General features: G+C 59.6%; 73 protein-coding genes, 1 other RNA gene and 1 riboswitch. Of the genes, 40 read left to right on the top strand and 34 right to left on the bottom strand.

Annotated features, from left to right (window positions below; translation table 11 throughout):
• Nucleotides 1-81: 81 nt before the first annotated feature.
• Nucleotides 82-903 (bottom strand): sulfite exporter TauE/SafE family protein, encoded by an 822-nt coding sequence (locus tag E2F43_RS02815; RefSeq protein WP_133209346.1) that lies wholly within the window; start codon nt 901-903, stop codon nt 82-84.
• 131 nt (nt 904-1034) lie between these two features.
• Here E2F43_RS02815 and ssrA point away from each other — a divergent pair.
• Nucleotides 1035-1424, top strand: a transfer-messenger RNA (tmRNA) gene (gene ssrA, locus E2F43_RS02820).
• 166 nt (nt 1425-1590) lie between these two features.
• Entirely contained in the window at nt 1591-2025 is a 435-nt protein-coding gene (locus E2F43_RS02825) for an LAGLIDADG family homing endonuclease (protein ID WP_133209347.1), read from the top strand.
• A 371-nt stretch (nt 2026-2396) separates the two neighbouring features.
• On the opposite strand, the gene E2F43_RS02830 is transcribed toward E2F43_RS02825, so the two are convergent.
• The 6 genes from E2F43_RS02830 to E2F43_RS02855 form a co-directional block, all read right to left on the bottom strand.
• Entirely contained in the window at nt 2397-3050 is a 654-nt protein-coding gene (locus E2F43_RS02830; protein WP_133209348.1) for an energy-coupling factor ABC transporter permease, read from the bottom strand.
• Nucleotides 3051-3329: 279 nt separating this feature from the next.
• Nucleotides 3330-3599: a hypothetical protein gene (locus tag E2F43_RS02835; protein WP_133209349.1), complete on the bottom strand. Its 270-nt coding sequence runs from the start codon at nt 3597-3599 to the stop codon at nt 3330-3332.
• 202 nt (nt 3600-3801) lie between these two features.
• Complete coding sequence (locus tag E2F43_RS02840) at nt 3802-5679, bottom strand: Na+/H+ antiporter NhaC family protein (protein ID WP_238946715.1); 1878 nt, start codon at nt 5677-5679, stop codon at nt 3802-3804.
• 77 nt (nt 5680-5756) lie between these two features.
• Complete coding sequence (locus tag E2F43_RS02845; protein WP_133209350.1) at nt 5757-7286, bottom strand: glutamate synthase-related protein; 1530 nt, start codon at nt 7284-7286, stop codon at nt 5757-5759.
• A gap of 13 nt (nt 7287-7299) precedes the next feature.
• Nucleotides 7300-8124 carry a pirin family protein gene (locus E2F43_RS02850; protein ID WP_133209351.1) on the bottom strand — a complete coding sequence of 275 codons (825 nt, stop codon included), beginning with the start codon at nt 8122-8124 and terminating at the stop codon, nt 7300-7302.
• Between the two features lie 32 nt (nt 8125-8156).
• A complete protein-coding gene (locus E2F43_RS02855; RefSeq protein ID WP_133209352.1) occupies nt 8157-9125 on the bottom strand; it encodes a glutathione S-transferase family protein in 969 nt (322 codons plus the stop codon).
• A 119-nt stretch (nt 9126-9244) separates the two neighbouring features.
• On the opposite strand from E2F43_RS02855, the gene E2F43_RS02860 reads away from it, so the two are divergent.
• The 3 genes from E2F43_RS02860 to E2F43_RS02870 all read left to right on the top strand — a co-directional run bounded on the left by E2F43_RS02860 (nt 9245) and on the right by E2F43_RS02870 (nt 12102).
• The gene (locus E2F43_RS02860; protein WP_133209353.1) at nt 9245-10165 is read left to right on the top strand and encodes a LysR substrate-binding domain-containing protein; all 921 of its coding nucleotides are present in this window, start codon (nt 9245-9247) and stop codon (nt 10163-10165) included.
• Nucleotides 10166-10230: 65 nt separating this feature from the next.
• The gene (locus E2F43_RS02865) at nt 10231-11088 is read left to right on the top strand and encodes a glycoside hydrolase family 16 protein (RefSeq protein ID WP_238946716.1); all 858 of its coding nucleotides are present in this window, start codon (nt 10231-10233) and stop codon (nt 11086-11088) included.
• 105 nt (nt 11089-11193) lie between these two features.
• Nucleotides 11194-12102, top strand: coding sequence for a sulfite exporter TauE/SafE family protein (locus tag E2F43_RS02870; RefSeq protein WP_238946717.1), 909 nt, complete (start codon nt 11194-11196; stop codon nt 12100-12102).
• Nucleotides 12103-12106: 4 nt separating this feature from the next.
• Here E2F43_RS02870 and E2F43_RS02875 read toward each other — a convergent pair whose 3' ends face one another.
• The 3 genes from E2F43_RS02875 to E2F43_RS02885 form a co-directional block, all read right to left on the bottom strand.
• Nucleotides 12107-13366: a family 16 glycosylhydrolase gene (locus E2F43_RS02875; protein WP_238946718.1), complete on the bottom strand. Its 1260-nt coding sequence runs from the start codon at nt 13364-13366 to the stop codon at nt 12107-12109.
• A gap of 103 nt (nt 13367-13469) precedes the next feature.
• Nucleotides 13470-14288 carry a LytR/AlgR family response regulator transcription factor gene (locus tag E2F43_RS02880; protein ID WP_133209355.1) on the bottom strand — a complete coding sequence of 273 codons (819 nt, stop codon included), beginning with the start codon at nt 14286-14288 and terminating at the stop codon, nt 13470-13472.
• A complete protein-coding gene (locus E2F43_RS02885; RefSeq protein ID WP_133209356.1) occupies nt 14275-15435 on the bottom strand; it encodes a sensor histidine kinase in 1161 nt (386 codons plus the stop codon). The genes E2F43_RS02880 and E2F43_RS02885 overlap by 14 nt, the downstream gene beginning before the upstream one ends.
• 242 nt (nt 15436-15677) lie before the next feature.
• On the opposite strand from E2F43_RS02885, the gene E2F43_RS02890 reads away from it, so the two are divergent.
• Nucleotides 15678-16442, top strand: coding sequence for a sugar-binding protein (locus E2F43_RS02890; protein ID WP_165954166.1), 765 nt, complete (start codon nt 15678-15680; stop codon nt 16440-16442).
• Nucleotides 16443-16475: 33 nt separating this feature from the next.
• On the opposite strand, the gene E2F43_RS02895 is transcribed toward E2F43_RS02890, so the two are convergent.
• From E2F43_RS02895 to E2F43_RS02905, 3 genes are all read right to left on the bottom strand, one after another.
• Entirely contained in the window at nt 16476-17972 is a 1497-nt protein-coding gene (locus tag E2F43_RS02895) for a tryptophan halogenase family protein (RefSeq protein WP_133209358.1), read from the bottom strand.
• Nucleotides 17959-19491 (bottom strand): tryptophan halogenase family protein, encoded by a 1533-nt coding sequence (locus E2F43_RS02900; protein ID WP_133209359.1) that lies wholly within the window; start codon nt 19489-19491, stop codon nt 17959-17961. Before E2F43_RS02900 ends, E2F43_RS02895 begins: the two co-directional genes overlap by 14 nt.
• A 109-nt stretch (nt 19492-19600) precedes the next feature.
• Nucleotides 19601-22630, bottom strand: a complete 3030-nt coding sequence (locus E2F43_RS02905) for a TonB-dependent receptor (RefSeq protein WP_133209360.1) — start codon at nt 22628-22630, stop codon at nt 19601-19603.
• A 766-nt stretch (nt 22631-23396) separates the two neighbouring features.
• Between E2F43_RS02905 and bglX the strand changes: the two genes are divergently transcribed.
• The 4 genes from bglX to E2F43_RS02925 all read left to right on the top strand — a co-directional run bounded on the left by bglX (nt 23397) and on the right by E2F43_RS02925 (nt 30682).
• Complete coding sequence (gene bglX, locus E2F43_RS02910) at nt 23397-25568, top strand: beta-glucosidase BglX (protein ID WP_238946719.1); 2172 nt, start codon at nt 23397-23399, stop codon at nt 25566-25568.
• A gap of 2 nt (nt 25569-25570) precedes the next feature.
• On the top strand, nt 25571-27130 hold the full coding sequence (locus E2F43_RS02915; protein WP_133209364.1) for a sugar porter family MFS transporter: 1560 nt from the start codon (nt 25571-25573) through the stop codon (nt 27128-27130).
• Nucleotides 27131-27241: 111 nt separating this feature from the next.
• Entirely contained in the window at nt 27242-29059 is a 1818-nt protein-coding gene (locus E2F43_RS02920) for a glycoside hydrolase family 3 protein (protein ID WP_133209366.1), read from the top strand.
• A 162-nt stretch (nt 29060-29221) separates the two neighbouring features.
• Nucleotides 29222-30682, top strand: a complete 1461-nt coding sequence (locus E2F43_RS02925; RefSeq protein ID WP_133209368.1) for an MFS transporter — start codon at nt 29222-29224, stop codon at nt 30680-30682.
• A 574-nt stretch (nt 30683-31256) separates the two neighbouring features.
• Here E2F43_RS02925 and E2F43_RS02930 read toward each other — a convergent pair.
• The 4 genes from E2F43_RS02930 to E2F43_RS02945 all read right to left on the bottom strand — a co-directional run bounded on the left by E2F43_RS02930 (nt 31257) and on the right by E2F43_RS02945 (nt 35458).
• A complete protein-coding gene (locus E2F43_RS02930) occupies nt 31257-31763 on the bottom strand; it encodes a ferritin (protein WP_133209370.1) in 507 nt (168 codons plus the stop codon).
• A gap of 79 nt (nt 31764-31842) precedes the next feature.
• Entirely contained in the window at nt 31843-32721 is an 879-nt protein-coding gene (locus E2F43_RS02935) for an SDR family NAD(P)-dependent oxidoreductase (RefSeq protein ID WP_133209372.1), read from the bottom strand.
• Nucleotides 32722-32861: 140 nt separating this feature from the next.
• The gene (locus E2F43_RS02940) at nt 32862-34532 is read right to left on the bottom strand and encodes an alkaline phosphatase D family protein (protein WP_133209374.1); all 1671 of its coding nucleotides are present in this window, start codon (nt 34530-34532) and stop codon (nt 32862-32864) included.
• 134 nt (nt 34533-34666) lie between these two features.
• A complete protein-coding gene (locus tag E2F43_RS02945; RefSeq protein ID WP_133209376.1) occupies nt 34667-35458 on the bottom strand; it encodes a class II aldolase/adducin family protein in 792 nt (263 codons plus the stop codon).
• Nucleotides 35459-35503: 45 nt separating this feature from the next.
• Between E2F43_RS02945 and E2F43_RS02950 the strand changes: the two genes are divergently transcribed.
• From E2F43_RS02950 to E2F43_RS02965, 4 genes are all read left to right on the top strand, one after another.
• Nucleotides 35504-36094, top strand: coding sequence for a Crp/Fnr family transcriptional regulator (locus E2F43_RS02950; protein WP_133209378.1), 591 nt, complete (start codon nt 35504-35506; stop codon nt 36092-36094).
• 59 nt (nt 36095-36153) lie between these two features.
• Nucleotides 36154-36393: a DUF1653 domain-containing protein gene (locus E2F43_RS02955; protein WP_133209380.1), complete on the top strand. Its 240-nt coding sequence runs from the start codon at nt 36154-36156 to the stop codon at nt 36391-36393.
• A gap of 108 nt (nt 36394-36501) precedes the next feature.
• A complete protein-coding gene (locus tag E2F43_RS02960; protein WP_133209382.1) occupies nt 36502-37800 on the top strand; it encodes an NCS2 family permease in 1299 nt (432 codons plus the stop codon).
• A 20-nt stretch (nt 37801-37820) separates the two neighbouring features.
• On the top strand, nt 37821-38558 hold the full coding sequence (locus E2F43_RS02965; RefSeq protein WP_133209384.1) for a phosphoribosyltransferase: 738 nt from the start codon (nt 37821-37823) through the stop codon (nt 38556-38558).
• 66 nt (nt 38559-38624) lie between these two features.
• Here E2F43_RS02965 and E2F43_RS02970 read toward each other — a convergent pair whose 3' ends face one another.
• From E2F43_RS02970 to E2F43_RS02985, 4 genes are read right to left on the bottom strand one after another with little or no spacing between them, the layout of a single operon-like run.
• Nucleotides 38625-39245, bottom strand: a complete 621-nt coding sequence (locus E2F43_RS02970) for an exosortase H-associated membrane protein (protein ID WP_133209386.1) — start codon at nt 39243-39245, stop codon at nt 38625-38627.
• A complete protein-coding gene (gene xrtH / locus E2F43_RS02975) occupies nt 39232-39738 on the bottom strand; it encodes an exosortase H (RefSeq protein WP_133209388.1) in 507 nt (168 codons plus the stop codon). Before xrtH ends, E2F43_RS02970 begins: the two co-directional genes overlap by 14 nt.
• Nucleotides 39739-39789: 51 nt before the next feature.
• Nucleotides 39790-40974 carry a patatin-like phospholipase family protein gene (locus E2F43_RS02980; protein WP_133209390.1) on the bottom strand — a complete coding sequence of 395 codons (1185 nt, stop codon included), beginning with the start codon at nt 40972-40974 and terminating at the stop codon, nt 39790-39792.
• 10 nt (nt 40975-40984) lie between these two features.
• A complete protein-coding gene (locus E2F43_RS02985; RefSeq protein WP_133209392.1) occupies nt 40985-43651 on the bottom strand; it encodes a TonB-dependent receptor in 2667 nt (888 codons plus the stop codon).
• A gap of 113 nt (nt 43652-43764) precedes the next feature.
• Here E2F43_RS02985 and E2F43_RS02990 point away from each other — a divergent pair, with 113 nt between their 5' ends.
• Nucleotides 43765-44169 (top strand): YbaN family protein, encoded by a 405-nt coding sequence (locus E2F43_RS02990; protein ID WP_133209394.1) that lies wholly within the window; start codon nt 43765-43767, stop codon nt 44167-44169.
• On the opposite strand, the gene E2F43_RS02995 is transcribed toward E2F43_RS02990, so the two are convergent.
• From E2F43_RS02995 to E2F43_RS03030, 8 genes are all read right to left on the bottom strand, one after another.
• A complete protein-coding gene (locus E2F43_RS02995) occupies nt 44153-46840 on the bottom strand; it encodes a bifunctional acetate--CoA ligase family protein/GNAT family N-acetyltransferase (RefSeq protein WP_133209396.1) in 2688 nt (895 codons plus the stop codon). The two genes, E2F43_RS02990 and E2F43_RS02995, sit on opposite strands and share 17 nt — an antisense overlap.
• A gap of 253 nt (nt 46841-47093) precedes the next feature.
• Nucleotides 47094-47915 (bottom strand): efflux RND transporter periplasmic adaptor subunit, encoded by an 822-nt coding sequence (locus E2F43_RS03000; RefSeq protein ID WP_133209398.1) that lies wholly within the window; start codon nt 47913-47915, stop codon nt 47094-47096.
• A gap of 10 nt (nt 47916-47925) precedes the next feature.
• Nucleotides 47926-49680 (bottom strand): hypothetical protein, encoded by a 1755-nt coding sequence (locus E2F43_RS03005; RefSeq protein ID WP_238946720.1) that lies wholly within the window; start codon nt 49678-49680, stop codon nt 47926-47928.
• 193 nt (nt 49681-49873) lie between these two features.
• Complete coding sequence (locus E2F43_RS03010; RefSeq protein WP_133209402.1) at nt 49874-52042, bottom strand: site-2 protease family protein; 2169 nt, start codon at nt 52040-52042, stop codon at nt 49874-49876.
• Entirely contained in the window at nt 52024-53859 is a 1836-nt protein-coding gene (locus E2F43_RS03015; RefSeq protein ID WP_165954169.1) for a GAF domain-containing protein, read from the bottom strand. The genes E2F43_RS03010 and E2F43_RS03015 overlap by 19 nt, the downstream gene beginning before the upstream one ends.
• 79 nt (nt 53860-53938) lie before the next feature.
• The gene (locus E2F43_RS03020; protein ID WP_133209406.1) at nt 53939-54304 is read right to left on the bottom strand and encodes a DUF3467 domain-containing protein; all 366 of its coding nucleotides are present in this window, start codon (nt 54302-54304) and stop codon (nt 53939-53941) included.
• 114 nt (nt 54305-54418) lie between these two features.
• On the bottom strand, nt 54419-68158 hold the full coding sequence (locus E2F43_RS03025; RefSeq protein ID WP_133209408.1) for an LEPR-XLL domain-containing protein: 13740 nt from the start codon (nt 68156-68158) through the stop codon (nt 54419-54421).
• Nucleotides 68159-68300: 142 nt separating this feature from the next.
• Nucleotides 68301-69257 (bottom strand): DUF4344 domain-containing metallopeptidase, encoded by a 957-nt coding sequence (locus E2F43_RS03030; protein WP_165954170.1) that lies wholly within the window; start codon nt 69255-69257, stop codon nt 68301-68303.
• A 515-nt stretch (nt 69258-69772) separates the two neighbouring features.
• On the opposite strand from E2F43_RS03030, the gene E2F43_RS03035 reads away from it, so the two are divergent.
• Nucleotides 69773-70699: a histone deacetylase family protein gene (locus E2F43_RS03035; protein ID WP_133209412.1), complete on the top strand. Its 927-nt coding sequence runs from the start codon at nt 69773-69775 to the stop codon at nt 70697-70699.
• On the opposite strand, the gene E2F43_RS03040 is transcribed toward E2F43_RS03035, so the two are convergent.
• A complete protein-coding gene (locus E2F43_RS03040; protein ID WP_133209414.1) occupies nt 70696-71982 on the bottom strand; it encodes a cation:proton antiporter in 1287 nt (428 codons plus the stop codon). The genes E2F43_RS03035 and E2F43_RS03040 overlap by 4 nt on opposite strands.
• Nucleotides 71983-72112: 130 nt before the next feature.
• Here E2F43_RS03040 and E2F43_RS03045 point away from each other — a divergent pair, with 130 nt between their 5' ends.
• The 17 genes from E2F43_RS03045 (at nt 72113) to E2F43_RS03125 (ending at nt 97517) form a co-directional block, all read left to right on the top strand.
• On the top strand, nt 72113-73357 hold the full coding sequence (locus tag E2F43_RS03045) for a cytochrome P450 (protein WP_133209416.1): 1245 nt from the start codon (nt 72113-72115) through the stop codon (nt 73355-73357).
• Between the two features lie 195 nt (nt 73358-73552).
• Nucleotides 73553-75295, top strand: coding sequence for a Vgb family protein (locus E2F43_RS03050; RefSeq protein ID WP_238946721.1), 1743 nt, complete (start codon nt 73553-73555; stop codon nt 75293-75295).
• A gap of 5 nt (nt 75296-75300) precedes the next feature.
• Nucleotides 75301-77211 carry a pyrroloquinoline quinone-dependent dehydrogenase gene (locus tag E2F43_RS03055; RefSeq protein ID WP_133209418.1) on the top strand — a complete coding sequence of 637 codons (1911 nt, stop codon included), beginning with the start codon at nt 75301-75303 and terminating at the stop codon, nt 77209-77211.
• Nucleotides 77208-79154, top strand: coding sequence for an outer membrane protein assembly factor BamB family protein (locus E2F43_RS03060; RefSeq protein WP_133209420.1), 1947 nt, complete (start codon nt 77208-77210; stop codon nt 79152-79154). Before E2F43_RS03055 ends, E2F43_RS03060 begins: the two co-directional genes overlap by 4 nt.
• Nucleotides 79155-79381: 227 nt before the next feature.
• The gene (locus E2F43_RS03065; protein WP_133209422.1) at nt 79382-80053 is read left to right on the top strand and encodes a DNA-3-methyladenine glycosylase I; all 672 of its coding nucleotides are present in this window, start codon (nt 79382-79384) and stop codon (nt 80051-80053) included.
• Between the two features lie 380 nt (nt 80054-80433).
• Nucleotides 80434-83334 (top strand): PKD domain-containing protein, encoded by a 2901-nt coding sequence (locus tag E2F43_RS03070; protein ID WP_133209424.1) that lies wholly within the window; start codon nt 80434-80436, stop codon nt 83332-83334.
• A 131-nt stretch (nt 83335-83465) separates the two neighbouring features.
• Nucleotides 83466-85196 carry a type II secretion system ATPase GspE gene (gene gspE, locus E2F43_RS03075; RefSeq protein ID WP_133209426.1) on the top strand — a complete coding sequence of 577 codons (1731 nt, stop codon included), beginning with the start codon at nt 83466-83468 and terminating at the stop codon, nt 85194-85196.
• 1 nt (nt 85197) lies between these two features.
• Entirely contained in the window at nt 85198-86418 is a 1221-nt protein-coding gene (locus tag E2F43_RS03080; protein WP_133209428.1) for a type II secretion system F family protein, read from the top strand.
• 10 nt (nt 86419-86428) lie between these two features.
• Complete coding sequence (locus E2F43_RS03085) at nt 86429-86926, top strand: GspH/FimT family pseudopilin (RefSeq protein WP_133209430.1); 498 nt, start codon at nt 86429-86431, stop codon at nt 86924-86926.
• Nucleotides 86910-87329: a PulJ/GspJ family protein gene (locus E2F43_RS03090; protein ID WP_133209432.1), complete on the top strand. Its 420-nt coding sequence runs from the start codon at nt 86910-86912 to the stop codon at nt 87327-87329. Before E2F43_RS03085 ends, E2F43_RS03090 begins: the two co-directional genes overlap by 17 nt.
• The gene (locus tag E2F43_RS03095; RefSeq protein WP_133209434.1) at nt 87326-88033 is read left to right on the top strand and encodes a hypothetical protein; all 708 of its coding nucleotides are present in this window, start codon (nt 87326-87328) and stop codon (nt 88031-88033) included. The genes E2F43_RS03090 and E2F43_RS03095 overlap by 4 nt, the downstream gene beginning before the upstream one ends.
• Before the next feature lies 1 nt (nt 88034).
• Nucleotides 88035-88979, top strand: a complete 945-nt coding sequence (locus E2F43_RS03100) for a type II secretion system minor pseudopilin (protein WP_133209436.1) — start codon at nt 88035-88037, stop codon at nt 88977-88979.
• Nucleotides 88980-89016: 37 nt separating this feature from the next.
• Nucleotides 89017-90090: a PilN domain-containing protein gene (locus E2F43_RS03105; RefSeq protein ID WP_165954172.1), complete on the top strand. Its 1074-nt coding sequence runs from the start codon at nt 89017-89019 to the stop codon at nt 90088-90090.
• Nucleotides 90087-90704: a type II secretion system protein GspM gene (gene gspM / locus E2F43_RS03110; protein ID WP_133209440.1), complete on the top strand. Its 618-nt coding sequence runs from the start codon at nt 90087-90089 to the stop codon at nt 90702-90704. Before E2F43_RS03105 ends, gspM begins: the two co-directional genes overlap by 4 nt.
• A complete protein-coding gene (locus E2F43_RS03115; RefSeq protein ID WP_133209442.1) occupies nt 90688-91320 on the top strand; it encodes a hypothetical protein in 633 nt (210 codons plus the stop codon). The genes gspM and E2F43_RS03115 overlap by 17 nt, the downstream gene beginning before the upstream one ends.
• Nucleotides 91321-91493: 173 nt before the next feature.
• Complete coding sequence (gspD, locus tag E2F43_RS03120; protein ID WP_165954173.1) at nt 91494-93506, top strand: type II secretion system secretin GspD; 2013 nt, start codon at nt 91494-91496, stop codon at nt 93504-93506.
• Nucleotides 93507-94184: 678 nt separating this feature from the next.
• Complete coding sequence (locus tag E2F43_RS03125; protein ID WP_133209446.1) at nt 94185-97517, top strand: hypothetical protein; 3333 nt, start codon at nt 94185-94187, stop codon at nt 97515-97517.
• 88 nt (nt 97518-97605) lie between these two features.
• Here the strand turns inward: E2F43_RS03125 and E2F43_RS03130 are convergent, their stop codons facing one another.
• A complete protein-coding gene (locus E2F43_RS03130; protein ID WP_133209448.1) occupies nt 97606-98982 on the bottom strand; it encodes a right-handed parallel beta-helix repeat-containing protein in 1377 nt (458 codons plus the stop codon).
• Nucleotides 98983-99202: 220 nt separating this feature from the next.
• A riboswitch (cyclic di-GMP riboswitch) is annotated at nt 99203-99287 on the top strand.
• An 89-nt stretch (nt 99288-99376) separates the two neighbouring features.
• Here E2F43_RS03130 and E2F43_RS03135 point away from each other — a divergent pair.
• The 3 genes from E2F43_RS03135 (at nt 99377) to E2F43_RS03145 (ending at nt 103604) form a co-directional block, all read left to right on the top strand.
• A complete protein-coding gene (locus E2F43_RS03135; protein ID WP_238946722.1) occupies nt 99377-101230 on the top strand; it encodes a S8 family serine peptidase in 1854 nt (617 codons plus the stop codon).
• A 362-nt stretch (nt 101231-101592) separates the two neighbouring features.
• On the top strand, nt 101593-101877 hold the full coding sequence (locus tag E2F43_RS03140) for a hypothetical protein (RefSeq protein WP_133209450.1): 285 nt from the start codon (nt 101593-101595) through the stop codon (nt 101875-101877).
• A gap of 188 nt (nt 101878-102065) precedes the next feature.
• Nucleotides 102066-103604 carry a S1C family serine protease gene (locus tag E2F43_RS03145; protein WP_133209452.1) on the top strand — a complete coding sequence of 513 codons (1539 nt, stop codon included), beginning with the start codon at nt 102066-102068 and terminating at the stop codon, nt 103602-103604.
• Nucleotides 103605-103874: 270 nt separating this feature from the next.
• Here the strand turns inward: E2F43_RS03145 and E2F43_RS03155 are convergent, their stop codons facing one another.
• Complete coding sequence (locus E2F43_RS03155) at nt 103875-105770, bottom strand: TolC family outer membrane protein (RefSeq protein WP_133209456.1); 1896 nt, start codon at nt 105768-105770, stop codon at nt 103875-103877.
• Between the two features lie 273 nt (nt 105771-106043).
• Here E2F43_RS03155 and E2F43_RS03160 point away from each other — a divergent pair, with 273 nt between their 5' ends.
• From E2F43_RS03160 to E2F43_RS03175, 4 genes are all read left to right on the top strand, one after another.
• Entirely contained in the window at nt 106044-106742 is a 699-nt protein-coding gene (locus E2F43_RS03160) for a transglutaminase-like cysteine peptidase (RefSeq protein ID WP_133209458.1), read from the top strand.
• A 24-nt stretch (nt 106743-106766) separates the two neighbouring features.
• Nucleotides 106767-108686, top strand: a complete 1920-nt coding sequence (locus E2F43_RS03165; RefSeq protein WP_133209460.1) for a bifunctional diguanylate cyclase/phosphodiesterase — start codon at nt 106767-106769, stop codon at nt 108684-108686.
• A 345-nt stretch (nt 108687-109031) separates the two neighbouring features.
• Nucleotides 109032-109331, top strand: coding sequence for a type II toxin-antitoxin system RelE/ParE family toxin (locus E2F43_RS03170; RefSeq protein WP_133209462.1), 300 nt, complete (start codon nt 109032-109034; stop codon nt 109329-109331).
• 3 nt (nt 109332-109334) lie between these two features.
• On the top strand, nt 109335-109652 hold the full coding sequence (locus E2F43_RS03175; RefSeq protein WP_133209464.1) for a HigA family addiction module antitoxin: 318 nt from the start codon (nt 109335-109337) through the stop codon (nt 109650-109652).
• A 53-nt stretch (nt 109653-109705) separates the two neighbouring features.
• Here the strand turns inward: E2F43_RS03175 and E2F43_RS03180 are convergent, their stop codons facing one another.
• Nucleotides 109706-110020, bottom strand: a complete 315-nt coding sequence (locus tag E2F43_RS03180; protein WP_133209466.1) for a tryptophan synthase subunit beta like protein — start codon at nt 110018-110020, stop codon at nt 109706-109708.
• A 69-nt stretch (nt 110021-110089) separates the two neighbouring features.
• Nucleotides 110090-111578: type I secretion C-terminal target domain-containing protein (locus E2F43_RS03185; RefSeq protein ID WP_165954175.1), on the bottom strand; the 1489-nt coding region annotated here is incomplete at its 5' end.

Consider the following 111578-nt stretch of genomic DNA (forward strand, 5'->3'; position numbering starts at 1 on the left):
CGACGCAATTCCCTCGCCAATGGCTTAGCCCACAAGCCGCAGTCGACTGCACCCCCGCAATCGGTTGCGGCTTTTCTATGGTCAGTCGATCAGGCCCGTAAATCGCAGCAACATCCGCACCGAAACAATCAGCAGGAACACGCCGAAGGCCAGGCTCAGTTGGCGCCTGGACAGACGATGGGCAAGGCGCGCGCCAAAGGGCGCCATCAGCACAGTCATCGGCGAGATCAGCACCACCCCGATCAGGTTGACATAACCAAGATTGCCGGCGGGCAAGCGCGGGTCACCCAGACCGTTGATAATAAAGCCAATAGTGCCGGGAATAGCGATCAACAGGCCAAAAAACGCGGCGGTACCCACCGCCCGGTGAATCGGCTGGCTCATCATGGTCAGTGCCGCCACGCTGAAGGTGCCGCCACCAATACCCATCATGGCGGACAGACCACCGATCAGTGAGGGCGTAATAATACCGCCGGCGCCGCGGGGCACCTGTTTCCACGGGCGGTAGTTATCCAGCGGCAACATCATCTGGATGGCGATCAGCAGGGCAACCACCCCGAAGATTCCCGCCAGCACCACGCTCTGCACCTGGGCGGCGGCTACCGAGCCCATCAGCGAGCCGACAAAAATAAACGGCCCCCAGCGCTTGACCAGCTCCACATCGACCGCGCCTTTGGCGTGGTGCGCCCGCGAAGACGACAGGGAGGTAAAAATGATCGTGGCCAGGGAGGTCCCGACCGCCACATGCATGCGAATGGCCGGGTCGACCCCGCGCACCGCCAGCGCCGTATCCAGCACCGGCACAATCACAATGCCGCCGCCCACGCCCAGCAACCCGGCAATCAGCCCGGCCACCACACCGGCAGCCGCCAAGGTGAGTACCAGCGGAATCAACCCTTCCATTGCCCTGCTCCATCGTGAGGATGCGGGCAGAATACACGCCCCCTCCCCCGGCGACCAGCCGACCGGTTCAACAAAGGCCTTGAAAATTCCCGCTTGTGCCCCCATGAAATGAGGTATACTGGAAAGTTCCTGGGGGCGATTTGGATTCGACGACGGATACAAACCCTGAGGTGCATGCCGTGAGGACAGCCAATCACGTTAATCCAAAGCTGTAAACTTATAGTTGCCAACGACGACAACTACGGTGCTCAGCTGGCTGCGTAAGCAGTCAAAAGACACCATCTAGCAGCTTCGGCTCTAGCGGTCAGTGACAAGGTGCCAGCCCCGCGTTATTGACTGTCATACAGAACTGGCTCGCGGCAAAGTATGTTCTGGACGGCGCCGCTAAACTTATACAGAACTCGCCAACCACGTCCTGCCCGTTGGGCTGTGAGCGGCTAAATCAATAAACGGAATCTAAGCATGTAGAGCCGAAGGCAGAGGTCTGGCGGACGCCGGTTCGAGACCGGCCGCCTCCACCAACTCAGAGAAAGGGTCACCAATAGGTGGCCCTTTTTTTTACTGGCATCCGGGTCTTGCCATCCCATGAGCCACACCCAGCTGTCACGATCAATCAAATACGACCAGCGCCACGCCATCATCCAGATTCAAATATAGAATCAAACCTTACCCTGACCGGGATCACTCATGGCGGCTTACAAGGTAACCAGACAACTTTCCACAGCTGAGGCTGCCTACATTGCTGGCCTGGTCGACGGAGAAGGCAGCGTCACACTAACCCGTAAGCATCGAAACGAGAATCGACATCTTGGACTGACAATCAGCAGCACTGAAATGCAGTTATTGCAGTTTGTTGTTGATGCCGCTGGCGTTGGAAAAATCTCGAACAAAAAAGCCAGCAAACCAAATCACTCGCACAGTTATGCCTACGGGGTTTACAACCGCCAGGCACTGCAATTGATCGAGCAGATATATCCCCACCTACTCTCTTACAAGGCGGAGCGCTGCGCCCTGGTTCTGTGTGATTACCTAAGATTGACACCACGGAATGGCAAGTACACCAGCGAAATGATAGAGGAGAGAAAGCGCTTTGAGTGTCAATTTTTGAGCATCAAGCCTTAGCAGCATCCGCTCTTCAGCAGCCGGTTTCACGCGCGTGGTTCAACTCCCGCCGCCTCCACCAACTCAGAGAAAGGGTCACCAATAGGTGGCCCTTTTTTTGTATGTATCCGGACGGAATGGAACCGGCAGCCCGCAGGGCGCGGGTGGCCCACAGGATGTAAGCAATCGCGAAACGCATGGATGCGCGAGATCGATCCGGGAACGCAGCGAGGCCTGTCGGAGACGTCCCGCTGGGACGACGTAGACTCGAGACCTGTCGCCTCAACCAAACCAGGAACATCGGGGGTCAGGGCAGAACCGCGAAGCCCTGCCGGGAAGTGAGATATTCGGTACTTCTGGTTTCTGCCCGCACCCCAACTTTCGCATCACCCTCACCCCACCTCCTCATAAGTCCGAACCAGGTCAGGATAAAAAACCGCCAAAGTCGTCATCACCATGCCATTGATAAACCCCTCGGGAAACAGCATCAGGGCTATTAACGGCCAGTTCTCCAGGGCACTGGTTACCATTTCTTGCTGTCCCGACAGGGCCAGTACCCCAAGGCCTGCCAGCGCCAGAGCAAGCCCGCACAGTATGCCGCCACCAAACCCCACGCCAAGTACATAGACAAAAAGATTGCGCGACCACCTGCGCTGGACTTCCCGGACCAGCAGCGTGGTTACGGTCGCGGGGATGGCCACGGTTAGCAGCCAGGCAACAGGGATGGCGGCGAAGGTCTCGCCAATCAGCCAAATGTAGGTGAGGATTGCGGCCGTTCCGGCCAACACAGCAAAACGCCAGCCCAGGATCAGGGTCATTGAGGTCATGCCCAGCAAGTGAAGCCAGAGTCCCGCTATCGCGGTAACCGACATCAGCCACAACACCACGCAAGCCAAGGCCCCGCCATAGAGCAGGTGATACCGCTCCGGGGCGGCGTGAAGTGCCCGCCAATCAGCGCGCACAGCCGCTGACATTACGCACAGTGCCATAACTATCCATGCTGCAGTTACCAGCCAGGCGGGGAGTAAATCAGCGGCAATCGTCATCGTTAGCGGGGGAAGCCGTCTCGCGTTACTAATGGTTCGTGTCCAAGCGGCACTGTTTTCATGTCTCTTCAACTTTCACATTTGGGGTCAGAGTAAAAACTCAGCCAGGAGTCGAGGCTTGGCGGCATATCACCAAACGAGTTTTTACTCTGACCCCAAATATGATTGAAGCCGTTGGCACGCGACGTTAGGCAACACCGACTGATTGAGTTGAGTGAAATACCGACTCTACACAATGGGGTGAACAGCAGGAGGCGGACACCGGCAGCCCCCCGCTTCTCAGTTAGCGGTAGAAGGCCCTGACTTGGAGACAGTGCGCATGGCATCCTGGGTATCTTCGCGCAAACTGTCGCGTTCTCCCCGGCTCATGCAAATGCGCTTTTTAAAATGGGAGCCCACTACCTGCTGGTATTCACAAACGATTTCTTCCTTGCTCCCCGGCTCGGCCGGCGCTTCGTTCGATGCAACACCGTCGCTCCCTGGGGTTCCAGCACAGGCGACAAGAACACCAGCAGCGCTGATGGCGAGCAGAGTTCGAGCAATACTCATTTCACGATTCCCAAAAATTGACTGAAGCCCTCATGCTACGCGGATTTACGCTGACCATATAGCCATATTTCCCATGCGCTGTCTCAATATTTTGGGTCACCATATTTGGGGTCAGAGTAAAAACTCAGCCAGAGTTAGAGGCTTAGCGGCATATCACCGTACGAGTTTTTACTCTGACCCCAAATATGTGCCAAATATGGCCTCAGCCCAAATGTGGGACCGCTTCGACCGGCCTGGAAAGGAATACGTAGATTCCCACCAGCAGTGCGGCGGCGACGCCCAGCATCAACCACCAGGGCAAACCGTAACCCACCGGCAGGGTGCATACGACCAGGGCCAGGGCGCCCGACAGCATCGCATAGGGCAGCTGGGTGGTGACGTGGTCCATGTGGTCACAACCGGTCGCCAGCGACGAGAGCACGGTGGTGTCGGAAATCGGCGAGCAGTGATCGGACCAGACCGCGCCGGTTAGCACACAGGCCAGGCAGGAGTAGAGAATGTGCATGTGGGCTGCATCGGCAATACCGTTGGCCTGCATCACCGCCCAGCACAGGGGAATCACCAGCGGCATCAGTATGCCCATCACCGCCCAGCTTGAGCCGGTGGCAAAACCGGTCACCGCCGCCAGCATGAACACCGCGGTGGGTAGAAAGTACGGCGACAGGCCGTCACCCAGAACTGAAATCAGGTAATTGGCGGTTTGCAGGTTGCTGCTGACATCGGCAATCGCCCAGGCCATCAGCAGCACGATCAGTCCGGTGACCATGAACTTGGCACCCATAATCCAGGCGTCCACGGTCTCCTCCAGGCTTAACAACCGCTGGGAAAACGTCAGCGCCGCTGCCACCAGCGAAGACAGCAGCGATGCCCAGATCAGCACCGTGTAGGAGTTGGCACTGCCGACAATGTCCTGCAGCGAATCCCCCTCGCCATCGATATAGAGCCCGACGATCACAGTAGCGACCAGGGTGACAATGGGCACCACACCGTTAATGGCCCGGCAGGGCACTCCCGCTTTCTCGCTCATTGCTTCTATCTCACTGCTCCCCTGCCCCGGCGCCTGATGGCGTGACACCTGGCCGGTACTGCGGGTGCGCACCTCCGCCCGGTACATGGCACCGAAGTCACGCCTGCTGATGACCACGGTAAATACCAGCACCAACGCAAGGAACGGATAAAAGCTGTAGGGAATGGAATGCAGGAACATGGCGTAAGCGCCCTGATCCAACCCTTCTATATCGGCGATGGATTCGGCAATCAGCCCCACCTGGAACCCCACCCAGGTGGTGATTACCGCCACCGATGCCACCGGCGCGGCAGTAGAGTCTACCAGGTAGGCCAGCTTTTCCCGGGAGATTTTCAGGTGGTCGCTCATCGGCCGGGTCGCATTACCCACGATGAGCGTATTGGAATAGTCATCAAAAAAGATGGTCAGGCCGAGAAAGGCAATCACCGCCTGCCCCCTGCGCGGTGAGGTGGCCACCTGCAGGGAGCGATTGACAATGCCCTGCATGCCGCCATTGCGGGACACAATGCCCACCATACCCCCGATGGTCATGGTAAAGATCAGAATGGCCGCGTGGTCCGGGTCGGCGAGCGAATCCAGCAGATAAACGGCCATGGCGTCAAATACGGCCCTGAAGCCACCATACACCGTCAACCCGTTCACCGCCCAGGCGCCAACGACGATACCCGCAAACAGCGCCGGGATGACCGCGCGCAACATAAATGCCAGGGTTATCGCCAGCAATGGCGGTAGCAGCGACGCCCAGGCAGGAATAACAGGGACCTGCCACTGCCTGATTAACGCACCCTGCTGGCGTAACTCGATGTCGGCCTGGCCATAGCGGGAGGGTTGAACCTCGGCCAGCACCTGGCCTTCGACGGCAACTCCCGCAAACACCGGTTCCCCATTGACCAGCAGCGTGAGCGGCGCTTCGCCCGGCCCGGTGACGGGGATAGCGACCGCCAGGTCAGTCAGGAAAACCGGAGGCAGTTCCAGGCTGGGCGAAGCCGCACGGACCGCGCCGACGGCGAGGCAGATTACGGCCATAAGCGCGCTGAACAGGGCTTTGTTCACGGACAAGTCCATCTGTTGTTATTGGACTCATCTTACTCCAGGACTCGTACGCCGGGTATGGTCAATCAACCGTGGCGCTAATCCCGCACCCCCGCGTAAGTGATTCCTGTGAGCTCGGCCATTGATCGCTCCCAGGTGGTGAGGTCATCCACACTGAATTTTGCAAGTGCATCATGACCGCAGGCACGCGCCATCACCTGCATCAGTTCGGTGGAGGCGCTGAAGAAATTGTGCAGCCGTCGGGCGCCCTTCTCCACGTCCATGCGCTTGCGCAGCTCAGGGTCCTGGGTCGCAATACCGGTAGGGCAGTTATTGGTGTTACAGATACGTGCGGCAACACAACCTATCGCCTGCATGGCCGAATTTGACAGCGCCACCCCATCCGCCCCCAGAGACAGCGCCTTGATAAAGTCGGCCGGTGTGCGCAGACCACCGGTAATGATCAGAGTAATGTCATGGCGCTGCAATCGATCCAGATGCCGTCGTGCCCTGGCCAGCGCCGGAATCGTGGGCACCGAAATGTTATCCCTGAAGATAAGCGGCGCGGCGCCAGTGCCACCCCCGCGGCCATCGAGGATGATGTAATCGGCACTGGCCTCCAGGGCAAAATCGATGTCTGCCTCGATATGGTTGGCCGACAGCTTGAAACCAATGGGAATACCGCCGCTGATCTCCCGCACCCGATCAGCAATTTCCCGGTAGTCCGCCGGGGTCTCCAGCCCTTCGAAAGTGGGTGGCGAGATCGCATCGGTATGCTCGGCGAGGCCGCGGACGCTGGCGATCTTCCCGGTCACCTTGCTGGCAGGCAGGTGCCCGCCGGTGCCGGTCTTGGCTCCCTGCCCGCCCTTGAAATGAAACGCCTGGACTTTCTCCATGAGTTCGTCCCTGTAGCCAAAACGAGCGGAAGCCAGCTCATAAAAGTAGCGGCTGTTGGCCTGCTGCTCCTCCGGCAACATCCCGCCCTCCCCCGAACATATGCCCGTGCCGGCGCGTTCGGCACCGGTGGCGAGGGCAATCTTGGCTTCCTCGGACAACGCGCCGAAGCTCATATCGGAAACAAACAGGGGAATGTCCAGCTTCAAGGGGCGCTTCGCGTTGGGACCAATGACCAGTTCGGTGGTGACGGCGTCAGTTTCCAACAGCGGCTTGCGAGAGAACTGGGCGACCAGTAACTGGATATCGTCCCACTGGGGCAAGGCGTCGCGGGGCACCCCCATGGCGCCCATCGGCCCGTGGTGACCCACCTTTTCCAGACCGTGTTCCGCCAGCTGATGGATATACATGACCGTGGGCTCTTCCGCAGTGGCCCGAGGGGCAATACTTTCGTCGTCTGCAGGTACAGCCTTTTCCTCGCCCACATCATCCTCTGACAGCTGTTGGTGTGAGCCGTCACAATAGGGCGGATTGCGTGTCTGCTTGCATTGGCACAGCCAGGCCTCGCCGCTTTCCCTGGCCTTGAAGCCCAGCGGCTCTATCCCGCTATCGCGATGGGAGCCGTCACAGAAAGGCTGGCTGGCCGATCGGCCGCAACGACACCAGTAGCGTTCCTCACCCTGCTCCAGTTCCACCCCGGCGGGCTTGATATCGAAAACAATCGGGTCAGACATCATTCTCTCCTTATCAGGCGACCAGACGCCCTGCATTGTAGTCACGGATGGCCTGCTCGATTTCCTCAGGCGTATTCATCACAAACGGACCATAGTGACTGATGGGTTCGTCTATCGGGGCGCCCGCCAACAGCAGGATGCGCGCACCCGGGTCCGCCGCTGTCAGCGCAACCCGGTCTCCATCCCGGTAGACACCCAATTGGCCGGCACCGAGGTCCGTCGTTGCGCCGTCGAATACGAGGACCATGACATTATGCTGCCTGGCCACCGGTATCTCCACCGACGCCTTGCCCTGCAGGGTGATGTCCAGGTAACTGGCTTCGGTGCTGCCGGATACCACCGGCCCTGTTTCGCCGCCAAATTCCCCCGCTATCAGCTTGACGCTTCCGCCGCCGTCCAGTTCGATCACCGGTATCTGCTCCCGGGTGATTTCCTGGTAGGCTGCCGGCTGCATTTTCTGCGCTGCCGGCAGGTTCAACCAGAGCTGGAAGCCGTGCAACAGACCATCTTCCTGCTCGGGCATTTCCGAGTGAATCACGCCCCTGCCGGCGGTCATCCACTGCACGTCGCCACTGGCGATCACGCCCTCGTTCCCCATGTGGTCGCGGTGACGCATGGCGCCGTCCAGCATGTAGGTAATGGTTTCGAATCCGCGATGCGGATGGGAAGGAAAGCCGCCAATATAGTCCGCTCCTTCCTCGGAGCGAATTTCGTCCATTAACAGGAAGGGGTTCATGATGCGCATGGCATCACGCCCGGCTATCCGTTTGATTTTTACCCCATCGCCATCAGACGAGGGCCTGGCGTTCACTACCTGCGCCAATTTTCTGTTGCTCATTGCTGTCTCCTCCTGTTGCTGTCCAGGCTTGATCAGAAGCGATCCCGGTCATGGGGGCGACTAAAGTCAATCTCCTGTCCCAGCGGCACCACGCCGGTGGGATTGATCGTCTTGTGACTGCCGTAATAATGTTTCTTGATATACGGCAGGTCTACCGTCTGTGCCACACCGGGCTGCTGGAACAGGTCGCGCACATAGCCGGCCATATTGGGGAAGTCCTCTATCCGCTGGCGATTGGTCTTGAAGTGGCCAAAATACACCGCATCAAAGCGCAGCAGGGTGGTAAACAGACGCCAGTCGGCCTCGGTTATCGCGGCGCCAGTGAGATAGCGCTGGCTCGCCAGGCGCTCCTCAACTTTGTCCAATGCATCGAACAGTTCATGGTAGGCCTCTTCATAGGCTTCCTGGCTGGTCGCGAAACCCGCCCGGTAGACGCCATTGTTGATGGCGGGGTAAATCCACGCGTTGAGTGCGTCGATGTCCGCGCGCAGCGCCGCCGGATAGTAGTCCGCCGTATTGCCGGTCAACTCGTCAAAGGCGCTGTTCAACATGCGGATAATTTCCGCCGACTCATTGCTGACGATGGTTTCCCGCTGTTTGTCCCACAGCACCGGCACCGTTACCCGGGTGGTGATATCGGGGTCGACCCGGGTATACAGCTGGTGCAGGTAATCAAGGCCATAGAGGTCGTCGGGAAAGCGCTCGGAAAATTCCCAGCCATGTTCCAGCATCAGTGGCTCCACCACGGACACGCTGATCATATCTTCCAGCCCCTTCAGGGTACGAAAAATCAGGGTGCGGTGGGCCCAGGGGCAGGCCAGTGACACGTACAAATGGTAGCGGCCCGCTTCAGCCGCAAAGCCACCCTCGCCACTGGGGCCGGCAGCGCCGTCCGCGGTTATCCAGTTGCGAAACAGGCTTTCCTGGCGCTTGAATTCACCCTTGGTGCTTTCCGTCTCATACCACTGGTCAATCCATTTCCCCTCTTTCAACAAACCCATTCCAGCCTCCTTTTTCGTGTTTCATTCGAATATTTCACGTCAATAAACCCAGTATATATTTGCGCTTTTAGATTAATAGCGATACTTTTCAATCAATATCATCAGATTTATTGAACAATATGAGACTCCCGATTACCCTCGAGGCCCTGGAAGTCATCGACGCCATTGAGCGCAAGGGCAGCTACGCCGCTGCCGCCGCGGTATTGCACAAAGTTCCCTCTGCCATTTCTTATACGGTGCAGAAACTGGAACAGGACCTCGGCGTCACCCTTTTTCACAAGGAGGGGCGCAGGGCGGTGTTGTCCCCCGCCGGCAGGCACCTGGCGGAACAGGGCAGGGAACTGCTGTACGCGGCTGATGAACTGGCGGCCCAAACTCGCCAGGTGGCAACCGGCTGGGAACCCAGGCTCAGACTTGCAGTAGACACCGTAGTGCCGCTATCGCTGGTTCTGCCGCTGGTCTCCGAGTTGCAGGAAGCCCATCCCGGCATTGAGATTTCGCTGTTTACCGAGGTCCTGGCCGGCACCTGGGAAGCGCTGCTGGAGAACCGGGTGGACCTGGTGATCGGCGGCATTGGGGATGTCCCCGGGCACAAGGGCCTGCATTGCGAACCCTGGCAAACCATCAAACACCTGTTTGTCGCTGCCCCCGACCATCCCCTGTGCCGGGCCACAGAGCCCATCGACGTCGCCGCTGTCCGCCAGTATCGGGCAGTGATCATCCGCGACACCTCGCGCAACTCCAGGCCCCTGTCTCGGGGTATTCTGAATCAGCAGACGGCGATGTATGTGCCCACCATGGAAGCCAAGCTTGAGGCCCACAGGCTGGGCATGGGCGTGGGTTACGTGCCGGAGAATCTTGTCGCCGGGGATCTTGCCGAGGGCAGGCTGGTCGCCCTGACCCTGGATGAACCACCCCAGGAATCCACTGCAGTACTTGCCTGGAAGCACGGGAATCGGGGGCAGGCGCTGCATTTCCTGTTGGCACGCCTGCGTCGACAGGCGATCACTTCTGAACCTCAGCAAGTAAGCGCCCCGTGAACAGAGCGAGTGGCAGAGTTTATACTGTCTGCAAACACAACCGATCTCCAGGCGTAAGGTGCCTCATGGCGAAAAATATCCAGTTGTTAGCCGTCCCTCTACTGATTGCCGCCGCTGCCAGCGCTGACACGCCACCAGACATGACCAGCCCAACGGCGGAGACCGTCCGCTGGAAAACCGATTTCTTCGACGATTTCGATCGCTTTGACCCGGACAACTGGCAGGACCAGATTCTCTGGGTTAACCAGGAGGACCAGTGCTACCTGCGCGATGGCCGGCATAATACCCGCGAAGTCAGTGATGGCAGTCTCAAGCTGCGGGTAGTCGATCTCGGCTCAAAACAACCCTGCGATAACCTGTCAAAAGACGGCGAAAGGCACCCGGATACCCGCTACGTCGGCGGGCGCATTACCACCAAGAACCTGCGGGAATTCAGCAGGGGCAAGTGGACGGCGCGGCTGCGGGTAAAGAACAGCGGCCAACCCGGGATGTTTCCCGCCTGGTGGCTGCTGGGAGCGAGAAATAACGAACCCCCCGTGCAGGAAGAGGATGAGACCGTGTGCTGGCCGCTGCCCGGATCGGGGGAAATCGATATTTTCGAGCACCACAGCGATGGCGGACCTGACCACTATGCAGCCCGGGCCATAGACAGCCAGGGGTTCTGTGGCGGCGGGGACTGGCAGGGCCATATGCTGGTCCAGGCAGCCGACCTGGACCGCTTTCATGAATATTCCGTGGAATGGCTGGGCGAGGACATTGTGTTTCGCCTCGATGAGCAGGAGGTTTATCGCCTGGTGGGCTGGGGAGACAGGATCGACGAACCCATGTTCGCGGTACTGAACTTCGCCAAGATCAACGACTCTCCCATGACTGGCGACTGGACCATGGAAGTGGACTGGGTCCGGCACCAGTACCTGGATTGAACGGACTGAAGTCCCCCTGCCGCGGCTACCCTCCGCTTTGTCGCCGTGCGGGTCCGTTTTAGCGAATATTCCTGCAGTGCCAATGGCTATTGAGTAGATTACCGTATGGCCTCAGCACTACCCGACATCAAGAAGCTGATCACTCTGCCGGCGCTGGCCTGCTGCGCGCTGGCGATCGCGATTGCCGCCGCCCTTTCCCTGCCGGGAATGGCCGGACAGGCGGCGGGGGAACTGGCCGGATATAGCGCTTTCACGGGGCTCGGGGTACTGGGGGCAATTTTCGCCAACGCCACCGGGGCTGGCGGCGGTGTCATATTTATACCGGCCTTTGCCCAACTCGGGTTTACCGAGGCACAGGCGGTGGCTACCAGCTTTGGCATCCAGTGTTTCGGCATGACCGCAGGTGCCCTGGCCTGGAGCAGTTTCTACCGCAGCGAGCAGCGGCCTGGCGGTCAGTGGGCCGCTTTCCTGCCCACCGTAGCCCTGTGTGCGGCGGCCTCGATCGCCGGCCTGTGGAGCGTGTTCGCCGCGGATATTGCCGCGCCCGCGGCCCTGGGCCCCCTGTTCGCCGCCTTCTCCCTGTTCCTTGGTATCGCAATACTGGTCACCGTGCTCCTGCGGCAAAGCGGCCCGCTGCGCACCACATTGTCTCCTCTGGATTGGGTGGCGCTTCCGCTCATTGCCTACAGTGGCGGCATCGTCACGGCCTGGCTATCGGTCGGCGTGGGGGAATTCGTGGCGTTCTACCTGATCGTGCGCCGCTATGAGGTCACTCTGGCAGTGGCGGCGGCGGTGGTGATTTCAGCCATCTCCGTGTGGTCCGCAGCCCCGGAGCAACTGCTTGTCAGCCAGCAGGCAAATTGGCAGGTCGTGCTCTTCGCCGGTCCCGGTGCTGTCGTTGGAGGGCTGCTCGCCCGGCACCTGGTACTGAAACTGGGCGCCCGCCGGCTTAAGTTGTTTTTTGCCTTCTGGCTGCTGATCATCGGCCTGGTAGAGTGGATGCCCCTCGCCTAGCCGGCTACTCGATGGCCCGCGGTACAAATACCCTGACATAATCAACTTCCATCGTCGCGGGGAACACACTCTGGTCTATCGGCCCGCCCGCCCTGCCCCAGTGCCCGCCCACTGCCAGGTTCATGATCAGGTGGAAGGGATGGTCGAAGGGCCAGTCACGCCAGTCTTCCGTCAGCCTCAGGTAGCGATAGAACTCGACGCCATCGACAAAGACCCGGATTTGCTGCGGTGTCCATTCCATGGAATACACATGAAATGCGCCCGCCACATCCTCAACTTCAATGCTGGCATTGCGCAGCTCCGGGCCAGTGCTGAAAAAGCGATGATTGTGCACCGTGCTATGGACTCGCCGCATGTCGTAACCGACGTGCTCCATAATGTCGATCTCACCGGAATTGGGCCAGGCATCGCAGTCAGGATTACCCTGCCATTCGCTACCCTCCTCGCAGTTGGTCGCATACTGGTAGGGATTGTCCGGCAGCATCCACAGCGCCGACCAGAGCCCCTGGCCCGCGGGCAACCTGGCACTGATATCAATGCGACCGTAAAGAAAGTGACCCAGGCCTTTGCTGTGGACGCGGCCGGAAGTATAAGCCGCACCCTGGTACTGCTCCGCGTGTGCCTGGAGCATCAATTTACCCGAGGCCACACGCACATTCCGGCTACGACTGGTGTAGGCCTGGTCTTCGTCGTTGACCTTGCCCGCCTGCCACTGGTCTATTTGCCACTTACTGGCATCGGGCGGACCTGTATAGTCGAACTCATCGAACCATACCAGTCGCCACTCACGTGCTTCTGGCTGGCGGGCCCGCACCGACAAGCCACTCAGAATGGGCACTGAGCGCACTGCCCTGAGTTGGACGACGAGACGACCGTTGGTGACTTCCACCCCGATCACGGTGCGCTTTAACGCCGAGGGTACGGAACTGGAGCGAGACAGGCTGACATCCAGATGCTGAATTACAATCCGGTCCTGGGCGAGCACGTCGAAAACCCGCTCCCCGGGCTCTGCCCCGTGCGGCTCGGCGAAGTAAAAGGTAAGGTCATAAATGCCGTCGGGCAGGGATTTCTCCAGACGCATCTCGCCAACCCTGTGGCTACGGTACACGGTGATATCCTGTGCCCCCAACACCGCCGGTACCGAGCCTGTTGCACCGGCGCCATCAGCATCGGCCTGGAACTGGATTCCATCGATAGAACGGTGTGCCTGCCCGCCCAGGTTGATGGCCCACACCACCGCATCAGCGTCCTGCAAATCAATCACTTCCAATTCCGCCGGTTGGGCAACACCCTCCACCGCCCAAAGCAGCAAAAGGCAGAGCATGTATCCGGTTTTTATCGGCGCAGGGAACATCGGGGTCAATTGCTCAGTTGTCGTCCAGATAGATTTTTATTTCCTGGCGATAGTTGCGACTCACCTTCAATTTTTCACCGCAATCCAGGTCAAGGGTAAACTCGCCTTTCTGCAGGGGGGTCGCTTTGACAATCCTTTCCAGATTGACCACCGTCGAGCGATGTATGCGCTTGAATTTCTCGGGATCCAGGCGCGACATAAGATGCTTCAAGGTGCTACGCATAATATGCGTCTCACCGCCAACATGAATACACATGTAGTCGCCGGCGGCATCTACCCAGTCGATGTCATCGACAGACACCAGCACCGTGCCGTCATGATCCTTGATGGCAAGCTTGCGGCTCTCGGTAACAACCCCCTCTGGCGCCGGACTCTTTCCGGCATTGGGGCCGCGGCTGGCAACCTTGTGAGCGATCTCATCGATCGCGCCAATCAACGGCGTCTTGTTCTGCGCCTCGGTCTCGGTCTCAAAGCGCTGTCTCGCGCGCGCCACCGCCCTCTGCAAACGGCCCTCGTCAACCGGCTTGAGCAGATAATCAACCGCATGCAGGTCGAACGCATCCAGGGCGTAGCGCTGGTAGGCGGTACAGAAAATCACCATGGGCATGATGTCGGCCTGCAATTCCCGGACCACGTCAAAGCCTGACAAACCCGGCATTTTTATATCCAACAGCATCAGATCCGGCGCGAAGCCCTGGACCGCGGCCACTGCCTCCCGGCCATTGCGACACTCCGCCACCAGCTCAATGTCATCAATATCACTCAGCATGGAGCGCATCAGTCGCCGGGCGAGCGGCTCGTCGTCGACGACAATGGTCCTAAGCTTGCGCAACACTCAGTTCCTCGTGCCCCTGCCTTGACCCCGTCTCACTGCTATCAAACTGTAAGGGCAGGGCAATAACGACTTTAAGGCCAGTGGGAGAATTCTGCGACAGGGTAAAGCTCTGGTCGTCTCCATAGAGCGTTTTCAGGCGATCCATCACATTGCGCAGGCCTATACCCCGGCCATCATCATCCATATCCGGCTCAAAACCCGGACCGGTGTCGGCCACCTCCAGTAGCAACTGGTCGCCGTCCACGCTGGAGGAAATGCTCAGCGTACCGCCATCTTCCGACTCGGAGATGGCATATTTCATCGCGTTCTCTATCAACGGCTGCAGCAGTAGCGCCGGCACCCTGGCTGAGAGCGAGGCAGGCTCCAGATCAAACTCCAGGCTCAGGCGATCTTCAAACCTGACCTTTTCGATATCCAGGTAGAGCTTTAACGAATCGATCTCCTCATCCAGGGTGACACTTTCCACCGCGTCTTTTTTCAGCGCGTGACGCAGGAAATCACCCAGCAACTGGATCATCTCCTGCGCCCGCTCAATATCGCCAAGACGCACCATCGCGTTGATCGCATTGAGGGTATTGAAGAGAAAGTGGGGCGCGAGTTGATAATGCAGCATGCGGATCTGCGCGTCCTGGGCCGCGGCTTCCGCCTGCAGACGAAGCATCTGCTCGTTTCTCTTGCCCGCGGTCTCCTCCAGCAACTTCTGGTGCTCGGTGGTTAACAGATCGTAGTACTTGATGCCGTAATAAAGCACCGTCCAGCTCAGGAAAACAAACAGGGATCCAAAGTACCAGTAGTTCACCTCTTTCCAGAGCGGTGGCTCGTCAACCAGCCAGGCGAATACCAGGATTCTCAGGACCGTCCAGAGTGCGCTGGAAATAATCACCGACGCCGCGGCGACGGACAATCTGACCCCCAGCCTGGCATAAAATGTGGAATGGTAAATCAGGCGCAAAGGCCAGGAGACGAGAATTCCCAGCACCGCGGACATGAGGATATGACCAACATGAATCCAGCTGAGGTCACCATCAACCAGGGTAATGGTCAAAAAGGTCGCAATGGAATAGCCTGACCAACCCACCAGCTGGCAAAACCAGAATCGGGCATCGCGATTTTTATGCAGGACCTGAACAAGCGGTCTAATCATGAGCGCGATCGCCAGCTACGGCGTGTGGGGCACAGGACACATGGCATTTCATATGCAAGACCCGTGGAGTAATTACTGTTAGACATCACATTCTACAGCACTTATTGGCCAATGTTAGCGCCACAATCCCTCTTGTCGCACGGCCAGTCCGACTGGGCGCAACGACTTGCGAGCCGGGCACACCGGGCACATACTTTTGGTCGCCGGCATACTTTGCAAAACTCACTGCAGCAGGAAAAGTCATGGACTGCATCCGAACCCTTCAACTACTGCTGTTACTGACCGCCAGTGGAGCAGCCGCAGCCGGGCAACCGCTGGACACCCGGGGACATGATCCGGACCGCACGCACTACCTGGCACCGCGAGCCGACATCGCACCGGAAATTGACGGTATTGCCGATGACGAGGCCTGGATGACGGCGGACTGGCGGCCCATTGATAACATCTGGCTCGGCGGTCCACTCGATGCAGGTGATTTCCAGGGGCGCTACAAACTGGTCTGGACGCCACAGCGGCTCTACCTGCTGGTAGAAATTCTGGATGATGTGCTGGTCGACTTTCATCGTGACCCCCTGCAACAGTACTGGGACGACGACTGCCTGGAAATTTTTATCGACGAGGATCACTCCGGCGGGAATCATCAGTACAACCACAATGCTTTTGCCTACCACCTCTCACTGGACAACCAGGCCATCGATATCGGCACCAACCGGAAGGCACAGCACTATAACCACCATGTCACGAGCAAATGGCGGCAAACGGGAGATCACGTCATCTGGGAGGTGGCTGTTGATGTCTACGATGACCAGTACTCCGATAGCGGTGCGAACAACCAGCCGGTCGCCCTCCACGCGGGAAAGATCATGGGCTTTATGCTGGCCTACTGTGACAACGACCGCAGCGAACTGCGCGAGCATTTCATCGGCTCAGAGCACGCCGCGGGCGATCACAAGGATCGGGGCTGGATCGACGCCGGTCTATTCGGCACCCTAGAGCTTGCAGAGTAGGTCGCGGCGGGTTCCGAGGCCATCACCAGGCCACTACAGGGCCAGGTATTTTTGCCTGATAAACTGGTCATGACTCGGCAGGGTCTCGACCATAGCGGCTATGGACTTTCTGGCTTCAGCCAGGGTGTCTTCAATCAGCTTATAGTCAAGGTTATCAATTCGCGGAGAATAATTGGCCGGGCGAATACCCATACCTTCGAACACACTCTGCCAACTGGGGCTGCGAAATAGCTCGTCCACCCCTTCCCGAAGCGTGCCGTGGGCCTTGAACAGCTCAATTCTTTCGCGCAAAGTGTCGGGGATGGCCATGGTCTTACAGTGCTGCCAGAACGGGGTATCTTCCCGCTCGGTTACACAGTAGTGAAGCACCACAAAGTCGCGTATTTCCTCGTAGTCCATGCGCATGCGGCGGTTATACTCGTTAATCAGGGCTGGCTCACAGCTCTTGTCCGGGAAATAGCGGAGGAAAAAGTCCATTCCGCGAACCACGAGATGAATCGCAGTCGCTTCCAGTGGCTCAATGAATCCACCGGCGAGGCCAACCGAAACGCAATTCTTTTTCCAGAAAGATTCGCGGATACCGGTGCGGAATGGAATCAACATGGGCTCCGTAAGCAATTTCCCATCTACACATTCCAACAGACGCGCACGGGCCTCGTCGTCACTGCAATGCTCACTCGAATAGACATAGCCGTTACCCGTTCGGTGTTGCAACGGAATTCGCCAGGTCCAGCCCGCCTCGCGAGCGGTTGAGATGGTATAGGGAAGCGCTTCTCCGGTGTTTTCCGTCTGCACCGCTACGGCCTTGTCGCAGGGTAGAAAACGGGACCAGTCTTCGAAACCAACGCCCAGGGTTTTCTCAATCAAGAGAGAGAAAAATCCCGTGCAGTCGATGAAAAAGTCACCGTGTACCTCTTTGCCGCTCTTGAGCCGCAGGCTGGCGATACTGCCGTCTTCCTTCTGGGTAACCTCCGTTACCATACCTTCAGTACGGGTCACGCCACGATTTTCGGCATAACCGCGCAGATAATCTGCCGCCAGCCTGGCATCGATATGCATGGCGTAACTGGCACCCCCGATCGGAGTCTTCTGGGCTTCCTGGGGCAAGAAAAACTTATGCTTGTCCGCCATGACACTGCAGGGCGCGAACTCCTGCAAACCGGAGTCGTGTCCCATGGATTTTGCCTTCAACCAGGCCTGGTAAAACTCATAAATACCAAAGCGTACGCCAATTGAGCCAAACGGATGGAAGTAACTTTCGCCCAGATTGCTCCACTCCGGAAAACGGATGCCGAGCTTGAATGTCGCATGGACTTTCTGGATAAAATGTTGCTCATCGATACCCAGGTTCCGTATGAGTCCAACAAACGGCGGAATGGTTGATTCGCCGACACCAATCGTTCCGATATCCTCGGACTCAACCAGTTCTACCTCCAGCACATCCGGCCGGAACTGATTGGACAGCACCGATGCAGCAATCCACCCCGAGGTGCCGCCACCGACTATTACAATTTTCTTAATGGGTTCCATAGCGTTCCGTTTCCGCCTCATTGTTATCGTATAGCTCATCCAGGAAATTCTGGTGACTGGGTGCCGCAGCTACAGCCCCGTTGAGAGACTTTTGCATTGCGGCCAGGCTATTTGCTATGTAGCCTTCCTCAAACGCATCCACACCGGGGTCGTATGTCTCGGGGAGGATATCGAACCCCTCGTAAATCGCCAACCAGCTTGCGGGATGGAACATTTCCCAGCGGTACTTGAGGAAATACCCTCTATCCTTGAACAGCGCAATTTTTTTCTCCAGGGTAGTGGGTATCTCGGCGGCGGCACAATCGCGCCAGAATTCGGTATCCCGTCGGGCAGTGGCCTTATAGTGGAGAATAATGAAATCCCGGACTCTCTCGTACTCTTCGGCTGTCACCTGATTGAATTCGTCGATACAAGCCTGGCTGAATCCCTGGGTCGGAAACAACTGCTTGATCCGCTCAATGCCTGTTTCTATCAGAGCGATGCTGGTGCTCTCCAATGGTTCGAGGAAACCTGCGGACAGCCCCAGTGAGATACAGTTTTTGTTCCAGGCCTGCTTCCTGCGCCCGGGTACGAACGACAATTTTCTTGGCTCGGTTATTGGCTCGCCTTCCAGCCTGGACAACAACAGGTCAAGCGCCCGTTGATCATCCGTGTACCGACCGCTGAAAACGTGACCGTTGCCGGTTCTGTGTCGCAAAGGAATTTTCCACTGCCATCCGGACTCCAGCGCAGTGACCTGCGTATAGGGACGGGGCTCCCGCTGGTTCTCGGTCTGTACCGCATACGCGCTGTCACAGCGGAGCCAGTGACTCCAGTCTTCATAGCCAGTACCCAGGGTCTCCTCAATGAGGAGTCCGCGAAAACCCGAGCAGTCGATAAACAGGTCCCCTTCCAGGTCGCTGCCGCCCTCAAGCCGGACCGCGGTAATAAATCCGTCCTCGGGCCGCCGTCTGACATCGGTAATAACATCATCGACGTGTTTGCAACCGCGCTCCAGTGCATATTTCTTCAGATAAGCAGCAAACCGTGAAGCGTCCAGGTGTAATGCCCAGTCAAATACGGAAAGCGATGACGGCGGGTTTGCAGAGGGGGGCACAAACTTTTCATTCAGGGCCAGAGATGCGCCCAGAGAGTAATCCGCCAACCTTGACTGCAACCCGTTCTGGCGCATTTTCAACCAGAAATGGTGAAAGCCGATACCGCGTAATTCCTGCCCGTAAAGTCCAAAAGGGTGAATAAAGGAAGACCCACGGGAATGCCAGTCATTGAACTGGATACCCAGTTTCGCGGTCGCCTGGGTCGCCTGCATTACCTCCCGGTCGCTAAGACCAAGATTGCGATAAAAGCGCCTGATGGTAGGTATGGTCGCCTCACCCACCCCAATCGTACCAATCTGGCTGGAGTCGACCACAGTGAATGTGATATCCGTGTTGGCATAGTGGCTCTGCAGGCTCGCCGCTGCCATCCAGCCAGCAGTACCGCCACCGACAATCACCACCGATTTTATCGCATTGTTCATCTAGCAATTCCGCCAGCAAACCCTGTTGAGCTTAGACTCAACTGCACAGAGTGCAAAAAAACGCCGGGAGTTATCCCGGCGATTCGGTAGCCTGACGCGTGGTCTATTGTCAGAATTTCGCCCTGAATCCCAGCGTGTAGCGGGCTTCAAACTCATTCTGGTACCAGTACTGGTCAGGCCCTCTGCCGAAGTCTACATAGTACTCCTCGACCTCGCCAGTCAGGTTCGACCCGTTCAGGTAAACGAACACATCCTCCATGATCATGTAGCTCACCTGGGCGTCTACGAAGAAAATATCATCCTGGAAGATATTCAACCCGGTAGCGCCAATGTTGGGCGTGTCGAGTCGCTCGCTGCGGTAGTTGTAGGCCACACGAACCTGCAGCTTCTCGCCCTGATACCAACCAATCAGGTTTACCTGGTCCTCGGAGTTATCCTCAAACGGTACGTCATCTCCGGTTAGATCCTTGCCATTCGAGGTACTGGGCGCGTAGGTATAGTTTGCGTCGATACCGAAATTGGTAAACAGACCATCGGTAAAGTCACTGAATGCGACCCTGGCCGCCAACTCCAGGCCCTCGATTTCACCACCCTCACCATTTACTTTGGTAACTACCGGCACCGTGCGCCGGATTACACCATCGGAGTCAGGGAACTGACCCGTGGTATTGCCGGTCGTGCTGAAACTCTCAATATCGACATAGAACAGCCCCAGGCTAAACATCGAGGCATCGCCCACGTAATATTCCGCGGAGAGGTCATAATTATCAGAACGCCAGGGATCCAGGTCCGGGTTGCCGCCGGCATCGGCGCCACTGACACAGCGGCCGCCGGCAATTGTCGGATCCTCGCAGGAGACGGTATCGACTCTCAGGCCTCCACCGTAGTTACCCAAATCCAACGGCATCATGTTCTTGGCAGCCGAGAAACGAATCGCCCAGTTATCCCTGGGCTCCCACACCAGGTTCAATGAAGGCAGGAAGTCGGTGTAATCGTTAGTGGAATAGAAATCGCCAATATCGATATTGGTGTCGCCGTAAGCGAGTACGTCGCCCACCTGGTTCTGACGGACGTCAATTTCAGTATCAACGTAGCGGAAACCGACATCGCCCCGGAAGTCGCCGATCTCAAACCCGGCCTTTAAAAATACGCTGATCTCCTCCAGGTCCACATCGTAGCTTTCACCCGGCACGGAAACGCGATCGGCGGAGCCAAACACTTTTCTGTGGAAGGCGGCTACATTGTCATAATCCTCTGGATCCGCTGCCCATACACCAGGCAAACCCTTGGTGATATCCCCGTAGTCATCGACAAACACGACATTGTTGAACTCGTCGATTCGCGTCGGGCGATTCACCGTGTAGCCCTGGAATTCACCGCCAATAGTTTCACCGGCGGGACACTGTTCGTTATTCATCACCACGTCAATCGCCTTCCACTGAGCAGAGCAGCCGTCGGGGTTCGCGGCGCCATTGCCAGCATAGAAGGGTGAAAACAGGTGGAATTTGCGGATCTCATTTTCCCGCTTGCTGTATCTGGCACCGAAATCGACCGAGGTAAAGAAGCCCAGCCCGGGATCATCAAAGTCGTAACCGGCATCCAGGCTGAATATCTCGTTGTCCGCGGTGTTTTCCGTGTTGCCTTCGGATGAAAACGCACCAATCGCATAGCTGTTGATATTGGCCATGTAATCCCGAAGCGTTGCACCTTCTCCCAGCCCGCCTTTGATCGGGGTGTCAAAGCCGCTCCAGCGGGGGTCACTCCCACTTATGTCATAGTGGAGCTGGGGATTCTCACCATAACCTTCCGGGTTGGGGTCAATGAATCGACCGCCATTGTCTCCCACTATGTCACTAAGCCGATCCTCAGGATAAAGGGCTGCAATATCGGCAGGGTAAAATGGATTCAGCTGGAAGCGATTGTCATCTCTCCAGTTGCTCAAATCCCCCTGGGACTGGCCATTCATACTGGTTCGATCTGCGGAGTCCTTTATATAACGCGCTTTACCGCGCCAATTACCGTCATTGTCATAATTCAATTCGATATTGAAGTGCTTGGATTCAGACTTTGCCGTGCGATTGACCGTAAAGGAGTTAACCCACAGGGCGTCGACATCGTATTCCTGGGTGGAGACCCAGGGTGAACCGTGCCACGCATTGCCACCCTCGGTTGTTACCACGCCCGTTTCCTTGAAGGCAGTCGGTGTCAGGTAGTCGAGCGTCTGCCAGCGATTCGAAATATTCAGACCAACAGCCCGGTCGAACTCGTCCATCTCTGTATAGAAACCCTCGGCCAACAAGTCAAAACCGTTACCCAGATCGGCGGTGAATGCGGCGTTAAATGCCGTTCTTTCCCTCTCCACCTCACGGTTGAAACTCTCAAAACCGTGTGGTGTCACGTGTTGATTAGTGGGATTTTCAGGATCAAAAGCAAATTCGCCCCAATCGTTACTGCCAAAAAGCGAATCATTGGCTGCAGCACCGGAGTAGTTGTCGCCCAGGACCACGTCGCTGGTTGCGCCAGAAACCATGATACCGACACTCTGGTTGCGCCAATTGATGAGGCCGTTTACGCCATAATCATCGCTTTCGGTCTCCTTACCCGTGGAGTAATCGGCGGACACGTTGGCGGTCAGGCCCTCATCAAAATCTGTAGGCCGCCAGGTACGCAGGTCTATGGTACCGGTAATACCTGAGCGCTTGTTGTTGATATCGGCGGACTTGTATACGGCCAGTCCCTTCATCAATTGCGATGGTATGTCGGCGATACTGGGTTGCGCCTCACCAATGTTCTGGGCGGTAAGAAACTGCTCTCCGTTCAACAGTGTCAGAACCTGAGGCAGGCCCCGGATGTTTACCGTTGAGCCCTCGCCTGCGTCTCTCTGTACCTGCACACCCGGAATTCGTTGCAGTGAGTCGGCCACGGTAACATCGGGTAATTTGCCGATGTCCTCAGCGGAGATACCGTCTACCACCGAAGTGGAATCACGCTTCAGGCTAATCGAGTTTTGCTGCGACAGCCTGATACCAACAACAACCACTTCCTCCAACACGCCCTGATTTTGAGCCATGGCGTAGCCGTGGGCACCAAGAGTCATGGCACTGAGACTGCTGGCAATGATCTTTTTCTTAAAATTCATGTGGAGCGTTCCTCATTAATATTATGGTCTGAAATTTGCGCTTTCGTGTCAGCCGACTACGTGGTCCACCTGGCACACCCAAAACGGTTGATCGATACACTGTCAAACATCGAATGAACATGCCATCCACAATAGATAAGACGGACTAGCGATAAGCTGAAGTGGACAAATCAAACTCTGGCTGGGCGATTGCCGCTCAGGGAAGCCCTGGCTGAAGACCGGGTTCTGCCGCAATTGACGCCTGCTCCCTCGGTAATATTTCTCCAAAAAACAGATAGTTAGCGAACCCGCCCCGGCAAATTGACGTTTTCTGGCGGTCGTTCACCTTCCGCTGGCAACAACGCACAAGGCTGTCTTTAACGCTCCCGGGTTGCCAATACGGGATTGCACTTGCTCTCCGGGTAATCTCTTGAATGGCATGCACCTCCATGGCCTGCCGGGAGGCCTGGAGTCTCATCTTGTGACCGTCACCATGACAGACGAGAAACAGCATGATCTGACCTAAAAAAGTGGGATTATGCCCACATCCCCTGTCACCGATGAGTGTCCAGTCCAGTTCATCCTGAAGTTGGTCCACTTGAACGAGTTTTGGTGGCTCAAAGTAGCGCATTAGCTGACCATTATGCTGACGAAGAAGCACCTTATGCCCGGCGCCAGTGGGTCGCTGGTGTCCATGCCGCATAAAAAACAGGCCCCGACCGTCCCGGATCACCGGAGTCAATCAAGAATGACGCGGGGATTTTGCCTGACAAAGGAAGCGAACCATATGAGCAGCGTCGATGAACAGGTACGTTCCCTTTTGCAGGAAATGACCCTGGAAGAAAAAATCGGCCAGATGAGCCAGGTTAACGGCGGAGGACCGGATCTGCACCAGGCCATTCGCGACGGCCAGATTGGCTCCGTCCTCAACGAGGTCAACGTCGACGAAGTCAACGAGCTACAGCGCCTGGCCGTGCAGGAAAGCCGGCTGGGTATACCGCTGCTGATTGGCCGTGACGTCATTCACGGCTTCAAGACGATTTTTCCGATTCCATTGGGCCAGGCAGCCAGCTGGGATCCGCAGGTTATCGAGCGAGGCGCTGCTATTGCCGCCGCTGAGGCCGCCTCCACCGGCGTGAACTGGACTTTTGCTCCGATGATTGACATCACCCGGGATCCACGCTGGGGCAGGATTGCCGAAAGCCTCGGTGAAGACCCTTACCTGTGCGGCATTCTGGGGGCGGCAATGGTGCGCGGATTCCAGGGAGCAAAACTGTCTGACAAGTACTCCATTGCAGCCTGCGCCAAACACTTTGTCGGCTACGGCGCGGTGGAGAGCGGACTGGACTATAACAATGCCAACATCCCCGAAAATGAACTGCGCAACGTGTACCTGCCACCCTTCAAGCAGGCCCTGGACGCGGGGGTCGCCACCGTCATGTCGTCTTTCAGCGATCTCAATGGCGTCCCCGCCGCCGGCAATGAGTTCCTGATGCGCCAGATCCTGCGCGACGAGTGGGGCTTCAAGGGTTTTGTGGTCAGCGACTGGGACGCGATCCGCGAGCTGACCATTCACGGTTTCTCGGCGACTGACCGCGAGGCCGTGCTGGAGGCCACCAACGCCGGCATCAATATGGAAATGGCGAGCTCCCTGTACCGGGAACATATTCCGGCACTGGTTGCCGAGGGCAAGATCGATGTAGCAGAGCTGGACGCGCTGGTTTACAACATTCTCGCGCTGAAATTCGAACTGGGCCTGTTTGCTAACCCCTACACCAATCCGAAGGATTTTCCCGACCTGGTCAATGATATATTTCGTCAGGCGGCAAAAGAGGCCGCCGAGCGCAGTTGCGTGCTGCTGAAGAATGACCAGGGCATTCTGCCGTTGTCAGCCGACCGGCTCGCAACCGTTGCCGTGATTGGCCCCCTGGCGGACGACGGCTACGAACAACTGGGCACCTGGGTTTTCGACGGCGAGGCCCACCTCAGCCATACCTGCCTGCAGGCACTGCATGACCTGGTCGGTGACCGCGTCGATATTCGCTGGGCCCGGGGTATGCAGTCATCCCGCTGCCGGGAGAACGATGGCCACCAGGAGGCGATCCAGGCTGCCCGCGAGTCCGACGTCGCCCTGATGTTCATGGGCGAAGAGTCCATCCTCTCGGGTGAGGCCCACTGCCGGGCTGACATCAACCTGCCCGGCAGCCAGGAGGCGCTGATCGAGCAGGTGGCGGCCACCGGCACCCCCGTGGTTCTGGTGGTGATGGCGGGCAGACCACTGACCATAGGGTCAGTCCTGGACAAGGTCTCCGCCGTTCTCTACGCCTGGCACCCGGGCACCATGGGCGGGCCCGCCATTGCCGATTTACTGTTTGGCAGGGCAACGCCCTCTGGCAAACTACCGGTGTCCTTTCCGCGCATGGTCGGCCAGGTGCCGATTTATTACGCCCGCAAGAACACCGGTCGACCGCCCAGCCCTGACAACATTACCCATATCGATGCCATCGACGGCCGGGCAGAGCAAACGTCACTGGGCATGTCGGCGTTCCATCTCGACGCCGGGTTCACCCCGCTCTTCCCCTTCGGCTTCGGGCTTACCTATACCCGGTTCGAATACCGCGATATTGAAAGATCCCACGCAGCAATCGGACTGGGCGATACCATTACCCTGGCGGCCACCGTACACAATACCGGTGATCGCCGGGGTGAGGAGATCGTCCAGCTCTATATCCGCGACCTGGCGGGCAACGTTACCCGCCCGGTCAGGGAGCTCAAGGGCTTCAAGCGGGTCACACTGGGCCCGGGCGAAAGCGAGCGGGTGAGTTTCGACATTCACACCGATGAACTGGCGTTTCACAACCGGAAAATGGAGCTGGTTACCGAGCCCGGGGGCTTCCACGCCTGGATCGGGGGCGATTCCACCGCCCAGCTGTGGACCGAATTTGAGATCCTTGACTGAGCATGGCTGATCCAGAAGGCACAGTCCGTACCGCCCTGATTGCCGCCCTGGGCGGCTTCCTCATGGGTTTCGACGCCTCGGTCATCTCGGGTGTCGTGGGCTTCATCGAGGTGGAGTTTTCGCTGGGTAAAATAGCACTGGGCTGGTCAGTCGCCTCGCTGGCTCTGGCGGCGACCCTGGCGATGCTGGCAGCGGGTCCCCTGAGCGACCGCTTCGGCCGCAAACCCATATTGCGTTGCGCAGCGATCCTGTTTGCAATATCGGCGCTGGCCTCCGCCCTGGCGCCCAGTTTTGCGGCCCTGGTGGTCGCCCGAATTATCGGCGGACTGGGCGTCGGGGCAGCATTGATCATCGCCCCCATGTACATCGCAGAAATCGCTCCCGCCGCCAGCCGCGGACGCATGGTCTCCATCAACCAGCTGAATATCGTCGTCGGCATCTCGGTGGCTTTTTTCAGCAACTACCTGATTCTTAAATTCGGCCAATCGGGCAGCGACCTGGCCCGGCAACTGTTACTGGATTCCGCCAGCTGGCGCTGGATGCTGGGAGTGGAATTGCTCCCCGCGGTGTTGTATTTCTTTTGCCTGCGCTTTGTACCCGAGAGTCCCCGCTGGCTCGCCATGCACGGAAATGAGGACGACGCCAGGCGCGTACTGAACAGGTTCAATTCCCGCCAGCAGGCGGAACGGGAACTGCTGTCGATTCGCCAGAGCCTGGCAGCCGGCGCCGGTCACGGCCGCCAGGGATTCCGCCAGTTACTCGAACCGACACTGCGCAAGGTCATGGTCATTGGCCTGGTCGTGGCGATCCTGCAGCAGATCACCGGGATCAACGCCGTCTTTTTCTATGCGCCCATGATTTTCGAACAGTCGGGCATAGGCACCGATGCCGCATTCATGCAGGCGGTGCTTGTCGGGCTGGCCAACCTGGTCTTTACCATCGTGGCGATGTCGTTAATCGACAAGCTGGGCCGCAAGCCCCTGCTGGTGTTCGGCGTGGCCGGTATCGCTGTATGCATGCTGGCGCTGAGCTGGGGTTTCGACCAGGCCAGCTACACCATCGACCAGGCAATGCTGGCGACGCTGCCGGATCCGGTCCTGGCCGCGTCCCTGGAATCGCTCGCCGGCACCACCTACGACACCGACCTGGCCTTCCGGTTCGCACTCATCGAACAGCTGGGAGAAGACCGATTCCTGCAAGCCGAATCCGAGCTCCTCAAGGCGGCGATCAACATTCCCGCCGGCCTGATCCTTGTGGGCATTCTCGGGTTTGTCGCCTGCTTCGCGGTATCCATCGGGCCGGTCATGTGGGTGCTGTTTTCCGAACTGTTCCCCAACCGGGTTCGTGGAGTCGCCATATCCGTCGTCGGCCTGGTCAACTCGGCGGTCAGTTTTCTGGTGCAATTACTGTTTCCCTGGCAGCTGGCCAACCTCGGAAACGCATCGACCTTTATGTTCTATGGGATCTCGGCACTGGTCGGCCTGGTGCTGGTTATCTGGCTGTTACCCGAAACCCGCGGAAGCACTCTGGAAGAACTGGAGACCCGACTGGTAGGCGCATGAAAACCTCCATGAACCCCGGCACAACCCTTGCCAAACACATGACTGACAGGAAAAGTTCACGGTACTTTACACATGAATCAATCAATCCAAATAACCGGGCCTGGTCTGCTGATGAGCACTGAGCTGGAGCAAAAAGTTGAAAACCTGCTGGGCAGAATGTCGCTGGCCCAGAAGGTCGGCCAGATGGTGCAAACCGAGCGAATGGCGATAGAACCACAGCAGGTCAAGGAGTATCACATCGGCTCTGTCCTGAGTGGCGGTGGCTCCTGCCCGGGCGAAAACCAGGTCGGCGACTGGGTTGACATGAACGACGCCTACTGGATGGCCTCTATGGAGGAAGACGAAGAGCACCTTGCCATTCCCATCATCTATGGCATCGATGCCATCCATGGCAACAACAATGTCAGCGGAGCCACGATTTTCCCCCATAATATCGGTCTGGGCGCCGCTCGCGACCCGGAACTGCTCAAGCGGATTGCCCGGGTCACTGCGAAGGAAATTCTCGCCACTGGCCTGGACTGGACCTTTGCGCCAACCCTGGCGGTAGCCCGAAACAGCCAATGGGGTCGCACTTACGAAAGCTATTCCGAAGACCCGGAGGTGGTATCTTCGTACGCCGGTGCATTTGTTGAGGGTCTGCAGGCTGACCTTGGAGACGATGCGGTGGTTGCCTGCGTGAAACACTGGGTAGGCGATGGTGGTACCACCGAGGGTATCGACCAGGGCGATACCCGGATCAGCGAAGCAGAGCTGGAACGGCTGCACATCGCCCCCTATTACCCCGCCATCGATCAAGGCGTACTCACCGTCATGGCGTCGTTCAACAGCTGGAATGGCGACAAGTGCCATGGACACAGGTATCTGCTCAGTTACGTGCTGAAAGAGCGGATGCAGTTCAATGGCTTTATCATTTCCGACTGGGACGGCATCGACTATCTCTCGGAAAGTTATTACGAAGCCGTGGCCCAGGGCGTCAATGCCGGTATCGATATGTTCATGGTGTCAGAGCACTGGCAGCCATTCATCGACCACCTCACGCATCACGTGGTCCTGGGCACCGTCCCGATGGAGAGAATAGACGATGCCGTTCGCCGGATACTGCGCGTCAAATTCGCCTTTGGCCTGTTCGACAAGCCGCGCCCCAAAGCGCGCTGCTGGTCCAACGATCAAAGTTTCGGCAGTCAGTCACACCGCGAGGTGGCCCGGGAAGCGGTGCGAAAATCGCTGGTGTTGCTGAAGAACGACGCGCAGATGCTACCGCTGGAAAAAACGCAGCGCATCCTGGTTGCAGGAAAAAGTGCGAACAACAAAGGCCACCAGTGCGGCGGCTTTACGGTCGCCTGGCAGGGCACCTCAGGGAACGAATTTGTGGTTGGGGGCAGCTCTATCTGGCAGGGGATTAAAGCCATTGCACCTGATGCCGAGCTCAGCTCAGGGAGCACAGGCGAAGACGCAGACCCGGCAAAACACGATGTGGCTATCGTGGTGATCGGTGAAAAACCCTATGCCGAGGGTATGGGCGATATACGCACAGGCGATGATGTGATTGTCCAGGCCGGCTCGCAGATCAAGGGATTACTGAAAGTGCTGGAGCCTTATGGCGACAGTCTGGTATTGGCAGACCTGCATCCCGAAGACCTTGAGACCATTACCAACATCACCTCTCGCGGCGTACCCGTGGTCACAGTCATGCTGTCCGGGCGCCCGCTGGTCACCAACCGGGAACTGGACGCATCATCCGCCTTTGTCGCCGCCTGGCTGCCGGGGTCCGAGGGTCAGGGCATTGCGGACGTGCTGTTTGGCGACCATGACTTCAGCGGCAAGCTCTCCTTCAGCTGGCCAAGAAACGATAAGAAGACACCCAATATCGGTGACAACGACTATGACCCGCTGTTCCCCTATGGCTTTGGCCTCGACTACGGCAGCTAAGCACGGACCAGGCCAGGGCATTTGACCGCAGCATGAGTCCACTTGAGCGACTCGTGCTTGCAGAAGTGCCGGGCGCTACCGACAATGGCCGGCCAGATAATAATAAGGCCTGGCGGGAGGGTAGGCATTTCCCGGTAGGGCTGATAGCGCGATAGGACGATTATGGCTCCAGATCTGCACTACGAGACGCCTGAAAAAGACCGTGTGCCCCTGACCGAGAAAGTCATTTACGGTCTGGGCGCTTTTGTTAACAACATCCTGGCGGCTGCCATTGGCGGCATGAGCATCGTGCTCAATCTCGGCCTGGGCATGAATCCTGCCCTGGTGGGGCTGTTGGGCGCGCTGCCCAGGTTAATCGACGCCTTCACCGACCCACTGATGGGGTACATCTCTGACCAGACCCGGTCGCGCTGGGGCCGGCGCAGGCCCTATATCTTCGCCGGCGCGATATTAGTCAGCATCTCCTTCGCCCTGCTCTGGCAACTGCCCGAGGGAAAGTCGCAAGACTACTACTTCTGGTTTTTCCTGATCGGTTCACTGGTTTTCTACCTGTTCTACACCATGTTCGCCACCCCATGGGTAGCACTGGGCTATGAACTCACCCCCGACTACCATGAGCGAACCCGGGTGATGGCAGTACAGAATTTCATGGGGCAACTGGCTTACCTGATCTCGCCCTGGTTTCTGTGGATCATGCAACACGAGGGCATGTTCGATAACCTTGCCAGCGGCGCAGCGGGGCTGGCGGTAGCCATCGCGATCGCGGTAACGATTCTGGGCGTACTGCCGGCCATATTCCTGAGAGAGCGTTACCAGGACCTGGCGACAAAGGAGATTGAAGAGGCCACTGCCGGGGTGTCGGGACTGGCCAGCCAGTTCAGGGAGCGAACGCTGGATTTCTTCAGGGGCTTCGCCATGACCCTGCGGTTTTCCCCCTTCATGAAGCTATGCGCCGCGACATTCCTGGTTTTCAACGGATTCATGATGGTGGCTTCTTTCCAGTCCTACATCATCATCTACTACGTTTTCGCCGGCGATCAGGAACTGGGTGCCGAGTATGCCGGGTGGTCGGGAACTGTTTCGGCATTTGGCACTTTCTTCGTGATTTTTTTCATCAGCTGGCTATCAACGCTCATTGGCAAGCGCCGTGCCTTCTTCGTTGCCATCGGTGTATCCATGCTCGGTTATGCCCTCAAATGGATCTGCTACGATCCACGATACCCGCTCCTGTTGCTACTCCCGGCACCGCTGATTGCCTTCGGCCTGGGTGGCCTGTTTACCCTGATGGGCTCAATGATCGCGGATGTCTGCGATATGGATGAACTCCAGAGTCATGAGCGCCGCGAAGGTATGTTCGGCTCAATTTACTGGTGGGTGGTCAAGCTGGGAATGGCGGCGGCACTGGCCATAGGCGGCGTGTTGCTCAATGCCACCGGATTCGATGTCGCGCTGGGAGGTCACCAGACGGAACAGGCACTACTGTTGATGCGCCTGTTCGATATTGTCGTGCCGCTGGTATTTTCCGGGATCGCGATCTGGCTGATTGCATCCTATCCGATTACAGAGCAAGTCGCCGCCGAGGTTCGCCAGTCACTTGAGGCGCGAAGAGGCAGCGTCTCCTGAAGGGTGGTCATGATCCGGTGAGTGATCTTCCCGCAGCAGGATTACAGCTCTGCACCGTCAGGTCACCCATGGTGCAGGAAGTGACGGGGACGCTGGCCAGGGAACTCCGTGACCCGCTGCTATCTATCTGCGCAGTCAGGCGTCAACTGGCTACACCAGGCGCTACCGACACTCAGACTGCAGCCCTAAAAAAGGGTTCTTCGCGCATTACCGTGGAGAGGTCGCTCCTGACTGATCGGACACCACAATCGCGGTATACCCCCCGAAGTGAGTTAAAGGGGGTTCGAACGCAGGGGGTATACCGCGATTGCAGTGGCCGCTTAAGCCAGAGAGTCTAGCTAACTACCCTTCCCCGCTAATGTGCGATGAACCTAAAAAAGGCGAGCTGGAAAACCCAGCTCGCCTGAAAAACCCCAAAGGGTGACACACATTTACTTACCGGGACACCGCATCCCAGTTATCCCAGCATCGCAGTTAAGCTGTCCGGGCGAAAGCGTTTTGCGATACAGGGGACTTTTTCCCGGTTGAAAAGGATCATCGCCGCCGGAGCAGCAGGCAGGTAGAGCGAACTGACTCAGGCGAGTGTCGCCGGCGCCGGCCTTGCGCCCAATTCATTATCGATCATCAGCAGTCCGTAGCCGTCATCTTTGACCAGCTTCAGCTTGGAGATAATCTCCCCCACCGTGGCTTCTTCTTCCACCTGCTCATTCACGAACCACTGCAACAGGTTGTAGGTGGCGTGATCCTTTTCCTTCAGCGCCTGATCGCTCAGGTTGTTGAGCTTGGCGGTCATGGTCTGCTCGTGCTGCAGCGATGATTTGAACACATCGAGAATCTTGCCAAACTCGCTGGGCGGCTGGGGAATTTCCCGCAGTACCACATGGGAGCCCTGCTCTATCAGGTAGTTGTAGATTTTGGTGGCATGCATCTGCTCTTCTGAATACTGCTGCTTGAGCCAGTTGGCAGCACCATTGAAATCGATATGCGCGCAATAGGCAGACATGGCCAGGTAGAGGTAGGCGGAATAAAATTCGTCGTTGAGTTGCTTGTGCAGCGCCTTCTGCATTTCTTCGGAGATCATGGACATGCCTTCAACAGGATTTCGTCCATTCTAAGGCAGGGCGGTGGCGGATACCACCACCCTGCCGGTGAGAGGTCTCCTACATCTGGGGAATTTCCTCGAACACTATCGGTAGCTCGGCACGGCGATATCGTTCTGATCGCGCCTGCAGCGTATCCGCCGCCTCGTCCAGGTTTTTCATAATGACAAAGCGCTGTTCGCGAATCCCGTCCAGGGTAAAGCGGGCCAGTTCGTCCAGGTCCTGGAACTGCATCTCGGCACCGGCGGCCTTCATTGCTTCCTTGAAGGCCTCGATATCCGGCGGCGGTGCGCCTGGCTTCTCGCGCTTGAGCTCCGCCGGCCGATTGCGCTCCGGATTCCACAGTCCCGTCACCAGCACACCGCCGGAGGGGTAGAATAGCGAAGCCTTGAGCCGGGTACCCTCACTTTCCAGCTGTGAGGCCAGGCACTCGGTCAGGGCACAGACCGCCGCTTTACTGGAAGCGTACACCGATTGGTACGGCAGGCTGGAAATACCGCCGTCACCGGACGTGGTGTTGATAATGTAGCCCTCTTCCCCGCCGGCGATCATCCGCGGCACAAATGCCTGGATACCGTGGGCAACGCCCATGACGTTCACACTGTAAACCCAGGCCCAGTCGTTGGGCGTGGTTTCCCAGACATTGGATGATGGCGCTGCAACCCCGGCATTGTTGAACAGCAGGTGACAGGCACCGTGCTCCCCGTAGACATAATCCGCCAGCGCCTCCAGCGACTCGGCCTTACGCACGTCAACCTTGAAGCCGCTGACCTGGCGATCCTCCCCGCTGCATTCCGCCACGGCGGCTTCCAGGGCACCGTCTTCCACGTCGGCGATGACAACCCTGGCCCCCTCGTCCAGCAGCGCCTTGACCAGCGCCTTGCCTATGCCGCCGGCACCACCGGTGACCACAGCTACCTTGTTGTCAAAATCCTGCATGTACACGCTCTCCCTATTACGCCGAGTGAATTGTTGTATGGACGACCATGCTCCCATGAAACAACCGGCAGCACAGTGACCCCTCCGGCCCGCAAAGTGACTATTTGAATCACCCGCACAGCCGCTTTCGCGGGCTTACTTCAGGCGTAACGGAGCTGGGCGCCCTCGCGCAGTATACGGGTCTGGCGCACGTTCACCGGCTTGTAATCGCGCTCCTTCACTGTGCTGACTCCCACATAGTCGACGGTAGCCTCTGTGGGTGCCAGGGTGAGGCGCACGTAACCACGCGTGAGCCCCTCAGTCCACAGTACTTCCGGGCTGCCGGCGGCGATCAGGCCATCCATCATTGCCGCACCCGCGTCACCCAGGCTCGCGAAAGCGCCGGGGGAGGTGATGCCCGTGGTGCCCAGTTCCAGGCCCATGGGTTTGTCCGCCTCGTCGAATAACTGGTTCTGCCAGAAGGCGTGACTGTCGCCGGTGACGACCAACAGGTCCCGGGCTCCCGCGTTGCGGCAGAGCTGGTAAAAGCGCTCCCGGGCCCAGGGATAGCCGTCCCAGGCGTCCAGGAACAGGGGCAGCCGGGCGGGACCCAGAGCGCTGAAGGTTCGGGCCTCGTCATACAGTGGGTGGGATTCATCCAGGGCAAGTTGCGCGAACTGTTCGTCAGTCAGTGCAGGAATGTAGCTGCGTGCCATGGGCACCTGGTTGCCGATAATGCGCCAGGGCTGCCCTGCCGTAACAGATTCCCGCAGGGCCGTTTCCAGGAAAGCTTCCATTTCCGGGGCCAGCAAGTGCCTGCCGGGCGCATTCAGGTGTTGCTGCAGGAACTCAGCGATGCCCTCGCCGGTCTGTAATAACTCACGGAACTGCTCGTAGTCGAACTGCTCGTCCCGCGCAGTATGGCGGGTCTCCAGGGTGACCAGGCTGGCGAGATCGCCAAACTGATAGTGACGCCAGTACTGCGCACGGTCCATGCCCGCTGCCGGTTCGCGTAGCGGCATCCACTCGAAGTAGGCCTGCAGTGATCGCTCCCTCCGGCTGACCCAGTCGCCTTCGGTTTCCTGCTGATGATTGTTGGCCCCCTCGCGCCAGGGATTGTCGGTGGACTCGTGATCATCCCAAATGGCTATGAGCGGATGCGCCGCGTGCATCATCTGCGACTGCGGATCCGCCTTGTACTGGGCGTGACGCTGGCGATAGTCCTTGAGCGTTACCGTTTCCCGACGCGGCCGGTGCTCGCGACCCAGAGCCACCCCCGACTGCCCGCCGTAACCGTCCGGGCCGTATTCGTAAATGTAATCACCGAGGTGGACAACGAAATCGACCCCGGGGTCCAGGGCGATGGTCTCGTAGGCGTTGAAGTAGCCGAAGGGATAATTGGAGCAGGACGCCAGGGCGATACCGAGCTTGCCAGGGGAGCCTGTCGGCAGTGTCCTGGTGCGGCCGACGGGTGAATTCTGCCCCTTGTACTTGAAGGAGTAATAGTAGGTCTTGCCGGGCTCGAGGCCATCGACCACCAGTTTGACGGTCATGTCACGGGAACGGTCGGTGGAAAATGCCCCGCGTTTGACCACCCGGCGGTGCTCCGCATCCTCGGTCACGATCCACTTGCCGGTGGCGGTACGGCGCTCGGTGGAAATACGTGTCCACAGTACCACGCTCCGCTCATCAGGATCGCCACTGGCCACACCATGGGCAAAGGCGGAGGAATTCCCCGACTGCCGGGCAAAGCCGGCGCAGCCCACCAGGGGCAGTGCCGCAGTGGCAGACAGACCGGCAAGGGCTTTACGCCGGCTGATTCGGTAGGGCATGTATGACTCCCGCTGACAGACGTACCGCTATTTCCCCGCCAGTCCTTGCAGGGCTGGCGGGGCAGTAAACAGTGGAGCAACTATCAGCGCAAGCGTCAACCGTGGAAGGGGGAATTCCGCGGTTCGCGTGAGTATCAGTCCAGCAACTCGGCCTGTTCGGCCACAATCACGTCGTACAGGGGCTTGAAACTGAACCAACCGGCCAGCGGGGAACCCACTGTTTCGCGTGTGTGCAGGGCAACCTCATGCTCGATCAGACGGGGGGTACCCGCTGCCTCCGCCAGCAACTGTGCCTGGCAACTGCGCTCCATGGTGATGTACCACCAGGCGGCGGCGTCGATGGTCTCGCCCACCGTCAACAGGCCGTGGTTCTGGAGGATGGCCGCCTTGCGATCACCCAGAGCAGCGGCGATGCGCTCGCCTTCGGTATTGTCGAGCACCACTCCGGAAAAATCATCGAACAGGACATGGTCATCGTAAAACGCGCAGGCGTCCTGGGTGAGCGGGTCCAGGGTCTTGCCGAGGGCAGAAAACGCCTTGCCATAGACCGAATGTGAGTGGGCCGCGGCGTTAATGGCCGGATTGCTCATGTGTATCTGTGAGTGGATGGTAAACGCGGCACCGTTGAGCAGACCTTCGCCCTCCACCACCTCACCGGTGTGACTGACCAGCAGCAGGTCAGACACGCGCATTTGCTTGAAGGAGCGGCCCATGGGATTCACCCAGAAGTGATCCAGCCGCTCCGGGTCGCGCACCGTGATATGGCCGGCCACACCCTCATCAAAGCCAAACTTGCCGAACAGGCGCAGGGCTGCCGCCAGCTTGTTCTTGCGGTCCAGGCGAACCTCTGCCACCGGTTGCTCCGCGCCCATGACATCGTCCATGGATCCCGCGTTCATTACAATTTCATTGGCTGGTTTATTCATTTCAATTCACCTCATACTGTTATCGATTCGCTTATACTCGTACTCATGACCCGTGAAGATACCCGCAGGCTGGCTCTCGAGTGGCTGCAACAACGCCAGCTCACCGACATCGACCCTGCCAGCCCCTGGTTGCAGGCCATGCTTACCAGAACCTACGCCGTGGATGACTACCTGCTTCACGCCGGCGACAGGGACCATACACTTTTCATCCTCCTGTCCGGGCTGGTTCGGTTGTTCTACACCACCCCCGACGGCCGCGAACGCAACAAGGCATTCTACCGCGGCGGCCAGCTTACCGGGGCGGTGAGCGCCGCCATGACAGGCGCTCCGGCTCCCTTTTCGATCCAGGCCCTGGAGCCGGTAAAGGCCCTGGCATTCTCCTACCAGGCCATGACCGACGCCGCCCGGGAGGATACCGCCGTGGCCCACGCCAGCCAGCAATTGCTGGCCGAGGCGTTTATCCGCAACGAACAGCGCGAAGCCATGTTACTGACCTGCAACGCCGAGCAGCGCTACCAGTGGCTGCTGGACCAGGAACCGGACCTGACCCGGCGCGTTGCCCAGTTCCATATCGCCTCGTACCTGGGCATCGACGCGGTGTCACTCTCCAGACTCAAACGCAAGATTAAGGGTTGAGTCGCGCCATTTCATTAACAATTGTTAAGCGCCGCCGGCGCCAATCAACGGAGTCCACCATGCAATTGCCGACGCCCGGCATCTACCGTCACTACAAGGGACCTGAATATCACCTGCTCGAGATAGCGACCCACTCGGAAACAGAGGAATTGATGGCGGTTTACCGTCCACTCTACGGCGACCAGGCACTCTGGGTACGACCGCTGGCCATGTGGCAGGAAACGGTGGAAATCGACGGCAAAACCCTGCCGCGCTTTCAGTACCTGCGGGAAGCGGTGGGCACCCTGGCCCGGGACTGAAGCTTGACCACAGACAGGGGCGACCGCCAGCCGCGCGGCCACCCGCTTCCTCCCACTCAATGTCTGTGCGACCATAAGCACCTGGTTCACACACCCCCTGGTTACCCGATGCAAGCACTGCTGGATCGCCTGTTCCGGCTGGAGGCACACAATACCCGTGCCTCGACCGAAATCATGGCCGGCCTTACAACCTTTATTACCATGGCCTATATCATCTTCGTCAACCCGCAGATGATGGCCTCCGCCGGCATGGACCAGGGCGCGAGCTTCGCCGCCACCTGCCTGGCGGCAGCCCTGGCCTGCGTATTCATGGGGTTGTATGCCAATTGGCCGGTGGGTCTGGCGCCGGGCATGGGGCTGAACGCGTTTTTCACCTACACGGTGGTGGGCGAGATGGGTTACAGCTGGCAGGTGGCACTGGGGGCCGTATTCATTGCCGGCATCCTGTTCGTCATCATGAGTGTCACCCGGCTGCGGGCGTGGATGCTCAACAGTATTCCGCAGGACCTGCGGGTCGCCATGGGCGCCGGTGTGGGGCTGTTCATCGGGTTTATCGGCCTCAAGAGTGGCGGACTGATTAACGACAATCCGGCCACCCTGCTCTCCCTGGGTGACCTGACCCAACCCGAGCCCATGCTGGCAGCGCTCGGCTTTATCATCATCGCCGGATTATCGGTCCGCCAGGTGCCAGGGGCGATCATGGTGGGAGTGCTCGTTATCACCGTGTTGGGGCTGCTGGCGGGTATGGTTGAATACCAGGGCCTGGTGTCGACACCACCGAGCATCGCCCCCACGTTGATGCAGCTGGATATCGCCGGCGCCTTCGAGGTCGGCATGATCAGCGTGATTATCGCCATCCTGTTCGTCAACCTGTTCGATACTGCCGGCACCCTGCTGGGCGTGGCCAGCCGCGCCGGACTGGTCAACGCAAGGGGTGACATCGAAAACATGGACAAAGCCTTGCAGGCCGACAGCTCTTCCAGCGTGGCGGGCGCCCTGTTCGGCTGCGCCCCTGTCACCAGCTACGTTGAAAGTGCCGCCGGCGTCGCCGCTGGCGGACGTACCGGCCTGACCGCGGTCACCGTGGGTATTTTGTTTCTGCTGGCCATGTTTTTTGCGCCGCTGGCGGGCATGGTCCCGGCCTATGCGACAGCCGGTGCGCTGGTTTACGTGGCCCTGCTGATGATGTCCGGCATGCAGGCTCTGAACTACGAGGACGCCACCGAGCTGGTTCCGGCCCTGCTGACCATCGTCATGATCCCCTTGTCTTTTTCCATCGCCAATGGCATTGCCGTGGGCTTCATCAGCTACGTGGCGATCAAGATCATTGCCGGGCGTGTCGCTGATATCAGCTTTGGTGCCTGGTTCCTGGCGCTGATCTTTCTCGCCAAGTTTGCATTTTTCTAGGCCGGTCGGCAGCGTCGGACATGAGCACCTACCAGCACCAGCTGAGCTGCACGGGAGAACAGATCGACATGGATTTCTGGCGCACGCCGGAGGGCGTGCGAGTGCCCGACGACGAACTCAACTTCCTGCTGATACCCGACGAGGTGGAAGCGAGAGCGCTATTCGAGGTCGCCCGGCAGGTCCATGTCTACCAGCGCAATCACCTGGACAATGGCGACGCCATCACCCGGGCATTGATTGTCACCATGGGCGGTATGCTGCCCGGCGTGTTGCTCTACGACCATCTGGTGGACGGTCGCGATCCCGGCGTTCCCAAGATCCAGTTTGGCACCATTGGCGTTTCACTCTACAAAGGGCCAGGCTTACGCTACGAAAACCCGCTGGTCCAGCATGGCATTTCCATTCCCATCAGCGAGCAAACCGTGCTCTTGATCGACGACCTGGGTGACCGCGGCGGCACCCTGGATTTCCTGGTCAATTACCTGGCAGACAGTGGCGCCAGCAAGGTGCTGACCCTGGTCCTGTATGTCAAACCCGCCGCCATGGACCTGTGCCCGGCAGACTTCTGGTTCGGGCAAACGCCACAGGACACCTGGATTATCACCCCCCGGGAACGGGTGGAAACCATTGTCAAGCGGGTGCCGGTATGGAAGGAACGGGGCGCGGACCAGGCCGAGTGCCATCGGCGCCTGGTGGACATCATTGGCTATCCCGGCGAGCTGGTGGACTACTACCTTCCGCGAGCATTCAACGCCTGAGCGAGCGAGGGAAAACGGTTGTCCGGTCGCCCTCGATGTAAGAGCAGCGCACGCCGGGCCGGCCTTTTATGCCACTTCCTCGCCATCGGACCTGGGTGGCAGGTTCAGCAAGCCGCGCAGCAACGCGGTATCGCGGCTCTGCCAGGCCCAGAGAAGAATCGGCGCCACGGTCGGTACAATCAACACGTTCAACTGGTAAAACAGGGCGATAAAGGTACCGTTGGGCACCCGCGCAGTTTCCATGAACAAGCCGCCGAGATTGACCATCAGCTCCTTGAGACAGAGGCTCAGCAGGCCGAGCAGAACCAACGGGAAGAGGATGATCGCACCGGTGATGAAGTCGGCGAGATAGCTGTCCTTCTGGGTGGCAAAATGCAGGGTTGCGTAGAACGGCAGGGAGTAGGTCAGCACGCCCGGATTGATGACAAAGCCCAGCTGGTATTCTGACAGCTCCGGCGCGACCGGGCGGCCGTTCAACTCGCCAAAGTTGGTGAGCAGCACCGCGTCCATGCCACGGGATACCAGCCCATCCACGATCTCGGGAAACCAGGCCCGCAGAATCATATCGGCAAGCCCCACCGCCGGCATTGACAGGGGACCTGCGGCGAGCGTCCACAGGGCGAAGCAGGGAACGATCAGGGCGAAGGCAAACAGCAGAAACTGGCGGAAATTGTTATCCCGTTGCATTGGCCATCTCCCCATCGTTCCGGGACAGGTACCGCAGATAGAGGACAAAGACCACCAGCACATCGAGCATGATCAGCGATGGCCAGAGATACAGGTGCACCCAGGTAAAAATATCCAGGTCCCAGTCGCCGAGATAGAACAGGGTGATGATGCGCAGGATATTCAACACCTGGACTGCGAAAAAACCCAGGATGATGGCGGTGCAGCGAGCCTTCCAGCTGCCGGGATAGGCAACCACCGCGGCGATCAGCACAATCGTCGCTTCAACCCCGTTACAACCGGCCTCGATAGATACTGCGAACCCGGTATCGGAAAACTGCAGGACCTTGCCGTAGGCCAGCACCGTATCGTCAAAGGGGGAAACCAGCGCCGCGCTGATCTTGGCCAGCAGGCCGGTAAATGGCACCACCAGGTGCTCCTGCACCGGATTGAGCATTTCCAGGGAAAACAGGACCACCAGGATCAGGAGAAAGGTAATGACAAAACGTTTCAAACCGGGATGACTCGATTGACTGTGTACCCTGATCCTAGCACAGCAGGGCCGCTAGAACTGCACCGCCGAAGGCGGATGGAAAAAATGCTCGAGCATGTCTCGCTGGTCCATCGCATCGCGGTAGCCGCACTGAATGAGGTCGCGACAGAAATTCCCCTCGAATAACAGGTAACTGGCCAGGCTGGTACCACCGCCACTGGGTGTGGCGCCGGTGACATTCAAGACCATGCGCATTGCCGGAGGCAGGCGATGAATGTGTTCGGTGACCAATTGGTCGATCTCGACAGACGGGTTGATGGCCAGGAAGTCCACGAGCTTCATGCCCCCGGTGGAGGCACGGGGATTCTCGTTCTGCAAGATGCCGACAAGTTCGTTGATCCGCTCAAGGTGCTCCATATCGTTTTCCAGGGCGTCGATAAATGCACTGTTAAACACATGGCCGACCATTTTCGCCAGCGACGGCGACTGTCGCTCGGCATGCGCGACCGGCGGCAGATTGCGATTACCGCTGACCCCGACCACCATCAGCCGTCGGGCTCCCAGGTGCAGCGCCGGGCTGATGGGTGATACCTGGCGCAGAGCCCCATCACCATAGTAGTGGCCATTAATCGCGGCTGCCGGCAGGATGGTGGGTATCGCGGAGGACGCCAGCAAATGCTCCACCCCCAGCCGGGTGGGTTCGCCACGCCGCCGGGCCCGCTGCCAGCGGGGCAGCACGCTGCCGTCCAGGTCGCTCTGGTAAAAGGTGACCGACTCGCCGGTGTCGTAGCTCGACGCGGTGACACCGATGGCATCCAGCAGGCCGCTCTCCAGGCGTTTCTGCAATCGCTCGAAGTTAATCACATGCTGCAACAGCTCGGCCAGCGGTGCCGTATCGAGCAGTGACAGCGGTTTACCCAGGCCGGTGCCACGGTGAAACAGGGATCCAATCAGGCGCAGCACACTGCCGGCAAGATTGACATAGCCTGCCCTGTAAACCTGCTCCACCCGCAGGTTGCTCCAGATGTACTCCACTTTCTTTACCGCCAGGCGGAAGTTGTTGGCCGACGCACCGAGGGCCACGGCGTTAATCGCGCCGGCGGAGGTGCCGGTGATAATGGAAAACGGGTTGTGGGCGTGCTTGGGCAGTACCTCCGCCGCCGCTTTCAGGACCCCGACCTGGTAGGCAGCCCGGGCGCCACCGCCGGTCAGGACCAGGGCGGTGCGATCAGCGGCGGGAAAATGGCGTTCGGTCATAGCTACTGTTTTACTGCAAGTTATAACCGATTGCCAGACCGTATGTTCTGGGCTCCATGGTGAACACGTTGGTAAATAGTCCGGAGGAGGCGCTGCTGAGGTACATGCCGACAAAGTTGTCCTCATCGGCGATGTTCTTCACATACGCCCGCAGGTACCAGCTGTTATCGGGGGACACCAGATTGGCCTGGGCGTTCCAGATGTCCCAGGCATCGATACGGTCGACCGGGCGGTTGTAGAGTCGCGTGTACATGTCATCCTGCCAGTAATAGTCAACCCGCAGCAACAGCTCATAGCCCCGGGGCAGGCTGGCGCTGTACTGCCCTCCCAGGCTGAACGACCACTCGGGGGAGTTGAGTAACTGATGACCGTCCAGGTCCGCGAGTACCCCGTCGGTGACCGGCAGGCCGAGATCGCGCAAGCCTGTGCAGCTGTTGAACTGGCCACCCACCCCCGCAGCGGCGAATGCTTCCGGGGTCATCTCCACCACGCAGTTAACCGCCGTCGTCGTATCCTTGATCAGCGTCACCTCATCACGGCCATCGGTGGGATCCCGAGGGTCTATGCTGCGGTGCCTGACCACCTCGGAGTGCAGGTAGGAGGCGCTGCCATTGAACAACCAGGAGGCGCCGGGTGCGAATGCGAATTCGGCCTCGAGACCGTAGATCCTGGCGTCGGTATTCTCGTTGAACGACGTCCGGTTGACGATCTTGGAGGTCTGCATGCCCTCGTAGTCGTAGAAGAACGCGGAAAAATTGGCCTGCAGGGTGTTTTCCAGCAGGGCGCTCTTGAGCCCGATCTCCCAGGCATCGACAAACTCGGGGTCAAAAGTCGCCGTCTGGCTGGGGAAGTCAAGCGGGTCAAAGGGCGGATTGAACCCGCCACCCTTGTAGCCGCGCGAGTAGGAGGCGTAGATCATCGAGTTCAGGTTCAACGCCCAGTCCAGCACCACCCGGCCCGTCCACTCCTTCCACTCCTGACTGTCGTCGCGATAGTCCACGGGAATGGGTTCATCGGCACCGTAGGGCTGCAGCAGCCGGTCGCCGGTATCCGGGTCGTTGTTGAGCAATATCTGGCGATCGAGGATGTCCTTGGTATCGATGTTGTAACGGGCGCCAACCGTCAGTTTGAGGCTGTCGGTGAATGCGTAGTAGAGCTCACCGAATAATGCCCGCGACTCAATGGCGAATGCCTTGGTATCCGTATTGAATTGGGGGCCAACCCAGCCCAGGCCATCCGCTGCGCCGACCGACCCGGCGACCGCCGCCACGTAATCGAAGCCATTGGCAATGACCCAGAACTGATCGTCCAGTTCAACGTCCATCCAGAACGCGCCGGCCAGAAAGTTGAGCCTGCCGTCGTAATCGGACTGGATGCGCGCCTCCAGGGAGTACTGTTCGCTGTAGCGATTTGACTGGTCGAAAGACTCAAGCCCCTGGGGCGTGTAGGCAACGTGGCCGCCCACCGATCCGGTGGCATTGCGGGAAGGCTGCGACAGGGGCAGGCCCTCGGTAAACATGAAGTCATAGGTTTTCGGGGCAAGCACGGCCAGTAGCGGCGGCACCTCCAGTGGCGATCCCACATTCCAGGTGTAATCCATGCGCGAGAACATCGTCGTGTCCTGGTAACCGGCAACCAGCGCCAGGGTATGGTTTTCCAGCTCATGATCCAGATCCAGGGTAACCAGGGTCTCATCCGCCTGGTAAATCGGGTCAAAGTCGGCATTGACCTTGCGCATGTGCCGCGGCTCTGCACTGGGACTGTTGCTGCCAAAGGGGAAGATACCCAGCGGCCCCAACAGGGCATCTGATGCCAGCAGATTGGAGAGCTGGGAGGTTGGATTGGGTTTGTCGAAATCCAGTGCGTCCGGCAGGCAGCCCAGCAGTCCGCTGGGATCATTTTTGCACAATTGCTTCTGGCTGCGACTGCGCGTGCTCTCTTCATCGAAGTAGGAGAACATCAGGTTGGCGGTGGTATTCTCCCCCGACCAGCTGAAGGACAGGCGAACGGAATACTGGTCCCGGCCGTCAATGTCATTGCCGGTATACAGGTTCTCGGTAAAGCCGTCCCGCTCCAGCCACAGGCCCGCCGCCCGCATTGCCAGCTGTTCGGTGATCGGTACGTTTATGGCCCCCACGACCTTCTTGTGGTCGTAGTTTCCGTACTGGCCCTCGAGGTTGCCTTCAAGGGCGTCGCTATGGGCTGTGCGGGTTTCCATGTTGAGGGCGCCGCCCGTGGAGTTGCGCCCGTACAGAGTGCCCTGGGGACCTCGCAACACCGATACCTGAGCCACATCGTAGTACTCCGTTTCAAACAGCCGCGGCGAAAATATCGGCACCTCGTTGACATGCACACCCACGCCCGCATCGGCGGAGGCGGCCACCAGATTCGTGCCGACGCCACGAATCTGGAAATTGCTGGAGGTAAAATTGGAGTTGGTGTAATTCACGTTGGGCGCGGTGTAACGCAGGTCTGCTGCCCCCAGGATCTGCCGCGCCTTCAACGCGGTCGAATCAAAGGCGGTGACGGCGATAGGCACATCCTGCACGGACTCGGCGCGCTTCTGCGCGGTGACAATCACTTCTTCCAGCTGCGCATGGGCGCCGGGATTAGCCAGGGTAACGATGGCAACAGCCATCAACAGTGGACGACACCATGCCGAGTAGGAGACACTCATATCGACTACCTGTTTGTTATTTTATGTGAGCAGTAAAAATACTGTGGCATAGCGATGCCAGAATTTCACCCTGTACTCCCGAATTTATCGACAAATGTCCGGATCAGTCTAAATTGCGCCACTGCTTCTACAAGCCACTGGGGGCTTTGGCCCTCGCTCTCGGGGCCGCCGGACTGGTCTTGCCGGTGCTGCCGACTACCCCCTTTGTACTGCTCGCGGCCTGGTTTTTTGCCCGCTCCTCCGAGCAATGGCACCAGCGATTACTGGCCAGCCAGATGTTCGGGCCAATGATCCGCAACTGGGAGGAGCGCCGCTGTATCAGCCTGCGGGCCAAGCGGGTAGGGATTGTTTCGATGCTGCTCGCGGGCGGCGCCTCTATCGCCTTTGCGCTCAGTAATCCATGGGCACGGCTGGCAACGGCGTTGCTGATGGCGGTGGGCGCGGCGACCCTGGCGTCTATACCCACCTGCCCCGATGAGCCCGGTGGGTGCGTCAGTAAACCTACAGCGGACGGCTGACCACCACCACCTCCGGATCGTCTGGGTTGCGTTTCGAGCTGAAACCCAGGCGCCTGCACATGCGCAGCATCCGCGAATTTTGTGCCAGGACCTCCCCCACCATGGTCTCCAGGCCGCGTTCGCCGGCAATTTGCATCAGCCGCTCCATCAGCCTGGGGCCTATGCCGCGAGCCTGCCAGGCATCGGCAATGGTCAGCGCGAACTCACAGGAATCGCCATCCGGGTTGGTGACATAGCGCGCCACGCCCAGGAATGAATCCGTGCCGTCCTCGCCCGGAACAACGGCGACCATGGCCATTTCCCGGTCGTAGTCAATCTGGGTGAAACGCGCCAGCATGGCCGGCGTCAGCCGGTCCAGCCCGTGCATAAAGCGAAAGTACTTGGACTCTGCCGAGAGATTGGCGACAAAATCGGCCTCGCTGCGCCCGTCCTCCGGACGTATCGGCCTGATCAGCAGCTCTGCTCCGTCCGCGAGTACCAGGCGGCTTTCCAGGTTGGCCGGGTAGGGATGAATTGCCATGTGGCTATAGCGTTCGCCGCTGGCCTGGGGCGGGGCAACGGTAATACGCACGCCGACGGCAATAGCGCCCTCCTCATCCACCAGCAGTGGATCGATCTCCAGCGTGTCGACACCGGGAAGTTCACAGGCGATCTCCGAAACCCGCTGCAGCAGTTCCGACACCTTTCCCGGATCAACCGCGGGAAAATTACGGTATGCCTGCAGGTGCCGGGCGAGGTTACTGCGCGCAATCAATTCCCTCCCCAGGTAGTCATTGAGGGGCGGCAGGGCAACAGCCGTTTCACCGGCCAGGGCTTCCATGACCGCACCCGCAGCGCCGAGCCGGATTACCGGGCCGAACACAGGATCCCGCTCAATGGCGACGCGGATCTCCCGGGCATGACTGCGACTGGCCATGGGCTCTATGCACACCCCTTCCAGCCGCGCATGGGGGAGATTGCGGCCGACCTCCTGATACAGCTCCTCGAACGCCAGTGGCACCGAGCCCGACTCGCCGATATTCAACCGCACGCCGCCGACATCATCCCGGTACCTGATGTCGGGAGAATTGATTTTCATGGCCACCGGCAGACCCAGTTTTTCCGCCGCCGCCTGCGCTTCTGCCGGGGTCCGGGCGTCGATACTGGGCAGGACCGGAATCCGGAAAGCGCGCAATACAGCCTTGGCTTCGGCGCTGCTCAGGGATTTGCGTCGCTCGTCGAGCACCTGATCCACGATCAGGCTGGCGCCATAAATATCCGGGTCCTCGTATTCCGACAATGGCTGTGGCACCTGCAACAGCGCTTGCTGGTTGGCCCTGTAACTGGCCAGGTAACGGAACGCGTCCACACCCTCCTCCGGGGCAATAAAGTGCGGAATCCCGGCGGCGGTAAAGATCTCCCGCGCCTCCGTCACCAGACGCGCTCCCATCCAGGACGCGAGCAGGGGTTTGCGAGCGCCCTCGGCACCGGCGACCACAGCCCGGGCACAGGCGGTGGGGTCGGTAAACCCCTGCGGTGTGCACAATACCAGCAGGCCGTCCACGTTCTGGTCCGCCATGACGATCCTGGTGGCCTCTCGATAACGCGTTTCGTCGGCATCACCGAGAATGTCCACCGGGTCACAGTGCGACCAGTGCCCGGGCAGGACCTGTGACAGCGCCGCGACAGTGTCCGCTGCAAGATTCGCCAGCTGGATGCCGATGCTGCCCGCCCAGTCGGCGGCCATGACGCCCGGACCGCCGCCGTTAGTGATCACCGCAAGGTTGGGACCCCGGGTCCGGACGCCGGAAGAGAGAATGGTCGCCGCCGCGAACAACTGGCTCACCACCGTCACTCGCACGGCCCCTGCCCGCCGGATGGCGGCATCAAAGACGTCATCGCTGCCCAACGGCGTGTGTATGTGCGACAGGGCCGCCCTTTGGCCGCTTTCATTGCGCCCCGACTTGATTACCACCACCGGCTTGAGCCGGGCTGCGGCGCGCAGGCCACTGAGAAAAAGCCGCGCATCGATAATGCGCTCAACGTAGAGCAGGATACTGGTGGTGTGGGGATCCTGGGCCAGGTAGTCCAGCACGTCGCCGAGGCTCACATCGGTCGTCGCGCCGAGCGAGGCTACCGCCGAAAACCCGTACCCGCTCGAGTCCGCCCAATCCAGCAGGGCCGAACAGAAAGCACCCGACTGGGTGACCAGGGCGACCTTGCCAGCTGCCACCGGACTGCGGGCAGAGGAGACGTTGAGTTTATTGACGGGCCTGATGATTCCCAGGCAGCGCGGCCCGACGAGATCGATGTTGTAGGCGCAGGCTATCTCCAGCAGTTCATCCTGCAGTGCCATACCCTCTGCCTGAGTCTCGCTGAAGCCGCCGGACAGGATGATCACCGCGCTCACCCTGAGCTCGCCACACTGGCGCAGGAGCGAAGCCTGCCCATCAGCCCTCGCGGCGATCACCGCGAGCTCCACTGCATCGTCGATATCGCTCGCCCGCTCCAGCGGGATATGCCCCGCCGCATCCGACTCGCTGCAGCACGGCATCACTGCATGCACGCGACCCGGATAACCGCTGCGCCGCAGGTTCTCCAGCACCTGACGGCCGATATTACAGTAGGCCTGGTCGCAGACTACCGCTACCGATGACGGGTTGAAGACACTTTCAAGGTAATGTTTTCTCATAACACTCCGCAGCTGAGACCAGCCGGCTACCGACGATTAACTGCACCGGAAACCTAGTATAGATACCGACTTCCTTTGCAACCACCATTTACGTCTATCTCTATGTGCCAGCTATAGTGCTTCAGCTAGACTAATTACGAGAGACTGAGACGGGCGTTGCACAACCCTATGCCCGTTGCGGACAGAGCCAGCACTGAAAATATTTGAGCGCCCAGCGGCGGGTGTCGAGATCGTCCTTTACATTAGTGCGCTGTCAAGGATCAGCTTTGGAAAAACGAACATCGCAATTGAGGCCGGCAGGGATGCGGCCCTGTGGATTAGGCAACTCTACACGCACCCCGAAAGTGCTGCTTGCCGCATCGATGATTTGGTCGACGATGACGACCGTCCCTGGGTATTCGCCACCCACGGGACCGGCGGGAAAAACCGTTGCGCGGTCTCCAGCCGAGATACGCCCGAAGTCGGGCGCTGGGATGATCGCCTCGACGTAGAGTGGATCAATCTGTGCCAGCGAGATAATCGGCCGGTCCTCGGTCACCAATTCACCCGGCGAAATCATAGTGTCGACGACAATACCGCTAATCGAGCTTTTGATGGTTCGCAATGCAAGCACCTCTCTGGCCTGCTGCAGCTCTAGAGCTGCCAACAGGCGATTCTCCTCCGCCTGCTGCAGTCCGCTTTCGGCTATGATCGCCTCGCTGCGTGCCTCGTCAAACAACTGCCGCGACACATTACCATCGCGCTGCAGTTCTTCGATACGTTTCAATGCAGACCTGGCCAGTGCCAGGCTCTCTCGGCGCGCCTCGACCTCCGCAGTGCTCTTGCTGCGGGCTTCGGCGAGTGCAACGGACGCCGCCTGCACGCCGGATTCAAGCTGCACCAGTATCTGTCCCTGCTCCACCTCGTCGCCACGAGATACCAGCACACTCTCGGCGACGCCGCGAATAGAGCTACCGATCTCGACGGTGACACTGGGCTCAATCAGGCAATCGTAAGCACCATCCTGGGACCATCCATGAACGCTGAAACCAAGCAGTACTGCGAGCGTTACCAAGGGTCTATGAAGAAATCTCATAATGCTATTCCTATCTCGCGAAACCGGCGAAGGCCAGCAGCCGGTGTATGTGATCGTCGGCCATGACCGCGTCTCTTAGCGCCCGGGGCATCAACGCCTCGCGCCTGCGAAGAGCACACCATAGTAAACGCAGCAGCAAAGGGTTGTCACTGGGCGACGGTAGTTCCGAAGGTGCGACCATTGCCCTGACCAGTCGGCCGGCAGCCCCCTCTCGGAGCACCGGGTCATCCGCTGATAGCAGCAGTTCCAGCGAGTGTTTTCCGTACCTGCCCAGCGCCTCGATAAAATGCCCGAGTGCGCGCAGGCTATCAGGTTCCTCCGGCACCAGTATGCGATCGAAACGCGGTACGCTCTCGTTGACAGAAGCGTTGAGCATGGCGTAGCAGTCCGGCTGCGGTATAAGTAATAACGAGCCATCACCACTACGAAATCGTCGCAAGCGTGGATTCACCCCATCATCTTCCAGTGCCTGGAATTTCTCCTGCAGGGCGCAAGCGAGGTTCCTGTAAAGCGTTCTGCCATGAATCGGCACCAGTACCGAATCGCCGCCAGCGGTGAGCTGCGCCAAACGATGCATCACCCCCGCCTCGCGCAGGTCCTGGCTGGGAACGAGTGAGAGCCTAAGATCGTCGGGTCCCAGGCCTCTGGTCGCCGAAACGGGAAGCACCGGACAACCGTACTCCCGCCACAACAGCGAACGCACCGAACCGAGGTAGCCGGCAACGCCGCCCACAAGCCCGTAGCGGATAATGAAACGCTGTACATAGGTGCGCGCGAGCATCTCAGGATCCAAGCTGTCATCCACCAGGTGCCACAGCTTGAGAAACTGAAGTCGCTCGCGTGTGAGTCCCGGGCGTCCAACCTCGAATTGCCCACGCAGCAGCACCAGCCTGTCTCCCTCAATCTCGAAATCCACACCCTCGATTAGCAGGTCACGAGCCAGCAGGGCTTCAGTAACAAGTTCCTCGCGCAAGCGCTCCCCCTGCCAAAGGCGAGGCAGTGTCGCCACGGCGTCGCGCAACCGCTCACGACCCTCCTCGGTCAACTCAAGGGAGCCACTGTCCCGGTAAATCAGGTAATCTTTTTCCGCGACCATCCCCTGACTGAGGGAGAACGCCTGCATCAGCACGGAACTCGTCCAATGGTGACCATCGCCGCCAGAGATTGAAATGGGCATGGGTGCCTGATCAATAAGCTGTTGGTCAGCGTCTTCCAGCAGCAACAACCCGGGCACCTGATGTACCAGTCGCGAGCTAGCGGAAGCCGGCCGAAGCAGCGGCTCTAACCGCCGCGCCAGCAAGTCACGACCGGAGCCGTCTAACAGCCGATCCAACAGGTAGTCATTGGCCGCCTGGCGCAGCGTGGTGCAGACGATTTCTGCGCGGTATTGCCTGCTGCGCTCTACCTTCTGCAGATCCGAGGTCACCAGGCCAGGCTTCAAGTTTAATCCGGCGAAGAAAAACGCAAAGGCTGCGTGGAATTCGCGGCATTGCCGCTCGTCGCCGAGGAGGACCGTTACGGGTATACCAAGACCCGCTGCAGTGGCAGCGCTGAGCGCCAGCGCAATGCGCCGATCCGACGCGGCTGGCAGACTGGCGATGCCGCCGCGCAGGCAGAGCATCGCGCCACGCTGATGCTCCGGTGACACAGTATCAACCACGTACTCTTGCGCTGCCTTGCAAACGAGGGCGAGAGCCTCTCCGGTGGTCGAGAGGTTGCCAGCACCGGTATTGGCGATGCCGCGCAGTCGATTCAGGGCGGGCACCACAGATCGCCACGCCAGCGAAGCGTCGTCTCCGTCTGCTACGCTTGGCGTCCCGCCAGCAAGCGGAGAGAGGCGAAAGGAAAGCAAGCGGAACCAGTGCTGAAGACGATGATAGGCCCGATCCACCAAGCCGGCGTCAGTTTCCGGAGGCAGTGAGAGCGGCCGGAACAGGCGCCCTATGACAACACTATAATCATACATTGAATTTGCTGAGGAAAAGCTGCCGCGCCGAGCGATATATCTGCAGCGCCAGCGGCTCCAGACCATGCTCGAAGCGAACGTGAACCCGCTGCCCATACCAACGTTCGTCCACCTCCTGCTGCGGCGAGAGGTCAAACACGAAGTAAGGCATGTAACTACGGGCGCGGTCTCGGGCTTCGGGATCAATGGCAACTCTTCCGCCTCCGGCAACGCTGAGCGCAAGGCTGGGCAACTCGGTCGTGGCTTCTGGCACTTCGCGAATGATCGTGGCGCGGACTTCGCTAGATGGATCGTTGGCCATCAACAGCTTCACCTCGCGGGTGGACTCACGCACCAGGCCGATTCGATCCTGCGACACTACAGCTCGCACCTTGGGTCTGGCCTGCGGAATCACGTAACCGATCATATCACCGCGGCGGAGGTAGCGACCCGGCAGATCCTGCGGCGTCGGCATGAAAAAACGGCCGTCGACTTCGCTGCGTATGCTGAGCCAGGCCCGGCGCTCCAGGGCAGACTCAAACTCCTCCCGCAGTGCTGTCAGTTGCTTGTCCACCAGGTCCGCTTTGACGAGATCCGTAACCCGGTTTTGCTGCCTGAGCATCTCCAGTTCCTCGATGCGCGACTCTAGCAGAGTGATCTCCAAGTTAAGTTTTTCGTTGCTGCTCTCGATCAGCACGTCGCCGGCACGCACGCTCTGCCCACTCTCGATTACGACGTCGCTGACGTAACCCGGTGAACGCACGCGCACGAAGGCCTCGTCCGGCAACCAGACGATGCCCTCACTGCGCGTCCATGAGGGCGCCGGGAGTGACAGCAGCCCGGCGACGACCGCCAGCGCGAGCAAGGAAGCAAATATCGCGCGGCCCCGATTGCCTCTGATCCGCGAACTGGTAAGCAGGTACCATAGCGACTTGACCAGTGGCAGCAGGAAAACTGATGTCAGTACCCAGACCGCGAGTAGCACACCGACAAAAAAGTATTTGCCGGCGACAAACAAGGCGATGGCCATAATAATGAACATGCGGTAGAAGAAAGAGGCGACCGCATAGAAAGGCAACCAGAATTTCTCGCCACGAGCGGTCACCGGCGAGCGCGCAGAATCGATACGGAGAAGGTAACGCTGAAGCAGATAAAAGACCTGTTTATTGGCACGCGATCCGAGGTTCGGAATCTCCAGAAGATCGGACAGTATGTAGTAGCCATCAAAACGAAGCAGCGGGTTGCCGTTGATAAGGACTGTTGAAACACCCCCGATGAGGATTACATTATAGGCGATGGCCGACAGCATGCCGCTCTCCATGGCAAGCCAGAAAAACAGGGCCACGGACGCAAGAAAAAGCTCGATAAAGATACCGGCGCTGCTGACGGAAATGCGCTGCCAGCGCCCTGGAAAAGCAGCGGATGCAGAGGCATCCACGTAGGGCACGGGGAAAAATACCAGCAGCATCACGCCCATCTCGTGCACTTCAGCACCCCATTTACGCGCCATGATACCGTGGCCGAACTCGTGGAAGGCCTTGACTATCGGGTACACCACGCCAAGCAGGACCAGATTTGAGGGCATGAGAACCCGGTCCGTGACATTCCCGGTCAACTCCTCCCAGTGCATCACGGCGAGCGTCAGGCCAGCGAGCACAGTCAACAGCCAGAACGCGAAACCCGCGCGTCCGAGTAGCGGGTTTACCACGGGCATCAGGCGATCAATGACTGGATCGGGATCAAACAGGGGAATACGGATGGCCAGAGGGCTGCGCCAGCGCTGTAGCATCTGTCGTTGCCTTTGCTGTCGCTGACGCTGAACTAACTCATCCGTATCCGGGATCGCATCCGTCTGCAGCGCATCGGCGTTATACAGCTGGTAGAGCAGTTGAATGACCTCGTCCTGCGACGGCGCGTCCGCACCGAGGTTCACCAGGGCCTCCTCCCACAGCTGGTGTACCGTGCGGCGGCCATTCATCATGGCGATGATTGTGTAGGCCTGAGGCGTGAAGCGGTGCGTCTTGCCCGTCGCCCTGTCCTGGATCACGTACCAGTCATCTCCGCGATAGCGATGCCTACGGATGCGGATGTGCGAGGGGATGCGAGGCTGTAGCTGGCTTATCTGCTGCCAGGAGCCGCTGAAGAGTCCTGCACCGCTGCTACTCACGGCAACCAACGCCATAGAGCTACGCGCAGCCAGCCGGTGAAGCGATGGGTCCAGATCCAGAGCAGGCGGCGCTCGCCGATCTCGATCTTGCCGGTACCGGTCATCCCAGGCCGCAAATCCGGTGCCGGCTGCAGTAGTTTCGCCTCGACACGGAAGACATTTACCCCATCTTCCGCGGCCGCCACGGGCGTGATCCGATCAACCTCAATGTCGAGGTCGAGCTCGGGCCTCGGGGCCAAAACGAGTTGCCCGCGCTGTCCCTCCTGTAGGAAGGTAACGTCCCGTTCGTCGACGCTCAGTGCCACCCGGTAATCCCCGAGCGGCGCGACCTTGAACAGAATCTCACCGCGCTCCACCGGTTCTCCGATGGAGCGACTGAGGTCACCGAAGATTGCAGTGCCATCGAAAGGCGCCCGGATCACCGATCGAGACACCCGCTCGTTAAGCATTTCGATTTGCGCATCCGTCTGAGCGATCTGCGCCTTGAAAATCTGAGTGCCCGCCCGCTCACGCTCCGCGATAGCCTCGAGATACTGTCGCTCCAACTGTTCACGCTGGCTCAGGAGCCTGGCCAGGTCCAGCCGCAAATCGCGGTCCTCCAGCCGGGCCATCTCGTCGCCTTCGGCGAGGACATCGCCGGCCCGGGTGAGAGCACGACTGACGTAGCCATCATAGGGCGCGGTAACGACGCGCTCCACAGCGCCCTCGAGTACCGCCGGCGCACCGACGCGGTGCGTACCGTCGATCAGCGCCAGAGCCGCGACCAGCAGCACGAAAACCAGCGTTACCGCCTTGAGGACGGCATGCCTCGGACCGAGGAGCGCGCGAAGAAACGCCAGACCTCGATCGCGAGAAACTGCGAGCAAAGATCGGTCGTTGAGACGTTTGAGATGTAGTATCGGTCCGCAGGCCGCGCCAACCTGCTCCAGCAGCAAGACTTCCTCGTCGGTGAAGGACTTCTCGCGCTCCAGCAAAATCGCGCCGGTTACCTGCGCCTCGTTGTAGATGGGTACGGTGCAGATTGACCGGTAACTTTCGGCCTGGGCAAGTTCGTCATGAGCGCGATGGATCAGCATGTCTTCACCTTCGTCACCTTCGTCAAGGGGGAGACGCAGCGGCCGGTTCTGGTCGACCGCTTCCTGCATCGCGGCAGCCACGGCTTGCACGAGATTCGCCTTGAGGTTGACCTGTGCGGCACCGGATATAGCTACGACGCGCAGCGCACTTTCCGTCGTTTCTCCCAGCATGCCTCGCGCGGCGCCGAATTGCGCCACCAGGCGGTTCACCAGCACCGTGCGTGCCGTAGCAGAGTCGCCGGCCTCCAGACAGGCAACCAGATTGGCCAGCACGACGCGCAGTTGCCGCGCGTCCCGCGACCGGTTTCCGGGCTGCTCACGTAACGCCGCTGCATGCAGGTGGCTGACACTCCACTGCAGATCGCGAAGCCGATGCAGAAGTTCGCTGTCGCTGGACGCCGCGCATTCCAGAGCGACCACCCCATACACCAGTCCATCCAACTCGAGGGGGACAGCGATGTACCCCGCAGCATCACCCTCTCCGGCCGGGGACTGTCGGGCCACATTCTTACGCTCGGCCATCGCCAGTTCCGAGGCCTGCATCAGTGCAGTAGTCAGGCGAGCGCCGGCTGGCCATGTGCTCACCGGCGCAAATGGACCCTCGCCGGGCGGGCCGAGCACGACGACCCCGCTATGAATGCCTGCAGCGCGAGAGCAATGCATCCCCAGCCACACGACGGCGGTGTCATTGAGGCTTTCAGCGGATAGCAGCTGTTTCCAACAGACGGAATCGTGATAGGCGGCTACACTGCGCACGGCAGCGTCCGTTCGCTGTGTTGAGGCCGACTGGTTATTGGTGGCCATGTCTCAGAAAACGCAGGGCCTGCTAAGGCACCTACTCTCCGGGCTTGACGCTTCCCTTTATATCCAGGGTCCCGTACTTTCTCTCGTAGTCCTTGAGTACACCACCCAGAAGCAGTAGCAGGCGCTTGGCGGCCAGCGGGTTAAGGATGATGCGCTCAGAGAGTTTGATGGTCATTTCGTTCTCGGTGCGAACGTTCCAGGTCTGGTTGGTGCCGAAGAATATGGTGACTTCTTCCTGCGTCGCCGCGGCATTCACGACGTTGGCGTAGGAGGTGGCTAGATCGCTATCGTCCCAGTGGACCTTCAGCCCGCCTTTTTTATTGCCGACACTGCTCCCCGAGGCGGCGTTCGCTTCAGTACTACCGTTGCTGTTCGCGTTGTCTTTTTTATCGCTCATCCCTGGCCCCATCTGGCTTGCTTGAAGTTGGCGGTGGTTACGGCTGCCCATCGCCACCGCTTCGTCTGTAGTAAGTGATCCTCTTACGCTGCGTGCATTCTTGCCTGTTCGCTATCATGGCCTCTGCTCAATGCTCCAGTCAACCATCCTGCCGGCGAGAATTTCCTTTGTCACCTTGCCAGCGCTGGACGCGAGGTCAGAAGCCACAAAATCCCCGTGTTCATCGAGGGACAGGAAAGCGGAGCGCGCGGTTGCCTCTGGGGTGGCGAGCAGATGCTGCTCCCCGACGCTGAGGGTGCCGTCCATTACCGGCAGGTCACCGTGGGCGAAGCCAAGGGCGTGACCGATTTCATGGCTGACCACCGTGAGCAGGTCCATACCCTCTTGCTTTTCGTCACTGGCCCAGCCGTTGCCAGCGGCATCGCTGTCGATGTAGATGGTGCCGTCGTGCTCCAGGCCGAGCAGCTCGCCCTCCAGATCGGCAAGTGTGATGTCCACGGACTCGAGCCTGGCCAGATCGGCTTCCTCAAGCAGACCGCTGTTGGCCCATTGAATCCGCGCCTTTTCCGCCACGGAAGCCAGCATTTCCTCTTCGAGCGTCTCACCGCCTTCGCCCATGCTGTCGGCCATCAGCGGATCGCCGTAGCTGGGATCATCCGTTAACACTGCGACGGAGCCGAATTCGGCGGTGCCGGAAAGCACAAGCGCACCCATGTCGCCATCGTTCAGCAACGCGTTGTAGACATACCCGATCACGTCCTGGCCATCGACACGAACGCTGACTGTAGTGCCACTCAACCCGACCTCCAGGCGCTGTTCGCCGACGCCCGCAAGACTGAAGTCCGCGCTCGCATCGATCACGAAACCGGTCTTCGTGGTGTAGTGACCGATGAGCACCTGCTGGCTGGCGATATCCAGGGCGGCGAATTTGAAACGGCCGTCGTCGTAGTGATCAAAGGCCACTCCCGCCACGTCGCTGGCCGCAATCGCCGCAGCAATCTCAAGATAAGCCGCGGTCGCCACATCCAGACTGACGATGCTAAGCGCATATTCGTCGCCGGCGGGATCACCCTGGTAACTATCGCTGTCCTCGGTCCAACTGCCTTTTACGGGGACAAACCCATCAGCCACGCCGTCTGCGAAGTCCTCCAACTGCGTATAGGTGATGTCCGGCGGCAGTTTCTGCACCGCGAGATTGTCGAAGCTGGCACTGGAATTGTTCGTCCCGACACCAACCATGCCGTAGTTCAGACCAAGGGAAATGCCGTCGATCACCCGCGCGCCAAAGCTGTGACTCAGAGATTCCTGACCGTCGACCATCAGCGTCACCGTTGTGCCGTTCACGGCGACCAGCAGATTGTGGTTGTTGTTCGCCTTCAGGCGCATGTTGTCCTGGGCCTCAACGATCCATCCTTCAGCCGTGCGCTGACCGATCTGCAGCTTGTCTGTTCCGACTTCGATACCGGCGAACTTGAAGTCTTCCGGTCCCTGATAATCAAAGATTACATAGCCGTTCGACTTCACACCGGCGCGATCTTTGTCCGCATTGACCGTGGCCGTGACTTCAAAATAAGAAGGCAGCTGATCACCGACGAACATGAAGTTGATGGCCTCGCCGCTGGCAATGGGGCTGCCCTGCAACGCTCCCCCGGCAATGTTCCAGTCGCCGGATTCGGCGGCCATGGTGGTCGCCTGGCCATCGTTGAAGTCCTCGGCCTCCATGACGTCGCGCTTGCCACCGGGAATGTTACCCGCCTGCGGGTCGTTGGGCGCACCGGTCTGGTCCTGCCAGTCGAAATCCTTCTGCAGCACCATGCCCAGCTCGCCCTCGGGCTCGCCGTTACGATCAGGGTCGGAACCGGCATCCGCGGCACGGGTAGGATCGGCACCGTCGCTCTCGGATAGATCCAGCAGGTACTCCTGCAGCTGCGGCTGCAGGCTGCGACTGACACTGAACTGGCCGAAGGGCGCATAGGGCGTAACGTAGCTATTGAACTCACCCACCCAGTCGATCATGCGGTCGGCGCCGCTGTTGTTGATCATCACGTCGCGACCGGCCCCGCCGTAGGCCATATCGGCACCGCGGGAATCGCTGAGCATGTAGCCGGTGCCGGCAAAGGCCGGGTCATCGGGCTCATCGTTCAAACCGCCGTGGGTATCGTGGTTGTCGTCGATGTTCAGCAGGTCGGAGCCGTAACCACCGTAGAGACGATCGAGGTCCGTACCGCCGACCAGCCAGTCATTGCCGAGGTCGCCAAAGATCACGTCGTTGCCGTCGTGAACCATGGTGCCGACCGGGTCATTATCGTCAGTAAAGGCCTCGAAATTGAGCAGGAATTCCTTGTCGCCGTCACCGGTGGCAACCATGATCTTGGTCAGCGGGTGGAACTCGTCATAAAGTGCGAACTCCTCACTGGCGGGATCGAAGCCGAGCACACCGCCTGGGTTGTCCGGCGTCGAATAACCGCTCAGGTAATCCGTGGCACCCACCTGGGCTGCCACGTCCTCCATGGCCTCGGCCCCGGAGATGGCATCGTCACCGGCACCGCCGTGCAGCGAATCGTCTCCCAGGCCGCCATAAATAATGTCGTCCTCTCCGACCTCGAAGGGGGTGAGGTCCACGGTGCGCTTGAGTGCATCGCTGAGATTGATGACAGACTGCTGAATGTCCCCGGGGGTGTCGATGTACTGATCCAGATCGCGATTCCCGAGTGCGGCAATACCGTAGAGCGACTCGCCGTAATCCACGCTGTTGCGGCTGGTGGCAATGAGGCCTGTATCACCGAGAATGGCGTCCTCGCCGGTGCCGCCGGAGAGCCAGTCAGTCCCCTGCTCGCCGAAGATGTCGTCGTTTTCCGCATCGCCGTAAGCCACATCGGCACCGAACATTGCGTGGATGAAGTCATCGCCGCTTTCGCCCCAGATGGTGTCCGCATCACCGCGGTTATTCGCGGCCACATCGGGATCGTAATCCAGGCGCGTCATGCCGCGCACCACGATGCGCAGGTCGCCGCGCTCGCTGTCCTCGGCGTCGTAGTTGAACTCCTCGTAATCGCCGCCGTCGGTATCGTCGGTGCCGACAATGCGATAAATCGAACCGTTGTCGCCGACGATCATGTCGGCGTCGCGGGCGTGCCGGTCTACTTCGGCAATCAACGGATCTGCAGGACCGGTAGTGGCATTGCGTTCGAGGCGGTCGGGATTGGCGGCGCCGCCGTAAATGAGGTCGGAGCCGTCGGGACGTTGCACGGTCGTGGTCAGGCCAAAGAGATCCGAGCTGCCACCGATAATGTCATCCTGGCCAAGGCCGCCGTAAAGCAGATCCGCACCGCCGTTGCCCTCAATGTAGTCGTCACCATCGGTTGCGGCCTCGAAGACATTGAAGTACAGAGTGCCATCGGTGGCGCCGCCGGAGTCCGCGGTGCTCAGCGCCGTGCTGACACTGTCCGGATCGCCGTCATCGGCGCCGATGTAACCGTCGCCCTGCACGATATCATCACCGAGCTGGCCGAAGAGTTCATCGTTGTCGGCATTACCGGCCAGGTAATCGTTGCCATACAGCCCGGATAAGGTGCTGTCACTGTGATCGAGCAGCGTGATGGTGCGCCCCGGGCCTTCATCGGGGTTGCCCTGGGCGGTAACAGTCACATCGGCATCGCCATAGTCCGGATCACCGAGCGCGGTTTCATAGAGAAGCGTTCCATCGAGGGTCCGGTAACGCTCGCCAATATCGTCATTGTTGCGCCAGATGATTGCGTTGTCGCCGGCGAGGGCGTCGTCGCCGCTGCCGCCGTCGATGACGTCACTGACATCGCTGCCCGCGGTCACGATTGCCGGTGCGCTGAGTTCGTCGATGCCACCGGCCACGTTGTGACCGCCGGTGAGGTCGTCGTTGCCAGTGCCTCCGAACAGCCGGTCGTCGCCCTGCTGGCCGAGGATGATGTCGTCGCCACCCTCGCCCCAGACCTGGTCGCCCTCGCCGCCATCGCCGTCACCCGTGTCGATGGCGAAGAAGTTGCGGGAATTGAGCGTGCTGTGCTGGCTTAACTGGGGATAAACGACCCCGTGGTCGCCGAAGATCAGGTCATCGTTAGTGCCTGCCGTACCGGCCGCGTCCGCCTCATCACCCCAGAGGGCATCGGCATCGGTGCCGCCGAGCAGGATATCGCTGCCGTCATCGCCCTGGATGGTGTCGCGGCCGCCGGGACGCGCCGCCGGCAACTCCGTGGTGATGATATCTAGCGTCGCCAGACCGCCAGAATCCGATTCACCGTCGAAAAATGCATCGCCGCTGAAGTTGTAGCCCCACTCAAGGCGGCCGTTGTCACCCAGCGCGATGTCATCACCATCATTACCGTTGATGGTATCGCCGTCGGTGCCGCCCATCAGGATGTCGTCGGCCGCATTACCCTCGATAGTATCGACACCACCAGTACTCGCTGTGGTGTCCGTGGTGCGCAGCGTAAGGAACGGCGCGCCCCTGAGCAGGCGCTCCCCGGCACCCTCACCGAGGAACAGTTCGCCGTTGTCCCCGAGAACCACGTCCTCCCCGTCAGCACTGCCCGGAATCGCGCCATCGCCGTACAGCGTATCACCATCGAGACCGCCCATGATGACATCACCGCCATCGTGGCCGGAGATGGTGTCTGCGCCGCCAGGCTGAGTCAGGCTGGTGCGCACCTCATCGAGACTGGAGAGGTCGGCATCTCCCTCGCCAAACAGCACTTCGCCACCATCGCCCAGGAGCAGATCGTCACCGGCGTTGCCGCCGATAATGTCACCGGCCACACCACCGAGAGCGATATCGTTGCCGGCGTCACCGCCAATAGAATCGACATCTCCCGTGGTGTCACTGCTGTCCGTGGTCGCCACGCTATCGACGGCGGTGCCAAGGACAAAAGCATTACCGGGCACGGCGCCGCCTTTGAGAATCACTTCGCCATTATCGCCGAGCAGGATATCGTCGCTGTCACCTCCGCGGATGACATCGCTGCCAAAACCGCCGATGGCCAGGTCTGCACCGGTGTTGCCGTACAGGGTGTCATTGCCACCCTGGTCCTTGTCAGTACTGGTGACCTTAAGCACGGTCACGTTGGCCCCCGTGGGTACGAAGCTGAGGCCGCCGAACGTAATTGCCACGTTGTCGCCGGCGAGCAGGTCGGCGCCGTCATTGCCGTAGGCAAAGTCGCCACCACTGCCGCCGATCAGGATATCCAGGCCGCTGCGGCCATAGAGCCTGTCGTTGCCGAAGGCGCCGGCAACACTCGAATGCACTGCCACCAGTTCATCTTTGGTGAGGTAGCCCTGGTCGCCCACACCAATGTCGTTGCCGTTGCCACCCTGGGCGTCACCGAATATCTCGTCGGCGAGCCCGCCGCCGAACAGGATGTCGTCGCCATCCTCGCCGCGCAGCGTATCCATGCCCTCGCCGCCATCGGAGAAGGTGGTAACGCGATCAAGGTCCACGTCCTGAGTACGGGTGCTGACATCGCCGCCGGCGTAGAACGCGCCGTTATCGCCGATGACGATGTCATCGCCGTTGCCGGCAAAAATGGTGTCGCCACCGTCGCTGCCGGCAAAGTCTTCGTCCGCCGCGTCGTCGACGCCGGCATTCTGTGCAGGGCCCGCATAGCTCAGCGGTACGGCTTCGAAGTTGTCATTGTAGTTGTCGGCATAAGGCGAGGAGCCGCCAATCACCAGGTCGGCGCCGGCACCAGAGCGGATCAGGTCCGCACCGCCGCCGCCTTCAACATAGTCGTTGTCATCGCCGGAGAATATCTCGTCGGCGCCCGCGCCGCCAAAGGCGCGGTCGTTGCCACTGCCGGTGACCAGCAGGTCATCGCCATCACCGCCGTAGAAGCTGTCGTTGCCCCCCTCGGCATTGTCCTCCGGGTCTGCCTCCTCGCTGTCGTAGGCATCACGAATGGTGTCGTTGCCCGGGCCGCCGAATATCAGATCATCGCCGGTATCGTCAGGCCCGACGCCGGCGCCCTCGCCGAAGAGCACGTCTTTGCCGGTGGCATCATCATTGAAGCGATTGTCGCCCCAGATCTTGTCACTGCCCTGGCCTCCCTCGATCAGGTCGGTCTCATCGTTCCCGGTGAGTTCGTCGTTGCCCCAGCCACCGGTGATGTTGTCGTTGCCATCGCCACCGTAGACGATGTCAACACCGAAGTCACCACGCAGGTCATCGGCGCCGTCGTTGCCCTCGATCTCGTCGTCGTAGGTCGGTTCGACGAAGGCCGCGAAGCCCGCATTACCCAGGGCAAGGTTCAGCTTCTCGATGAGGTCAAACTCTATCTCACCCTCGGCGTAGCTGCGCTCCTGGTTGATACCGTCTTCGCCGAAGACAGTATCATCGCCGCCATCGCCGTACAGTTTGTCGCTGCCGGCGTTGCCGCGGATATCATCGGGATCGGCGCCGCCATGAATTTCGTCATCGCCCAGGCCGCCGCGGAGGATGTCCTCGCCCGCATCACCGTGGAGGTTATCGTTACCAGAGCCACCGAAAATCTCGTCGTTGCCGGCGCCCCCGCTAATATCGGCGCCAAAGACCACCGATTCATCGATGGTGATCTTGTCGTCTTCCGCGCCGCCGTTGCCAATGATACGGGTGCCGGTGAGGTTGAGGCTCGCAATGGTGATATCGCGGATCGCAGCTGCCGTGTTGTCCGCGTAGCTGGGCGCCTCGTCGGTGAACAGCTGGAACTGGCCGAAGCCGAGAATGCCGACGACATTACTCGACAGCACACCATCGCCATCGAGATCCTCAACCCCCTCAAGCTCGGTGCGCTCGATAACCCCGTTGCCGTTGATGTCCTTGAGCACGGTCAGCTCGCCATCGCCATCCCGATCCATCTCGCTGAGGACGAAAATCTCTTCCTCGCCATCGGTGGCGCCAGGCTGCCGGTCGCCGGCACGATCGCCGATATTGAGCAGGATGTCATCACCACTGAGTGTACCCGGCAGGGGGGGCGGCAAGGGCGGGCAGCTCACCGAGAAATCAAGCAGTGTGACGTCAAGCAGGTTGAGTGTTTCGGAGAAGATAGTGACGAAACCGAAGGGGGTATCGAAGCCGATCTTCACGAAGGCATCGAAGAAGGCGCTGAGCGCGCCCTCCAGATCGAATACGCACTCGACACCACGGGCGAAATTGCGCGCCAGCTCGTCGAGATAGACCTTGCCGTCGCTGTCGGGGTCGTTCCAGTTGGCACCGATTTCCGCGCGCACACCGCCCTCAACACCCGCGGAGGCAACCACCACGTTCAGTTCCGCACCCGCAGACGCCTCGACGCCCAGGCCGAGCTCCAGGATATCCTCCCCGGCATCATTCAGGTCGTTGAAATAGAAGCCGTTGAAGAAGGAGCCTGTGGCCAGGCCCCGGGTATCGAAGCCGACAGCGAAGTCGGCGAACAGCTCGGCACCGAGATTGACGGTGGCAAAGAGCGGGATCGGCGGGATGATCGGACCGAAGCTCATGCCGAAATCGAACTCTGCTGATAGCCTCGGGATATCCCAGGTCACCAGATCGACCGTTCCACCAATCAGCAGGTTAAACAGGGAAGCGGGGTTCTCTATGATGTCGAAGGAGATCCCCAGTCCGCCGCTGGTATCAAAACCGGCACTAGCCTCGGCCTTGGTCACCAGTTCCGCTGTTCCAGGCTGGGACGTGAACGCGTTGCGCAGGCTTTCGGATGTCGCTGTCACCGAACCCAATGCGGCGTCAAGCGCGCTAGAGGCACTTGCCTCGGTCAGGTCAATGCCACCGAAGTCCATGTCGCCAAAGTTGATCTTGCCCGTGTCAGCAAGACCGTCGACGATGCCGATAACCTGATCCACGGTCTGCGCCACATTAAGGAAGACTTCGACAGATTCGAAACCGCTGCCGAGCAGTTTGATCGCACTGAGGAAGGTGATCGGGTCCTGACCCAGCAGTTTGGACAGGTCGGAGACTACCGGGACTTCCGTGTACAGGATGTCGAAAATCGGGTCCAGGGCGGAGGTGAAGGGCTCAAGCTGCTCGAGCACCGGACCGAAGGTATTCTGGAAGAACTCGCCGACATCAAGCGACAGATCGTTGAACTCCAGCATCGGAAGGTCGGGAACTTCCCCACTGGTCAGATCATAGTCCCAGTCCGTGTTCATCTTTACTTCGAGGCTGGGCAAGGTGCCATCGGTGCCCGCTTCAATTCCGGCACTGATCAGCAGGTCGATATCCACTTCAAGATCGGAACTGAGGTCGAACATCAGTTCGCTCAGATCATCGATCTCACCCGTACCAAGGTCGACGCCGATATCGCCGCTGAGGTTCACACCTTCGTAGGTGACACCGTCATGCTCGCCGGACAATTCGGTAGCCACCAGCTGCAGGAAGAACAGGCGTGCGGTAAGACTGGTCCCATCAGTGAGCCCGGCGTTGAGGGACGCAGAAATTTCGTCAGTATCCGCATCGTCGCTGAACTTCAGGTACGGCCCAGTGAGCAGACCAAGGCCCAGGGTAAACTCGAGGCCGGCGTCGAACTCAACTGCGATGCCGCCCTCGGTCTCGACCTCGAAGATGAGCGCGTCGAGGCCGAGATCGAAACTGGTTTCAAAATCCTTGTTATAGTCGAACTCAAAATCTATTTCGACACCCAGGTTCGGATCAGACAACAAGTCCTGGGCGTCAAAATCAGCCGTATTGATATCAACACCGCTGAGTGTAAAACGCACTGTCGGAATCAGGTCCAGTAGTAGATCAACTCCAGAAGCTGCCGCGCCTTCCGCGGTACTTATAGCACTGGTGACAGCCGTCTCAATCTGTTCATTGACCCACTCACCGAGATCATCGACCGCGTCGGGCACTTCTTCCAGCGCCGCCTTCATCGTGTCGAACGCATCCTGAAGGAAGCTCACCCCGTCGCCGATGACGTCTGCGGCATCATCGAGTACCGGCAACCCATCGATAAAGTCAGAGCCCAGTGCATCCTCCAGAATCTGCAGGATCGTATCGATGGCGGCGAACAGGTTGGCGAGATTCAGCTCTGTGAAGGAGCCGATGATGGCACTCACCTCCTCTTCGCTGAGGCCGTCGAGGGCGAAATCGAAACCCTCGCTGTTGAACGCGGTCAGTGACGTGGTGAAACCGATGTTGACCAATTCTGTCTGGTTTTCAAGGTCACCGTTGAACCCAAGTGTTGAGAGCCCCGATCCGGACAACACCATTGTCGACGGCGACTCATCGAGGCCGCCCTTGACAGCGATCTTGAGCAGGCCCCCGTCGACCTGCGCATCAAAAATATCGCCAAGGTCGCCGTCACCAAAGATACCGAGATCGGTAAAGGTTGCCGCCGCCATGGCCGTATCGATGGCATCGGCCAGCGCGCTCACTGATGGGTAGGGATCCCCGGGGTCACCGCCACCGTAGGCCGGTACATCGACCGCTATCGGGTCGAAGCCATTGACGGCAATGGAGAAAGACAGCGGATCATCGAAGTCAAGATCCGGCGCGTCGGTGGCCACAACCTCGACCGGGCCGCTGGGCGCGAGAACCCCGGTGCCGTTGGTGTAAACCGGCAGGCTGGCCTCCAGGAAGCCATTGACGCCGGGATCAAAAGTGCCGGCGTTGATATCACCGAGTAGTATCAGTCCGTCATCATCGCCATCGTTGTCGATGAGTGACAGGCCGATACTGGCGTTACCCTCGCCCGCGACGATTTCGGTGCCACCCATCCCGTCGTCCTGCTCCACAGCGTCTGCGACGATAATTGACGCGGCCTCCGGATCCGGGAAATCCGGGTTGCCGAAGCTGGCGCTGAGGCCAAAGATAGAGAGCTCGGCAAAACCTTCAAGCTCGAGGCCTAACTCCAGAGTCGCGGCGCTGTCAGTTTGCAGGAAAATCTGCGGCGCTCCGCCGCTGACATTGAGGCCAAAGCCCAGATCCAGGGAGCCCGCGAGATTCAGCTCACCCTCCAGGGCAGATTCGAAATTGAGCGGAATATCGATATTGCCGGGTCCAGTCAGATCGAAGTCGAGCTCGAAGCTGTCACTCAGCGTCTCGTCGGCGGCGATGTGCAGGTTAATCAGCAGGTTGTTATTCTCGTCGAAGTGGAAGCTGAGCAGCTCACCGCCCAGGGCATCCTGCACCGCGGCGACGACATCATCCCTGACCGGCGTCAACACGTCGTCTACCAGGGCATCGTACTGCGCCTGCAGTTGGTCTTTCAGGGCACCGGCGGCGAGGTCAGGGTCCTCCAGCGCGGTGTTGACAATGTCGACTGCTGACTGAATCTGCTGTAGCAGGTCATCGGAGAGACCGAACAGGCGCACAAAGTCCATCAGCTGCAGGGAGGACACGTCCTCAAGCAGCCCCTCCAGGCGGCCGATAATCTGCTCGGCTTCGCTGATGGCATCGATGGCGTCCTGCACGGAGGGCACGTCAGCGGGCAGGTTAGCCTCGAAATCCTCAAGTTCTGCCTTGATACTGTCGGCGCCGGCGGCCAGGGCGTCCTGGACAGTGTCGACCAGCAGGGTCTGGATGGACTCCTCATCGAGCTCGCTGAGTACGTCGGCGAGCTCAGGCAGTTCAAAGCCCAGCGCCTCGAAGATCAGCTGCACCACCGTATCGGTTGACGGTACCAGCTCGCGCGCCTGGTCGGTGAAGCCGGAGAGCACGTCCTGGAAACTGTCCTCCAGGGTGGTACCAACGCCTGGCAGGTCTTCCTCCGCAACGCGTTTGGTCACCATCAGGAAGGCGTTGAAGGCCGCAACCAGCTCGGTGGGATTGGGCGCCGTGATCAGGTCGAAGTTCTCCGGCAGCTCCGCGATTGCACTCAGCAGGTTGTTAGTGGCATGGAAGAACTCGTCCTGCAGCCCGACATCGTCGAGGGCGGCAAGTACCTGGTTTGCCTCCGAGGGAGAGAGGCCTGGCAGGGTGAGCTGGAACTGCCCCTCGACAAACTGCCCAAGGTTGGTTTCCAGCAGCGTCGTAAGTTCGCCCCTCAGGTTCTTGATCTTCTGCGCCAGCTCGCCGTCCAGAATCTCGTCCAGCCCGTTCTGAGCCAGCTGCAGTATGTCGTTGATCGAGGTATCGACCAGCGGCAGCTCGTAGTTGAACAGGTCGAAGTCTTCGGCAATGGATTCGCCTATCGCGAGCACCAGCTCGATGATCTGGCCGATGGACAGGTTCTCGAAGCTGGCCAGCAGCTCCTCGATCGCCGTGGTGTCAAAAGCAAAATCCAGGGCGAGGGTCAGCTCATCCAGACCACCCGCAGCAGCCGCGACCGTGTCCTCGAAGTTGACGACAATTTCTGGCACTGCCTCGAGAAGATCAAGGTCCAGCCCCAGGGTGTCGGCATCGGGGAATGTCAGTGGCAGGAAAAGATCTCCAGTAGTGACAGCGAAATTAACGCTGTCTACGGCGATCGGGAAGGCGTCACCCCCGTCGATATCCTTGCGGGCCAGCTCATTAAGGAAGATACGCCCGTCAGAGAACGGGTCCTGCAAAGAAAGGCTGGCTTCGATGCTGGTTTCGGTCAGAGACCCGTCTTCGACCCCGATTTCCAGGAAGCCCAGCGCACCGGTGAGGTCGATATCGTCGGCGCTGATGCTCGCTGAGGCACTGATGCTGCTACTGTCTTCCTGGATGAAGAAGCGCGGCATGATGATGCCGGCGACGATTTCTCCATCGTCGTTACCACCCGCGGAGAGCAGTATGCCGAGATCGATCAGCGCTGCCGAGTCCTCTGCCGCCGAGATTACAAAGTTCCCGCCACCGCCGCTTGTGTCGCGGAACAAAAGATTACCCTGGGAACCGTCCGGTACAATCTCCAGCTTCCCGGCCAGGGCACTTGAGTTGGCAACCAATATCGTATCGATCAGGTCCTGTACCGTCGCCGGGTCATCATCGCCCTTGATAACGCCATCATTGTTGGTATCAAGCCCACTGAGATCGACATCCGCCATGCTGCCGTCGGACAGCAGGATGTTGAAGTCAGGGGCGCCATCGACCACGCGAATGCCGGCGCCACCGTTGAGCTTGCCAAGCGGTGTCGCGCCGCTGAACGTGGAGATATCAACACCTACGCCCACATCCAGCGCAGCCGCCACCTCGAAGCTCGCGTCCGCGCCACCGGACAACACCAGCTCACCGATCCCCAAATCCAGCGACTCGCTGAAATTCATCAGCACGTCACGCTGGAAACTCTTTTCGATATCGATGTTGAAAGTAATACTGTTGCTGGCAGCATCAAAGGCCGCCTCGAAAGGCGTATTCTGCAGCGTGGAGTTGTTGAGCAGGTCAATAAACTCCTGAATCGTCGCGAACTGGAACAGCGGCAGGCCGAACATGGAGTTTTCCAGCCCCAGGACTGTGGCGAGGGCCGGATCCACACTGGTCAGTTCGAATTTGTCGATGGCGGCATCGGTGGCCTGCAGCAGAAGCTGGTTGTCCTCCAGAACAGCTTCTACGCCGAGCCCATTCAACTCGCCATTCAGGGCGGTCAACAGCGCAGCAGGATCATTTATTGGATCGAAGTCGATAGTGATAGTGACCGGAACCGCCTCATCGACGCTGATGTCGAAGCTAAGATCGCCACCCAGGTCGCCCAGATCGCCCAGCAGCGACACCGCTTTCACGCCCACGTCAAAAAGCTCCTGCGACAGCTCATCGAAGACCTCGGCGAAGCTGGCAATGTCGCTGATACCGTCGCTGAGGAAGGGGATGCCACCGGCAACGTCAAGCACGCTGGAAATGGCATCGAGCTGTGAGCCCAGGCTCTTCAAGGCCCCTGCGATATCTCCCGGCCGAATGTTGGTGAAGTCGGCCAGCACCGGGCTGTCGACACTAATACTGAAATCCGGGTTTTCGAACAGATTGGCCCCGGAAAGACCGGCTATCGAAAGCGCTGATTCTAACGTGTCGTCGGCATCCAGGCCGGCAAGCGTTGCCGTTACTGGAAGCGTGGCACTGAAGCTGTTGCCTGCAGCGACTGTAAGAACGCTATCGTCAATGGCAGCATCGGTCAGTTCGGCCAGGGTCAGCAGCGTGTCGGCGCCGGCATCGGGTAGATTGACGTCGAGGAAGGCGGACATGTCCACCGTGCCATTGTCGAGTTGGGCGTCGATAAAGCCCAGATCAAAGGCGGTGTTGATCGTCGCATCGATCGTGCCGCCGACGCTGATGGCGGCGCCATCGGTGTCGATGAAGAAGGCATCGGCAGGGTCCAGCCCCTCGGTGGTGAGGAAACCGAACTCGAAGGCCACGTTGATGCTGCCGGCCAGGTCCACCGTGTTCTCAAAGCCGATACCCAGGGCATCGAAGGCCTCACCAACGCCAAAGGCAAAGGCCTCGCTGATGCCGTAGCTGAAATCGACCGTGAAGCGATATTCGTCACTCACCTGATCGGTGATATCGGTAACGTAATCGCCGGCGCCAAGCAAGGCATCCAGCGCGTTATCAAGCGCGTCCGCGACTTCCTGAGTGGTAGTCGCAGCGGCTGAGGCCAGCGGGTCTACGAGGTTGTCCTGGATAAAGCCGCCTAGATCCAGCAGGTCTCCAAGCGGTGTGTCGATCAGCGGCAGGGGCTGGGCAAGCTCGTCGAAATCATCGAGTTCGTCGGCCCAGTTGGCGAGACCGTCGAGGCCATCAACCAGCGCCTGCGCGGCTCCGGGTGCTAGATCTGCGCTCAGTAACAGCCTGGGTTCCAGCGTCTCGACCTGATATTGGCGTCTGGTCGGCGGCGGTGGTCGACGCGGAGTCGCGGTTAAGGCAGGAGCGCTGCCGCGACGCAGTGCCTGGGTCAGTCGAGAGAGGGTGAAAGGCCCACGTCGGTGGCCGGATCCGGACAAGCAGCCGGTAAATTCGGGAAGTGACATGTGCGACTCTCCCTGCGCAAAATCCAAGGGTGATTTTGCTGCGCTATTCCATGCGAATTTGAGACTAACCTTTAGGCAAGGGACTGTGGATTGTCAAATTTTTGTCCAACCCGGCATGTAAACGTCTGTAAACATTGAAATATTATTTGGCGCCCGTTCGCCGGCGCAATTCGTCTTCCACCAGCGCCGGCCGCACCCAGGGGGCTGTTCGGACACTCAGCTGGCGCAGGAAACCTGGCTGCATACGAGGCACCAGGAATGCCTGCCAGGCTTTGGCGTGTTCATCGCCTGCCTCGCTCCAACGCTGAATGTTACGTGCCCGCTGCGCCGCGAGGGGATGCCGGCCGACCCCTAAATTGAGCGCATTTTGCTGTTGCGCCGCCGCTGCAGCCGCAAAGAATCGCGCCTGCGCCATGGATGCATCCTCGCGCTCAATCATCGTGCACAGCGCCGTCGCCATCTGGTCCGCGAGTTCCTCGTTGTCATAGAACGGCATTTCCCACTGCCGCAATAGTACGTGGGCAAACTCGTGCAGCATGGCGTAGAGCAACAGCGCTTTCGCCGCCTCCCTCTCGCCGGCCATCTCATCGATGGCGCTCACGTATTCCAGGCAAACGTAGATGCGGTTACCGACCGTTAGCAGATTGGCTACCCCGCAGGCCGCAGGCCGCACTTCGATGGCATCAAAGATAAAAATTTTCTCAAGGGAGGCGACGATGCGGTTCAGGGCCCGCTGAAGTTCCGGGCGCTCGAGGACATTTAACTCCGCGCGGCTGATGCGCACCTCGACCTCCACGTCGACCTCGTCCATGCGATCGCGATTGTCAAAAACCACGTAGTAGTCGTCGCTGCGCGGCGGCACGAGTATGACATCGTGCCTGTCCGCTACGCGTTGCGAATGCAAGGCCTGCACGACATCGGGAAAGCGTGCGAGGTTCGCCAGGTCCAGCACCCATACTCGCAAAGGTTTTTCTACTTCGAACTTGAGCGCGAGCTGGGTTCCCACCTGTACGTTCTCCAGCCTCAAGGCTGTGTGCTTACCCGGAGTCACGGTTGTCTGAAACTCGCGCTCTAGCGCCGGCTCAGCGACTAGTGCCATGTGATGAGCCCCAAGGATCGCGACTATAACTCTGCCTACCGCAGATATGCGCATACTGCTTCTCCTGCGTTTTTGGCGGGGAGTGTGTGCAACACCGGGATGCAATGTTTTTGTGCGAGCCGTACGCTGCCGTCCCGCATCAGCGCGGTGCGTTCGCCCGCCCCCAGGGCAGTAATGAACGCCGTCAAGTTCTGTGAGTCCACTGGCTCACAACAATCCCGATTTCCTATGGCCTATGCCATCCAGACGAGCGAACTGGCACTCCCACCTCTCGATGGATTTACCCTTTGCTGGACCACAGACCCGATGTTCAGACTAGCAGAAGCTCGCAGGCTCTCAAATGAGCGCTCACCGGAGCGGCCCGGCAGTTGAACCTGAGTCGGCCCGCCGCCACCAACTCATTGCAGCACTCGGCTAAACTCTGCGGACGGCATGATCGAAGACAGTTCCATACTGCTTGGGTTGCTTGTCATCCACTCAGCGGGCAAGATCAGTCAAAAAACCGGAGTCAATTCATGAGCATCGGTTACATCACCCATCACCAGTGCCAGTTGCATGACATGGGCAGCTATCACCCGGAGCAACCGGCGCGGCTGGCGGCCATCAACGACCGCCTGATTGCCACCGGGCTGGATATGGTGTTACGCCAGTACGACGCCATCCCCGCAGAGAAATCCCAGTTACTGACTGCCCACGACAGCGCTTATGTCGATACCGTCTACCGAAAGTCCCCCGAACACGGGACCGTCGCCCTGGATGGCGATACCAGTATGAATCCCTTTTCACTGCAGGCGGCCCGGCTCGCCGCAGGCGCCGTTATCCAGGGCGTCGACCTGGTGATGTCCGGCCAAGTCGACCAGGTCTTCTGCGGGGTTCGCCCCCCGGGACACCACGCCGAACGGGACAAGGCCATGGGGTTCTGCCTGTTCAACAGTATCGCGATCGGGGCCTACCACGCACTGGATAACCATGGCCTGGAGCGGGTGGCGATCGTTGACTTCGACGTCCATCACGGCAACGGTACCGAGCACATCGTCAAGGGCGACGAGCGGATCCTGTTCTGCTCCAGCTTCCAGCACCCGTTTTATCCCCACAGTGGCCACGACTGCAAGGCCGCCAATGTGGTCAACCTGCCGTTACCGGCAGGCTGCGGCGGGGAGGAGTACCGGGCAGCGGTGAGCGAACAGTGGCTGCCGAGGCTGGCGGACTTTGCCCCGCAGCTGATATTCATTTCCGCAGGGTTCGATGGCCACCAGGCTGACCCGCTGGGGGACTTCAACCTGGTCGACGATGACTTTGCCTGGATTACCCGCAGGCTGTGCGAACAGGCCGATCAAAGCGCCCAGGGCAGGATAGTTTCGTCTCTGGAGGGTGGTTACGATCTGCATGCGCTGGCGCGCTGCGTCGAGGCACATCTCAAGGCCATGCTCGGCGAGGCCTAAAAGCGGGACAGGCGGGGCTTGAGCAGGGCCGGACCGATCACCGTGGTCAGCAGCACAACCATCACCAGCGCACTGTAGACCGCAGGCGTGAAAATGCCATGGGCAAAAGCGAAGGAGGCGAACACCAGCCCCACTTCTCCCCGTGGCACCATGCCCAGACCAATACCCAGTCGATCGAAGCCGGGGCCCTTCACCAGGTAACCGGCAATGCTCTTGGAGGCGACGGCCACGGCGGTAAATGCCGCAATAGCGATCAGGATAGAGGGGTCCGCCAGCACCTGCAGCTGTACCTGGGCGCCAATAAACACAAAGAATATGCTAATGAAAATGTCCGTGATCGGGCGAATCAGTTCTTCCAGGGTGTGCTTCTGCAGCGTGGCACCCACCCGGAAGTAAACGTCGTCCAGCAGCAGGCCGGCAACAAAGGCGCCAATCAACGGCGCCAGGCCCGCGAATGCGGCCAACTGGGCAAATGCCAGCGCCAGACAGAAGGCAAAACCCGTCCAGATGCTGGCGTGCTTGGTAATGGCCACCATGTGAATCATTTCCGGCATCAGGCGCTGGCCGATAATGACCGCAATAGCGAAAAACGCCAGTGCCTTGGCTACAATGATCAGCAACGAGCCCCAGGCGAACTCACCGCTGGCGGCAACACTGGCCAGCACTGCCAGCAACAGTATCCCGAGGACATCGTCAATCACTGCGGCCCCCAGGATCACCTCACCCGAGGCGGACTTGAGCTTGCCCTGGGCGATAAGCAGCTTCGCGGTGATGCCCACTGAGGTGGCCGCCAGGGTGGCCCCCAGGAACCAGCCCTGCAGGCCGCCGTTAACGTCGAGCACAATCGCAGTTCCCAACCCCATCGCCACCGGCAGTAACACCCCGGCACAGGCCACGGCGGTGGCGTTGCGCCCCACCTTGAGCAGGTCCCGCATATCCGACTCGAGACCCACCAGGAACAACAGCAGCACCAGCGCCAGTTCAGCGGCATAGATCATGAATTCGCTGCTGCGCAGCAGCGCCGGAAAGTTGAAGTCGATGCCCAGCAGGGCGAGGTTGCCCAGCAGGATGCCGGCACAGATTTCCCCCACCAGTTCCGGCAGGCCCAGGCGCTCGAACAGGAAGCCACAGGCGTCGGCCAGGGTGATCATCAGGATCAGCGCCAGGGAGGTGCGACTGAAGCTGTCACTGACACCGTTGGCCCAGGCCACCGCCGGCAGCAGCGCGGCCACCGCCAACAACACCAGCATGCGACCGCCGCGGTTCAGCAGGATCCTGCCCATGAATGCCCCGATGTTCCCAACCCCAGAAGCTCACATGCTACCACGGTGTCGAACGGTTAAACGATTTGTAACTTGCAGCAAATGTATACATATGTATACTTTTGGGCGATCAGACAGACTGGAGAACCCCATGGCCGAGGCTGCGGAAAATCTGCCCCCCGTTGCAGACATTTTTAACCCCCATTCACCGGAGTACGTGGACAACCCGGTTCCCCAGTGCCTGGCGCTCGCCGAACGCGGCCCGCTGGTGTGGTACGAACCCTGGCAAGCCTGGATCATGACCCACATGGACGACATCATGAAGTGCTGGAAAGAGGAGCCTCTGTCGTCCGACTTTTACGACTGGGAGTTTGCCCCCCAGCGCCCGCCCGAAGACCAGTGGAGTAACTTCGAACGGGCCATGATCGGCCACAGCCTGCTGGCGGATCAGGCCCACCACCGACTCGTAAGGCGGGTAACCGCACCGGCCTTCTCCCGCAACGTGGTGGACAACATCCAGGCCAAAATCGAGCCCGAGGTCAGGAAACTGTTCGATGACCTGGGAGAGCCCGAGACCTTCGACTACATCGAGGAGATCGCCAACCACATTCCGTTCATCTCCATCACCCGCATGGTGGGCATTCCGGAAAAGTACTGGCCGCAGATCAAGAAAGTCATCCTCACCTTTACCGAAACCTGGAACCCGACCATTTCAGATGAACAGCGGGAAGCGGCGCGCCAGGACAGCAACCGCGCTATCGACATCATCAGGGAAGTCATTGCCGAGCGCCGGCTGGACCCGGGTCAGGACGATTTCCTTTCGACGCTGCTGCGTATCGAAGCTGAAAACAAGGGGTTTGAAGAGGGCGACATTATCACCCTGATCCTCGCCCTGATCGGTGCCGGCGCCGATACCACCCTGGTCGCCCAGCAGTGGACGGTTTATTCCCTGCTTAGGCACAAGGAGCAGATTGACACGGCACTGGCCTCACCAGAGGCTTTTTCCAATGCCTTTTGCGAAATCAATCGCTGGGGAGTGTCCTCCAAGATGGGCTTCGCCCGCTATGCCCCCCGGGACATGGAATTCATGGGCCAGACACTGCGCAAGGGGGTGATGGTGTTGATGATGCCCCACCTCAAGGACTACAACCCGGACTACTACGACAATCCCGAGACCTTCGACGTAACCCGCACCTTCGACCCGGATGTGATGTTCGGCTATGGTCCCCGCTACTGCATCGGCGCCGCTCTCGCCAAACGCCAGCTCTTCCTGACCGTATCGGAGCTCTACCGGCGCTTCCCCAATATCGAACTGGCCGAAGAACCGGAACGGGACCCCGGCGACCACAACGCCATCGTATTCAAGCGCCTCCTGCTGCGAACCAACTGCGCCTGACAGCCATATCTGGGGTCAGAGCATATTTGGGGTCAGAGTAAAAACTCCTGTTTGATATTAGCCTGACATAGACTGTGTTCAGAGTTTTTACTCTGACCCCAAATGTTCAAAGTTTTTACTCTGACCCCAAATATGCAAATATGGACTTCAGTGGCAGAGCTGGGATAATTCCGCGGCTCCAAAGGAGACCCCATCATGCGCCACCTGACACTCTTCCTGTTTGCCTTTGCGATCGCCGCCGCAGCCGATCCGCTGCTGGTTACCGACCCTGATGGCAAGCCCATTACCCAGGCCATGGTCACCCGCACGCCCCTGGACGTGCCCGAGGCAGACCTCAGCGACGACGGCTATGCGCCCCACGGCGTGACCAACATTTCCGCGGTGACGGTCACCCGCTTCACCGATGTGCAAGGCAAGGTGAATATTGCCGCCGACGGCAACTATTTTTACCGGGTGCGCGCCCAGGGCTACCAGGACCTGTATTCAGATACGGCCGAAGGCATCCTGCAGCTGGCGCCGATGAACCGGGAACAGTACATCGCCAGCTACCCGTCCAACGTCTGGTTGTCCCGGCTCGACTTTGGCGGCGACCGGGAACTCAAGGAAACCTTTCAGCTGAACTGCGCTTTCTGCCACCAGCAGGCCTCCCCCTTCATGCGCAACGAGCGCACGGTGGCGCAGTGGGTCAGTATCATCGAGCGGATGAACACCTACGGCGCGCGCATGCCAACGGACGATATCCGCCCGGTGGCGGAGCTATTGCAGAAGGAGTACCGTGAACTGCGGGAGAACCCCGGCACTGTCCCCGAGCCCCGTCGCTGGGAAACCCACCTGTCCTCCATAGAGATGACCGAGTGGCCTATCGGTGACGGCTTCTCACAAATGCACGACTTCCTGCTGCACCCCAATGGTTACGTCTACGTGGGCGACAACCTGTTCGACCGGATTTACGAAATCGATACCGACACCGGCGAGTACACGGTCTACAAGGTGCCCCACGCGGAGGACGCCCGGCTTGGGGGCATTCTCGGCAACCGCTTTACCGTGTTCCCCAAGATGTACAACTACATGGGGGTGCACTCCTTCGCCTACTCGAAAAAGGACGGCAACATCTTTATCACCCCGTCCATGCAGCAGGCCCTGCTGGAGTTCGACATAGAGACCAAGGAGTTCATCACCCACGACATGCCCGGGGGGCTCTATCCCCACACCATTCGCACCGACGACGCGGACCGGGTCTGGTTCACCATGGCCCTGTCGTCCCAGGTGGCCATGTTTGATCGCAGCAGCGGCGAGTTCACCCTCTACGACCTGCCCGCGCGGAGCATCAAGGAGTGGCTGTTCTTCAAGGCCCTGCCGCTGCTGTTCAGCCTGGACCCGGAAGACCGCCCCCTGCCCTCACCGGACCGCGAGTCCACCGGCCTGCCAATGCCCTACGGCATCGATGTGGCGCCCGACGGGGGCGTGTGGGTGGCCCGGCTCTACGCCAACGATCTCGCCCATATCGATCCGGACAGCGGCGAGGTCACCATGATCGACTTCCCGTACAGCGGCCCGCGCCGCCTGCGGGCCGATGCCGACGGCAATATCTGGGTGGTGGCCTTCCAGGTAGGCCTGCTGGTGAAGTACGACCCACGCAACAAGACCTTCAGCGAATACCCACTGCCGGTGGTCAACGAACTGCCCTATGCCCTCAACGTGGACCGGGACCGGGGCGTGGTCTGGGTCAACGGTAACCAGTCGGACACTATCCTCAGTTTTGATATCGCCAGCGAATCCTGGCAGTTGTACCCCATGCCCCGGCAGCGCTTCTTTACCCGCGATATCGAGATATCCGAGGAAGACGGCGCGGTATACACCTCCAACTCCCACTTCCCCACCTGGCAGTCGGAAAGCGCCACACCCACCCTGCTGCGCATTACCCCGTTAGAGGAGTAGGCACGGTGCGCCGCCTTGCCACAATTGCCGCGCTACTCTGCGCAACCACCGGCTGGAGTCAGGAATGGCGTCACTATGGCGGCGACGCTGGCGGCAGTCATTACTCCGCCGCCGCGGCAATCAACCGAGATAACGTGGGGCAACTCGATGTTGCCTGGGTCCATCGCAGCGGCGACGCCGACCGTCCCGCCGAACTGCTGAGAAACAGCTCGGGCCAGGCGACGCCTATCCTGCTGCCACCGGCCGCCGGCGAATCGCTGGTGTACTGCACGCCCTTCAGCGAGGTTATCGCCCTGGACCCGGGCAGCGGTGAGCGGCGCTGGTCTCACGACCCCCAAGTCAATACCGCAAGCCTGCGCCCCTTCCGCTGCCGGGGCGTTGCCTATTACGAGGAAACGCGGGTCGCTCAAGGCGCAGATTGCCGTCACCGGATATTCGCCAATACCTACGATCGCCGACTGCTGGCACTGGATGCCCTCAGTGGCGAACGGTGCGCTGACTTTGGCGACAGCGGCGAGGTGAGCCAGTATGGCCGGGAAAAGGCCGCGGACCAGATCAGCAATTCATCGCCACCGGTGGTCGCTGGCGGACTGGTGATCAATGGCTCGGCAGTGATTGATTTTCGCCTGGCGGAGGCACCCAGGGGCACGGTGCAGGCATTCGACAGCCTCACCGGCGAGCTGCGCTGGAGCTTCGACCCGCTGCAGGGCAAAGAGGGCAGCGGCGCAGCCAACGTCTGGGCGCCGATCTCCGTGGACGAGTCCCTCGGACTGGTCTACCTGCCCACCGGCACGCCCTCCCCGGACTACTATGGCGTCAACCGCCCGGAGGCCATCCCCTACGCCAACAGCGTGGTGGCGCTGGCGCTGGACAGCGGCGAGGTCCGCTGGCACTTCCAGCATGTCAGGCACGATTTGTGGGACTATGACACCCCCGCCCAGCCGATCCTGTTCGAATGGCAGAAGGACGGCGCTAGCGTGCCCGCCCTCGCCCAGCCCACCAAGCAGGGCTTTATTTTTGTTCTCGACCGGCGCAGCGGTGAATCGCTGTGGGAAATCACCGAACAGCCCGTGCCTCCGTCACAAATCCCCGGCGAGAAAACCGCCGCCACCCAACCCAAGCCGATCGCGCCACCGCCGCTGCTGGACCCCTTCCTGATGCCGGAACAGGCCTGGGGCCTGACGCCCTGGGACCGGGGTGACTGCGCCAGGCAGCTGGCCGAACTGGATAACCTGGGCCTGTTTACACCGCTCAGTGAAAAACTCACGCTGATGTTCCCGGGCAGCCTGGGCGGCGCCAACTGGGGCGGCGGGGCGATTGCGCCCGGCGGCGGTGTGCTGGTGCTGAACGTCAATACCGCACCTTTTGCCGGCCGGCTGGTGCCCAATGCACAAGCCGACGCCGCTGCGGACGGCAAGGATCACCCCACCGCCGGTCAGCGCTTCCTGGTACCCATGAAGGGCACGCCCTATACCGTGGAACTGGGCGCGCTGGTATCCCCGCTGGGGATTCCCTGTAACGCGCCGCCCTGGGGCAAATTGATGGCGGTCGACCTGGTGGCCGGCCAGATACTGTGGGAGACAGCGCTGGGCTCGATCCACGAGCTGGGCCCCTTCCCCCTGCCCTTCCACATCGACTGGGGAACGCCGAACCTGGGCGGCGGCATTGCCACCGCCGGCGGCCTGTTTTTTATCGCCGCCACCATGGACCGCCAGCTGCGCGCCTTCGACCTGGCGAGTGGTGAAACCCTGTGGCGCTATACCCTGCCGGTGGACGCCACCGCCACACCCATGACCTACACCTACCGGGGCCGCCAATACCTGGTGATTAACGCCGGCGGCCACTTCATGTTTAACCGCGAGGCGGGCGACTACCTGTACGCCTTCGCCCTGCCGGACCAGCGACGCTCGCAATGAAAAAGTTTCTGCTCATACTGGCCGCCCTGGTCGCCGGACTCGCCCTTTACACCGCCTCCCTGGACTCCCCGCTGAAAACCCTGGAGTCACTGGCCATACGCCACGCCGACAGGCTACCGCTGGCCTACTTCGGGGAGAAGATCTTCGACCAGCATTGCGCCAGCTGCCACGACAATCCGCAGATGCACGCCCCCGGCCGGGAAGCCCTGGCGGGGTATTCCCTGGATACCGTGATGGTGGCGATGAAGTTCGGCAAAATGCAGCCCATGGCCGCCCACCTCAACGACATCCAGCGCGGGCTGGTGGCCATCTACCTGTCCGGTTCCGATAGCGACGCGTTCGACTGGATCGCGGCCAACCGCTGCGAACTTTTGCCGGAGCGCGACCAGACCCCCTATGTCAGCAACTGGGGGCAGGCACCGGGCAACCGGCGTTACGTCGACGCCGGGCGCAGCAACATCACCCGCGACAACGTGGACACTCTGGAGCTGGCCTGGGCGCTGGCCTTTCCCAAGGTCACTGACATGCGCTCCCAGCCGGCCATCATCGGCAACTCCCTGTACTTTGGTGATAAAACCGGCCGTCTCTACGCCCTGGATCGCACCCGGGGCTGCCTGCTGGCGCACACCAAAGTTGCCAGCGGCATTCGCTCGGCGATCACCGCGATCGACGACGACACCCTGGTGTTCGCCGATTCCATGGCGGTCGTTTACGCGGTTGACCGCCATAGCCTCGACATAAAGTGGCGCGCTGACATGCGCCTGTTCAGTACGTCCACCATTACCGGCTCGGTCAGCCATCACGACGGGCGCCTGTTTGTACCGATCTCCTCCTACGAGGTGGCTGCTGCGGGCAACCCCCAGCACATCTGCTGCGAATCCCACGGCGGGGTAATTGCGCTGGACGCCACCAACGGTGAACGCCTGTGGACCTGGCACGCCACGGAAGACGCGGTTCCCCAGGGAGTCACCAGCGACAACAGACCCTTGCTGGGACCCTCCGGGGTGTCGGTGTGGAGTACGCCCACGATCGACGCGGCCCGCAACCGGCTCTATGTCGGCACCGGCGAAAACCTCTCTCACCCGGCCACCGGGACCTCCGACGCGGTGGTCGCCCTGGACCTGGACAGCGGCGAGCCCTTGTGGGTTTTCCAGGCCACCGCCGGCGATATCTGGAATGCCGCCTGCCTCAACGGCGGCAGCAATTGCCCCGAGAACGCCGGGGGCGACTTCGATATTGGCGCCTCGGTGATTCACGCGCAGCTCGAAGACGGCACCGAGTTGCTACTGGTGGGCCAGAAATCCGGCGACGCCATGGCCCTGGATATGGACGGCGAGCTGTTGTGGAAGACCCGGGTCAGCAACGCGGCCATCGGCCCCGACCTCCACCAGACCACCACCAACGGCGGGATTCACTGGGGCATGGCCCTGTCCGGCGAACGTCTGCTGGTGCCGGCCGCTGACCCGGAGCGACCGCGCCCGGAATACATTCCCCGCCCCGGCATACACGCCTTGAACGTGCGCGACGGCGAGCCGCTGTGGTTCCAGCCCGTGGAACGGGGCTGCCACCTGGAGGAAGAGGACAAACCGCTGGTGGGCCTGCAGAACATGCGCGTGGGCAAGAACCGGCCACTGCAAGAGCAATACGCCTGCTCCTTTTATTTCGGACTCTCGGCGGCGGTGACCGCCACCGAGCAGCTGGTCTTCAGCGGCGGGCTTGACGGTGTGCTCCGGGCCTACGACATCGCCTCAGGGGAGGTGCTCTGGCAGACCCGCACCGCCGTCCCGGTGGAAACCGTCAACGGCGTCAGCGGCCACGGCGGTGCCATCGATGTGGATGGGCAGGTGCTGGCCGGCGACTGGCTTTACGTCCAGTCCGGCTACGCCATGTTCGGCCAGTTGCCGGGCAACGTGCTGCTGGCCTATCGACTGGCGGAAAACTAGCCGGTCGGGTTCTGTGCCCGGGAATGACGATTCCTGAAAACGGCAACGGGCTAAGCCGGCTTGATGACCGTTTGCGGGGCAGCGACATCGGCAATGGGAGGCGCGTCCACCGCAGGCATATTGGATTCGGACATGAAGCGTTCTTCTTAACCAGTTGGAGGAAATCCTGTTATAGCACAGCGCCGCCACAGTTGGCCGACCCCGCGCCATCCATTACACTGCCTGCCATGGATAAATTTGCCGCAATCTATGACCGGGCCTGCGAGCGCCAGGGCGGCGAGGCGGCCCTCGCCGGACTGATGCCGACAGTGCGCAGCCCCCGCGCCCTGGCCGCCAGCAAAAACGATCGCTGGCTGGCCCAGATGACCCGCTGCATCTTCCAGGCCGGCTTCGTCTGGCGGGTGGTGGACAACAAGTGGGACGACTTCGAGGATGTGTTTTTCGGCTTCCCGCCGGAGAAAATCCTGATGCTGAGCCCGGACCAGATCGATCGCTTCGCCCAGAACCCCCGCATTATCCGCAACCGGCAGAAGGTGCTCAGCATCCAGGCCAACGCCCGGTACATCCTCGAGGTGAGCAAGGAACACGGCAGCTTCGGCAAGTTCGTCAGCCGCTGGCCGGAGGACGATCTGATCGGGCTGTTCCAGCATATGAAAAAGGGCGGCAGCCGACTGGGTGGCATGAGCGGGCAGCGGGTACTGCGGAATATGGGCAAGGACACCTTTGTGGTGACCGGCGACGTGGTCCGCTGTTTACGCCAGGCGGGTGTCGACATTTCGGACACCCCCAACACCCAGCGGGAGATGAAACTGGTACAGGCCGCATTCAACCAGTGGCACGCCGAGTCCGAACTCCCCTACAGTCACATCAGCAGGATAGGCGCCTGTTCGCTGGAGTAGAAAGCAAAGCGCGGATATCGGGCCCGCGATAACAACAAAAGCCGCCAATATTCGTCAGGGCCCCAGCCCCCTGCCGGATTTGCTCGCCTAAAAACACTACCTGTATATGAAAAAGCGATATAAAAAATAACCTTACAGTTTCTACAGGTTTGCAAAATCTGTACTAAGTTTAGACACAAGAGCACCAAGGGCCGGGGAAGGCGTTAAAACAAACTGGAAAATCCGGTGCACTGCTTCCCCCGCCTGTGGCCAGCCCCATGTCGAGGCCACGGCTTTTCCGCATCCGCGGCGGTATTAGTTCGCCCCGACACCAGGCTGGAACGCTTCCTTGCCGCACCGGCAGTACTGCGGCCCGAATCCGGCACAAGAAGGGGTCTACCATGAAACCTGTCCTTCCCGTCCGCAACATACAGCTTCCCGCAAAACTGATCCTGATGACATTCCTGCTGGGAACGTCGCTCGCGCTGCGCTCCGACGTGGTGCTGGTGCCGGGCACGATCGCGGGCAATGTGAGAATCGGCGACGAGGTCATCACTTTCCTGCGCATGCAGGCTTTCAACGCCGATGACAGCGCCCTGCAAACACTGTCGCCCAATGTGGTCACCGCTGCCTACAGCCTGACGGTCAACGTACCCCAGGGCACGACCCCCACATACGACACACGGGTGCAGTTCGCCTACACCACTGACCCGGAACACCCACAGAACACGGATTATTTCATCTTTCCCTTCGTGGAGGTTACCGCGGTGGAAAGTGAAACGCAGACCGTGGACTTCATCCTTGACCAGCCGGGCTACATCAATGGCAACGTGGTACTCAATGGTGACGGTGAAATAGATTATTACTACATTTACGCCAATCCGACGGTCATCAACGGCTACAGCCACTATACCCTCCAGCGCGCCGACGACAGCGACAGAAACACGGTTCCCTTTGCCTTTCCGGTGTCCCCGGGTGAACTCAGGTGCTCAGGCTTCCTGTACCTGACTTCCGGTGCCCGCATCAACCTCCCCAACCAGGTCGTGACCGTCGCTGCCGGTGAAAGCCAGAGCTGCAACTACGAGGTCGACACGCCGGAAATTGGCAGCGTCGGAGGGGAGATCGAGTTCAGCGGCGAGGTGGCACCGAACAGGTTCTACGTTTACACCAACAGCCCCACGCGCCGCACCTGGATCGTTGATGACCCGAACAACCCCGAAAGCTATTCCCTCCCGGAGCTTTCCCTCGGCACCTACTACATGTACGCCTGGGCCTACCTCAATGATAACGACGACCAGTTCTCGTTCCCGGACCCGGCGTTCAGCCCCTCCCGCAGGCCGGTCATCGAGGCGGGAGACCTCGACACTGTGGACATCAGCGCCTGCCAGACCTACCTTAACGGCGACTTCATTGTCAGAGGCTCCGCATCGCCCGACGACCTGAGCACCAGCACGCTCAGGTTCTTTGGCGCCGCCCCGGAGACCCAGTCCGGCCAGGGCATCGAGCGCCTGCTGACCGGCGACACCAGTTACGATGCGATTCTCAGCACCGGCGCCTGGCGTTCGAACTACTTCGATCTGCGCCTGATCCGGCCCGACAGTCACGAGGATGGGTATCTGAATACACGGCTCTACCTCTACGACGCCTCGGTGATGCCACAGGAGAACCCGGTTACGTTTGCGCAGTGTGGCGCGACTGAAAACCGCAACTTCGACTACCGCTTCGGCAGCGTCACGGTGAACTTCACCATTGCCGGTGGTGGAACCATGAGCCAACCCCGTCTCCTGGGTGGCACCTGCACCGAGGCCGAAGAAGACGGCACGCCGCTGTACTCCTATTTCCTGCAGCAGGCCTTCTCCAACCAGGTCGACGTCGAGGTTGGCAGCGTCGCCATGCTCGCGCCCCAGGGTCTGTGCGAGGGGGTTGAGGCCTTCGCCCTGGTGGACGGTTCGCTGACCAGCTTCGGCACCTTCAACCTGGAGGTTGTGGGCGGTTCCGACGTGATCATCGATATCGGCGGCCCGCAGGTCGCAGTCACCAGCCCCGAGTCGGAGGCCTGCCTGGCCGGCGACGAAGTCACCGTCACCGGCACCGCCACCGACGATGTCGGCGTGGTGAGTGTGACCGTGAACGGGGAAATCGCCACCCTGGACCCGGCGGGCGGCGAGGGCACCCTGTCCACCGACTTCAGTGCCACCATTCCCCTGGACCCCGGCCCCAACGAGATCGAAACCATCGCCACCGACACCTCCGACAAGACCGGCAGTGACACCCGCACGGTTTACAACGACGGCGGCCCACCGGTCCTCGACTGGACCCCGGCGGATGGCGCAAGCACCTCCGAGAGCAGCATCGAGGTCGCCGGTACCGTCAGCGACGACGTGGACGTGGCCAGCGTCACCGTCAATGGCGACCCGGTGGTGCTGGTGCCCACCGGTAACCCCGGAGAGTACAGCTTCAGCACCGTGGTGGAACTCGAGGACGGGGAAAACATGATTACCGTGGTGGCCACCGACACCAGCAATTGCGGCGATCCAACAACGCAGGTGCGCACGGTGACACTCTCGGATAACACCGGGCCGATGGTAGACGAGGTGCGGCTGCCGGCAGAACCGGCCGCGGTAGGTGCTGCCGCGGAGGCCGAGTGCCTGTTCAGCGACCCGGATAGCGGCGACAGCCACCATGCCGAATGGGACTGGGGTGACGGCACAACCAGCGCCGGTATAGTCGATGGCTACACCGCGACCGGCTCACACCAGTACGCTGCGGCCGGGGCCTACACTGTCAGCTGCACCATCACCGATGCCGCCGGGGAAAGCGATACCGGCAGCGCGGCGCAGCCATTGCTTGTCTACGACCCGAGCGGGCACCTCACCGGCGGCGGCTGGTTCCGCTCCCCCGAGGACGCCTACCCGCAGGACATGCGCCTGGAAGGCAGAAAAATCAACTTCGGCATGGTGTCGAAGTACCAGCGGGGCAATGGCCAGCTCACCGGTAACATCCAGTTCAACGGCCGGGTTTTCAACTTCCATTCCACCGCCCTGCACTGGATGATCATCGATGGCAATTGGGCCCAGGTGGCTGGCACCGGCACCGTCGATCGCCAGGGCGAGTACGCCTTCCTGTTCACCGTCATCGACAGCGGCAAGAGCCGCGAACCGGATGCGGTTCGCATGAAGATCTGGGATCCGGCGGATCCGGGCAACCCCCTGTACGACAACCAGCCGGGTGAGCCCGACGACAGCAACCAGCTCACCGATCTGGGCGGCGGCAACCTGGTGATCCACACCCGGCGTCGCTGAGCAAACCCGGGGGACCACCCCCGGGGGATGTCAACGCGCACCGGCCCGAAACCGGGCTGCGGTGCGCCGCTTGACGCTTCTTGTTTATGGTCAATACTTCCCATAGACCAATTGAGCATAAGCAGGCGTTGATGCAATCTGACACGATTAAAGAAGATTCACCCCCGTTCGACGAAGATGCCTTCGAGAAAGCGCTGAAAAAACAGCTTATGGCAGCCAATGCGGTCAAGGAAATGGACTTCGCCCGCGCCCGGCGGGTGCACGCGGAGCAGATCGAGCCCGAATCACTGCCCTCCCTGCTGTGCCGGCTGGGCATGGTGTCGGAGAAGGCCATGGCCGAGGCCCTGGCCGCCACCCTGGACCTGGAGCTGGTCAAGGCCACCGATTTCCCCGAGGACAACGCCGCCGGCGAGGCGATCTCCCCGCGCTTCCTCATCGACCAGGTCATCCTGCCCCTGGAGCGCGACAACGGTAACCTGAAACTGGCGATGGCGGACCCAACCCAGGCCTTTGCGATTCGCGCGGTGGCGATGGCCAGCGGCGCCCGGGTCACGCCCTGCGTGGCAGTGCGCGCAGACCTGCAGCAGGCGCTGCAGCACCTGTACGGGCAGCAGGGTTCAGCGGACGAGGCCACGGGCACCGACCTGGATAACATTTCCGACCAGGATGTGGAAAAGCTGCGGGACCTGGCCAGCGAGGCGCCGGTGATACGGCTGGTGAACCAGATGATCCAGCGCGCCGTGGACTACCGCGCTTCCGACATCCACATCGAGCCCTTCGAAACCCAACTGAAGATTCGCAGCCGGGTGGACGGCGTACTGCGCGACGACTCCTCGCCGGCGCTGAACATGGCACCGGCCATCATCTCCCGGGTAAAGATCATGGCGGGCCTGGACATCGCCGAGCGACGCCTGCCCCAGGACGGGCGCATCAATGTACGCGTACACGGCGACGAACTGGATATTCGCGTTTCCACCATGCCGACCATGTTCGGTGAAAGCGTGGTGATGCGCCTGTTGCACCGCGAGGCGGTGTCCCTGGACTTCGACAGCCTGGGCTTCAGTGAGCACCAGAAGAAACAGATGCAGGATGCCCTGGCCATGCCCCACGGCATGGTGGTGGTCACCGGACCCACCGGCAGCGGCAAGACCACCACCCTGTACACCGCCCTGCACGCCCTCAATACCGAGGAACGCAAGGTGATCACCGTGGAAGACCCGGTGGAGTACAACCTCGAGGGCATCAACCAGACCCAGGTCAATCCCGCCATCGGCCTCACCTTCGCCGGCACCCTGCGCTCCATTGTGCGCCAGGACCCGGACGTGATCATGGTGGGCGAGATGCGCGACCTGGAAACCGCCAAGATCTGCGTGCAATCGGCGCTGACCGGCCACCTGGTGCTCTCCACCCTGCACACCAACGACGCCGCCAGCAGTATTACCCGCCTGCTGGAAATGGGCGTGGAGGACTACCTGCTCAACTCCACGGTGAATATGGCCATGGCCCAGCGCCTGGTGCGCCTGCTGTGCCACGAGTGCCGGCAGGCCTACACGCCCAGTGACGGCCAGATGCGCGAGTTTGAGCTCAATCGCTATGCTCCGCGGGACCTGGTGCAGCTGTACCACCCTAAAGGCTGCGAGTCCTGCTCGGGCACCGGCTACCGCGGCCGAATCGCCATTGTCGAAATGCTGCAGATCAGCGAGACCATTCGTGAGCTGGTGCTGCAGCATGCCGGCGCCGGCAAGATCGAGCGCGCCGCCCGCGACGACGGCATGCTCACCATGTTCGAGGACGGCTGCATGAAAGCCGTACAGGGCCTCACCACCATAGAGGAAGTGGTGCGGGTAACCCAGGAAAACTGACATGGCCGTGTTCAGCTACCAGGCGGTGACGCCCCAGGGAGAGACCCGCTCCGGCACCATTACCGCGAGCTCCGAGCAGGAGGCGGTGGCGCGCATCCAGACCATGGGGCTGATGGTGATGAACGTGGCCAGCGGCCCCGCGGCCGGGGCCGCCAACGAGTCCCGCCTGGGCTTTGCTACCCGCAAATCACTCAAGCATGCCGACATCGTCGACCTTACCCGCCAGCTGGCGGTGCTGATCGGCGCCGGCCTGCCCCTGGACCGCGCCCTGGAGATCATTCACTCCGTATCCCGGCTGCCGCCGCTGGTGGAGCTGGTGACCCGGATTCAGGAAGCGGTGCGCGGCGGCGACGCGCTGTCGAAAGCCCTGGCGGAATTCCCCGAACACTTTTCCGATTTTTACATCAACTTCGTGCGCTCGGCGGAATATTCCGGCGATATGGCAGCCAGCCTGCAGGACCTGTCCGACCACCTGGAGAAAGCCCAGGCGCTGAAAGAGCAACTGAAGTCGGCCCTGGTGTACCCCGTTATCCTGGTGATGGTCACGGCGGCCTCGCTGGCGGTGATCTTCATTTACGTGCTGCCGGAATTTGCGGAAATGTTCGCCGACATGGACGCCGACCTGCCCGCCTCCACCGCCTTCATCCTCGGCACCGCCGAATTTTTCAGCCAGTATGCCTGGCTGTTCTTCGCCCTGCTGATCGCGCTGCTCCTCTATATAAGAAGCAAGAGCCAGGATGAGGCCTGGCGCCTGGGCTGGGACACCCGGGTGCTGTCGCTGCCGCTGGTGGGCGACCTGGTGGCCAAGGTGGAGATGGCCAGACTCAGCCGCAGCCTGGGCACCCTGCTGCGCGGCGGCGTGCCGCTGCTCACCGCCCTGGGTATCGCCCGTGAAAGCCTGCAGAACCGCCTGCTGGCCCAGCGCCTGGCCGAGGCCACCGCCAGCCTGCAGGAGGGCGCCGGCCTGGCCGAGCCGCTGATGGCCACCGGGGTGTTCCCGGAGTTCGCCCTGCAGATGATCCAGGTGGGCGAGGAAACCGGCAAACTGGACCAGATGCTGCTGAAGGTGGCCGACATCTACGACGCCGAGGTGGCCACCGCCACCCAGCGCATGCTGTCGGTGCTGGAACCGGTGATGATCCTGGGCCTCGCCGTGGTGATCGGGGGGATCGTGATTTCGATCCTGAGTGCGATCATGGGCATCAACCAGATGCCGGTTTAGGAACCGGGTAATGGTGTCTCGAAAGCGTGGGCACAGGGCGATGGCCGCCGGCTTCAGTCTCATGGAGCTGCTGGTGGTGATTGCTATTCTGGGGTTGGTGGCGGGAGTGACCGCAGCGCGCCTATCCGACCCCAATCAATCGACCAGCCTGAAAGCGGAAAGCCGCAAGTTGATCACCCACCTGAGAGCCACCCGTTCAAAGGCCCTGGGCGAGAGTCGCATCTATACTGTTGAGTCAGCCGAGGATGGCAGTGGCTATGCGATCAGGCCGGGTGAGGAGGACATAAAACTGCCGCAAGGTATCGAGCTCTCACTACAAGCCGGAGCGGGCAGCGCAAAAACTATAGGCACCCGACCGTCGATTCGATTTTTCCCCGACGGCAGTGCAAGCGGCGGGGTGATCACACTCAGAGGTCTGGCTGGTCAGCGCAAGGTGGCAGTCAACTGGATGACCGGGGAGGTGGCACAGGCTGCAAGTGAGGAGGCCATCAATGCACCGGCATCCTGACAGGGCTAGGGGTTTTACTCTGCTCGAGGTTGTGGTGACACTCGCCGTTCTAAGCATATCCCTCACGGTGCTCTATCAGGTGTTTTCCTCGGTGGCACGGGGTACCCGGCTGTCTGCCGATTATTATCGGGCGCTGCAGATCGCTGAGACGCAGATGGCACTGCTGTCAGCCCGCATCGGTACCCAAGGTGGCAGAAGCGGAACGGTGGACGATCTCTATCACTGGAAAACCAGGGTGCAGCATTACAGGCCACCTGCGGACAGCCCACTCGCCGGTGATCGCCTTGTCAGCGCAGCTGAGCTGGGTCAGCAATCCTATCTCCTGACGGTCACCGTGAGCTGGGGGCAGGCGACCGATCGAGATCTTGAGCTCCAGACCATCCGGTTGGAGGATGAACCGTGATCCGCCGCAATTCCCTCGCGAGTTGTTCCGAAGCCCGCGGTTTTACCCTGGTGGAACTGCAGGTCGCCCTGCTGCTGATGACATTGATCGCCGTGCTCCTTGCGGGTGCGCTGCGGGCGACGGTGAACGCCTGGGACCGATCCACGGAACACCAGGACGTGGCCGAACACAACTTCATGGTGGACCAGTTTTTACGCCGCATTCTTTCGAGCATGCGTTTCACGCACTTCCAATATGTCACCAAAGGGCGCAGAGTCTCCTTCATGGGTACCGGGCAAGCCATATATTTTGTCGCGCCCTATCCTGCGTTCGTAAACGACGGCGGGCTGTATTGGTGGACTCTCAGGAACCGGGTTGGAACGGATTCGGCGCGAGAGGGCCTGGTACTCGAGTATCTGCCGTATGACAGTGATCAGGTCGTTGATTACGATCCGGTTGCCGGCCTCATTATCGAGGACGCCACACCGGAAACCCTGATGGTAGACGAGTCTCTGCGGCTACTCAATGTCGAGTATTATGCCGAGGAGAATGACCAGGATATCGGCGGCTGGCGAAAAGACTGGGAGCCGGGCAACTGGCCTCCGCGGGTGATGCGCTTGCTATTGGCCGAGACCGATTCCCGGGGCGAGGAAATTAACCAGTCCGAACTGGCCGTCAGCCCCCGGTTCTATTTCCAGCAGTTGCGTTTTGAGGGAGTACAGTGACGTGAACAGGGGATCGCCACGTGGCTTCGCCCTCATCTCAGCCCTGTGGCTGCTGGTGCTGATGTCTGTCATTGCCAGCGCCCTGGCATGGTCTAATCGCATGTCAGTGCAGGGTATGGCTGCTCTGGTCGGCGGCGCACAGGCGAGATATCTCGCGGAAGGGGCGGTACAGCTCGTTTTCGCCAACCTGTTGGAAATCAGCCCCACCGACCGGCTACTGGCAGACGGGGAGATACTCAGGCTGGAACTCCCCGGGGGCCAGGTCGTCCTGGAAGTAACTGACGAAAGTGGCAAGGTCGATATCAACCAGTCTGAACAATCGATGCTGGCGCGCTTGTTATACAGCCTCGATGTTGACCCCTCTCTCGCCGACGCCCTCGCAGACGCGATTGTCGATTTCAGGGACCCGGACAGCCTCAGGCACCTGAACGGGGCTGAGGATGACGATTACGCGTCGGCAGGATTGCCCTGGGACGCCAAGGACGCCGATTTCACCGATATCGGAGAGCTCCGCAAGGTGCTCGGGATGGACGAGGTGATCTTCGAGAAGCTGCGCCCCCACGTTACCCTCTATTCGCGCCAGCGCGGTGTGAATCCTGAAGTAGCCGCCCTACCGGTGCTAATGGCGATATCCAACGAGTCCGTTTTCAGCCTGGAGGACTATATCGAGCAGCGACGGCGCAATCATGCCGACGGCCTGCCGCCCCCGGATCCACCCGCCGTCGATCGCCGCTTCCTGACGCGGGCCAGAGGCGTCACCTATAATCTGAAGGCATTAGGACGGACAGCGCGTGGACAGTACGGCGGCCTTACTACCACAATCCGCTTGCGACGTTCCCGCTCCACTGCCCTGATCCAGACACTGGAGTGGTCGCCCTATCTGCACAGAGGTGCCGGACAGGATCCGCTCAAAATGGTGTTTGATACCGGGTATCGCGAGGGCTAGCTGGGGATTTATGGAAATAATCGAGAGACAGCAGGGAATGCAGCAACTGAAAGCGGCATGGCACTGGTGGCTGGCTGAACTGTCAGCGCTTGCGCCTAAACCTTTGATCGATTTTTTCGCCACGGGCACCGCCATTTTGCGAGTACAGGCAGTCTCGGGGGCAAGCCGCTTCGTCCTGCGCACGGGTCAGGATGAACAGACGCTCGGTGAGATCGACCTTCTGCAGGCATCACCAGATGAACTGCAGGCCTTCGCCCGCCAATTGGGAGAGCACCTGACCCTCAGGCCACAAGTGCAGCTGGCGCCCCCGGCTGAAGCCTTCCTGGAACGGGAGGCCTATCTGCCATTGACGGTCGAGGCCAATCTGCCGACGGTGTTGCGTTTTGAAATTGACCGGCTGATGCCCTTCGGCAAGGGTGACGCGCTATTCGGCTACCGGGTTCTACAGCGCCATCCCGAAGAGGAGAAACTGGCAGTCGAGCTGTATGTCATCTCCCGCCAGCAACTGGCGCCCTATCTGGATCGCTTGTCGGCACTGGGCCTGGCACCGGAAGCCGTGCTTCCCCCCTCGGCGACCGGAACTCGCGACGATGCGACCCTTAACCTGCTGCCCGAAGCGCAGAGGGCTCCGGCGGAGCCTTACTGGAACCGGGAGGTCTGGCGGGCGTTTCTATTGGCAATGGTGCTCGCCGTCGCGACGCTGGCATTGCCGGCCTGGTATTACGAGCGCAGTATCGGCAGCATACAACCGGAAATCGAGCAAAAGCGGGCCGATGCCGACCGTGTGGCAGAGAAGCGTGGCCTGGTTCTGAGCCAACTGCTGGCCCGCCAGGCTATCGCCGCCCGCAAGAACGAAGCCCCCGGCAAACTGGAGCTTCTGTTGGCGCTTACCCGGGTTCTTCCAGACAATACCTGGGTCTCCCGCCTGCATATGGAACGTAAGAAATTGGTGCTGAGCGGCGAGTCCGACAAGGCTTCGGACCTGATCGGCTTGCTGGAACAGTCGGACTACTTTCGGGATGTGCAGTTCAGGTCGCCTATTACCTCCAACCCCAGGACTGGCAGTGAAAGATACGAGATAGAGGTGGACCTGGCGGAGATGGCACCGTGAGTGCACTGTCCCCCGGCATGAGCCGACTCACGGCAGTGGGGCTGCTGCTCCTGTTGCTGCTCTTCCTGGTGCTCTACCTGTTGGTACCGCTGTGGCGGTACTATGCCGAGAGTTCAAAGGAACTGTCGATTAAGCGGCACCAACTAGCGCAGTATGAGTACCTGCTGGGCAATGAGGAAAGGATCGACGAGGAACTCGCCCGCATAGACGGCACCGAAACCGGCGATCTGTTCCTCCCCGGGAGCAAGGCGTCGATCGCATCGGCCAACCTGCGGGAAGTTGTCGCCGACGCAGTGCGCGAGAGCGGTGGCGAGTTGATCAGCAGCCGGGAGTATGAGGCCGAAGCGATCGATTCCACCACGGCCATCGGCCTGCAACTGCAGGTACGCGGCGAGGTGGGCAACCTGGTGCAGCTACTGCACCGGATCGAGTCGGCGCGGCCAGTGATCTTTGTCGATGAACTGGACCTGAGCAGTTCCAGCAGCCGCTCCATTTCCTCGCAGGAGTTGCGTCGCGCCCAAACGCGCGGAAACCCTCCCAGCCTGGAATTTCGCATGAATATCGTCGGTTACCTCGCCGGGGCAGAGGAGGTGCAAAGTGGAAGCGCGGAATAATCCGTGGTTGAAGTTGTTCCGCTGGCTGATCGTGGTACTGGTGGCGATCCTGCTGTTGGAAGTGGCGCTGTTACTTTGGAGCGCCCTGGGCGATGTGGACTCAGGAGACGCGCGCGGCGATTCGCTATCGCAGAATGTGCTGGAGATCGACGCCCTGCCGCCGCTCGACCAGTTTCTCGAAGCGGTTGAGCGCAACCTTTTCAGTTGGAAGCGCAGGCCGGACGAAGCGAGTGGGCAGGAAATGGGTGTCCTCAGTGGCGGCCAACTGGCGGAAAAGTGGGCACTGACGGGCCTTGTTAAGGCGGGAGAATCAACTTACGCTATTTTTAGTGAAGTCGAGGGAACTCGGCAGGTGCGCCTTGAAGAGGGTATGGAGCTTGAAAACTGGACGGTGGAGGCGGTCGATACCGAGCAGATCAGCCTGGTCAGCGACGAGAAGCGCGAGGTCTACCGATTGAAGGTGACCGACAACCCGACTCCCGCGCCCAATACAGATACAGGTACAGACACAGACACAGACACAGACACAGATACAGATACAGACACAGATCAGAGCGAACCTGCCAGCGAACAAAGCGACGAAGCCGCGGCAACGTCGGAGGAGTCAAAGGAATGAAAAAGACAAGCATGCGCCGGCGATTCCCCTGGAGCGGTAAGCCCGTTGCGGTTCCCGGGCAGTGGGGGCGCAGTGGGAGACGTTTCGACCTACTACTTGGCTGTCTTCTCCTGGGCCCCCTGCTGCTCTCCTGTGCCAACACGGAATCCATGAAACAGGCCCCGGAGACTACGATGGCGCAACCCGAAGACGCTGCGCCCACCGGGGAAATTGCTGAATCCTTCAAGGTCAACCCGGTGGTCAGCACCGCCAACGCCGATGTACCCCTGAAGGAAATTCATCGGGGCACGGGGAGTGTTATCAACCCTTCCGACGGCGCCCGGGTGCGTGTGTCGGAGGAGACCGGGGACGTGACCCTGAATTTTCAGAATGCACCCATCACCGAGGTCGTACATTCCATTCTCGGCGATATCCTCGACGTCAACTACACCATCGAGGGGGGCGTGGAGGGCGCTGTTTCCATGCGCACCACACGGCCAGTGCACAGAGACGCCCTGATTTCCATTCTGGATAACCTGTTGCGGATGAACGACGCGGCGATTCTGAAATCGCATGACATATACGAAATCGTCCCGATGGGGGACGGCATTCCCGCTGCGCTGAGCCCGACGACACGTTTGAGCGCAAACAGGGGTTATCAGGTACTGATTGTCCCCCTGCGCTACATCGGCGCGAAGGAGATGGCAAAAATCCTCGAGCCGGTAAAGTCTTCCAAGTCGGTCGTGCAGGTCGATGAGTACCGCAATTTGCTTACTATGGCGGGCACCCACTCGGATCTGTTCAACCTGCGAGACACTATTTCTATCTTCGACGTCGATCAACTGGCGGGAATGTCGGTGGGCATATTTCGAATGCAGAACGTGGAAGCCGCAACCGTGTTGGAGGAGTTGGAAACCATCTTCGGAGATACCGGTGAAGGGCCTCTCGCTGGCCTGGTGCGCTTTACGGTGATGGAGAGGCTCAACGCACTGATGGTGATCTCGCCGCAGGAAAAGTACCTGGCCGACGTCGAAACATGGATTACCCGGCTTGACCAGGCCGAGAATCTGCAGGGCGTTAACATGTACGTCTACTACATCCAGAACGGCAAAGCAGAGAATATCGCCGACCTGTTGAACCAATTGTTCGAGGAGAAACGGCGCACTGCGTCGGTGACGAATGAAACCAGCGCACCGGCTGCCGCCGAGGAAGCGAGCGACGATGGCGGGCTGCGGGAAAATGTCAAAGTTTCCAAGGTGGCGACGGGAGAAATATCCATCCTGGCCTATGCCGAAACCAACGCGCTGCTTATTTCCGCCACGCCCACTGATTATCTGGAAGTGGAAAAAGCAATCGAGAAACTCGATGTGCTTCCCATGCAGGTGTTGATAGAAGCGTCTATCGTGGAGGTCACCCTCGGGGATAACCTGGAGTACGGATTGCAGTGGTTCTTCACCGGCTCCGTAGGTGATTACAGTGAAATCGGTGGTCTGAACATACCCGCCAGCGGCGACGTTTCGGACGGCCTCGAAGGCGTTCTGGACGATCCCGTAAATTTCACCTACGCCTTGTTTGACGCTGCTGGTACTCGCGCTCTACTTAACGCCGTCGCTGGCGATTCACGCCTGGATGTGCTTTCAGCGCCCTCTCTTATGGTGCTGGACAACCACACCGCCGTCATCCGGGTGGGTGACCAGGTCCCGATCCGCACCACCGAGACCACGAATACCAGTAGCGCGTTCGTCGACCCGGATGGCAGGATTGGTAGTAATATTACCAGCCAGATTCAGTACCGGGATACCGGTGTTACCCTTGAGGTGACCCCACGGGTCAACGCGGGTGGCATGGTGATGCTGGATATCACCCAGCGCGTGGATGATGTCGACGAAACACAGACTTCGAACATCGACTCTCCCACCATTCTGCAACGTGAAATTACTACCAGTGTCGCGGTACAGAGCCGCGAGACCATCGTCCTCGGCGGCCTTATTCGCGAGGGTAAGGAGGAGGAAGAAAGCGGCATCCCGCTGCTGAAGGATATTCCTGGACTCGGCGCCCTGTTTCGAACCACCCGGATTTCCGAGGCCAAAACCGAATTGGTGGTGATGATTACCCCGAGTGCGGTCGCCAACCAGTCCGACGCCCGCCGAGTGACAGACGAATACAAGGCCAAGTTGAAAGGGGTCGATCTCTCGGGCCTCAAATAACAGTAATAAACTTAACCATAATCACTCTACCCGCCGATTCGGCCCGGCGGTGTGTCTGCACGAGAATAACCGTGCAAAAAACAATAGATTAATTGTCTATATGAATAGCACCCTATGAATCAAAAAGTTATCAAAACGCATTAACTGTACAAAATCTGAACCCGCTACAGTGGATTGTTCGCACTTATAAAAAGCAGATTAACCGTTCACTTTCCAATAGATAGCTTGGGTTTCTAACAAGCAGCTTTAATCCAATGGCTGAGTTCCGGTGGTCGATGCCACCCTGCTGCTACAAGTGAAAATGCTTTCTTGCCCCTCGCAATATATGAGCTATACCTAAGAAGCTTGCTTCGAAAGGGCACGTTTTGATTACTTCGGATGATACTAGCCGAATGTATGAATAAACACGCAAAGCCTCGGAACTTAGATACCCCAGTCAGCCAGGCTACCGAAAAGCGAGATACAGGTCCTCTGTATCGGACGCGGTAGCTACGCCATCCAGATCCGCCCGTTTCCAGAGAGACAAACAACAAGTTCCGTTGAGAGTTTGTTAATGGATAGATCAGGCGGGTACGCGCCTTTCAGTAAACGATGTGGTGAAAAATCCGGCCTTTCGCGGGCTGGGTTGTTTCGTTACGTCTTAGCCAAGGGAAAAGTGGATTTTCTCGGGGAGTGGTCATGAAAAGTGTTAAGGGATTCATTAGAAAGCATGTTCTGCTGTCGCTGACGGCGTTTGGGCTGGTGCTGTCAGGCGCCCTGGTTTGGGCGCTGCACCCGGATGAGGTCGAGCTGTTCGAGTTGTCCGAGCAATGGGCAACCGAGAACACCCTGAATGGGCCATGTGAAGATAAAACCGACCAACAGGGTCAGGACTATTTCTTTACTCAGCAGGAGGCACCTTGCGACTCGACCAATGCCGTCATCAATGACTCCGGCGCTCCTGGTGACCCACTTGACCCAGACAATGATGATTGGGAAACGATCTACGCAGACCTTGGGCTCAACACTCCCGCCGGGATCGTCATACCGGGTGCCCCGGTACCTCCAGCAACGCCAGGCGATTATCTGGTGGCGACCGGCATCATCGTGGACCATATCAACCCCGATGGCACTGACGATTCCATGTTCACCACCGGGGGTTCCAAGGACGTGAACGACATCTCCCAGTGGATGCACACGATCACCAAGCCGACCCCCGACAAGGACAACATCCTGCATGCCTTTGCCGCTTTGTATCGTCAGGATGATAATTCAATAACTCCAGAATTGCCGCCGGCTTGTGACGACCCTGAGGCAGACACAACTGGTATCGACTGCATAAACCCAAAAAACAACTTTGAGGATATTTATATCTATTTCGGTATGGACCGTCTGGCCAATAACGGCGCGGCCGACCTGGGCTTCTGGCTCTTCAAGGCACCCATCAACCAGGCCAGTGACGGCACCTTTGTCGATGACCTCGGCAATCCCGCGACCCAAACCATCGGGAATATCCTGATCCTGTCCGAGTTCAACCAGGGCGGCGCCATCGCCGACCTGAAAGTGTACGAATGGGTTGGCGCCGGCGGCTCAGACGGCCCGCTGAATCTCCTTGAGGAGGGGGCGGACTGCGACTTCGTGGACTTCGCAATCCCGGGCACGTCTCCGACGCGAGACGGGGTAGCCGGTCCGCCTATTTATCCCGGCCAGGATGTGTGCGGCAACGTTAACACGGTGGCGGAAGTCGCGCCCTGGAAATTCCATCCCAAGTTCGACGACACGTGCAACGATAATCCGGCTGAGGAGTACGATGCCACCGATTGTACCTTCCCGCCCAGCAGCTTCTACGAGGGCGGTGCCAACCTGACTGCGCTGGGGCTGACCGGGTGTTTCTCCAACTTCCTCGCGGAAACCCGCTCCTCCCCGTCCCTGGATGCACAATTGAAGGATTTCGTGCTGGGTGAGTTTGATACTTGTTCAATAATGGCCAGCAAGTCGGTCGATTCCGAACTGTCGAAAATTGGTGACGCTGTGACCTACACGGTCAGCGTCGAGAATACCGGCATTTCGCCGCTGTATCTCGAGAGCATTGATGACAGCATCGCAGGCGACCTGCTGAGTGGCGGCACGCCGAATACCGGCGTATCGAATGTGGTAGCCAATCCCGTGGGATGCAATGCCCTCGCCGCCCAACTCGACCCGATGGATACCTGCGAGGTTACTTACGACTACACGGTGCAAGCGGGCGATCCCGATCCCGTCGATAATACCGTGACCTTCACCTACCGCGAAGGGAACGACGGTGGCACTTTGGAAGGACAGGCTTTCTCTTCCACCAGCAATGAAACGCTGAACCTGTTCGCTCCGGACATCAGTGCCACCAAGGTGGCTGATACCGAAATCTCCAAGGTCGGTGACACCATCGGCTATACCATTACCATCACCAACGACAGCTCCAGCGATACGCCGGACCTGGTCTTCGATACGATCAGTGACAGCATCGCCGGTAACCTGTTGACCGGGTCCACCAATACGGGCGTAAGCAACCTGGTGGACAACTGTGGCGCCTCACTGAGCAGTGCGACCGGCAGCTGTACGATCACCTACGACTACACGGTGCAACCGGGTGACGCTGACCCGCTGGTCAATACGGTGGATATCGATACCCACCCGACCGGCTTCAGCAACGACGTGGACACCAGCGCCAACGAGTCGGTCAATCTGTTCGATCCGGACATCAGTGCCACCAAGGTGGCGGATGCCGAGATCTCCAAGGTTGGCGACACCATTGGCTACACCATTACCATCACCAACGACAGCTCCAGCGATACGCCGGACCTGGTCTTCGACCAGATCAGCGACAGCATCGCCGGTAACCTGTTGACCGGGTCCACCAATACGGGCGTAAGCAACCTGGTGGACAACTGTGGCTCCTCACTGAGCAATGCGACGGGCAGCTGCACCATTACCTACGACTACACTGTGCAGGTGGGTGATGCCGAGCCGCTGGATAACCTGGTCAGCATCGAGTCCTATCCGACCGGCTTCAGCAATGACGTCGATACCAGCGCGAGCGATTCTGCAACCGTTCTGCATCCTGACTATACGCTCGATAAGAGCTGCCAGTCAGAGCCTGCGGACCTGGGCACCAGCATCAGCTTCTACGTGACCCTGGAGAACCATGGTGATGTTGCGCTCGATATCGAGCTGACTGATCCGGACCTGGTCGGCAGCCCGCTGAGCTTCAGCCTTGGCGTCGCCACCGGAGCGGATGATCCTGTCTGTACAGAAGTTTCACTGGATAATGGCGACCCCTCTGACGGTTGTCACAGGATCGAGGGTTCAATCCTCGCAGACACCGTCGGGACACAGTTCCTCAGCACGGCTACCGGTCTCGGCACCATCAGTGCTGTAGAGGGCCTGCCAAACGAACTGGAGCGTACCGATGACGCCACCTGCGATGTCACCGATATCGGCGCCACCCGCACCCTGGGCTTCTGGAAGTCCCATATCAGCGATGGCGAGCTCTTCGTCGAGCCTGACTGGGTAGAAAGTGTTCAGTACGGTTACACCTGCCACGTCCTTGAGGACCATATCCTGGGTGACTTGACCTTTGAGTGGACCGAGAACGATGGCTCGCCCTATCTGGATCTGGGCTGGAAACAGGTTCGCAGCTGTGAGGATCTGTTCAGCATCTTCTGGGCGCATCCCAGCAGGGAGTCGGATGGCGGCAAGCGGAACAAGTCCTGCTCCGCGCAAATCGGCTCCTCCGATATCCTGGCAGCCGCGCTACTCAATGTGGCGCTGGACAACGGCGCGTCTATCGACTCGCAGCTGATCCAGGACCTGATCGATGCGCTGGAGTCGGGTAATTTCCGCGACATCAAGGATGCGGCGGGTCCGGTCAATAATTACAACGAGTCAGGAGACTCCCAGGCCATCATTGACCTCGATGGAACGATGATTCCCCACGCCGATCCCAACGGCGGTAAGGAGTTCGCTTCACCCTTCGAGTTCGGTGACTGCGACTGAGGTAACAGCAACGACTCAAGGCCGGTCCATGACCGGCCTTTTTTTTTTGCCGTTGTGGCTCAAGCGCTATAGTTAACTCTGGAACAAATTAACGACAGATCAGCGTGACATTGCGGAGATCGAGCATCTCGCTGTCAACACAGAGCGATGTATTATTGAGTGCCTTCAGGGAAATTCCCGCGGTCCCTGACGCGTCCAGCACCACCTTGTGCTCCAGGCGCGGGATGTCTGCCACCAGATCCAGTTCACGAGGGACATCAAATAGTGACGTGGAAAAAGTCACCCTCGAAAATCGCTTCGAGCGTGAAGCGATAGCCAGGGCGCCACTAAGGGTGCAGTCGCTCTCATACTTTGTGCACCATCGCTTATCCGACGGGTCCAGCGAATCAATTTCCATCCGCATCACTGGCTGGGATTCAAAGGCGCCGATATCAGTGAGCCCCGCCGCAAACCGGGGGTCGCCCTCTCCACGTTGGTCCCATCTCAAGAGGCTGCCATACTGATCTATTGCCAGGGAATTGTCCCCCCAGTTTATCGCGGGATGTAAGCCAGTAATCGGCACCGTCTTCGTTGGGCCATTGTAGTAGCTAAGGTCCCCCAGAGCGGGAGTGTCCTGGATATATGGAATGCCACAACCAAAGTTAGAGCCAATGATGTTTTTATTTCGTGGATTATTTACTTCCGATGAAGAATAACAATCTTGCTCAGCGATATTATCTACCAACAGGCTGTTGCTGATGGCTGCGCTGGCCCGATTGTATACAGCGCCTCCATGCCTGGAGGTATTTAATGTCAACGTGGAATTGGTTACCACAGCATGTCCACTGGCATTATATAGCCCGCCACCTTTGCCGTTCGCCGCGTTATCAATAAGGGTGCTGTTAATAATGTAAAGCAGAGCACCGTTGTAAACTGCCCCGCCGTTGCGTAAGGCCGTATTGTTAATCAGTGTTGAGCCCGTTATCGCAAGCCTGCCCTGATTTTTTATTCCTCCACCGGAGGTCGCTTTTCCCGCCTCAATCGTCAAACTGTCTATTTCTACAGTCACGCCCCGCTTTATGTGCAAGACGCGAAATTGATTCTGGCCATGCAGGGTTACACCACTCGCCTTCCACAACATACCCTCTATGTAACCGCTGATACGCAGGTTATCGGTAACTGTCGGCAGTGAACTTTCCAGATATATTGTTTGCGGTTCCTCGTATAAACCATCATCGCTATCGAACACGATCTCGTCGGCTCCGGGTGATGCATTGGCGCTTGCAATGGCTTCGCGCAGGGAACCCGGCCCCGAGTCTGCCAGTGATGTGATCTTGTAAGTATTCTGAATCTCGCCCAATTTCCAGTCGGGCAGAGACTGTGGATCAATCCCCCCTGTAAAAAGGCCTCCCATGCCCTGGCAGCCGGACAACAGTGTAGCGATTGATAGGGCTAGCGCAGTTGTGGGTATTGGACGGGATGTCATTTGGAAAACTCCTTCAAGGACGAGATCTCGATAGCGATAGCTAACAACCTCAATTCAGAAAGTTTGGTGCCAATGCCCCGAGCAAACCGCCGTTTGGCCTCGGGCTCCATATGACAAATTTACAATCGCTGCGCACAAAAAATGATCAGAAAAGTCCAGAAATAGGTTTACCAGACATTTCAGAATAAGTTAAAAGAAACCTGAAAGACTGCAAGGGTAATTTTGAAAAAGGCAAACCTTTCGAAAGAAAGGGACGCAAAGTCACCGGCCTAAGGGATCTGACCTAGGGTAGCGGGACCGCCGGAAGCGATCATAACCCCTGCTGCGTGCTTCCTTTGGTCTCGCTATTCCGATGTTCCTGCCGGACATAACGAGAATAGTAGGAGTGGAAGTCATGACAGCAGAAAAGAAACTCAGGCGCATTTTGCTGAGTTGGCTCGGCAGTACTTTGCCCGCCGCGCTCGCCCTGATGATATTCACCGCAACCTTGGTCTCTATTGCCCAGGCCAGACCGCAGGATATCGTTTCCTGGAAGGAAGGGCAGATTCTCGTCAAGCCCCGCGCCAATGTATCGCAAAAAAAATTCAAGCAAATCCTCAAGCGCAAAGGCGGTAAGTCCCTGGGGAAGCTACGCAAGCTCAATATCCACGTGGTGGAAGTACCCGTTAACGCAGAGAGCGCGGTCGCCAGGGCCCTGTCGAAAAACCGCAACATCGCCTTCGCAGAAAAAGACCGTCTTGTGCAGATGGCCGAGGTCATTCCAGACGATCCCCGCTTTGCCGACGCCTGGCACCTGTCCACGGTGCAGGCGCCCGCCGCCTGGGATGTCGCCAAAGCAAACGGTGTCACCATAGCCGTGCTCGACAGCGGCGTCGACAGTTTACACCCGGACCTGGGCATAAAACTCCTGCCAGGCTGGAATTCAGTCAGCGGTAATACCAATACAGAGGACATCGCGGGGCACGGGACCATGGTGGCGGGTACCGCCGCCGCCGCAACCAATAACGGACGCGGAGTGGCAGGCATTGCCTGGCACGCCAGCATTTTGCCGGTACGCGTCTCCAATTCAGGTACCGGCGCCGCCTATACCAGCGACATCGCCAATGGCCTCACCTGGGCCGCGGACAACGGCGCCGATGTCGCCAACATCAGCTACCAGGTCTCGACCAGTTCAACGGTCATCAGCGCGGCAAAATATATGCGCGGCAAGGGTGGCCTGGTCGTGGTAGCGGGGGGCAATAATGGCCGGGACACGGGATTGAATGACAACCCGGCGCTGATCGTGGCGTCGGCGACAAGCCCGGAGGATGTGCTGGCCGATTTTTCCAACTATGGCGACAATATCGACGTGGCTGCCCCCGGGGTGGATATCCTGACAACAACCCTTGGCGGCGGCTACGACTTCGTTGCCGGTACATCTTTTGCCAGCCCCGCCACCGCCGGGGTGGTGGCGCTCATCATGGGGATCAACCCCTCCCTGAGTCCCGACGAGGTGGAATCGATCCTGGAACAGTCCGCCGATGACCTGGTCGCCGGTGTCGACTGGCACCCCTACTACGGTCACGGTCGCATCAATGCGGCCGCTGCAGTGCAGATGACGCTGGATATCGGTGGTGTTCCGGCTGACTACGAAGCGCCATCTCTCAGCATTCACTCTCCTTTCAATAACAACACCGTCAGCAGGGTGGTCCCGGTGGATATCACCGCTCAGGACAACGTGGGCGTCACTGAAGTGGCACTGTATGCCAATGGCCAACTTATCGGTGTTGACTATTCCGCGCCCTACCAGGTCGACTGGGATACCACCCATGTATCCGACGGCCCTGCTATCCTCACGGCTCGCGCCTATGACGCGGCCGGAAACGAAGGATATTCGAATGAAGTCACCGTGCTGGTTGAGAATGCCCCGGTTGATAGTTTAGATTCCGTGCCACCGACGGTGAACATCATCAACCCGAAAAATGGCGATACCGTCAGCCGTACAGTGACGATCGACGTCAAGGCCTACGACGACGTCGAACTCAGCCGTGTCGAGTTGTATATCGACGGGCAGCTTATGGCGTCAAGTGTAAATGGTGCACTGACTTATGATTGGAATACCCGCAAATTAGGAAACGGAATCCATGTCATTGAGGCCGTCGCTTCAGACGCAGCAGGCAACATCGCCAAATTGCCGGTAGAGTTAACGGTTGGAAAGAATGCGACCAATGATTCCGGTTCAAAAGGTAACGGAAAGGGCAAGAAGTGATTGTGGCGAGTTCCGAACACTGCGGGTCTGTGAACGCTCAGGGCTCACCAGCACTCGGCCTCCGGTCGCCTTGCCACCTCAACCACTATGCGGGGGGGAGAGTTGCAGTTTGCCAAACCCGGCGACCGCGTGCAACTGACTGAAAACAAAGACATATTTCTCTGGCTGGAAATGTGGTCGCACACCACATTCGACTCCGCTATCCAGCACGCAATTACCAACCTCTTTCTTGAAATAACTATAGGGAATGTATTTTTATAAAGAATTATTCTATTCGAATAACTTGATTAAAGAATGATCAAGTCTAAACTTCATAACCAGAAGTTATTGCCTCACTTGGCGCGGTAATTTCAAGGGCACACATGCCGGGACCAGACGTGCGGGGCACACGCGGCATCGGGGTAACCAGCTGCGCGGAAGAACTGGACGAGGGTGATTTCGACGGTGACGGCGTGCTGGAGGAAATCCTCTGCTCCTCCGAGAACGTGATCAAGGTGCGCGAGGGCCGCAAGGCGCCCAAGTACAGCGACTACACGGCAGAGCTGCTCACCATCTGCCTCGACACCTACGACGACCTCAACTTCGACGGCAGCTGCGACGTCCGCGTACCGCTGTTCGACTCGTCTCTGGAAGACTACTTCTGGTAATGGAACACCCAGGGCCGGGCACACGCCCAGCTGGTGTTCGTACCCATCCCCTGAAAGCGGGGTTACGCCTTCGGCGCCATCTTACAGGGCGCCGGCTTTGGCTTTCCCGGGGAATGGTCTGCTGATCACCGCGGCTGCGGCAGAAATTCACTAACAAAACCAGCAGCAGCGCTTTACACTACTGTCCCATGCGCTTGCGATCTCTCCTGGTCTTTATTCCTGCATTGCTGTCAGCCTGCTCGTCTACCGACACCCGGGAGCCGACGGCGCGGCAGATACGCGAGGGCGCCTGCCCCGCCTCCATCACCTCGCTGGACCCGGGCAGTACCGAGGCGCGTTCCCGCTATGGTCGGGACATTTCCGGCGCTGAGCTGGCCGCCGCGCAGGCGCGGGAAATCCGCAACTGCGAAAGCCTGGTCGCGGTGGGCAATGTCGCTGCCCTGGGCACACTCGCCTCCTATTACAACGGTACCGGCCAGCAGGCCGCGCTGGTAAGCACCCTGGAAAAGTACGCCGATGCGGGCAGCAACCCGGCCAAGCTCCGCGACGCCGGTTCCTACCTCTACAGCGCCTACGCCACCGACCAGTCCGGTGTGCCCCGCAATGCGGACAAGGCCTTCAAATACCTGGGGCTGGCGGTCAACAACGGCAACGCTGCGCTGCAGCTGACCTACGCCCGGGAACTGCACCGCCGCGGCCTGCACAGTGATGCCCTGCGCTACTACCGCAGCATTGCCGGGGCCGAAGGCCGCAGCCGGGAAGACCACTGCCAGGCCACGCTCAGCCTCTCCCAGCTCTATTTTGGTGGCAGCCCGGACCACGAGAACTGGAACCTGGGTTACTACTACTGGCAGGAGGGCCTGGCGCTGGCAAAGACCCCCCAGTGGGGCTCCTGCAGCGAAGACAACTTCACCAGCCCCACCTACTCCGAGGAGAGCAGGCGAAAGCAATTCGTAGACCAGCGGCTGGTATTGATGAGCCCCGCCCAGAAGCAGGTGGTTGACGAGGCCAGGCGCGACCCTGCAAAGGGCCGCGACTTCGTGGCTGCCCTGAATTTCCAAAAGCCCCGTGGCGCCCCTGTCGCCACCTCTGCACCTACCGGGCGGCCCGCTGTCTATCTACCCGGGTGGCCGGCCTGGGCACCCGTGAGCGCCCAGATTTGCAGTCAACTGAAGTACTCCGGGGTCGATCGACCCTGGAGTGAAGTGTTTGAGGCCAATGCCCAGGCCATCTGGACGGTTGACTCGCGCAACGGCAAAAACCAGTCACAGGGGTCCGCCGTCGCGGTTTCTCCCACTGAGCTCATCACCAACTGCCACTTGATAGAAAACCCCCGGCAAATTGCCGTGCGCCGGGTAGGCTGGAACCTCCCGGCCCGGCTCAAGGCCTCCGACCGCCAGGGCGATCGCTGCATTCTGGAAGTGGGCAACAGCCTGCCGGCCTATGTGCGCCGGGGGCGCAGTCACGCTGCAGTAAAGATCGGCGAAGATGTCGCGGCCATTGGCAATCCCAAGGGGCTGGAAACCTCGCTGTCCCGCGGCATTGTCGGCCAGAAGCGTACCCGCAGTGGACTCAGGCTGATCCAGACCGATGCGGCGATATCCTCCGGGTCATCCGGGGGCGGGCTGTTCGATCGGGCGGGCTATCTGGTGGGGGTGACCACGTTCACCATCGCCGAGGGGCAGAGCCTGAACTTTGCGATTGCGATTGATGAGTTTTGTCAGTGAGACAAAGGGCGCCTAGTGGCGCCCTCTGGATTCCCGCTTTCGCGGGAATGACGGCGTGGGGGCCGGGAATGACGGCGTGGGGCCCGGGAATGACGGCGTGGGGCCCGGGAATGACGGCGTGGGGCCCGGGAATGACGGCGTGGGGCCCGGGAATGACGGCATGGGGCCCGGGAATGACGGCGTGGGGCCCGGGAATGACGGCATGGGGGCCGGGAATGACGGCATGGGGGCCGGGAATGACGGCATGGGGGCCGGGATGGTGGACCTGGCCTACTGGGCCACGTCCATCACCAGTTCGACCCGGCGATTCTGGGCACGGCCCTCGGCGGTGTCGTTGCTGGCGATGGGGTAATCCTCACCGCGGCCGATAGCCACCAGTTGCTCTTCCGGAATACCGTGATCGTTGATCAGCATATCCCGCACCGCGTTGGCCCGGCGCTCTGACAACCACTGGTTATAGGCGTTTTCACCGCTTGAATCGGTGTGTCCTTCCACCGTGGCGCGCACCCCGGCATTTTCCCGCAGTACCTCGGCCGCCCTGGCGATTTCAGCGTCATAGGCGGATGAGATGACCGAGGAATTGAACTCGAACTGCACGTCCACTTCCAGCGAAACCATATCGCCACCGACCGCACGGTAGCGATCACTGCCCGCAGCCAGGCCCGCCAGCGCAGCGGCGGAAGCGGCAGCGGCAGCGGGATCGGCAGTGGCATTCAGGCGGGCAAACAACGCATCACGATCCACGGCAGCCGGCACGGGATGGCCCTGCGGGCACAGCGCCTGGGCATTTTCATCGTCGCTGTCACGGCTGAAGTCCAGATCCAGTTCAGCGATTTTGTCGGCGTTGAGGCCGTCCATCTCCAGCGATGCCAGCAGCAGTCCCATATTGGACAGGGTCTTGGCCTGGGCAACGCCAAGGTCAGTCACCGCGCTGGCGTGGGCCCGCTGGGTGTCGAAGTATTCATTCTGGGAGTCCAACAGGTCCAGCAGGGTACGCTGGCCAATGTCGAACTGGTCGCGATAGGCGCGGCGGGTTTTGTCCTGGGAAATCAGGTTACGCTGCAACACCTCGACCTGGCGCTCCAGTGCTTCCACATTGTTAAACGCAATGGTCACTTCCTGGCGCACGTTCAAACAGGCCTGCTTGCGCTCTTCAATGGCAGCGTTGTACAGGTTGTAGTACTCCCGCTTGCGGGCGCTGTCGGAACCACCGCGGAACAGGTTGTAGGAAACCACCACCTCGATGGCTTCCTCGTCAAAGCGCCCGTCAATACCGTCGGTATCGTGCTCCACCTCGTTGCGGTAGCGCAGGTCAAGACGCGGCATCATCGGCGCGTTGGTGGCGTTCAGGGACTCCTGCGCGGACCGCAGATTTTCAATAGCTGAATTGATCACCGGGCTGCGCTGGAAGGCCAGTTCCAACGCTCTTTCCCGTAACTCAGGAATTTGGCCCGTTGGCAGGGTGGGCAGGGCCAGGTCATCTCCCGGCATGCTGTTAACAATCCGGTGGAAACGGGTCATGACGTCATGCAGATTGGTAATCTCGGTGACCAGGTTGGACTCGGCCAGGGCAATACGGGCCGAAGCCTGCTCGAGATCAACCCCCTGGCTGACACCGCCGCCGGTTCGCTCGGCGATTTTGTCATAGACGTTCTTGTGGACGATGTAGTTTTCTTCGGCGAACTTCACCAGGTTCTGGTATTTCACGGTGTCCAGGTAGGCCTGGGCGGCCTCCAGAGCCACTTCCTCAGAGGCACGCTTGAAGTCATAGTAGCGAGACAACTTGGCGAAACCCAGGCTGGCGACCCGGTCACGGGTGGCAAAGCCATCAAACAACATCTGGGTGATGCTGAAGCGGGTGGCATCGCGAGAGTAGTCGCCGAGGTCGATGAGCGGGGTATCCCGCTCTTCACGGCCCCACTCGGAGTAAAGGTCGACGCTGGGCAGGTAACCGCCACGGGCACCGCGCTCTGCCTCCCGGGTGGCCTCAAAGTTATACCAGTCGGCATTGACCCGGGGGCTGGTCAGTACGCCCTGGGTCACCGCCGTTTTAAAATCCGTAACCGTATCCATGCCCACCGGCACCTGGCTCTGGCCAAACACCGACGCGGCTGCCGCCCCGATTGCGACCGCAACTGCGGTCAACTTGAATTGTTTTCGTTTCATGACGCTAATCCCTAATGGCAATTGTCCCGATCCGCCTCCGCTGGGCCAAAGGCGGCTCTCACGCTCCTTGTGGTGGATTTTCCACAGCGTTAACTATAAGCGAACCTGTGCCTGATCCACGTTTTCTTATAGAAAACTATGAACCGGGTCACACTTCCAGTCAGGTATATGCCCCATTTGGTATAAATCCGCCCCCAGCTAGTAACAAAGTAGTCTAATATTGCCATTCGTCCAGCTGGTTGTCGCAGGCTGCGGAGAAATACCAAAAAGCAAATGAGAATGTTTAACCGCTGGGGGCAGGGACACATTTTTTTCAGGCAGATCTGCGCCGCGGCTGCCGCGTTCCTCTTTTTCGCCACCCTGGTCTGGGGCCAGCTGGACCTCGACCGGATGCGCGCCCTGGCCCTGCAGCGCTATGGCCAGGACACCGCCAGCCTGGTGGACGAATGGTATGCCACCATCGAAACCATGCGCAGTCAGCCGGACGAACTCAAACTGGACACCGCCAACAAGTTTTTCAACCAGCGGATTCGCTGGGTACAGGACCCGGAGGCCTGGGGCCAGAAGGACTACTGGGCGACCCCGCTGGAGACCATGGGCAAAGGCATGGGTGACTGTGAAGACTTCGCGATTGCCAAGTACGCCATGCTGGTGCTGGCCGGCATGGACATCAACAAGCTGCGTATCACCTACGTCAAAGCGCAGATAGGTGGACCCGACAGCACGATTCACGCGGCGCATATGGTGCTGGCCTACTATCCCGAGCCCTCCGCCGTACCCGACATTCTCGACAACCTGATTACCGATATTTATCCCGCCAGCAAGCGCACAGACCTCACCCCGGTGTACGGCTTTAACAGCCGCGGACTCTGGGTGGGCGGCGCGGCCACCCCGGCCACCAACAATCCCGGTGCTAAACTCTCCCGCTGGAGAGACGTGCTGCAGCGGGCCGCAAACGAAGGTCTGGGGTAAACGCCATGAGCAACGGAGCCTGATATGTCACTACACAAGAAACTCTGGTTAGCCATCATCGGACTGCTGCTGATCGTATTCAGCGGCAGCTTCCTGGTGACCACGCTCTCTGCCAAGTCTTATCTGCAGCAGCAGATATCGATGAAAAATGCCGACAATGCCGCCGCGCTGGCCCTGTCGCTGACGCAACAGGGCGCCGACGAGGTGCTGTTGGAGCTGACCCTGTCAGCCCAGTTCGACACCGGCTTTTACGAATTGATCGAGCTGCGCGCGCCGGACGGCAAACTGATGATACTGCGCCAGGACAACCAGCCCGCCACCGGCGCCCCCGGATGGTTTATGTCCCTGTTTCCCATCAACGCGGAAGACGGCGTCGCCAATGTGCAGGAAGGCTGGCAGCAGGTCGGCACCCTGACCCTGCGCAGTCATTCCAAATTCGCCTACGAACGGCTGTGGCAAAGTACCCAGCTGCTGCTGCTCATCTTCCTGGCGGCGATGATTGTTTCCGGTTTTGTCGGGGGCCAGGTCCTCAAACGCATCCTCAAGCCACTGGATGACGTGGTAGAGCAGGCCCAGGCCATTGGCAATCGCCGGTTTATCACCATTCCCGAGCCCAGCACCCTGGAGTTCAGGCAGGTGGTGAGCGCCATGAATGAGATGTCCGGGCGCATCAAGCAGGTACTCAGTTCCGAGGCCAAACGCCTGCAAAAATGGCAGCGCGACGCCCATGTGGACAAGGTCACGGGGCTCAATAATCGCGAACCCTTTATGAAATCCATCGAGGCGGCGCTGGAGAGTGATGATGTCAACGCCACTGGCAGCCTCAGTCTTGTTCGCCTTGCCGGCCTGGCACAGATGAACCAGCTCTATGGCCGCGCCAATATGGATGCGGTGCTGCACGAAATCGGCAAGGAACTGAACCGTATCGTCATGCAGCACAGCCGCTGGGCGGCCTCTCGTCTCAACGGCTCGGATTTTGCCATTCTCGCCCCCAGGGCCATGGATCCCAGGGAAGCGGCGGAGCAAATGCAGGGCAGTATCCGCGCGGTACTGGAAAACCACAGCATGGACAAGGGCGTACTGCTGCCGGCGGCAACCACGATCTACAAGCACGGTGACACCATCGGCTCGATCATGACCCGCCTTGACGGCGCCCTGCTCTCCAACGAGCGGGAGGGCGAATCCGCCATCAGTATCGCCTACGACGGCGATATCCAGATGCAGCCGGTGCGCCAGCAAATGGACCATTGGCGCGGTGTGCTGGTGGAATCGTTCCGCAAACACAATTTTACGCTGGACTACTTCCCCGTGATCGGACTGAACCAGGAGCTGGTGCACTATGAGGCCCCTGCCCGGCTGAACTGGCAGGGCGACAAGCTCTCCGCCGGCCAGTTCCTGCCCTGGGTAAACCGGCTGCAGATGTCCCTGGAACTGGACAAGGAAGTGGTCGACCTGGCGCTGCGGGCGATAGAGACCACCGGCTACCCCACAGCGGTCAACCTGTCGGTAGCCTCGGTGGTGGAACCCGGTTATCTCAGCTGGATTGGCGAACGGCTCACCAGCAAGAAAGAGGCGGCCAAGAACCTGTGGCTGGAAGTACCGGAGGCCATGGCCTTCCGCCATCTGGAGAATTTCAAGCACCTGTGCAAACGGGTGACGGCCAGCGGCTGCAAGATTGGTATCGAACACGTTGGGCACCAGCTGTCGGACCTGGGTAATATCAGCGATATCGGCGTGGACTTCCTCAAAATCGATGCCAGTTTTGTCCGCGATATCGACAACAACGTGGCCAACCAGACCTTACTGCGCACCCTGTGCACAGTGGGCCACTCCATCGGGGTGAAGGTTTACGCCGAGGGTGTGCGTACCAACGAAGAATGGGCCACTCTGCAGGAGCTGGGTGCGGATGGTGCGACGGGGCCTGGTATTTCTTTACCCGAATGATCAGGCAGGTCTTTGTAGAATCCCTAGTCGTCACTATAAGCAACTTATCGTCATCCCCGCACACCCCAGGGTGCCTTCTCTTGCGCTTACAGCGCAATTCACCTTGAAGGCGGGATTCAGGGAATTTCGAAGGCCCCCTCAATCATCCCCAATCAAATCCAGATTCCCCGTGCTGCCCACACAGCGCCACGCCCCCCCGGCCAGAAATGGCTTATCTAAAAAGTAGCCTCTACCGCCCAACTCTGTCACCGTATTTCGGATAGCGTAAAACGGTCCTCCTCTCCACTGTAGGCAGACGTACTGAGCACAGGGCCGCAATTGCGATAACATGGTATCCGTGCTACCGTGATAACTTCATTTAAAAACTCCGCTACCGAAGATATTTTTAACGGACGCAAAACCAATGCTGCCAGGCGGACATTGCCTCGGGCGCTTTGGTCACTGGCAGTAAGAAAACTGGACCAGCTGGACTCAGCAGAATCACTGGACGACTTACGCGTTCCACCGGGCAACCGATTGAAGCCACTCAAGGGCCGGAGAGCAGGACAACACAGCATCAGAATCAACAGCCAGTACCGGCTGTGTTTTCGCTGGACAGAAACAGGCCCGCAAGAAGTCGAAATTACCGATTACCACCGGGGGTGAATTATGGTGCGAATACCGACTGATAGAAATCCAACCCATCCTGGGGAAATGCTGACCGAGGAATTTCTCGAGCCGTTGAATATCACCCAGCGACAACTGGCCAACGCCATTCACGTACCCTACCAACGAATCAATGAGTTGGTTAATCAAAAACGTGGTATTACGCCGAGCACCGCGCTTCGCTTGTCGCGCTTTCTAGGCACGTCTTCCGAATATTGGATGAATCTACAGGCTCGCTGGGACCTTTATCGTGCGGCAAAGACCGAGGCCAGTGAGCTGGAATCGATACAGGAATATCAAAAGTTGCGACAATCTGCCTGAGTACATTTTAGCCATATTATCCAGGGCTCAGGCTGGGCATCCCAGATTTGAACTTAGTCATCCCCAATCAAATCCAGCTTCCCTGTCATCTCACTACGCAACTTCTGCCTGCGCATAATCTTCTCCTGGGCAGAGTCGGGTAGTTCGGTAAACAGAATCACACCCTTGTCGATCAGCAGCTCCACCACGTCTTCCAGCACCCGGACAAAGTCCTGGTCGGTGGCATCCAGTGAGTTGGCTGCCTGCTGACTGGCGAGAAAATCGGCCAGTTCGGGGGAGTCGCCCGCAACCTGCTCCGTAAATCCGTCGCCGGAGACCGCGCTCATGGCGATCACCCTACCCTGTTCATCCCGTTTTATATAAGGCATTCCCTACCTCCAAAAAAAATCCCCGCCAGCTTGCGATGGCAGGGATTGATCATATCGTGTTTAAAGGCCTCAGTCGGTAGTTAACTGGCCGCTATCCAGCATGTTCTGGATAACAGTGGACAGTTCGTCCGTTCCTACCAGGTCCACACCCTCAAGGGTGATGGTCTGGTCGACCAGGTTGGCATCACTGGCATTACCCTTGAATGCACCGCTTGAACTCACCTCGATGACTGTATTGGCACCGTCGAAGGTCACATTCAGGTAGCTGGTAAGATCAGCCCCTTCCGCGTCCTCGCCGACCAACAGGTCACGCAGGTCAAGAGAATCACTGCCGGACTCACCGAAGCCCGAGATGGTGACATCTGTACCGTCACCGCCGTGTTCGGCCAGGGTGAATTCGAAGACGTCATCATCTCCAGTGGCAATTAACGTATCACCCTGTGAGGTATCGACAGGTGCTTCTTTCCCACCTGATCCAGAGTTGCTCGTGGTAAACAGTTGCGTCGTCGTGCTCGCAATGGCCCCTTCTTGAACCTGCTGATCGATGGTCACGTCGATATCCGCGGTGACAACGTCGCCGTCGCCATCGGTCAATGACACATTGAAAGTGATCGTCTCGTCCACCGGTGCATACAGATCGACCGAGGAGATGGAGGTGATCTTGAGCGCAGAGGGGGCTTCGGTAGGTTCAAGAATAATGGTGTCGAAAGGCCCTGCCACCGATGCGATATCCAGATTGAGGCCATCGGCCTGGGTGCCAGACACGCCCTCAAGCGGATCACCGACCAGATTGCTTCCAAGGTAAAAGTACACGGTGAAGGTGGCGCCCTGGGGTGCCTTCAGGCCGAAGTTGAGCGAATCCGGGTCTCCGGCAGTTGGGTCGAAGGCATCTGTATCGTCTCCCGGCGTATACTCAAACCGCAGCATCTCGCCGACCTTGAAGTCGTTGCCGTCTCCGGAAAGGCCAGCTGTGCTTGGGTTTACCTCTGTGTTGTCGATTGAGAAGCCCAAGTCCAATGGTGCGTCTACAAACCAGTCGCCGAAAGTAAGTCCCGTCGTGGGACTACCTGCATCGGGGGCACCAGAGAGTTCCTGGGTCTCGTTTTCCCCAGCCGTGGGCGCGAGCAGCTCGAAGCTATACGTCCCGTCCGGGTTTACCGTCAGCGAGAATATGTCCTCACCACCCGCTTGGCCGAACAGTGTATTACCTTCCTGCGAGTAGGTGAAATCCGGTCCCAGATCAGGCCCCGTAATACTGATGCCACCGAGTCCATCAGCACCGGCGGAGAACAGTGCATTGACATCAGAATCAGACAACAAAGGATCACCTTGTTGCGGCGGATCCAACGGATTGTAGGTGACAGTCAGCTCATTGAAGATGCCGGAAACAGGCGTATCGTCGTCAACCATCACCGTGAAGCTGGTGTTCGCCGAACTGCCGTCGTTGTCCTCAACCACCACGTTCACCGTGAACGGGATGGTATCCGTCTCAACATCGTCTGCCGCATCCACCGCGTGATGCAGCAACGGCTGCAACAGCGCCAGCGTGTACGTCGCA

This window comes from Seongchinamella unica, assembly GCF_004354085.1.
Taxonomy (GTDB): Bacteria; Pseudomonadota; Gammaproteobacteria; order Pseudomonadales; family Halieaceae; genus Halioglobus; species Halioglobus unicus.

Bases quoted from the DNA above. Each gene is read 5' to 3' on its own strand.
- E2F43_RS02815 (WP_133209346.1), bottom strand. From the start codon at position 903: ATGGAAGGGTTGATTCCGCTGGTACTCACCTTGGCGGCTGCCGGTGTG.
- E2F43_RS02825 (WP_133209347.1), top strand. From the start codon at position 1,591: ATGGCGGCTTACAAGGTAACCAGACAACTTTCCACAGCTGAGGCTGCC.
- E2F43_RS02830 (WP_133209348.1), bottom strand. From the start codon at position 3,050: ATGACGATTGCCGCTGATTTACTCCCCGCCTGGCTGGTAACTGCAGCA.
- E2F43_RS02835 (WP_133209349.1), bottom strand. From the start codon at position 3,599: ATGAGTATTGCTCGAACTCTGCTCGCCATCAGCGCTGCTGGTGTTCTT.
- E2F43_RS02845 (WP_133209350.1), bottom strand. From the start codon at position 7,286: ATGTCTGACCCGATTGTTTTCGATATCAAGCCCGCCGGGGTGGAACTG.
- E2F43_RS02850 (WP_133209351.1), bottom strand. From the start codon at position 8,124: ATGAGCAACAGAAAATTGGCGCAGGTAGTGAACGCCAGGCCCTCGTCT.
- E2F43_RS02855 (WP_133209352.1), bottom strand. From the start codon at position 9,125: ATGGGTTTGTTGAAAGAGGGGAAATGGATTGACCAGTGGTATGAGACG.
- E2F43_RS02860 (WP_133209353.1), top strand. From the start codon at position 9,245: ATGAGACTCCCGATTACCCTCGAGGCCCTGGAAGTCATCGACGCCATT.
- E2F43_RS02865 (WP_238946716.1), top strand. From the start codon at position 10,231: ATGGCGAAAAATATCCAGTTGTTAGCCGTCCCTCTACTGATTGCCGCC.
- E2F43_RS02870 (WP_238946717.1), top strand. From the start codon at position 11,194: ATGGCCTCAGCACTACCCGACATCAAGAAGCTGATCACTCTGCCGGCG.
- E2F43_RS02885 (WP_133209356.1), bottom strand. From the start codon at position 15,435: ATGATTAGACCGCTTGTTCAGGTCCTGCATAAAAATCGCGATGCCCGA.
- E2F43_RS02890 (WP_165954166.1), top strand. From the start codon at position 15,678: ATGGACTGCATCCGAACCCTTCAACTACTGCTGTTACTGACCGCCAGT.
- E2F43_RS02895 (WP_133209358.1), bottom strand. From the start codon at position 17,972: ATGGAACCCATTAAGAAAATTGTAATAGTCGGTGGCGGCACCTCGGGG.
- E2F43_RS02900 (WP_133209359.1), bottom strand. From the start codon at position 19,491: ATGAACAATGCGATAAAATCGGTGGTGATTGTCGGTGGCGGTACTGCT.
- E2F43_RS02905 (WP_133209360.1), bottom strand. From the start codon at position 22,630: ATGAATTTTAAGAAAAAGATCATTGCCAGCAGTCTCAGTGCCATGACT.
- bglX (WP_238946719.1), top strand. From the start codon at position 23,397: ATGAGCAGCGTCGATGAACAGGTACGTTCCCTTTTGCAGGAAATGACC.
- E2F43_RS02915 (WP_133209364.1), top strand. From the start codon at position 25,571: ATGGCTGATCCAGAAGGCACAGTCCGTACCGCCCTGATTGCCGCCCTG.
- E2F43_RS02920 (WP_133209366.1), top strand. From the start codon at position 27,242: ATGAGCACTGAGCTGGAGCAAAAAGTTGAAAACCTGCTGGGCAGAATG.
- E2F43_RS02925 (WP_133209368.1), top strand. From the start codon at position 29,222: ATGGCTCCAGATCTGCACTACGAGACGCCTGAAAAAGACCGTGTGCCC.
- E2F43_RS02930 (WP_133209370.1), bottom strand. From the start codon at position 31,763: ATGATCTCCGAAGAAATGCAGAAGGCGCTGCACAAGCAACTCAACGAC.
- E2F43_RS02935 (WP_133209372.1), bottom strand. From the start codon at position 32,721: ATGCAGGATTTTGACAACAAGGTAGCTGTGGTCACCGGTGGTGCCGGC.
- E2F43_RS02940 (WP_133209374.1), bottom strand. From the start codon at position 34,532: ATGCCCTACCGAATCAGCCGGCGTAAAGCCCTTGCCGGTCTGTCTGCC.
- E2F43_RS02945 (WP_133209376.1), bottom strand. From the start codon at position 35,458: ATGAATAAACCAGCCAATGAAATTGTAATGAACGCGGGATCCATGGAC.
- E2F43_RS02950 (WP_133209378.1), top strand. From the start codon at position 35,504: ATGACCCGTGAAGATACCCGCAGGCTGGCTCTCGAGTGGCTGCAACAA.
- E2F43_RS02955 (WP_133209380.1), top strand. From the start codon at position 36,154: ATGCAATTGCCGACGCCCGGCATCTACCGTCACTACAAGGGACCTGAA.
- E2F43_RS02960 (WP_133209382.1), top strand. From the start codon at position 36,502: ATGCAAGCACTGCTGGATCGCCTGTTCCGGCTGGAGGCACACAATACC.
- E2F43_RS02965 (WP_133209384.1), top strand. From the start codon at position 37,821: ATGAGCACCTACCAGCACCAGCTGAGCTGCACGGGAGAACAGATCGAC.
- E2F43_RS02970 (WP_133209386.1), bottom strand. From the start codon at position 39,245: ATGCAACGGGATAACAATTTCCGCCAGTTTCTGCTGTTTGCCTTCGCC.
- E2F43_RS02980 (WP_133209390.1), bottom strand. From the start codon at position 40,974: ATGACCGAACGCCATTTTCCCGCCGCTGATCGCACCGCCCTGGTCCTG.
- E2F43_RS02985 (WP_133209392.1), bottom strand. From the start codon at position 43,651: ATGAGTGTCTCCTACTCGGCATGGTGTCGTCCACTGTTGATGGCTGTT.
- E2F43_RS02995 (WP_133209396.1), bottom strand. From the start codon at position 46,840: ATGAGAAAACATTACCTTGAAAGTGTCTTCAACCCGTCATCGGTAGCG.
- E2F43_RS03000 (WP_133209398.1), bottom strand. From the start codon at position 47,915: ATGAGATTTCTTCATAGACCCTTGGTAACGCTCGCAGTACTGCTTGGT.
- E2F43_RS03010 (WP_133209402.1), bottom strand. From the start codon at position 52,042: ATGGCGTTGGTTGCCGTGAGTAGCAGCGGTGCAGGACTCTTCAGCGGC.
- E2F43_RS03020 (WP_133209406.1), bottom strand. From the start codon at position 54,304: ATGAGCGATAAAAAAGACAACGCGAACAGCAACGGTAGTACTGAAGCG.
- E2F43_RS03025 (WP_133209408.1), bottom strand. From the start codon at position 68,158: ATGTCACTTCCCGAATTTACCGGCTGCTTGTCCGGATCCGGCCACCGA.
- E2F43_RS03030 (WP_165954170.1), bottom strand. From the start codon at position 69,257: ATGGCACTAGTCGCTGAGCCGGCGCTAGAGCGCGAGTTTCAGACAACC.
- E2F43_RS03035 (WP_133209412.1), top strand. From the start codon at position 69,773: ATGAGCATCGGTTACATCACCCATCACCAGTGCCAGTTGCATGACATG.
- E2F43_RS03040 (WP_133209414.1), bottom strand. From the start codon at position 71,982: ATGGGCAGGATCCTGCTGAACCGCGGCGGTCGCATGCTGGTGTTGTTG.
- E2F43_RS03045 (WP_133209416.1), top strand. From the start codon at position 72,113: ATGGCCGAGGCTGCGGAAAATCTGCCCCCCGTTGCAGACATTTTTAAC.
- E2F43_RS03050 (WP_238946721.1), top strand. From the start codon at position 73,553: ATGCGCCACCTGACACTCTTCCTGTTTGCCTTTGCGATCGCCGCCGCA.
- E2F43_RS03060 (WP_133209420.1), top strand. From the start codon at position 77,208: ATGAAAAAGTTTCTGCTCATACTGGCCGCCCTGGTCGCCGGACTCGCC.
- E2F43_RS03065 (WP_133209422.1), top strand. From the start codon at position 79,382: ATGGATAAATTTGCCGCAATCTATGACCGGGCCTGCGAGCGCCAGGGC.
- E2F43_RS03070 (WP_133209424.1), top strand. From the start codon at position 80,434: ATGAAACCTGTCCTTCCCGTCCGCAACATACAGCTTCCCGCAAAACTG.
- gspE (WP_133209426.1), top strand. From the start codon at position 83,466: ATGCAATCTGACACGATTAAAGAAGATTCACCCCCGTTCGACGAAGAT.
- E2F43_RS03080 (WP_133209428.1), top strand. From the start codon at position 85,198: ATGGCCGTGTTCAGCTACCAGGCGGTGACGCCCCAGGGAGAGACCCGC.
- E2F43_RS03085 (WP_133209430.1), top strand. From the start codon at position 86,429: ATGGTGTCTCGAAAGCGTGGGCACAGGGCGATGGCCGCCGGCTTCAGT.
- E2F43_RS03090 (WP_133209432.1), top strand. From the start codon at position 86,910: ATGCACCGGCATCCTGACAGGGCTAGGGGTTTTACTCTGCTCGAGGTT.
- E2F43_RS03105 (WP_165954172.1), top strand. From the start codon at position 89,017: ATGCAGCAACTGAAAGCGGCATGGCACTGGTGGCTGGCTGAACTGTCA.
- gspD (WP_165954173.1), top strand. From the start codon at position 91,494: ATGGCGCAACCCGAAGACGCTGCGCCCACCGGGGAAATTGCTGAATCC.
- E2F43_RS03125 (WP_133209446.1), top strand. From the start codon at position 94,185: ATGAAAAGTGTTAAGGGATTCATTAGAAAGCATGTTCTGCTGTCGCTG.
- E2F43_RS03130 (WP_133209448.1), bottom strand. From the start codon at position 98,982: ATGACATCCCGTCCAATACCCACAACTGCGCTAGCCCTATCAATCGCT.
- E2F43_RS03135 (WP_238946722.1), top strand. From the start codon at position 99,377: ATGACAGCAGAAAAGAAACTCAGGCGCATTTTGCTGAGTTGGCTCGGC.
- E2F43_RS03140 (WP_133209450.1), top strand. From the start codon at position 101,593: ATGCCGGGACCAGACGTGCGGGGCACACGCGGCATCGGGGTAACCAGC.
- E2F43_RS03145 (WP_133209452.1), top strand. From the start codon at position 102,066: ATGCGCTTGCGATCTCTCCTGGTCTTTATTCCTGCATTGCTGTCAGCC.
- E2F43_RS03155 (WP_133209456.1), bottom strand. From the start codon at position 105,770: ATGAAACGAAAACAATTCAAGTTGACCGCAGTTGCGGTCGCAATCGGG.
- E2F43_RS03160 (WP_133209458.1), top strand. From the start codon at position 106,044: ATGAGAATGTTTAACCGCTGGGGGCAGGGACACATTTTTTTCAGGCAG.
- E2F43_RS03165 (WP_133209460.1), top strand. From the start codon at position 106,767: ATGTCACTACACAAGAAACTCTGGTTAGCCATCATCGGACTGCTGCTG.
- E2F43_RS03175 (WP_133209464.1), top strand. From the start codon at position 109,335: ATGGTGCGAATACCGACTGATAGAAATCCAACCCATCCTGGGGAAATG.
- E2F43_RS03180 (WP_133209466.1), bottom strand. From the start codon at position 110,020: ATGCCTTATATAAAACGGGATGAACAGGGTAGGGTGATCGCCATGAGC.